The organism is Aeromonas sp. CU5 (genome assembly GCF_002586745.1).
In the GTDB taxonomy this organism is placed as follows: Bacteria; Pseudomonadota; Gammaproteobacteria; order Enterobacterales; family Aeromonadaceae; genus Aeromonas; species Aeromonas sobria.
Genome location: NZ_CP023817.1, coordinates 230,685 through 346,027, shown reverse-complemented (window position 1 = coordinate 346,027; position 115,343 = coordinate 230,685). Strand labels below are relative to the sequence as shown.

The 115,343-nt window shown below is 49.3% G+C and carries 85 protein-coding genes, 1 tRNA gene, 25 pseudogenes and 1 other annotated feature (1 of these 112 only partly in view); of the genes and pseudogenes, 43 read left to right on the top strand and 68 right to left on the bottom strand.

What is annotated here, in order from left to right; genetic code table 11:
- The 5 genes from CK911_RS01560 to CK911_RS01540 all read right to left on the bottom strand — a co-directional run.
- A protein-coding gene (locus CK911_RS01560) for an outer membrane protein OmpK (RefSeq protein WP_042019986.1) crosses the window boundary here: on the bottom strand, positions 1-176 show its start. It extends 646 nt beyond the left edge of the window; only the first 176 of its 822 coding nucleotides appear in the window; it begins with the start codon at positions 174-176; its stop codon lies beyond the left edge, outside the window.
- Positions 177-332: 156 nt separating this feature from the next.
- Positions 333-1,712, bottom strand: coding sequence for an MFS transporter (locus CK911_RS01555; RefSeq protein WP_098968757.1), 1,380 nt, complete (start codon positions 1,710-1,712; stop codon positions 333-335).
- A 173-nt stretch (positions 1,713-1,885) separates the two neighbouring features.
- Positions 1,886-2,473 carry a peptidylprolyl isomerase gene (locus tag CK911_RS01550; protein ID WP_098968756.1) on the bottom strand — a complete coding sequence of 196 codons (588 nt, stop codon included), beginning with the start codon at positions 2,471-2,473 and terminating at the stop codon, positions 1,886-1,888.
- 2 nt (positions 2,474-2,475) lie between these two features.
- Entirely contained in the window at positions 2,476-3,060 is a 585-nt protein-coding gene (locus CK911_RS01545; RefSeq protein ID WP_042019980.1) for a YajG family lipoprotein, read from the bottom strand.
- A gap of 17 nt (positions 3,061-3,077) precedes the next feature.
- Positions 3,078-4,211: a methyltransferase gene (locus tag CK911_RS01540; RefSeq protein WP_042019978.1), complete on the bottom strand. Its 1,134-nt coding sequence runs from the start codon at positions 4,209-4,211 to the stop codon at positions 3,078-3,080.
- A gap of 203 nt (positions 4,212-4,414) precedes the next feature.
- Here CK911_RS01540 and CK911_RS01535 point away from each other — a divergent pair, with 203 nt between their 5' ends.
- From CK911_RS01535 to nqrM, 9 genes are all read left to right on the top strand, one after another.
- Entirely contained in the window at positions 4,415-4,729 is a 315-nt protein-coding gene (locus CK911_RS01535; protein ID WP_098968755.1) for a BolA family transcriptional regulator, read from the top strand.
- A 435-nt stretch (positions 4,730-5,164) separates the two neighbouring features.
- Positions 5,165-6,508 carry a Na(+)-translocating NADH-quinone reductase subunit A gene (locus CK911_RS01530; RefSeq protein WP_042019975.1) on the top strand — a complete coding sequence of 448 codons (1,344 nt, stop codon included), beginning with the start codon at positions 5,165-5,167 and terminating at the stop codon, positions 6,506-6,508.
- Between the two features lie 3 nt (positions 6,509-6,511).
- Complete coding sequence (locus CK911_RS01525; protein WP_042019970.1) at positions 6,512-7,741, top strand: NADH:ubiquinone reductase (Na(+)-transporting) subunit B; 1,230 nt, start codon at positions 6,512-6,514, stop codon at positions 7,739-7,741.
- Entirely contained in the window at positions 7,731-8,519 is a 789-nt protein-coding gene (locus CK911_RS01520; RefSeq protein WP_098968754.1) for a Na(+)-translocating NADH-quinone reductase subunit C, read from the top strand. The genes CK911_RS01525 and CK911_RS01520 overlap by 11 nt, the downstream gene beginning before the upstream one ends.
- Complete coding sequence (locus CK911_RS01515) at positions 8,512-9,144, top strand: NADH:ubiquinone reductase (Na(+)-transporting) subunit D (protein WP_042019967.1); 633 nt, start codon at positions 8,512-8,514, stop codon at positions 9,142-9,144. Before CK911_RS01520 ends, CK911_RS01515 begins: the two co-directional genes overlap by 8 nt.
- A gap of 3 nt (positions 9,145-9,147) precedes the next feature.
- Positions 9,148-9,744 carry an NADH:ubiquinone reductase (Na(+)-transporting) subunit E gene (gene nqrE / locus CK911_RS01510; protein WP_042019965.1) on the top strand — a complete coding sequence of 199 codons (597 nt, stop codon included), beginning with the start codon at positions 9,148-9,150 and terminating at the stop codon, positions 9,742-9,744.
- A gap of 32 nt (positions 9,745-9,776) precedes the next feature.
- Complete coding sequence (gene nqrF, locus CK911_RS01505; protein ID WP_068976834.1) at positions 9,777-11,000, top strand: NADH:ubiquinone reductase (Na(+)-transporting) subunit F; 1,224 nt, start codon at positions 9,777-9,779, stop codon at positions 10,998-11,000.
- 3 nt (positions 11,001-11,003) lie between these two features.
- Positions 11,004-12,041: an FAD:protein FMN transferase gene (locus CK911_RS01500; protein ID WP_098968753.1), complete on the top strand. Its 1,038-nt coding sequence runs from the start codon at positions 11,004-11,006 to the stop codon at positions 12,039-12,041.
- A gap of 9 nt (positions 12,042-12,050) precedes the next feature.
- Positions 12,051-12,275, top strand: a complete 225-nt coding sequence (gene nqrM / locus CK911_RS01495) for a (Na+)-NQR maturation NqrM (protein ID WP_042019960.1) — start codon at positions 12,051-12,053, stop codon at positions 12,273-12,275.
- Positions 12,276-12,346: 71 nt separating this feature from the next.
- Here nqrM and CK911_RS01490 read toward each other — a convergent pair whose 3' ends face one another.
- From CK911_RS01490 to CK911_RS01410, 17 genes are all read right to left on the bottom strand, one after another.
- Positions 12,347-12,886, bottom strand: a complete 540-nt coding sequence (locus CK911_RS01490; protein WP_098968752.1) for a DUF3833 domain-containing protein — start codon at positions 12,884-12,886, stop codon at positions 12,347-12,349.
- Positions 12,887-12,900: 14 nt separating this feature from the next.
- On the bottom strand, positions 12,901-13,443 hold the full coding sequence (locus CK911_RS01485; RefSeq protein WP_098968751.1) for a chalcone isomerase family protein: 543 nt from the start codon (positions 13,441-13,443) through the stop codon (positions 12,901-12,903).
- Positions 13,400-13,618 (bottom strand): TIGR02450 family Trp-rich protein, encoded by a 219-nt coding sequence (locus CK911_RS01480; RefSeq protein WP_098968750.1) that lies wholly within the window; start codon positions 13,616-13,618, stop codon positions 13,400-13,402. The genes CK911_RS01485 and CK911_RS01480 overlap by 44 nt, the downstream gene beginning before the upstream one ends.
- Positions 13,615-14,094 (bottom strand): DUF2878 domain-containing protein, encoded by a 480-nt coding sequence (locus CK911_RS01475; protein WP_098968749.1) that lies wholly within the window; start codon positions 14,092-14,094, stop codon positions 13,615-13,617. The genes CK911_RS01480 and CK911_RS01475 overlap by 4 nt, the downstream gene beginning before the upstream one ends.
- A 2-nt stretch (positions 14,095-14,096) precedes the next feature.
- Entirely contained in the window at positions 14,097-15,353 is a 1,257-nt protein-coding gene (locus CK911_RS01470) for a cyclopropane-fatty-acyl-phospholipid synthase family protein (RefSeq protein WP_098968748.1), read from the bottom strand.
- Entirely contained in the window at positions 15,353-16,105 is a 753-nt protein-coding gene (locus tag CK911_RS01465; RefSeq protein WP_098968747.1) for a DUF1365 domain-containing protein, read from the bottom strand. The genes CK911_RS01470 and CK911_RS01465 overlap by 1 nt, the downstream gene beginning before the upstream one ends.
- Positions 16,102-17,361 (bottom strand): NAD(P)/FAD-dependent oxidoreductase, encoded by a 1,260-nt coding sequence (locus tag CK911_RS01460; RefSeq protein WP_068976842.1) that lies wholly within the window; start codon positions 17,359-17,361, stop codon positions 16,102-16,104. Before CK911_RS01460 ends, CK911_RS01465 begins: the two co-directional genes overlap by 4 nt.
- A complete protein-coding gene (locus CK911_RS01455) occupies positions 17,358-18,092 on the bottom strand; it encodes an SDR family NAD(P)-dependent oxidoreductase (protein WP_098968746.1) in 735 nt (244 codons plus the stop codon). Before CK911_RS01455 ends, CK911_RS01460 begins: the two co-directional genes overlap by 4 nt.
- Positions 18,089-18,517: a nuclear transport factor 2 family protein gene (locus CK911_RS01450; protein WP_071912301.1), complete on the bottom strand. Its 429-nt coding sequence runs from the start codon at positions 18,515-18,517 to the stop codon at positions 18,089-18,091. The genes CK911_RS01455 and CK911_RS01450 overlap by 4 nt, the downstream gene beginning before the upstream one ends.
- 1 nt (position 18,518) lies before the next feature.
- Positions 18,519-19,940: a deoxyribodipyrimidine photo-lyase gene (phrB, locus tag CK911_RS01445; RefSeq protein ID WP_098968745.1), complete on the bottom strand. Its 1,422-nt coding sequence runs from the start codon at positions 19,938-19,940 to the stop codon at positions 18,519-18,521.
- Positions 19,937-20,824 (bottom strand): MerR family transcriptional regulator, encoded by an 888-nt coding sequence (locus tag CK911_RS01440; RefSeq protein ID WP_098968744.1) that lies wholly within the window; start codon positions 20,822-20,824, stop codon positions 19,937-19,939. The genes phrB and CK911_RS01440 overlap by 4 nt, the downstream gene beginning before the upstream one ends.
- A 146-nt stretch (positions 20,825-20,970) precedes the next feature.
- A complete protein-coding gene (locus CK911_RS01435; protein WP_098968743.1) occupies positions 20,971-21,918 on the bottom strand; it encodes a DUF523 and DUF1722 domain-containing protein in 948 nt (315 codons plus the stop codon).
- Positions 21,919-22,098: 180 nt separating this feature from the next.
- Complete coding sequence (locus tag CK911_RS01430) at positions 22,099-22,746, bottom strand: autotransporter (RefSeq protein ID WP_098968742.1); 648 nt, start codon at positions 22,744-22,746, stop codon at positions 22,099-22,101.
- A gap of 189 nt (positions 22,747-22,935) precedes the next feature.
- Complete coding sequence (locus CK911_RS01425; protein WP_098968741.1) at positions 22,936-23,508, bottom strand: DUF3157 family protein; 573 nt, start codon at positions 23,506-23,508, stop codon at positions 22,936-22,938.
- A 106-nt stretch (positions 23,509-23,614) separates the two neighbouring features.
- On the bottom strand, positions 23,615-24,451 hold the full coding sequence (locus CK911_RS01420) for a hypothetical protein (protein ID WP_098968740.1): 837 nt from the start codon (positions 24,449-24,451) through the stop codon (positions 23,615-23,617).
- 79 nt (positions 24,452-24,530) lie between these two features.
- The gene (locus CK911_RS01415) at positions 24,531-24,809 is read right to left on the bottom strand and encodes a DUF6482 family protein (protein WP_068976850.1); all 279 of its coding nucleotides are present in this window, start codon (positions 24,807-24,809) and stop codon (positions 24,531-24,533) included.
- A gap of 18 nt (positions 24,810-24,827) precedes the next feature.
- Complete coding sequence (locus tag CK911_RS01410) at positions 24,828-25,439, bottom strand: HAD family phosphatase (RefSeq protein ID WP_098968739.1); 612 nt, start codon at positions 25,437-25,439, stop codon at positions 24,828-24,830.
- Positions 25,440-25,609: 170 nt separating this feature from the next.
- Positions 25,610-25,731, top strand: a sequence feature (Phe leader region).
- A gap of 38 nt (positions 25,732-25,769) precedes the next feature.
- Here CK911_RS01410 and pheA point away from each other — a divergent pair.
- Positions 25,770-26,942: a prephenate dehydratase gene (gene pheA / locus CK911_RS01405; RefSeq protein ID WP_098968738.1), complete on the top strand. Its 1,173-nt coding sequence runs from the start codon at positions 25,770-25,772 to the stop codon at positions 26,940-26,942.
- Between the two features lie 100 nt (positions 26,943-27,042).
- On the opposite strand, the gene CK911_RS01400 is transcribed toward pheA, so the two are convergent.
- Positions 27,043-27,468, bottom strand: a complete 426-nt coding sequence (locus tag CK911_RS01400; protein ID WP_098968737.1) for an LPP20 family lipoprotein — start codon at positions 27,466-27,468, stop codon at positions 27,043-27,045.
- 10 nt (positions 27,469-27,478) lie between these two features.
- Complete coding sequence (locus tag CK911_RS01395; protein WP_005338718.1) at positions 27,479-28,099, bottom strand: FlgO family outer membrane protein; 621 nt, start codon at positions 28,097-28,099, stop codon at positions 27,479-27,481.
- A 207-nt stretch (positions 28,100-28,306) separates the two neighbouring features.
- Between CK911_RS01395 and CK911_RS01390 the strand changes: the two genes are divergently transcribed.
- The 3 genes from CK911_RS01390 (at position 28,307) to CK911_RS01380 (ending at position 32,029) form a co-directional block, all read left to right on the top strand.
- Positions 28,307-29,461 (top strand): flagellar assembly protein FlgT, encoded by a 1,155-nt coding sequence (locus CK911_RS01390; protein ID WP_098968735.1) that lies wholly within the window; start codon positions 28,307-28,309, stop codon positions 29,459-29,461.
- Positions 29,462-29,807: 346 nt separating this feature from the next.
- On the top strand, positions 29,808-31,349 hold the full coding sequence (locus CK911_RS01385; RefSeq protein WP_098968734.1) for a tyrosine-type recombinase/integrase: 1,542 nt from the start codon (positions 29,808-29,810) through the stop codon (positions 31,347-31,349).
- A gap of 227 nt (positions 31,350-31,576) precedes the next feature.
- Complete coding sequence (locus tag CK911_RS01380; protein WP_098968733.1) at positions 31,577-32,029, top strand: antitoxin Xre/MbcA/ParS toxin-binding domain-containing protein; 453 nt, start codon at positions 31,577-31,579, stop codon at positions 32,027-32,029.
- Positions 32,030-32,413: 384 nt separating this feature from the next.
- On the opposite strand, the gene CK911_RS01375 is transcribed toward CK911_RS01380, so the two are convergent.
- The 4 genes from CK911_RS01375 to CK911_RS01365 all read right to left on the bottom strand — a co-directional run bounded on the left by CK911_RS01375 (position 32,414) and on the right by CK911_RS01365 (position 41,487).
- Positions 32,414-33,682: a hypothetical protein gene (locus CK911_RS01375; protein ID WP_157774513.1), complete on the bottom strand. Its 1,269-nt coding sequence runs from the start codon at positions 33,680-33,682 to the stop codon at positions 32,414-32,416.
- 98 nt (positions 33,683-33,780) lie between these two features.
- Positions 33,781-34,386 carry a hypothetical protein gene (locus CK911_RS21050; RefSeq protein WP_157774512.1) on the bottom strand — a complete coding sequence of 202 codons (606 nt, stop codon included), beginning with the start codon at positions 34,384-34,386 and terminating at the stop codon, positions 33,781-33,783.
- A gap of 625 nt (positions 34,387-35,011) precedes the next feature.
- Entirely contained in the window at positions 35,012-35,278 is a 267-nt protein-coding gene (locus tag CK911_RS01370) for a hypothetical protein (protein WP_098968731.1), read from the bottom strand.
- 551 nt (positions 35,279-35,829) lie between these two features.
- Positions 35,830-41,487 carry a hypothetical protein gene (locus CK911_RS01365; RefSeq protein ID WP_157774511.1) on the bottom strand — a complete coding sequence of 1,886 codons (5,658 nt, stop codon included), beginning with the start codon at positions 41,485-41,487 and terminating at the stop codon, positions 35,830-35,832.
- A 123-nt stretch (positions 41,488-41,610) separates the two neighbouring features.
- Between CK911_RS01365 and CK911_RS21625 the strand changes: the two genes are divergently transcribed.
- Positions 41,611-41,730, top strand: a complete 120-nt coding sequence (locus tag CK911_RS21625; protein ID WP_157774510.1) for an IS1-like element transposase — start codon at positions 41,611-41,613, stop codon at positions 41,728-41,730.
- A gap of 134 nt (positions 41,731-41,864) precedes the next feature.
- Here the strand turns inward: CK911_RS21625 and CK911_RS01360 are convergent, their stop codons facing one another.
- The 11 genes and pseudogenes from CK911_RS01360 to CK911_RS01310 all read right to left on the bottom strand — a co-directional run bounded on the left by CK911_RS01360 (position 41,865) and on the right by CK911_RS01310 (position 61,386).
- A complete protein-coding gene (locus CK911_RS01360) occupies positions 41,865-47,927 on the bottom strand; it encodes a hypothetical protein (RefSeq protein ID WP_157774509.1) in 6,063 nt (2,020 codons plus the stop codon).
- 46 nt (positions 47,928-47,973) lie between these two features.
- The gene (locus tag CK911_RS01355) at positions 47,974-50,553 is read right to left on the bottom strand and encodes a CS1-pili formation C-terminal domain-containing protein (RefSeq protein ID WP_098968728.1); all 2,580 of its coding nucleotides are present in this window, start codon (positions 50,551-50,553) and stop codon (positions 47,974-47,976) included.
- Entirely contained in the window at positions 50,504-51,166 is a 663-nt protein-coding gene (locus CK911_RS01350) for a hypothetical protein (protein WP_098968727.1), read from the bottom strand. The genes CK911_RS01355 and CK911_RS01350 overlap by 50 nt, the downstream gene beginning before the upstream one ends.
- An 80-nt stretch (positions 51,167-51,246) precedes the next feature.
- On the bottom strand, positions 51,247-51,903 hold the full coding sequence (locus CK911_RS01345; RefSeq protein WP_098968726.1) for a hypothetical protein: 657 nt from the start codon (positions 51,901-51,903) through the stop codon (positions 51,247-51,249).
- A gap of 1,521 nt (positions 51,904-53,424) precedes the next feature.
- Positions 53,425-55,365: an acetate--CoA ligase gene (gene acs, locus CK911_RS01340; protein WP_098968725.1), complete on the bottom strand. Its 1,941-nt coding sequence runs from the start codon at positions 55,363-55,365 to the stop codon at positions 53,425-53,427.
- A gap of 133 nt (positions 55,366-55,498) precedes the next feature.
- Complete coding sequence (locus tag CK911_RS01335; RefSeq protein WP_098968724.1) at positions 55,499-56,260, bottom strand: acetoacetate decarboxylase; 762 nt, start codon at positions 56,258-56,260, stop codon at positions 55,499-55,501.
- 50 nt (positions 56,261-56,310) lie between these two features.
- Positions 56,311-57,381: a butyrate kinase gene (gene buk, locus CK911_RS01330; RefSeq protein ID WP_098968723.1), complete on the bottom strand. Its 1,071-nt coding sequence runs from the start codon at positions 57,379-57,381 to the stop codon at positions 56,311-56,313.
- A gap of 10 nt (positions 57,382-57,391) precedes the next feature.
- A complete protein-coding gene (locus tag CK911_RS01325; RefSeq protein WP_098968722.1) occupies positions 57,392-58,306 on the bottom strand; it encodes a phosphate acyltransferase in 915 nt (304 codons plus the stop codon).
- Between the two features lie 30 nt (positions 58,307-58,336).
- Positions 58,337-59,512, bottom strand: coding sequence for an acetyl-CoA C-acetyltransferase (locus tag CK911_RS01320; protein ID WP_098968721.1), 1,176 nt, complete (start codon positions 59,510-59,512; stop codon positions 58,337-58,339).
- A 41-nt stretch (positions 59,513-59,553) separates the two neighbouring features.
- Positions 59,554-59,760 (bottom strand): hypothetical protein, encoded by a 207-nt coding sequence (locus CK911_RS01315; protein WP_098968720.1) that lies wholly within the window; start codon positions 59,758-59,760, stop codon positions 59,554-59,556.
- A 420-nt stretch (positions 59,761-60,180) separates the two neighbouring features.
- Positions 60,181-61,386, bottom strand: a pseudogene (locus tag CK911_RS01310) (IS3 family transposase).
- A 370-nt stretch (positions 61,387-61,756) separates the two neighbouring features.
- Here CK911_RS01310 and CK911_RS01305 point away from each other — a divergent pair.
- Both CK911_RS01305 and CK911_RS01295 read left to right on the top strand, forming a co-directional pair.
- A complete protein-coding gene (locus CK911_RS01305; RefSeq protein ID WP_098968719.1) occupies positions 61,757-62,884 on the top strand; it encodes a Fic family protein in 1,128 nt (375 codons plus the stop codon).
- A 536-nt stretch (positions 62,885-63,420) separates the two neighbouring features.
- Positions 63,421-63,699, top strand: a pseudogene (locus CK911_RS01295) (transposase); the annotation flags it as partial.
- Between the two features lie 296 nt (positions 63,700-63,995).
- Here the strand turns inward: CK911_RS01295 and CK911_RS01290 are convergent.
- Positions 63,996-64,646, bottom strand: a pseudogene (locus CK911_RS01290) (IS110 family transposase); the annotation flags it as partial.
- A 103-nt stretch (positions 64,647-64,749) separates the two neighbouring features.
- On the opposite strand from CK911_RS01290, the gene CK911_RS01285 reads away from it, so the two are divergent.
- Entirely contained in the window at positions 64,750-66,018 is a 1,269-nt protein-coding gene (locus tag CK911_RS01285; protein WP_098968717.1) for an IS4 family transposase, read from the top strand.
- 210 nt (positions 66,019-66,228) lie between these two features.
- Here CK911_RS01285 and CK911_RS01280 read toward each other — a convergent pair whose 3' ends face one another.
- Positions 66,229-67,752 carry an EAL domain-containing protein gene (locus CK911_RS01280; RefSeq protein ID WP_098968716.1) on the bottom strand — a complete coding sequence of 508 codons (1,524 nt, stop codon included), beginning with the start codon at positions 67,750-67,752 and terminating at the stop codon, positions 66,229-66,231.
- Positions 67,753-67,794: 42 nt separating this feature from the next.
- A pseudogene (locus CK911_RS21300) lies at positions 67,795-67,983 on the bottom strand (IS5/IS1182 family transposase); the annotation flags it as partial.
- Between the two features lie 57 nt (positions 67,984-68,040).
- Between CK911_RS21300 and CK911_RS01270 the strand changes: the two are divergent.
- The 3 pseudogenes from CK911_RS01270 to CK911_RS01260 all read left to right on the top strand — a co-directional run.
- Positions 68,041-68,322, top strand: a pseudogene (locus CK911_RS01270) (transposase); the annotation flags it as partial.
- Between the two features lie 86 nt (positions 68,323-68,408).
- Positions 68,409-69,435 (top strand): annotated as a pseudogene (locus CK911_RS01265) (IS110 family transposase).
- A 301-nt stretch (positions 69,436-69,736) separates the two neighbouring features.
- A pseudogene (locus CK911_RS01260) lies at positions 69,737-70,381 on the top strand (IS5 family transposase); the annotation flags it as partial.
- Between the two features lie 154 nt (positions 70,382-70,535).
- Here CK911_RS01260 and CK911_RS01255 read toward each other — a convergent pair.
- The 3 genes and pseudogenes from CK911_RS01255 to CK911_RS01245 all read right to left on the bottom strand — a co-directional run.
- Positions 70,536-71,057, bottom strand: a complete 522-nt coding sequence (locus CK911_RS01255; RefSeq protein ID WP_157774507.1) for a hypothetical protein — start codon at positions 71,055-71,057, stop codon at positions 70,536-70,538.
- A 28-nt stretch (positions 71,058-71,085) separates the two neighbouring features.
- Positions 71,086-71,637: an outer membrane beta-barrel protein gene (locus CK911_RS01250; protein WP_098968713.1), complete on the bottom strand. Its 552-nt coding sequence runs from the start codon at positions 71,635-71,637 to the stop codon at positions 71,086-71,088.
- A 713-nt stretch (positions 71,638-72,350) separates the two neighbouring features.
- Positions 72,351-72,862: pseudogene (locus tag CK911_RS01245) on the bottom strand (IS5 family transposase); the annotation flags it as partial.
- A 162-nt stretch (positions 72,863-73,024) separates the two neighbouring features.
- On the opposite strand from CK911_RS01245, the pseudogene CK911_RS01240 reads away from it, so the two are divergent.
- From CK911_RS01240 to CK911_RS01230, 3 genes and pseudogenes are all read left to right on the top strand, one after another.
- A pseudogene (locus CK911_RS01240) lies at positions 73,025-73,573 on the top strand (IS3 family transposase); the annotation flags it as partial.
- Positions 73,574-73,582: 9 nt separating this feature from the next.
- Positions 73,583-74,149, top strand: a pseudogene (locus CK911_RS01235) (IS3 family transposase); the annotation flags it as partial.
- Between the two features lie 189 nt (positions 74,150-74,338).
- On the top strand, positions 74,339-75,256 hold the full coding sequence (locus CK911_RS01230; protein ID WP_098968712.1) for an IS5 family transposase: 918 nt from the start codon (positions 74,339-74,341) through the stop codon (positions 75,254-75,256).
- A gap of 327 nt (positions 75,257-75,583) precedes the next feature.
- Here CK911_RS01230 and CK911_RS21035 read toward each other — a convergent pair whose 3' ends face one another.
- The 4 genes and pseudogenes from CK911_RS21035 to CK911_RS01215 all read right to left on the bottom strand — a co-directional run.
- Positions 75,584-76,276 (bottom strand): hypothetical protein, encoded by a 693-nt coding sequence (locus CK911_RS21035; protein ID WP_157774506.1) that lies wholly within the window; start codon positions 76,274-76,276, stop codon positions 75,584-75,586.
- Between the two features lie 110 nt (positions 76,277-76,386).
- A complete protein-coding gene (locus CK911_RS01225) occupies positions 76,387-77,247 on the bottom strand; it encodes an alpha/beta hydrolase (protein ID WP_098968711.1) in 861 nt (286 codons plus the stop codon).
- Between the two features lie 232 nt (positions 77,248-77,479).
- Positions 77,480-78,046, bottom strand: coding sequence for a hypothetical protein (locus CK911_RS21030; RefSeq protein ID WP_157774505.1), 567 nt, complete (start codon positions 78,044-78,046; stop codon positions 77,480-77,482).
- A gap of 102 nt (positions 78,047-78,148) precedes the next feature.
- A pseudogene (locus CK911_RS01215) lies at positions 78,149-78,877 on the bottom strand (IS5 family transposase); the annotation flags it as partial.
- Between the two features lie 819 nt (positions 78,878-79,696).
- Here CK911_RS01215 and CK911_RS01210 point away from each other — a divergent pair.
- A pseudogene (locus CK911_RS01210) lies at positions 79,697-80,307 on the top strand (IS630 family transposase); the annotation flags it as partial.
- Between the two features lie 75 nt (positions 80,308-80,382).
- Here CK911_RS01210 and CK911_RS21410 read toward each other — a convergent pair.
- A pseudogene (locus CK911_RS21410) lies at positions 80,383-80,478 on the bottom strand (ATP-binding protein); the annotation flags it as partial.
- Positions 80,479-80,601: 123 nt separating this feature from the next.
- Between CK911_RS21410 and CK911_RS01205 the strand changes: the two are divergent.
- The 3 genes from CK911_RS01205 to CK911_RS01195 all read left to right on the top strand — a co-directional run bounded on the left by CK911_RS01205 (position 80,602) and on the right by CK911_RS01195 (position 83,328).
- Positions 80,602-81,519 (top strand): IS5 family transposase, encoded by a 918-nt coding sequence (locus tag CK911_RS01205; RefSeq protein ID WP_098968709.1) that lies wholly within the window; start codon positions 80,602-80,604, stop codon positions 81,517-81,519.
- Between the two features lie 451 nt (positions 81,520-81,970).
- A complete protein-coding gene (locus CK911_RS01200) occupies positions 81,971-82,873 on the top strand; it encodes a winged helix-turn-helix domain-containing protein (RefSeq protein WP_098968708.1) in 903 nt (300 codons plus the stop codon).
- On the top strand, positions 82,861-83,328 hold the full coding sequence (locus CK911_RS01195) for a hypothetical protein (protein WP_098968707.1): 468 nt from the start codon (positions 82,861-82,863) through the stop codon (positions 83,326-83,328). The genes CK911_RS01200 and CK911_RS01195 overlap by 13 nt, the downstream gene beginning before the upstream one ends.
- A 1,330-nt stretch (positions 83,329-84,658) precedes the next feature.
- On the opposite strand, the gene CK911_RS01185 is transcribed toward CK911_RS01195, so the two are convergent.
- The 5 genes and pseudogenes from CK911_RS01185 to CK911_RS01165 form a co-directional block, all read right to left on the bottom strand.
- Positions 84,659-85,411, bottom strand: coding sequence for a LuxR family transcriptional regulator (locus tag CK911_RS01185; protein WP_098968705.1), 753 nt, complete (start codon positions 85,409-85,411; stop codon positions 84,659-84,661).
- Between the two features lie 126 nt (positions 85,412-85,537).
- Positions 85,538-85,802, bottom strand: a pseudogene (locus CK911_RS01180) (IS5/IS1182 family transposase); the annotation flags it as partial.
- Between the two features lie 56 nt (positions 85,803-85,858).
- Positions 85,859-86,222: pseudogene (locus CK911_RS21290) on the bottom strand (transposase); the annotation flags it as partial.
- An 820-nt stretch (positions 86,223-87,042) separates the two neighbouring features.
- Positions 87,043-87,961: pseudogene (locus CK911_RS01170) on the bottom strand (IS5 family transposase).
- A gap of 88 nt (positions 87,962-88,049) precedes the next feature.
- Positions 88,050-88,139 (bottom strand): annotated as a pseudogene (locus CK911_RS01165) (DDE-type integrase/transposase/recombinase); the annotation flags it as partial.
- Between the two features lie 966 nt (positions 88,140-89,105).
- Between CK911_RS01165 and CK911_RS01160 the strand changes: the two are divergent.
- Positions 89,106-90,224, top strand: coding sequence for an FAD-dependent monooxygenase (locus tag CK911_RS01160; protein ID WP_172953934.1), 1,119 nt, complete (start codon positions 89,106-89,108; stop codon positions 90,222-90,224).
- A gap of 110 nt (positions 90,225-90,334) precedes the next feature.
- Here the strand turns inward: CK911_RS01160 and CK911_RS01155 are convergent.
- Positions 90,335-90,876, bottom strand: a pseudogene (locus tag CK911_RS01155) (IS5 family transposase); the annotation flags it as partial.
- A gap of 69 nt (positions 90,877-90,945) precedes the next feature.
- Here CK911_RS01155 and CK911_RS01150 point away from each other — a divergent pair.
- The 6 genes and pseudogenes from CK911_RS01150 to CK911_RS01120 form a co-directional block, all read left to right on the top strand.
- Positions 90,946-91,205 (top strand): annotated as a pseudogene (locus CK911_RS01150) (transposase); the annotation flags it as partial.
- 517 nt (positions 91,206-91,722) lie between these two features.
- Positions 91,723-92,766: an IS110 family transposase gene (locus tag CK911_RS01145; RefSeq protein ID WP_216640688.1), complete on the top strand. Its 1,044-nt coding sequence runs from the start codon at positions 91,723-91,725 to the stop codon at positions 92,764-92,766.
- Positions 92,767-92,768: 2 nt separating this feature from the next.
- Positions 92,769-93,456, top strand: a pseudogene (locus CK911_RS01140) (IS3 family transposase); the annotation flags it as partial.
- Positions 93,457-93,670: 214 nt separating this feature from the next.
- Positions 93,671-94,747, top strand: a complete 1,077-nt coding sequence (locus CK911_RS01130; RefSeq protein ID WP_098968702.1) for an IS110 family transposase — start codon at positions 93,671-93,673, stop codon at positions 94,745-94,747.
- A gap of 44 nt (positions 94,748-94,791) precedes the next feature.
- The gene (locus tag CK911_RS01125; protein ID WP_098968701.1) at positions 94,792-95,709 is read left to right on the top strand and encodes an IS5-like element ISAs4 family transposase; all 918 of its coding nucleotides are present in this window, start codon (positions 94,792-94,794) and stop codon (positions 95,707-95,709) included.
- A gap of 106 nt (positions 95,710-95,815) precedes the next feature.
- Positions 95,816-96,019: pseudogene (locus tag CK911_RS01120) on the top strand (integrase core domain-containing protein); the annotation flags it as partial.
- Between the two features lie 467 nt (positions 96,020-96,486).
- On the opposite strand, the gene CK911_RS01115 reads toward CK911_RS01120, so the two are convergent.
- Both CK911_RS01115 and vapB read right to left on the bottom strand, forming a co-directional pair.
- Complete coding sequence (locus tag CK911_RS01115; RefSeq protein WP_253860360.1) at positions 96,487-97,845, bottom strand: virulence-associated E family protein; 1,359 nt, start codon at positions 97,843-97,845, stop codon at positions 96,487-96,489.
- A gap of 809 nt (positions 97,846-98,654) precedes the next feature.
- Positions 98,655-98,882 carry a type II toxin-antitoxin system VapB family antitoxin gene (gene vapB / locus CK911_RS21285; RefSeq protein ID WP_098968699.1) on the bottom strand — a complete coding sequence of 76 codons (228 nt, stop codon included), beginning with the start codon at positions 98,880-98,882 and terminating at the stop codon, positions 98,655-98,657.
- Between the two features lie 132 nt (positions 98,883-99,014).
- On the opposite strand from vapB, the gene umuD reads away from it, so the two are divergent.
- From umuD to CK911_RS01075, 7 genes are all read left to right on the top strand, one after another.
- The gene (umuD, locus tag CK911_RS01105; RefSeq protein ID WP_098968698.1) at positions 99,015-99,437 is read left to right on the top strand and encodes a translesion error-prone DNA polymerase V autoproteolytic subunit; all 423 of its coding nucleotides are present in this window, start codon (positions 99,015-99,017) and stop codon (positions 99,435-99,437) included.
- Positions 99,438-99,440: 3 nt separating this feature from the next.
- Positions 99,441-100,712 carry a translesion error-prone DNA polymerase V subunit UmuC gene (gene umuC, locus CK911_RS01100; RefSeq protein ID WP_098968697.1) on the top strand — a complete coding sequence of 424 codons (1,272 nt, stop codon included), beginning with the start codon at positions 99,441-99,443 and terminating at the stop codon, positions 100,710-100,712.
- 142 nt (positions 100,713-100,854) lie between these two features.
- Positions 100,855-101,289 carry a hypothetical protein gene (locus CK911_RS01095; RefSeq protein ID WP_098968696.1) on the top strand — a complete coding sequence of 145 codons (435 nt, stop codon included), beginning with the start codon at positions 100,855-100,857 and terminating at the stop codon, positions 101,287-101,289.
- A 126-nt stretch (positions 101,290-101,415) separates the two neighbouring features.
- Complete coding sequence (locus CK911_RS01090; protein WP_098968695.1) at positions 101,416-101,901, top strand: hypothetical protein; 486 nt, start codon at positions 101,416-101,418, stop codon at positions 101,899-101,901.
- Between the two features lie 130 nt (positions 101,902-102,031).
- Positions 102,032-102,817 carry a Sir2 family NAD-dependent protein deacetylase gene (locus CK911_RS01085; protein WP_098968694.1) on the top strand — a complete coding sequence of 262 codons (786 nt, stop codon included), beginning with the start codon at positions 102,032-102,034 and terminating at the stop codon, positions 102,815-102,817.
- Complete coding sequence (locus CK911_RS01080; RefSeq protein WP_098968693.1) at positions 102,814-103,113, top strand: cyclic-phosphate processing receiver domain-containing protein; 300 nt, start codon at positions 102,814-102,816, stop codon at positions 103,111-103,113. The genes CK911_RS01085 and CK911_RS01080 overlap by 4 nt, the downstream gene beginning before the upstream one ends.
- Positions 103,114-103,383: 270 nt before the next feature.
- Positions 103,384-104,103: a hypothetical protein gene (locus CK911_RS01075; protein WP_098968692.1), complete on the top strand. Its 720-nt coding sequence runs from the start codon at positions 103,384-103,386 to the stop codon at positions 104,101-104,103.
- Positions 104,104-104,145: 42 nt separating this feature from the next.
- Here CK911_RS01075 and CK911_RS01070 read toward each other — a convergent pair whose 3' ends face one another.
- From CK911_RS01070 to CK911_RS01055, 6 genes and pseudogenes are all read right to left on the bottom strand, one after another.
- Complete coding sequence (locus CK911_RS01070; RefSeq protein ID WP_098968691.1) at positions 104,146-104,874, bottom strand: hypothetical protein; 729 nt, start codon at positions 104,872-104,874, stop codon at positions 104,146-104,148.
- A gap of 22 nt (positions 104,875-104,896) precedes the next feature.
- On the bottom strand, positions 104,897-106,162 hold the full coding sequence (locus tag CK911_RS01065) for a relaxase/mobilization nuclease domain-containing protein (RefSeq protein WP_157774504.1): 1,266 nt from the start codon (positions 106,160-106,162) through the stop codon (positions 104,897-104,899).
- Between the two features lie 89 nt (positions 106,163-106,251).
- Complete coding sequence (locus CK911_RS21020) at positions 106,252-106,674, bottom strand: hypothetical protein (protein WP_157774503.1); 423 nt, start codon at positions 106,672-106,674, stop codon at positions 106,252-106,254.
- Between the two features lie 433 nt (positions 106,675-107,107).
- Positions 107,108-107,407, bottom strand: coding sequence for a hypothetical protein (locus tag CK911_RS21015; protein ID WP_157774502.1), 300 nt, complete (start codon positions 107,405-107,407; stop codon positions 107,108-107,110).
- A gap of 140 nt (positions 107,408-107,547) precedes the next feature.
- Complete coding sequence (locus tag CK911_RS01060; protein ID WP_059112990.1) at positions 107,548-107,955, bottom strand: H-NS family nucleoid-associated regulatory protein; 408 nt, start codon at positions 107,953-107,955, stop codon at positions 107,548-107,550.
- Between the two features lie 134 nt (positions 107,956-108,089).
- A pseudogene (locus CK911_RS01055) lies at positions 108,090-108,989 on the bottom strand (IS3 family transposase); the annotation flags it as partial.
- A 64-nt stretch (positions 108,990-109,053) separates the two neighbouring features.
- Between CK911_RS01055 and CK911_RS01045 the strand changes: the two are divergent.
- Positions 109,054-110,204 (top strand): annotated as a pseudogene (locus CK911_RS01045) (IS30 family transposase).
- A gap of 15 nt (positions 110,205-110,219) precedes the next feature.
- On the opposite strand, the pseudogene CK911_RS01040 reads toward CK911_RS01045, so the two are convergent.
- Positions 110,220-110,462, bottom strand: a pseudogene (locus CK911_RS01040) (transposase); the annotation flags it as partial.
- A 2,014-nt stretch (positions 110,463-112,476) separates the two neighbouring features.
- On the opposite strand from CK911_RS01040, the gene CK911_RS01030 reads away from it, so the two are divergent.
- A tRNA-Arg gene (locus tag CK911_RS01030) sits at positions 112,477-112,553 on the top strand.
- Positions 112,554-112,911: 358 nt separating this feature from the next.
- Here CK911_RS01030 and CK911_RS01025 read toward each other — a convergent pair.
- The 3 genes and pseudogenes from CK911_RS01025 to CK911_RS21620 all read right to left on the bottom strand — a co-directional run bounded on the left by CK911_RS01025 (position 112,912) and on the right by CK911_RS21620 (position 115,338).
- The gene (locus tag CK911_RS01025) at positions 112,912-113,460 is read right to left on the bottom strand and encodes a cytochrome b/b6 domain-containing protein (RefSeq protein WP_098968688.1); all 549 of its coding nucleotides are present in this window, start codon (positions 113,458-113,460) and stop codon (positions 112,912-112,914) included.
- 118 nt (positions 113,461-113,578) lie between these two features.
- Positions 113,579-114,741, bottom strand: a protein-coding gene (locus tag CK911_RS01020) for an IS3 family transposase (RefSeq protein WP_098968687.1) whose coding sequence is annotated in 2 segments (ribosomal slippage) — positions 113,579-114,486 and positions 114,486-114,741 — 1,164 coding nt in all. Because the reading frame shifts where the segments join, the coding sequence is not laid out codon by codon here.
- A gap of 55 nt (positions 114,742-114,796) precedes the next feature.
- Positions 114,797-115,338 (bottom strand): annotated as a pseudogene (locus CK911_RS21620) (hypothetical protein).
- Positions 115,339-115,343 lie beyond the last annotated feature (5 nt).

Sequence of the window (115,343 nt, the reverse complement as noted above, 5' to 3'; positions counted from 1 at the left end):
GTGTCGTTGTAGTCGCTGCCCATGTAAGGACGTTGGTCAATGGTATGCATTACGTTGAACTGCATCCATTTGAAATCATTCTTGTGGATATCACCGCTGTAGTCAGCAGCAAAGGCCGGAGTTGCGGCAGCAGCCAGCAGACCGGCAGCGATCAGAGTCTTGGTAAATTTGGCCATTTTATTGGTCTCTTGTGCGTTAGTTGAGGTTTTCCGTAGCCTGCCCACAAGGAGCGAGAGGAATTCTAATCAAATAAAATCGGGGGAGAAACAACTTCTCGGGAACTTTATCCGGAAGTGTGAATCTAATCACCCCCGATTCTACGCAAACGCTTGCTATTTGTCAGCTGCTGAGAGCAACTCACTCCCCTTTCTGGCTACCAGCACAATCAACAACAACACAGGCAAGCCCAATAAACTGGTTCCGACAAAGAAGGCACTGTAGCCAATCTGCTCCACGACCTGCCCGGAAAAACCGGCCAGCAATTTGGGCAACAGCAACATCACCGAGCTGAACAGCGCGTACTGGGTCGCCGAAAATGCCACGTTGGTCAGGCTGGAGAGATAGGTCACGAAGGCCGCAGTGGCAATACCGGCACTGAGGTTATCCAGCGAGATGATCAGAGTCAGCAGCTCCAGGTTGTGACCGACCTGATTGAGCAGGGCAAACAGCAGGTTGGTACTGGCGGTAAGCAGCGCCCCCAGAAACAGGATGCGCAGCGTGCCAAAGCGCATCACCAGCACTCCCCCAAATGCAGCGCCGACCAGCGTCATAATGACACCAAACACCTTGGTAATGGTGGCCACTTCAGTCTTGCTGAACTGCATATCCACATAGAAGCTGTTGGACATCACCCCCATCACCACATCGGCGACCCGATAGCAGGCGATCAACGCCAAGATCAGCAGCGCCGAGCCGCCATAGCGGCGGAAGAAGTCAGCAAACGGACACCAGACTGCCTCATAGCCCCAGGCCCCCGCACTCGCCAGCAGCGCAGGCCATCCCTGTTCCAGCAGCAACGCCTTGCGTTCGGCCTGCTGCTTGCCCTGCCCGGCCAGATCGATATCCGGTTCATGGCAGAACAGGGTGGTGATGACCCCGAGTGACATCAGACCCGCCATCACCAGATAGGTGACCTGCCAGCCACGATAGTCATAGCCGCTGTTGCTGCCAAACCAGGCCGCCAACGCCAGCGCACCGGCCCCCGCCATGATCATCGCCAGCCGGTAGCCGGTCATGTAGGAGGCCGCCATCGCCGCCTGCAGCCGCTCGGGGGCGGATTCGATGCGATAGGCATCGATAACGATATCCTGCGTGGCCGAGGCAAAGGCCACCAGCAGGGCAAACAGCGCCAGGTGGGCCAGCTCGGTCTTGGGATCGCAGAACGCCATGCCGACCAGTGCTGCGGCGATCAGCAGCTGGGAGAACAACATCCAGCTGCGACGACGCCCCAGCAGCGTGGAGAGCAACGGCAGCGGCATGCGATCCACCAGCGGCGACCACAACCATTTAAAGCCATAGGCGAGCGCCACCCAGCTCATGTAACCGATATCGGTCAGGCTGACATCGGCCTCGCGCAACCAGAATGAGAGGGTACCGAACACCAGTAGCAGCGGCAGACCCGATGAAAAACCCATGGCAAAGAGAATAAATACCCGAAATTCGAGATAAACGGCGAGGGACTCTCTCCAGCTTGGTTTGCGGATCATGTTCAACTACCTGACGACTTTGGAAAAGTGCGTCATTTTGGCAGGTTGATGGCAGATAGCCAAGGCGAGCAAAGAGATAGGCGCAAAGAAGCCCGGATAAAGAAAAGGCACATTCCAAGCGGGATGTGCCTTGCATAGTGTCTGATGAACGCGAGTTGACGAACCGCGTCCGGCGAGGGTTACTTGCCCGCTTTCTTGTCGACTTTCTTGTCCGCCGCAGTTTCAGCCAGTAGCACCACCTTCTTCAGAATGATGGGGCTGGTTGGCACATCGTTGGCGCGCAGAATGGAGCTGTAACCGGTCTGTACCTGAGCCAGCTTGTCCAGCACATCCATCCCCTGTACCACCTGACCAAACACGGTATAACCCGCGGCGCCACTGGCATTGAGGTTATTGTTGTCGACCAGATTGAAGTAGAACTGGCGAGTGGCGCTGTCGACCGACTGGGTGCGGGCCATGGCAATGCTGCCGCGTTTATTGGGCAGACCTCCACGAGACTCGTTGATCACGGGGTCAAAGGTGGGCAGTTGCTGGAACTGCTGGTTGTAGCCGCCCCCTTGCACCACAAAGTCCTGGATCACCCGGTGGAACAGGCTGCCATCGTAACTGCCATCAGCCACATAACGCAGGAAGTTCTTCACCGTCTGGGGGGCTTGTTTGGACGCCAGTTCCACCACGATATTGCCGTGGTTGGTCTCCAATCTCACTTTCGGGCCAGCAAATGCCAACGGGGCGATCAACATGGCCAGTAACCAGAGTTTTTTCATCATCAGACCCCTGCACCGCTCGGTTGACCTTTCAGGTAACCACGCAGCGCGTCATCCGCCATGATCTGTTGCAGCACGCTGCCCAGTTGCAGGTTCAGGGTCGACTCCAGATCGGCCATGCCCGGCTCGCTCGGGCTCTCCTTGCTGGAGGACATGTTGAACTGCTTGGTCAGACGGTTGCCCTGGAAATCAGCGATCACCTGCAGGCTGACGCGGGACTTGGTGACGTAGGTAAAGGTCTTCTCTTCCACGTTGACCGCCGCATTGGAGATCACCAGCGTCAGGTTGGTGGTGCCACTGTTGCCCACTTCCAGACCCTGGCTGCGCAGCCCTTCGGCCAGCCGCTCGGCCATCAGCAGATTGAGCGGGCGTTCGCTATTGACCAGCACCGGCGCTTTCTCTTTATGTTTGATGGAGAAGACGTAGGCAGCCTCACGCTTGTCTACCCCTTCCATGGTAATGCGGTTGCCAGAGTAGTATTGCTGGTTGGCGGGGATCACCTGCGGATTGAGCAGCGCTGTCTCCGGCCAATGAGTGGCACACCCGCCCAGCATCAGGGCGGCCAGCAGCAAGAGTGACTTTTTCATCATGGTTTCCTTTGGCTTTAGCGTTTGATGGCTTTCAAAATAACGAATTTGCTGTTCGACGCAACGACTTGTGCGTTGGCAAACAAGCGCTTGAGTTTGTTGTGATAGTCCAGATGACGGTTGCCTACTATCCAGAGTTCACCCCCTTGAGGCAACACCCGGTGCGCATCACTGAACATCTGCCAGGCGATATGATCGGTGATCGCCTGCAGCTGATGGAAGGGGGGATTGCAGAGGATCCGATCTGCCGAACCGACCGCTACGCCGTCGAGACAGTTGTTGACCATAAAGCGGGCACGCGGCAATGCATCGGGCAGATTGTGCTCGACGTTCAGCTGTGCCGAAGCGACCGCCATATAGGATTCATCGATAAAGGTCACCTCGACCTCGCTGTCTTTAGCGAGCAGCGAGAGGCCCAGCACCCCGTTGCCGCAACCCAAATCGATCACTTTCCGCGCACTGTTGATCGGTAAATTGTCCAGCATAAAGCGGGCACCGATATCGAGACTGGTGCGCGAGAAGACGTTGGCATGGTTGTGGATCAGCATGTCGGTCCCCTCCAGCGGCCAGACGGTCGGGAACGGATTGGTCAGCGCGGGTTGCTCTGCCTGCGGCTCGCAGTGAATGAGGCGCGCTTTTTTCCAGGCCAGCGAAGTACGGGTCGGCCCCAGATACTTTTCGAACAGCTTGAGCGTGGAGGTATGAATATCCTTCGCCTTGCCAGCGGCGATGACGCGGGTTGCCGGTGTCACCACCTGACGCAACGCCAGCAGTTGCTGCTCCAGCAGCGCTTGGTATTTGGAGACCTTGATCACCACCAGCACGGGGGCATTCGGCAGCGGTGCCAGCCCATCCTGCAGCGTTATCCCGTCAGCATCGAGTCCGTTGTCGGCCAGATTGGCCAGGGTCGCCCGTTCGCTGATATAGGAGTCGGTGACGCAGCAAGGGGAGTGAGGATGCAGGTATGCCGCCAGCGCCCCGAAGCCGTCATTCATGATGATTACCGGGCCCGCCTGCTCGAGGGGAGATTCAGCCAGGGTGTTGATCAGATATTCGTCAGCCGCATCCCAGGCTTGCAGGGTCTCCTGACTCTGGCGCGGATAGCGGTAGAGCATAAGCTGGCAGTGGGGAGTGTCGAGAAGGGTTTGCATAGGAAGAGTCCAACCTCGGCTTGGTTCGTGTATACAGGCGCCAGGGGTGACGCAAAGTGGCGCTATTCTAGCGAGGAGCAGAAATTTCACCAGTTCGATGCGCATCAAGCGGGCGAACGACGGCGATTTCTCCCTTTCGGGGGCTTATTCCATACCGCAACTGCCGCTAGAATGGCCCGACATTCACTCTGGAAGCAGACCCGATGACTATCCAACAACTGATTGCAGCCAAGCTGACCGCCGCCCTCTCCCCGACTCTGCTGGAGGTGATCAACGAAAGCCACATGCACCGTGTGGAACCGGGTTCAGAGAGCCACTTCAAGGTGGTGATCGTCTGCGAGCAATTTGCAGGGCAACGGCTGCTGGCTCGCCATCGCCAGGTCAATGCCATTCTGGCCGATGAGCTGGCAGGCGCTGTTCATGCACTGGCTCTGCATACCTACACAGAGAACGAGTGGCAGGAGAAGGGCAATGCCCCCCGTACCCCGAGCTGCGTTGGCAAGCCGTCCCTCTCCTGAGCAAAGCGCAGCCCCCATCCCCCACCGGGGCGCGCCACACAAAAATGTAACAAACTTCCCCAATTAGACCGTAAAAGGCTACATCTAAAGGGGTATTTTGCAGGGTGATCACTTTTGTTGATAGCTGAGATAACAACAAATACCCCTATCGAGGTATCCAAATAAAAAAACCTTTAAAACCACGACTTACAAGGCATCAGAGGCTTATTCATTGCAGGTTAATTTTGTGATGGCACGGGGATTTTGCCCATTTTGCATGGCAGAAAATGCACCTTAAGTGGTAAACTCAAGCGCTTTTGAGTGACCTTGCATGTTGAATAATTGTTGAGCCTGAATATTTGGCGTGACCACAACAGCGGCTCATTCAACCACCCGTCGTGATGTATTTCTCGGCGCTAACCAACCTCTCTTCCCGTAACGGTAGTGCAATTGAGTATGATTACAATCAAAAGAGGACTGGACATCCCCGTGCTGGGTGCGCCAGAGCAAGTAATCTACGATGGCCCCGCCATCACCCGTGTTGCGACACTGGGCGAGGAGTTCGTGGGGATGCGACCTACTATGTTCGTCAAAGTAGGTGATCGCGTCATCAAAGGTCAGGATCTTTTTGAAGACAAGAAGAATCCGGGCGTTAAATTCACAGCTCCCGCCACCGGTGTGGTTTCAGAAATCAACCGTGGTGCCAAACGTATTCTCCAGTCTGTGGTCATCGACCTCGACGGATCTGATGAACAGGTGACCTTTGAGCATGTTGCTTCTGCCGAGCTGGCCAAGCTCGAGCGCAGCAAGGTGCAAGAGATCCTGATCACATCAGGTCAATGGACTGCATTGCGTACTCGTCCATTCAGCAAAGTGCCGGCGGTAGGCTCTGCCCCGCGCGCCATCTTTGTTACTGCAATGGACAGCAACCCGCTGGCCGCCAGTGCCGAGCTGATTATCAAGGAACAGCCCCAGGCATTCCTCGATGGTCTGGCCGTCCTGACCCGCCTGACCGACGGTAGCGTCTATGTCTGTAAAGGCGAAGGCAGTCTGCCCCACTCTCCGCTGGCTCAGGTCAAGGAAGAGATCTTCGTCGGGCCACACCCTGCCGGTTTGCCAGGTACCCATATCCACTTCCTGGATCCGGTCAGTAGCACCAAAGTGCAGTGGCACATCAACTATCAGGATGTGATCGCATTCGGCAAGTTGTTCACCACAGGTCAGATCTGCACCGACAAGGTGATCGCGCTGGCCGGTCCGAACGTGCTCAAGCCGCGTCTGCTGCGTACCCGTTTGGGTGCCTGCATCAGCCAGTTGACCAACAATGAGCTGCGTGCCGACGAAAACCGTGTCATCTCCGGATCTATCCTCAGTGGTGCCAAAGCCGAAGGGGTTCACGACTACCTGGGCCGTTATCACAATCAGGTCTGTGCATTGGGCGAAGGTCGCGAGAAAGAGTTCCTTGGCTGGATCAACCCCAGCGCCAACAAGTTCTCTATCACCCGCACCACCCTCTCTCACCTGATGAAGGGCAAACTGATCAACTTCACCACCACTACCAACGGTAGTGACCGCTCCATGGTACCGATTGGTAGCTATGAGCGGGTGATGCCACTCGACATCCTGCCAACCTTGCTGCTGCGAGACATGATCTCTGGCGATAGCGATGGTGCGCAAGCACTGGGCTGCCTGGAGCTGGATGAGGAAGATTTGGCGCTCTGTACCTTTGTCTGCCCTGGCAAGACAGAGTACGGCCCAGTCTTGCGTGAGTGCCTGACCAAGATTGAACTGGAAGGTTAAGCAATGAGTTTCAAGCAACTTCTTGAAAATATGGAACACCACTTCGAGCCGGGTGGCAAGTACGCCAAGTACTACGCCCTGTTCGAAGCGGCGTACACCCTGTTCTACACCCCGGGTACCGTTACCCGCAATGCTGCCCACGTCCGTGATGCGCTCGATCTGAAGCGCATGATGATCATGGTGTGGCTGGCCGTGTTCCCGGCGATGTTCTGGGGCATGTTCAACGTAGGTAACCAGGCGATTGCCGCCATTGCCCATATGGGTTCGGCTGCTGGTGCCAGCAGCTGGCAATATGCGTTGGCGACCATGCTGGGCGCCTCCCTCGATCCGGCTGTCGCCGGTATCGGCAGCAAGATGCTGATCGGCGCCACCCACTTCTTCCCAATCTACCTGACCGCATTCCTGGTCGGTGGCTTCTGGGAAGTGCTGTTCGCCATGGTGCGCAAACACGAGATCAACGAAGGCTTCTTCGTCACCTCGATCCTGTTTGCCCTGATCGTGCCGCCAGAGCTGCCCCTGTGGCAAGCTGCGCTGGGTATCACTTTCGGTGTGGTAATGGCCAAAGAAGTGTTCGGTGGTACCGGCAAGAACTTCCTGAACCCGGCTCTTGCGGGTCGTGCGTTCCTGTTCTTCGCCTACCCGGGCCAGATCTCCGGTGATGCCGTGTGGGTTGCCGTTGACGGCTTCTCCGGCGCTACCGCCCTGAGCCAGTGGGCTCAAGGCGGCCAGATGGCACTGATCCACGGCGCAACCGGCCAGGCTATCAGCTGGATGGACGCATTCCTTGGTAACCTGCCAGGTTCCATCGGTGAAGTCTCTACCCTGATGATCCTGCTGGGTGCCGCCATGATCGTCTACATGCGGATCGCCTCCTGGCGCATCATTGCAGGTGTGATGATCGGTATGATCGCTACCTCCCTGCTGTTCAACGTCATCGGTTCCGATACCAACCCCATGTTCAGCATGCCGTGGCACTGGCATCTGGTACTGGGTGGCTTCGCCTTCGGTATGGCCTTTATGGCGACCGACCCTGTCTCCGCTGCCTTTACCAACAAGGGCAAGTGGTGGTATGGCGCATTGATCGGCGTCATGGTGGTGCTGGTTCGTGTGGTCAACCCTGCATTCCCGGAAGGTATGATGCTGGCCATTCTGTTTGCGAACCTGTTTGCTCCCCTGATGGACCACTTCGTCGCTCAGGCAAACATCAAGCGGAGGATTGCTCGTGGCGTTTAATAAAGATTCAACCCTCGGCACCATCAGCGTGGTTACCGGCCTGTGTCTGGCCTGTTCCATCGTGGTATCCGTTGCCGCTGTTGGCCTGCGTTCTACCCAGCAGGAAAACAAGGCGCTCGACAAACAGAGCAACATTCTCGCCGTCGCCGGTGTGGATGTGAGCGAGGTTGCCAAGCGTGACTTGGCCAAGCTCTACGGCGAGAAGATTGAAGCTCGTCTGGTGGATCTGACTACCGGTGAGTTTGTTGATGGCGATGCTGACAACTTCGATAGCAAGCTGGCAGCCAAAGATCCGGCCAAGAGCATCCGTCTTGCTACCGCTGACGACAAAGCCAGTCTGCGCCAGATCTCCAAGCTGATCCCGGTATTCTTCGCCAAAGACAGCGAAGGCAAGATCGACAGCATCATCCTGCCCGTCTACGGTCAGGGTCTGTGGTCGACCATGTACGCCTTCGTTGCGGTAGCTGCTGATGGCCAGACCATCAAAGGCATCACCTACTATGACCACGGTGAAACCCCGGGTCTGGGTGGCGAGATCGAAAACCCGGCCTGGCAGGCACTGTTCAAGGACAAGAAACTGTTCGGTGAGGATGGCATGCCGGCGCTGCGCGTCATCAAGGGCCATGCTCCGGAAGGTTCCGAGCATGATATCGATGGTCTGTCCGGCGCTACCCTGACCGGTAACGGCGTTCAGCATACCTTCGACTTCTGGATGGGTCCCAAGGGCTTTGGTCCTTTCCTGGCCAAGGTTCGTGCAGGAGAAATCAACAATGGCTGACAAGAGCGAAATGAAGAAGTTGCTGTTGACGCCGGTGCTTGGCAACAACCCCATCGCCTTGCAGGTGTTGGGTGTCTGTTCTGCACTGGCGGTTACCAGCCAGATGAAGACAGCGTTTGTAATGACCCTGGCGGTCATGGCGGTCACCGCCTTCTCAAACCTGTTTATCTCTCTGATCCGCAATCACATCCCGAACAGTGTCCGGATCATCGTCCAGATGGCAATCATCGCCTCACTGGTTATCGTGGTTGACCAGGTGCTCAAGGCCTATGCCTATGACATCTCCAAGCAGCTGTCGGTATTCGTGGGTCTGATCATCACCAACTGTATCGTGATGGGTCGTGCCGAAGCCTACGCCATGAAGAGCGCCCCGCTGCCCTCCTTCCTGGATGGTATCGGCAACGGTCTGGGTTATGGCGCTATTTTGCTGAGCGTTGCAACCGTGCGTGAACTGCTGGGCTCCGGTACCTGGTTCGGTTTCGAACTACTGCCGCTGGTGAACAATGGTGGCTGGTACGTGCCAAACGGCCTGCTGCTGCTGCCGCCGAGTGCATTCTTCATCATTGGTCTGATCATTTGGGGCGTTCGCACCAAGGATCCCAAGCAGGTGGAGGCGAAGGATTAAGGTATGGAACACTATCTGAGTCTGTTGATTAAATCGATCTTCATCGAAAACCTGGCACTCTCCTTCTTTTTGGGGATGTGTACCTTCCTGGCGGTGTCCAAGAAGGTAAAGACCTCTATGGGTCTTGGCATTGCCGTTATTGTGGTGCAGACCATCGCGGTTCCGGCCAACAACCTGATCTACAACTACGTGCTTAAAGATGGTGCTCTGGTATCCGGTCTGGATCTGAGCTTCCTGAGCTTCATCACCTTTATCGGTGTGATTGCGGCACTGGTACAGATCCTGGAAATGGCGCTGGACAAGTACTTCCCTGCGCTCTACAACGCGCTTGGCATCTTCTTGCCACTCATCACCGTGAACTGCGCCATCTTCGGTGGCGTCTCCTTCATGGTGCAGCGTGACTACAACTTCGTCGAATCTGTAGTTTACGGTGTAGGGTCAGGGGCAGGCTGGATGCTGGCAATCGTTGCGCTGGCAGGTATTCGCGAGAAGATGAAGTACTCTGATGTTCCGCACGGTCTTCGTGGTCTGGGCATTACCTTCATCACCGCTGGCCTGATGGCTCTGGGCTTCATGTCCTTCTCTGGTATCTCCCTGTAATCGGCTTTCCTGCAATCAGAAAGGAACGATAGATGGAAATTATTTTGGGTGTGGTCATGTTTACCGTGATCCTGCTGGCACTGGTGGCAGTCATTCTGTTCGCCAAGTCCAAGCTGGTGACTGCGGGCGATGTGACAATCAGCATCAACGGTGATCCTGCCAAGGCTGTTGTAGGCCCTGCTGGCGGCAAACTGTTGGGCGCTTTGGCCGGTAGCGGTATTTTTGTCTCCTCCGCCTGTGGCGGCGGTGGCTCCTGTGGCCAGTGCAAAGTACGGGTGAAATCCGGTGGTGGCGACATTCTGCCGACCGAACTGGATCACATCAGCAAGGGCGAAGCTCGTCATGGCGAACGTCTGGCCTGCCAGGTCACCGTGCGCTCTGACATGGATATCGAACTGCCGGAAGAGATCTTCGGGGTGAAGAAGTGGGAATGTACTGTTATCTCCAACGATAACAAGGCCACCTTCATCAAGGAGCTCAAACTGCAGATCCCGGATGGTGAAACAGTACCATTCCGTGCTGGTGGCTATATCCAGATCGAAGCCCCTGCTCACCATGTGAGCTACAAAAACTTCGATATTCCCGAGGAGTATCGTGGTGACTGGGATCGCTTCAAGATCTTTGAACTGGAGTCCAAGGTCGATGAGCCGATCATCCGGGCCTACTCCATGGCCAACTATCCGGAAGAGTTCGGTATCATCATGCTGAACGTGCGTATCGCTACGCCGCCGCCGAGCAACTGGACCGCCCCTCCGGGACAGATGTCCTCCTACATCTTCAGCCTGAAGGCTGGCGACAAGGTGACCATCTCCGGTCCATTCGGTGAGTTCTTCGCCAAAGAGACCGATGCCGAAATGGTATTCATCGGTGGTGGTGCAGGTATGGCGCCGATGCGTTCCCATATCTTCGACCAGCTGCGTCGCCTGAACTCCAAGCGCAAGATGAGCTTCTGGTACGGTGCCCGTTCCAAGCGTGAAATGTTCTATGTCGAAGATTTCGACATGCTCGCGGCCGAGAACGACAACTTCAAGTGGAACGTCGCCCTGTCTGATCCGCAACCGGAAGACAACTGGGATGGCTACACCGGCTTCATCCACAACGTGCTCTATGAGAGCTATCTCAAGAACCACGAAGCACCGGAAGATTGCGAGTTCTACATGTGTGGACCTCCGGTGATGAACGCTGCCGTCATCAACATGCTCAAAGATCTGGGCGTTGAAGACGAAAACATCCTGTTGGATGACTTTGGTGGTTAATCCATGCACAGTGTTGTAAAGACCTGGCTAGCCTTCGGGCTAGCCTTTTTCTTGACTGGGTGCGGTCAGGAAACGGTCCAAACCAAACCGGAGATCCACATCACCGGTAGCACCATGGGCACTTACTACTCCATCAAAGTGGCTGATGGCGTCATCAGTGATCCCGCCAAATTACAGGCTGAAGTCGATGTATTGCTGGAGCGGGTCAACGACCAGATGTCGACCTATCGCCCCGATTCCGAGCTGTCGCGCTTCAACCAGCATCGCAGTGCCACCCCGATCGTGGTCTCCCGTGATACGGCGCAAGTGGTGACAGAGGCGATTCACATTGGCCGTGAGAGCCAGGGGGCGCTGGACGTCACCGTTGGCCCGCTGGTCAATTTGTGGGGCTTTGGCCCGGACAAAAAGCCAACCAAGATCCCTTCTGACGAGCTGATCACCCAAACCCGCCAAAAGACCGGTCTGGGTAATCTGCATGTAGTGACCTCGGTGGATGCCGATACCCTGCAAAAAGATATTCCGGACCTCTACGTCGATCTCTCCTCTATTGCCAAGGGCTTTGGGGTAGACAAGGTAGCCGAGTATCTGGAACTCCTCGGTAGTCGCAACTATCTGGTAGAAATTGGTGGTGAACTGCGGATCAGTGGAGTCAACAGCAAGGGACATCCCTGGCGCGTCGCCATCGAGAAGCCCACTGCGGGCTCCGGCACGGTACAAGAGGTGATCATTCCTGGTCATAACGGCGTGGCTACCTCGGGTGATTACCGTAACTACTACGAGCTCGATGGCCAGCGCTTCTCTCACACCATAGACCCACGCACCGGCAAGCCGATCCAGCACCGACTGGTGTCGGTCACCGTGATCCACCCCTCCTGTATGACCGCAGATGGGCTGGCGACCGTATTCATGGTGATGGGAACCGAGAAGAGCCTGGCGTATGCCAAAGAGCGAGGCTTGGCGATCTTCGTGATCACCAAAACGGACGACGGCTTTGAAGAGGCCTACTCCGATGCCTTCAAGCCCTATCTGGTCAAGAAGTAAGAGGTACAGATGCAGATTTTTCTGATCACCTTCGGGGTCTTCATGCTGGTGATAGCCGCCATGGCTATCGGTTACATCTTCCAGAAGAAGACCATCTCCGGCTCCTGTGGTGGCCTGGGTACGGTCGGCATCGAAAAAGAGTGCGATTGCCCCGAGCCTTGTGACAACCGCAAGAAGAAGATGGCCAAAGAAGAGGCCCGTCGCAAGATGCTGGAAGATAACCGCATCATCTGATCCGGCCTTCCTTGCGAAACAAAAAGCGCGCCATCGGCGCGCTTTTTCATTGAGGTAACGTTCCTTAATCGTCAGGGCTGGCGCTCGATGTAGAGGATCACCTCACCAAGGTGTATGCCAAATTTGCTAATTGCAGCACGATTAATCAGACGATCCTCATCCAGCAGATACATCCAGTCATCGAAACTCACCCGCACTACCTCGCCATCCGGCAGCACCAGATCAAGCTGGTAGCGCCAGTTGAGGGCAAACCCTTCCGTCTTGCCTACCGCCTCCCCCACCACGTCGGAAGCGGTACCACGCCAGTGACCATCATCTCCCTTGCTCAGATACCAGGTGCGGGTCTGCTGACGGCCATCATCGAAGTAGAACTGCTCGAACAGCTCCCCCTTACCGTTCTGCCAACGCCCCACCATCTCGACCCGAAAGCGACTGGTCACTTCGCCGCTACGGTCGGTCACCAGGCCGTGAGCCACCAGCTTGCCGCTAAAGAAACGGGCAAGATCCCAGTTCGGCCCCTGGCCACGATAGTCATTGAGACTGGCGCCACAGCCGCTCAGCAATAGCAGGGGCAGCAACAGCAACCAGCGGTATGCACGATAGAAAGACATCAGAGACTCCATGTTCAGGGTTGGCCACGCAGGCTGCGGGTCAGGGCGGGATCGCGGCTGTTGTCAGCCAGCCAGATGGCGAGGAAAGCAGCCGAGAATTGCGGATCGGCTAGGGTGCCGAGGGGCTTCTCCTGCCACCAGAAGTGGCCTGCGCCACCCTTGTCGACATAGAAGGTGAGCTGGTCACCCGCCTGCACATCGGGCCACAGCGCCGCAAGCTGACCGAGCCAGCGCTGACGCTCTACGTCAGTGCCAAGACCGAGCCGCTGCCACTCGGCGGCGGTGGCACTCAGCAGATCTTCCCGCTCGATGGATCTGGCATAGGTAAGGATTAGAGCCTGTGGATATTGGCCCAGCTGATAGCGGCCACTCTGGCTGTAGAGGGTGGCATCGTAGAGCTTGAACCAGAGCCAGTTCATCTCTCCCTGTCCGACCGGGCGCAGCTGTTGCCAGGGTGCCGCAGAAGCCTGCACGGTCGTTGTAATGAGTAAAGTCAGCGCCGCAAGCAGTGGGCTAATTCCACCCCATATGCCAATGGTTGGGGTCTTCCAGTTCATGCCAGTCCATCTCCTGTTCTTGCAAGGTGTTGATATCCTGCACCACCACCTGCACCAGCTGCCCTTGCGCGTCACGCTGGCAAGCAACGACCAGATAGTGACGGTCGGTCAGCTCGTGCTGGCTCTCTTTGGTCCATTTGGAAAACAACAAGGTGTCGGTCGAAAAGGTGTTCATGCTGGCTCACCCTCCAGTTTGACCATTACCCACAGCAGTACGGGTAACCACCACATCCAGATCACTGTCAGCACTGCCGCGCTGATCCAGATGCCCCAAGGTAAGTGTACTGCCCCCATGGCGGCACCCGCCAAATAGGAGAAGGCGCCCCCCACTATGCCAAACAGCGCCTGCTGCCAGCGGGGCAAGCGCAGCAGCCAGCGCATGCCATGAGCCAAGGACAGAGCGAAACCGAGCCAGAGTAGCACCAGCCAAAGGGGAAAACCGGCGGGAAACTGGAACAGCCCGATCCGCCATAGCAACAGATCAAGCAGACACCCGGCAAGCGCCAGGGGCAACAGCCGCACATCATCCTTGCGGCTGGGCGAGAAGAGAAAGTGCAGCAGCAACATCACCAGCAGCGGGCCCGGTTGCTGCCATTTCACCGCCAGCAACCAGTAGAGGTTGAACCCCAACAGGTGGGCCCACTGCCACATGATTAGTGACCGCTCACTGGCAGTGAACCTGACCAACCAGACGGCCCCGGCTTGGCCGCCTCCAGCTGCACCAGACTGATCGCCCGCTCCCAAAATCCCCCCTCGCAATAGGCGAAGTAGAAGTGCCACAACCGGATGAAATCCTGGCTATAGCCCAACTTGGGCAGCTCGGGGGCCAGCGCCAGAAAGCGCTCGCACCAGTGGGCCAACGTACGGGCATAGTGATGGCCGTGATCGTGCAACCGCACCAGCTGCATGTCGGTCTCTTTGGCAATCAAGCCCGCCATCTGGGATGCACTCGGCAAGCAGCCACCGGGGAAGATGTAACGCTGGATGAAATCCACGCTGCGCAGATACTGGGCATGACGCTGATCGGCAATGGTGATGGCTTGGATCAGCAGACGGCCACCGGGCTTGAGCAGCCGTGACAGCTGGCGGAAATAGTCGGGCAGAAAGGCATGACCCACCGCTTCGATCATTTCGATGGAGACCAGCTTGTCATAGGTGCCATCCAGCTTGCGGTAATCCTCCAGCAGTAATGTGATGCGATCCCCCAGCCCTTCCCGCACGATCCACTCCTTGGCATAGTCATGCTGGGCCTGAGAGATGGTAGTGGTCGTCACCCGGCAGCCGTAGTGACGGGCGGCATAGACTGCCAAGCCACCCCAGCCGGTACCGATCTCCAGCAGATGATCGTGCGGCCCCAGCTCGAGCCGCTCGCAGATGGTATGCAGCTTGGCCTGCTGCCCCTGTTCCAAGGTGGCCTCTGCGGTTGGATAAATGGCACTCGAATACTGCATATGGCTGTCGAGAAAGCCCTGATAGAGGGTATTGCCCAGATCGTAGTGGGCGGCGATATTGGAGCGCGATCCAGTCAGGGTATTGCGATTGAGCCAGTGACGCGCCTTGTTGAAGGGGAAACTCAACCAGCTCAGGTGCCGCTCCAGGCTGTCCAGCAGGGACATATTACGGGCCAGCAACCGCACCAGCGCTACCGGGTCCGGGCTGGTCCACAGCCCCTCTACCCAGGTCTCACCAGCCGCTATGCTGCCCCCCAGTAACAGGCGACGATAGAAGGCGGGGTCCTGCACCACCAGCTCGGCATGCAGATCGGTGCCTGCTACCCCGAAGCTGTGGCGCTCACTACCGTCTCGCAGGATCAGTTGACCATGGCCGAGGCGCACCAGCAGCTTGAGTAGCAACTGCTTTGCCCCTTTTTCAATGAAAGAAGCTGATTGTGTGGCTTGCACTAATTCCATTAGCGAGTCTCCGGATGACTAAAAATGGGGGTTCGTTTGATAAAAAGACGCAGGGCCTGCCAGTAGATCCCGAGCAGCACCTTCAGGGTCATCCACGGCCAGCGCACCAGCAGCGCTATCAACCCCTTGCGTGACAGCGGCTCACGGCTCAGTGCCAGGGTCGCATCAAACAACTTTGCCTCGCCAGATACGGGATGACTCTCGATGTGGATCAGCGTCTCTTGTGCCGGGGGGCGAATACGCCAGTGATAACGCATGGCCAGCCCCATAAAGGGGGATACATGAAAATCCTTGTCATGGGGCGTCAGCGCCGCCAGGTCCAGCAGGTAGTAGTGGCGCTCATTCCAGGGGGTGTTGGAGACCTCTGCTAGCAGATAGCGCGCCTCCCCCTGCCGGTAGCAGAAGTAGAAGTTGACCGGACTGAAGTAGAACCCCAAACAGCGCACATTGCCGAGCAGCAGCACCCGCCCCTCGGGGTCGCCATCGCCACCCAGTTCGCTCACCTTCTGCCACACCGCCTGCTTGAGGTTACCCTGACTGCCTTTGAGGTAATCATCACGATGAAAGGAGAGCAGCCCCGCCCGCTCTACCCCGAACCAGCGCCCCTGATCCAGCGCAGCGATCTCATCCAGATCCAGCCCCAGCATAAACAGGCTATAGGAGAAGGCATGCGCCCGTGGTGCAAAACGGCGATGGCGCACTGATCCTTGCCAAATGGCACTGATGGTCTGTTCAGCCGCAGTGGTACTCATAGACTGGCCCCAAAGCGTTCGGCCACATCCAGCGCGCTATGCACCCCGTCTTCATGAAAACCGTTGTACCAATAGGCGCCGCAAAAATGGGTGTGGCGCTGACCGCAAATCTCGGCGCGCCGCTGCTGGGCTGCGATGGACCCCTGATTGAACACCGGATGGTGGTAGACAAAGCGACGCAGCACCTTGCTCTCATCCACCTTGCCCTGCGGGTTGAGGCTGACACAGAAGGGTTCCGGGGATTCAACACTCTGCAAGATGTTCATGTTGTAGCTCACCAGCGGTCGAGCCTCGTCATTGCCATCGAGCTGATAATTCCAGCTGGCCCAGGCTTTCTTGCGGCTCGGCAAACAGCCCGCATCGGTGTGGAGCCAGACATCGTTCGCCTGATAAGTCATGTCACCGAGAATGGCTTGCTCCCCTGAACTGGCATCTTGCAACAGGGCCAGCGCCTGATCGCTGTGACAGGCGAGGATCACTTCATCAAACGACTCCTCACCATAGCTGCTCTGGATCACCACCCCATCAGCCACCCGTCTAATACCCTGAACCGGACAAGCGAGCCGGATCTGTTGCTGCCAACCGGCAGTGAGCGGGCCAATGTATTCCCGCGAACCGCCCGGAATGACATACCACTGGGGGCGATTGGCCACATCCAGCAAGCCGTGGTTGGCAAAAAAGCGCAAAAAGAAACCCAACGGAAAGGCGCGCATATCCGCCAGGGTCGAAGACCAGATCGCCGCCCCCATGGGCAGGATGTAATGACGGGCGAAGTAATCGCTAAAATCACCGGCCAGCAAAAAATCCCCCAGGGTCAGCTGATCGCTATTCCCTTCGAGTTGCGCATCGGCCAGCCACGCGCGAGCATCCCGGTTAAACCGCAGGATCTCGCCAACAAAACGATAAAAACGCGGGCTTAGCAAATTGCTGCGCTGGGCAAACAGGGTATCGAGGTTGTGACCGTTGTATTCAAGCCCCTCCGGGCTTTTGACTGAAAAGCTCATCTCGGCGGGTTGCCGTTCTACCCCGATCCGGGCCAGCAACTTCAAAAAATGGGGATAAGTACGGTCATTAAACACAATAAAGCCGGTATCGATGGCGTAGTTACGACCCGCCAGACTCACATCAACGGTGGCGGTATGGCCACCCAAGGTTGGCGCTGCCTCAAACAACGTAACATCGTGCAACTTGTGCAGTAAAAAACCGGCGGAGAGACCGGAAATTCCGGAGCCTATGATGGCTATCCTTTTCTTCATTTATTGTGTCCTTTCGAAGTAAGCGAACCACCGAAACGCAGCCACAATCCCACCGGCAGCGCCCCAAGCAGGCGCAGCAACCAGATGAAACGGCGGGGAAAATGGATCTGATGGTGACCCGCAGCAAGCCCGTCCATGATAGTGCGGGAGGCCTGCTCCACGGTCACCAGACAGGGCATGGGAAAATCATTCTTCGCGGTGAGGGGGGTTTTTACAAAACCGGGGCGGATCAGGGTCACGCCGATCCCCCTCACGGCAAGATCCAGGCGCAAGGTGGCGGCCAGATAATCAATCGCCGCCTTGGAGGCGCCGTAGGCTTGTGCTCTTGGCAAGGCTAACCAGCTGACAGAGGAGCTGACCAGCGCCAGCCGCGCCCCCCGATGCAGCAGCGGTAAAAACGCGTCAAGAGCATAGCCGGTAGCAATGAGATTGGTCTCGATCACCCGGGCAAACAGGGCACTGTCAAAGCCCTCGGCAACATCCATGTATTCACAATTTCCGGCATTGAGGATCAGCAAGTCCAGTGGCGGCAAACTGCTAGCCAGCTCTTTCATGGCAGCAAGGTCACGGGCATCAAATTGCAGCGGGGTAATGCCGTGCAGCCCCAACTCCTGCAGCCGTTCGCCATCGCGGCCACAGCCCCACACCTGCCAGCCTGCCCGCCGGTAATCCAGTGCCAACTGGCGACCGATGCCGGAGGTCGCCCCTGTGATGAGCACCCGGCCGCTCATGCGCCAAGCCTCATCTTGATGGCGCGTACCACGGGCCCGAGCAGCGGCAACTGCTCGTAGAGCATGGCGCCCAGATCAAAATAGTCCCGGTGCTGGCACACCTTGCCCGCCTCGTCGAACTCGAGGCGGGTGGCCCCCTCCACCGTCACCGGCTCACCACCACGCAATCTGGGGTGAGAGAAGGTCATGGTCCAGCCGAGCCAGGCCTGCAGCCCCTGTTGCTGCTGACTGGTAATGACGAAGCGACAGTAGGCGAGGCGCTGATAGAGGGCGGCAAAATAGTCGCCAAGGGCCGCCACCCCCTCGATACGGTGGGCCGGATCGGTAAAGACCACCTGTTCGGCATAGACCTCGGGCAAGCGGTGCAACTGCTGTTTGTCCAGTTGCTGATAGAGGCCAATAAAGCGGGCCAGCGGCTCGTTCATCCTATTTCTCCAGAGAGCGAAACATCTCGATGGCTCTCACCCGGGCAACGGCGTGATCCACCATGGGTGCCGGATAATCCTGTCGCCCCTTGAGCCGCAGCCAGTCGTGGGGCTGATGCACATAAGCGGCAGGAATATCGGCAAGTTCAGTTACCCAGGTACGGATAAACTCCCCTTGTGGATCAAATCGTTGCCCCTGAGTGGTGGGGTTGAAGACCCGAAAATAGGGCGCCGCATCGGCGCCGGTACCCGCCGCCCACTGCCAGCCGCCGTTGTTGGCCGCCAGATCGCCGTCGATCAACCGACTCATGAAGTAATCCTCCCCGAGCCGCCAGTGGATATGGAGATCCTTGGTGAGAAAGCTCGCCACTATCATCCGCAGCCGGTTGTGCATCCAGCCGGTGGCGTTGAGGCAGCGCATCGCCGCATCGACAATGGGGTAGCCGGTACGTCCCTCGCACCAGGCGGCAAAGGCATCCGGGTCCCAGCTCCACGGCAGCGCTGCGGTCTCGGGCTTGAAGGGGCGATTCATGGAAAGAGTCGGGTTCAGCACCAGCAGGTGGCGATAGAACTCGCGCCAGACCAGCTCATTGAGCCAGACAAAGCCGGGCTGGGCCTTGGACTGGGGCCGATAGCCAAGGCGCTGTTGAAGCGCCGCCACGCACTGACGGGGGCTGATGATGCCCGCCGCCAGATAGGGGGAGAGCACGGACGTGCCTGCGATGGCAGGAAAATCCCGGGTCTCGCCATAGTCGAGCACCGCCTGCTCCAGAAAATCGTTCAAACGGCGCCGGGCTTCCGCCTCCCCCACCGGCCAGCGTGGATCTGCCGTCAGCTCGCCGAGCGCCTCATCAACCCACTCCCGCTCTGCCAGCGGCAGCCACGGCAGCGGCTCGCCACGGGACGCTGGCGCGCGATGAATGACAAACCCCTCCTCGTCGAGGGCCTTGAGCCAGGCGCGACTGAAAGGTGTGAAGACCTTGAACATCTCCCCCGACCCGGTCAGCACCCGCCCCGGCGGCAATACGCAACAACCGTTGAGCCAGTGACAACTCACCGCCTGCTCTGCCAGCGCGGCGCTGACGGCATGGTCGCGACGCTGCTCATCGATCTCGATAGCCTGATTGGCATAGAGTTGGGTCACCCCCTGCTCGCGGCAGAGGTCTGCCAACGCTGCAGGTACCTCGGCAAAGGTCTCCAATCGCAGCAGATGGAGCGGGATGCCAAGCACCGCCAGCTCGCGGCCCAGCACATCGACCTGCGCCAACATAAAGCGCTGACGAACCGCGGCTAGCTTGTGCTGCCGCCACTGGGTGGGAGAGATGATAAAGAGCGCGGCCACCGGCTCATCATCGGCGCAGGCATGCCGCAGCGCAGGGTTGTCGGCAAGGCGCAGATCATTGCGCAACCAGATCAGCTTCAAGACTTTTTCCTCCCGCGTCCGTTGGCGCCAGCCGCAGCTGGCGCATCTGCCATCAGCTCGGCAAGGCTCACCTGCCAGCCGTGGGCTTGCAGCCACTCGTCATCGTAGAGGCGACCCAGCTCGCCAAACAGGCGCGTGCCTGCGGGCCACCCGGCGGCCAGCTCCTGTTTGCCAAGACCGGCTCCCAGCAATACCAGCCAGGGGGTGACGGCACGTCCCTCCAGCAAGCTGGCATGGCGAGGTTCGACCGCCCCCAGCAGTTGCACCTCATAGCCCTGACCGATCAGCTCATAAGCAGCCCAGACCAAATCGAGAGGGCCGACCTGTCCCCAGCTTACCAACGTAACCGGCACGCCCTTCTCCTGCTCGATCAGGTGACGGGCGAAGCGGGTATGGAGCCAGCCCAGCCACACCTGTTGCAGCAGCTCGCCATCGGGCCGCTCGCGCCACAGCCCCAGCAGCCGCTCCACCAGCGGTTGCAGTACCCGGCTTCGCACCAGCTCGAACGGGTAGCTCGCCAGCAGATCGTTGAGCTCGGCTTCTGCCTTGCGCTGGTTGAAGGCGAGCAGTGCCTGACTGAACTGCTCCAGGGTTTGCTGCCAGTGATCGCTCACCGGCTGGGCGTGGGGTTCGCTCAAGAGCCCCTTCACCTGCCCGATACTCACCCCCCGCTCCAGCCAGCTCAGGATCTCGCCGATTTGGCGGATATCCTGCTCGCTGTAGAGGCGGTGGCCCTTTTCGGTTCGGGCCGGTTGCACCAGACCGTAGCGGCGCTGCCAGGCGCGCAGGGTCACGGCGTTGACGCCGGTGAGGCGGGAGACCTCGCGAATGGGGTAGATCCCCTCATCAGCCAGAGGAGCAACTTCTTGCGATAAATCAGACATGACAACGTCCATCAAACAGAGGTGTAAAGCGCCCCGGCGCAAGCCATGCACCGGGGCAACAGAACGGATTCAGAGCCCGTAACGCAGTTTCAGCGAGTTGGGATGAAGGTCGAGATAGACCTGCTCGAGCGCACAAAACAGCATTCTCAGAGCCCATAGCGCAATTTGAGCGTATCGGGGTGCGGATTGAGATAAACCTGCTCGGCGAGATAGGGATTGGGGTACTCGCGCAGGTAGTGGCGGATCAGGGTGAGCGGCACCAGCAAGGGGAAGATACCGGTACGGTACTTGTCGATGGTATCGGCAAGCTCCTGCTTCTGGGCCGGGGTCAGCACCCGCTTGAAGTAGCCCTGCAGGTGCATCAGCACATTGGTGTGGCTGCGACGGTTGGCGCGCAGGGTCAGCGCTGTCATCAATCCCTTGATGTAGTTGTCGGCCACCTCCTGCACATTGGTGGCCTTGCCCAGATTGCCGAGCAGCTTGCCGAGCGCTCGGTAGTGGGTGGTGGCGTGGGAGAGCACCAGATACTTGTAACGGGAGTGGAAGCGGACCAGCGCAGCGGCGGTTATGCCACGGGCGCAAAGCTGCTGCCAGTCATGGTAGGCAAAGACCCGCAGCACGAAGTTCTCCCGCAGGATGGGATCGCACAGACGGCCATCTTCCTCTACCGGCAGCAGGGGGTTGGCCTCCATCAACGCCTTGGCAAACAGGCCGATCCCCTCCTTGGCGCTCCCCTCGTTATTGGCGCCATAGACCTTGACCCGCTCCATGCCGCAGCTGGGGGATTTGGCGCAGAGGATGTAACCGGAGATAAAGTCGAGCTGGCGGGCTTTCTGCTCACTAAAGGCAATCAGCTTTTCGGTGACATCGAAGCTGCCATTACTCGCCTCGGCGCGGATCTCGCCGTGACGCTTGACCAGCCGGATGGCGGCGCGGGGCGCCCCCAGACCGATGGCCATTTCGGGACAGACGGGGTGATAGTCAAAGTGAGCGCCAAGATCCCGTTCGCAGAAGCTGGAGCGCTTGTGGCCCCCATCGAAACGCACCTCTTGTCCCAGCAGGCAGGCACTGATACCGACTTTAATCTTGTACATGATGACGCTCCTTGTATAAGTACTGATTCAGTTATAGCAGTTATACAAAGAAATGGAAGTTGTATAACTATTTGCGACTGATACGACACAAGGAGAAAAAAGGGATCACCGGAAAAAGAAAAAACCCATGGCAAACGCCATGGGTAAACATCAAGACACTACGGAATACAGGAAGGAAAATCAGAAGCTGTACTTCACACCCAGGCTGGAGATGGAGCCTTTTTGCAGATCCCAGTTGCGATAGGTGTAGTCGGCAGTCAGCGCCCAGTTCTGGTTGAGCTTGTAGGCACCGCCCACCTTGAAGTCGTGCATATCGTCAGTCATGTTGGCGTAGCGATAGGCGGTGGAAAGCTCGATGTCGCCGATGTCGTAGCGCAGACCCACTTCACCATACATGCTGCCGCTGCTCTTGCGGCTCACCAGATCCCAGCCCTTGACGTCATAGGCCTGCTCGCGCTCCATGGTGTAACCCATCAGACCGGTTTCACCGTAGAGGTTCAGGCCGGTACTGAGCGGGGTGAAGACACCGATACCCAGGCTGCCGATCCCCATGCTGTCATTGCCGTGCTGGGCAGAGGTGCCCTCTGAGAGCAGACGGCCGTAGAAGTTGTTGGCGAACGATTTGGAGAGATCCAGCGTCACGCCTCCAAAATCGCGAGTGCCCTGATTGCTGGTATCACGGGGAAAGGCCAGGCCGTTGTTCAGATAATCGGATTTGGTGTGCGCCCAGGTGGCAGAACCCTTGGCGTAGCTGAAGGCATCCTGCGCCATGGCGGAAGTAGAGGCAAACCCGGCCAGAACCAGAAGAGAGACAGTTGCTTTTTTCATGATGATAACTCCATGTGATTGGGCCCGTTGCTAGCGAGCTGGTATGGAGTCATTGTGCGGCCAGGTTCCCGGCTTGCCGAGCTGCAAGCTGTTGCAGAACCATGTCAGATGTAAGCAGATATTGCTGGGAGTGTCAGCGGCAACAAGTTGCCGGCCCAAACGGTTTGCATGGGCCGGAACAGCGGAAAATCAGCGGAATACCACCTCGTCAATTTCGACCCGCACCAGCGGCTGACCGGTCAATCCGGCAGGACGGGGGATCTCGATGGCCAGCGACGGACGGGCTTGCCCCTTGCGCAGATAGGTCTCCGGCAAGCGGTTCTCGGCAACCCAGAAGCGGGCCTCCTGACGGCTCAGCTGCACACCGTCAGCACTGAACAGGGTCACCATGCCGCGCACACCAACCACATTGCGGTTGCCGGTATTGCTCACCATAAAGGTCAGCGCCAGCGGGTCAGACCCTTCGATCTTGTCCAGCTTGACCACCACACCATCGCGTGCCATCTGGGCCAGCAGTTCCGGATTTGCCTTGGCCTGCTCGGTCAGTACCGGGGCGGCTACCGCTACCAAGGCCCCCGCCTTCCCATCAGCGGCCACACCCTGCACCGGTTCTGCCGGTTTGACCACCAGATACTCCCAGGTGAAGTCATCGTTGAGCTGAACCTGCCGGCCATCGGGCAGCGTCACCTGAGAGAGGGGGGCGGCCTGTACCAGCACGGGTGAGAGGCACAGGGCAATCAGCAGACGAGAGAAGGGTTTCATAGGGCGAAGCTCGGTAACGGGTGAAAGGGCGACAGTATAAACAGTCCCGTCGCCCCTTGCCTATGACAGCACTCACGTTCTGACACCCCCGTCGCTCGCCCGCAGGCTAGATGGCGAGCTCGTGCCGCTCTTGCTGCGCCATATCCAGGGTCACCAGATCGAACTCGGTCCCCTTGAGGGCAGACAGAATATCCGATTGCATATCAAAGGCCTGGGCACGCTGATGCTCGGGCAGACGTACCCGGGCCAGGGTGGTAGAGCAGTCGCACAGGGTATGGAAAAAGACCTGCGCCTCATCTAGCCCCATGTCGGCCAGCATCTGCTCGGCCTGATCCACCATCCGCAGATAGCGCTGCTCCAGCATCCGTGGATTGGCGAAGCGATTACTGAGGCAACCGTTGCTCCCCTTGCCCCAGCGACCCAGCTGGCGTTTGTGGAAGCCGTAGCGATAATCGCGACGCTTCAAGCCGTTGTCAGCAAAAAACCAGATGGTATTGGCAGGCAGGGAACCAAACTGGGCCAGATAGTCGTCACGCTCCTCCACCGCAGCGGGGATCAGCAGCGGCAGGTGAGACCACTCTGCACGGGTCTGCACATGCTCATAAATGCGGCGAACCGGATCGATCAATCCTTCCATGTGTGGCAGGCGATCACAGAAGACAATCTCATCGCTCTTGACGATCCAGTGGTCGATGCCATAGCGCTGGCAATAACGCCGGGCACGGGCCACTTCGCTGCGACTGCGAGTCGGATTATCGAGGGTAATGGCGTGGATCTTGACGCCAGCGGCGCGGCACAGATCGATGCTGTAGCAGGATTCCAACCGTCCCGAAAAAGAGACAACCAGCTCGTCAAAACCCGCCAGTCGCTCAATCAATAGCTGTTCCCTGGCTTGAAAAGAGTGATCATATCCCTGATTCAGTACAACAACATTGGCACCCATTAAACAGCTCCGGATGATGAACAGGTGCGCTATTGTGGGGTAAACAAGCTGAATAGACCCTTAAAGAGTCTGGTTAACATTAAAACTTGATGATTATTTCTTGCGGGCCTGCCGTCATCTCTTCAGTTTGAGGGTCATAAATTCGCAAACGAGCCTGATACACCTGATGAGCCCGCAAAAAACCTTGAGCTTGATCCAGCGAGGTGAAGGTCAGGTGCCCTCCCTCGCTGTCGGTCAGGCAGAGGCTCTCCCCTTCCGCCTCGATGCAAAGCTGATAACCGCTGCCATCCTTGCAGGCGATGATCAAGGTCGCCTCGGGATAGTGACTCAACCAGTTGCGAAACCGGCCATGCTCCATAGTACTCCCACAGGGGCATCACCCCTTGCCGGTGGTGGGCAAACAGCCCAGCTCACCCAGTTGCTGACGGCAACTCGCCGCGTCGGTGAAGACGATCCCCCTGATGCCGAGGGCCTCTGCGGCCGCGATGTTGGCGGGACTGTCATCGATGAAGATGCACTCTGCCGGTTTCAAATCGAACGATACCAGCAGATAGCGATAGATATCCGGCTCAGGCTTCATCATCCGCACCCGCGCCGATACCACCTTGCCGCTGAAGCAGCGCCAGAACTCCTGATGCTGCTCCAGCCAGTCGATGCTGGCGTGGCCCATGTTGGAGAGGGCATACAGGGTGTGCCCCGCCCCGTGCAGCTCGGCTATCAGGGTCAGCATAGCGGGATCTGGCAAGAGCGATGCGGGAACCGCCTGCAAAATGGCCAGATTCTCCGCCGCAGACAAACCGGTGCGCGCTTGCGCTTCCCGGGCCATGGTGTGCAGTGACATGGTGCCTCTGTCCACCTCCAGCCAGTCCGGGTGGTTAAAGAGCTGTTCCGCCAACTGTTCGGCCCCCTGCGGGCCACGCACCGAACTCACTATACCCACCGGATCCCAGCTCACCACCACCCGTCCCAGATCGAAAATAATGGTCATCCGCTTCACCTCCCTCATCCTTTGAATGTTATTCAAACGGAATCGATACATCCCGTTTACACGCCGTTTTCTTAACCGGATACCCTGCCCCCATCCCCGCCCGCGGGCAAGTTTTACTTGCATCAGACCGCCAAATCCCTTAATGGTTAGGGCGTTACCATAAGGACTTTGACCATGCAGCCAACATTCTTCTTTGCTTTCTCGTTTATCCGGCCCGCTTGAGGGAAGGCCTGTCGTCGTGTGAGCAGCAAGCAAAGACGAATCGAGCCTCCCCTAGCGGAGGCTTTTTTTTGCATTAATATCAATCGATTACTTGGATAGGGAACAATCATGGCAACGCTCGACGAGATCAGACAAGACATCACCCGGTTGGATCAGGAGCTGCTTGCCCTGCTGGCGAAACGCAAGACCCTCAGCATCGAGGTGGCCCGTGCCAAACAGGCCAATCCCCGCCCCATCCGTGACCACCAGCGGGAGCAGGAGCTGCTGGTCGCCCTGATCCAGAAAGGGCGCGTGCTGGGGCTGGATGCCCAGTACATCACCCGCATCTATCACACCATCATCGAAGATTCTGTGCTCTCCCAGCAGGCCTATCTGCAGAGCCTGCTCAACCCGGAGCAACAGGAGCCGATGACCAGCGTCGCCTATCTGGGGCCGCGCGGTTCTTACTCAAGCCTCGCCGCCCGCAAATATCTGGCCCGCTACAAGGATCAGGTGATCGAGGTGAACTGCCAGAATTTTCGCGAAGTGCTGGATGCGGTGGAGTCGGGCCGCGCCGCCTTTGGTGTGCTGCCCATCGAAAACACCAGTTCGGGCTCCATCAACGAAGTCTATGACGTGATGCAGCACACCAGCCTCTCCATCGTCGGCGAGCTCACCTACCCCATCGAGCACTGCATCCTCACCGCCGTGCCGACCGAGCTGAGCCGTATCAAGACCTTCTATGCCCACCCGCAGGTGTTCCAGCAGTGCTCCCACTATCTGAGCAAGCTGGAAGGGGCGCGCCACGAGATCTGCGACTCCTCCTCCAGCGCCATGATGAAGGTGAAAGAGCTGGCCAGCCCCGAGGCCGCCGCCATCGGCAGCGCAGCAGGTGGCGAGCTCTATGGCCTGGACGTACTGGCCGAGCATCTTGCAAACCAGAAAGAGAACTACAGCCGCTTTATCGTGGTGGCACGCAAGCCCATCGACGTGGCGCCGCAGATCCCGGCCAAAACCACCCTTATCATGTCCACCTCCCAGAAGCCGGGTTCGCTGGTGGAGGCACTGCTGGTACTGCGCAGCCACGAGATCAACATGACCAAACTGGAATCCCGTCCGGTGCAGGGCAACCCGTGGGAAGAGATGTTCTATCTCGATGTCTCCGCCAATCTGCAGACCCCGGCAATGCAGGCCGCACTGGTGGAGCTGACCAAGATCACCCGCTATATCAAGGTGCTTGGCTGCTACCCGAGTGAGGATGTGAAACCCACCGCAGTGCCGCCGGTGCTGATGGGGAGCTAAACAGCCCTGAATGACAAAACCAGAACGACAAAAGGCGAGCACCATGCTCGCCTTTTTTTGATGCCTGTGTTGATGCCTGTTTTCAAGTCAGGCAATCAACTCAGAACTGACTGGCCATCAACTGATTGATGTTGTAGAGGGCGCGGGTATCGAGCTCCATCTCGGTGGCATAGGTGTTGCCACGCGGATAGGAGGCGACCACCCGGGCACCACGCACCATACCGGCTACCGACACGTCCAGCGAGTTGGAGGTCTGGGTCAGATCGCGGTAGCTGCTCTGGCCACGCACCTGCTGGCCATTGAGCTGCTCGGCCAGCTCACGATAGGCATCCATCTTGGAGGCGCGAATGGCTTGCAGCATCTTCTCCGACTGGGAGGGGCCGGGCTGAATGTCGATCACCGCATAGCCCACCGCCTTGAGCACCGGAAAATCATCGGGCTTGCCACCCTGGGTGTAATCCACCACCCGGTTGTAGCTGCAACCGGTGAGCAAGAGTGCCAACAGGCAACCAAACAGGATCTTCATAACTCGCTCCTCACGGGGTCAGGTTGACCAGATGACCGCCCGGCCGGGCCTGACTGTCACGCATCAGATAACCGCGATTGATCGATGCCCGACCAAACGAGTTGTTGGCACCGAACAGATATTTTTGCGGGATCAGACTCTGGGCCGTGGTCTCCACCATCTTGGTGCGCATGTCGATAACGCGGGCGTTGACCAGGATCCCCTTGCTGTTGCGGCTGAAGGTACCGACCAGAATGCGGGAGATCGGTAAACGGGAAGAGAGCTCCTTGTAGTTGCGGCTCAGCACGAAGTCCCCCTGCGGCGTCACCTTGATGCTGCCAGTCAGCTTGAAGTCCACCACCACCTCGCCGCGGCGATTGAGCTCGTAGATAAAGCTCTCCTCAATCTGCTGGCCCATCCAGTTGGTGTCCTGCAGGGTATCGAGATCGACGAAAGAGGCTACCGCGATAGGCTCGGTCAGGGTGGTCAGCGATTTGCGCTCCATCAGCTGGTCGGTCATACGCGCCACCAGCCAGTTGAGCTCCATCCCCTGCGCCGCCTGGCGCGGGTCACCCTGATCCCGATTGATAGGGTCGGAGCCACACCCGGTCAATGCCAGAGCGAGCGCCAACGCCGTAATGAGTTTGTTCATGGATACCTTTCCTGTATCTGCACCTGACTTATTATCGGACGCGCCGGACAAAGCTTGAGCCAGGAATGAGGCATGATTCTTGCTTTTAATGGTCATTGTCAGCGCCACCGTGCGCTGCCAACCGGCAAGTGTTGTGAACCATGTCGGCCAGTGGGTGTCATTTCCTCAGGAAGTGGCGCGGCTGCCCGCCAACTCAAGGTATCTGCTATGAAATTACCGCTGCTGTTGACCCTGCTGCTGGCCAGCCTGAGCGCCCGCGCCGAGCTTATCGAAGCACAGGGCAGCGCCGCCATTCTGGGGGGCGATGAAGTCTATGCCCGCGAGCAGGCGACCCGCGACGCCCTGCGTCAGGCCCTGCTGGCCAGCGGCGCGGCTGTCTCCAGCGTCCAGCGTCTGGAAAATGGCAGCCTGCGCTCCGAGCAGATCCAGATCCGCTCCGGCGGCGATATTCGCCAGTACCGGCTCAAACGGGAAGAGGTGCGCAACGGCCGCATGTACATCACGCTAGTGGCCGACATTCAAGCCGAGCGCCAGATCTGCCAGACCCAGCACTTCGCCAAGGATTTGACACTGGTGAGGCTGCGGATGCGCTATCCGGATCAGGCCAGCTACGGCGCCATGGACGATATGCCGGAAAACCTCTCGCGACGGCTGTTCGAAACTCTCGCCAATGCGCCGCAAGGGGTCGCGGTGCGCCAGTGGCTGGATGAAAACCTGCGCATCGACCCGCTTCACCTGCAACAGGGGGATCGCAGCGCCCTCGAGGAGATCAAGGCGCTCAGCCTGCGTACCGACAGTCAGTATCTGGTACTCGGCAGCATCGATGATCTCTCCATCGAGCCGCAGGGCAACCAGCTGACCAGCTGGTATGAGGATCCGGTGCGCAACTTTCGCATGCAGCTCTACCTGTTCGATGGCATCAACGGCAGTCTGGTCAACCGCAAGGTCTACGAAGGGCGCGCCACCTGGACCTTTGGCAAGCGGGATCAGGTAGGCAGCAGCAGCGGCCAGTTCTGGCAGTCGAGCTACGGCCAGGAAGTCAACTACCAGCTGCAGCAGGCCGCTCAGGATTTGGTGGCCCAGCTCACCTGCGCCCCGGTCACCGCCCGGGTAGTCGGCCAGAACGAACGCGGCCCCTACATCAATCTGGGGCGGCGCAACGGCGTCAAGCTTGGCGATCAGTTCCGCATCCAGCACAACGCCGACTTCATCGACCCCTACGGCAAGTCGCGCATGATGCGCAACCCGGCCGACGGCCTGTTCGAAGTGGTACAGGTATTCGACGATGGCGCCATCATCAGCAGCCAGAACAAATATTCACCGTTTAACATCCAGAATGGGGATTTGGCAGTATTGGAATAAAAATCAAGGGTTTAAAAGGGAGTTGCTTCTTGTATAATGCCCGCCACAAGGCTCCCGTAGCTCAGTAGGATAGAGCGGTCCCCTCCTAAGGGATGTTTATTGCTTAAAAATCTATCTAAATAGGCTGTTATAAGATTTTTTAAATATTAGGAATTATAAATATTTCCTTTAAAAACATAGCTTTATAGCTCAAAAAGCATTCATAAACAACCGAGCTGCTTGTTTTGTGAGCGGCGCAATCGATGCCTGTTTTGCGCTATTTAAGAGCTATTCACGCCACTCAACTCTACTTTTGCGCTATTTTGCCGCTATAATGTCTCAATAGAACATTTTTCGGTGGTACCCAATGGCTCCCAAAAATCCGGCTACATCCATACGCAAAGAAGAGTTCGATCTTAAGACGCTGCTCCAGGGTCACCCTGCGGCCATAATTAAAGGGAAATTCTCATTTACCTTTAAAGACCAGTACATAGATAGTCTTCCATTTATTAATGATAAAAATAAATGTGTTGAATTAACGCACTATAGTTCTGACGATGAAAAATATAATGAAAAGAACAAACCAAGATTAAAACTAAGAATCGGAAACAGTGTTAAGACATTCTATATTGTTTACGATAAAAATCGGAGGCAGAAAATTGGCAATTGGATGTCTCGCGCTAAAAGTGGACATTACCAAAAAGGTTTTTTTAGCGTTACACAGGCTAAGGAAGAGTTTAAGAGATTAGTTAGTGATGCTGAAAAGATTAATCCAGAAAAGTGGAAATATCAGTCTTTTACATTGAGAACTTATCTTTTAGAGCATTATAAAAACGACCGTGAAAATAAATCAAACAAGAGAAATTCATTAAGCCCTGTTACCGACAAAACAATAAGGGAAATCTCATCTGCCTTTGAACCATGGTTAGACCTCAAGCTATCTGAATTTAATGAAGATCATCCAGTAATATTCAAAAAGTATTGGCAGAACAAAGAAACGCCAATAACATCAGAAACAATGAGGAAATACTATTCCTTATTAAATAGCTTGTTTAATATGTGTGTTACGTGCACCTATTTACCAAAGAATAAAATTGATAGGCATATTTTTCTGTTCCCAAGAAACCCTAAGAGGCCTGTCACAACATATACTGACCCCACAAATGAAGTCGTGGAGTTTATTTTTAATGAAGACACTCCAGGTGGTGGGGATTCCAAGATCATAGTTGCAACCATGTTCCTATGCGGGGCAAGAAACTCTGAAATATATAGAAACACAAGCAACAACTTTAATATTAATGATAGAACCATACGTATTCCTGAGCACATTAGTAAAAACAAGGCTGCACGCATTGTTGCTATTGAGTCAGACTCATACTGGAATTATGTAGCGAAATATAAAACTCTAAAAAGCTTGAGTGATAGAGAGGGTGAGTTAATGTTTCCTTGTTGTCGCGAAGCAAAGGCCCCCCACGTAACTTCGAGCCTTTATCAGAAAACTTGGCAGGCAGTTAAAAAAGAGTTTAATTTTCCTAAGATAGGCCGATTATATGATGCCAGACATACTTTTGCCAAAAAAGCACTAGAAAGCGGAGTGCCTATTCAAGATTTATCCAAGATCACTGGACACAGCCTCCAAACGCTGATGGATTACTATATTGACAACAACATCAGCAAAGCCACAAGAGAAAAGTTAAGGGATGCAACAAATTCTAATGCAGCTATAAAGGTGCAACAGGAAACAAATTTCCCTCCATCTGTTAATAGCCTATATGAAAGCTATATTAGGAGATGTATAAAGAAGAATATAAAAGATGAACTCTCTACGTTCGTACAAGAAATGAAAGATTTGGGTGACCAAAACCAACTAAATGCAGAGCAAATTTTTTGGCTTAAAGAAATGCTGTAGCTTGAATATAAAGCTATTATTTTCTTGAAATGGATTTGCTAAATGAGGCCATATTTCTAGGTATAGGCCATGAACATGATTCAGTTCGTTCATTCGCTAATGGAGGGGGCGGGTGCCCTCCATATCAGCAACATCAACAATTATAACCAGTAAGGTAACTGTCAGAAAATCTGAACATGGAGTACGATGATGAGAACAAATCATTGTCAATACTGGAACAGTAAAATATGTCACTTTCAGTTTATCAACCCAGTACGCAGGCTAGTTCAGCCCACCCCCTTATGACGACTCTCAACATCCCTCAAGATCCACTGAGTGCACATCTCTGGATCATAGCTGGCGTAGCTCCTGGCATAATTCATCGACTAGCTGAATTGATGAGCACAGACTCAGGTTTGATATGCCGCTTAGCAGGCATTAGCCGGAGCACTGTTGCTCGCAAGCTGAGGATTGAGGCTCCCCTATCAATCTCGCAGGGTGCCAGGGTATACGGCGTTGTACAGGCACTCGAAGCTGTTCTCTTCCTCCACAGAAACAATACCGCCAGAGCATTGTCATGGTTACATCGCCCAGCCTGGGGCCTCGGTGGTAAAAGGCCAGCAGAGGTGCTGTCGACAGCTTTAGGGGCTCAGGCAGTAATAGTACTTGTAGGACGAATCCAACATGGGGTGTGCACCTAGTTCGAGGTATCTGATAGGCTAATCTCCCGCAAAAACGGTTAAAAAAACAACCAGCCTCATCTTTTTTCAAACTTTTTTCATTTACCCCACTTGAAAAAATCGAAAAAATGTCCATTTACTATTATTGAGAACAAATAAAAAATTTGAGAATTTCAACATTCCGCTGCTTCGCAGCGAAGATGATCCAGATTTTCATTATATTCCACCCATAATCGTTGATAAAAACATATTACACACCGTCAAAAATGCTTGCATACTCAAATAAATAATTAAAAATGCGAGAAACATATAATGTAGACTAATTAATGAGCCAAAGCAGTGATAAACTTAAGCTATACATACAACACGCACAAGTTGATAGTATATTGCTGTATGTTTTCATGTTCATTTGACACACAAAACACTATATTTATCTATACTTTTAACTCTCTTAGCTAGGATACCATCGCCCATCCGAGCTAGAACAACGCCCTCATTCAACCAATAGGAAGACTTCAGCCCAACTTGATTTTGAAATTCAGAGGACTTTAGGATTTTTGTATACTCAAGCTGTGAGGCAAGGCGCATTCCTTGATTTTTACAGAAATCAACGCTCTCATTAAAGGAGAGCCGTTTAAGTAGATTACCTTGATCACTATAAACATCCTCACTATCAATTCCATTAGAAACTGGCACATTGAAATTAATACCTGAAATGCTAAAGCCATGACTTAATACCTTTCTCCCTCTCGGACTTTTTATTAATGATTTAGGAGGGGATAATCGTGATTTCTTTACAGAGCTACCAACACTGAGAGGGATGAAAAACTCGCCATCACTATTGATGCGACGAACAATTGATGCCGAACCATTTTGGTTCTTAATATAAAATGAATGGATGCCTACATCAAGAGTCAGTGTTTTCTCACGCCCTAAACCATACGATTTCCCATCAATGAAATACTCAACAGTTTGGTTGGAATACAGCCGCACTGAAAACTGAGAAAGCTCCAACAAATCATTTACATATGCAAACATACTGTCACTAAATGTTCTTTTAAACTTGATGTTAGCTTTGTAATTGACATTACCGTCCAAATCCATACTAGCATTGGTAATTTTATAATGAGATATATCCTTGATTGTCCATACAGATCCAAGACTGGCACTTGCTTGAGCTATCACATCAGCCTTTCTGCCTGCCATACCCAAGCATTGTTTAATATTCTTCAGCGGTGAACATATAAAATTTCCTTGGTAGGAAATGCTTTCTTCATCATTAGATGAACTCCGTAACCTAGAAACAATTGCGTCCCTTAAAGAAATTTTTTTCTTACGCAAATGGTCATTTTGAACAACCAGAAGCCTAGACTTCACTCTCAATTCATTGTGATAATCTAATAATTCTTTTTTTTGGGTTGACAAGCGTGAATTTATAGACTTTATTTCACGAGACAGTCTTCCTAGCTCAAGTAATATAGGCTTATCTGCACCATCAAGCTCAAGTGCATTGATAAGTTGTAAACTTGCAGCCTTCAAATCTTCTTTTTTAACGCGAAGAGAAAGAGCAGTTTCGGCATTAAATGCATCTAACAAATATATATCTTGGCTAAGAGATAACACTTCTTCGTTAAGTTTAGCTACACTGGGTGTGTTAACCAACTCGGAAATCATGTCGAGCTCATGCCTAGTCAATTGATCCTCACTCGCATCCACCCTTATACTCCACAAACTCAAGTATATAGACAGTAGAAGAAAACCAAGCACCTTCATTATTTGCATGCCCGCAGCATCTCCATATGCATACCTCTGCCAACAAGGAGTTCGCTGCTCGGTCGTACAGGAGGGATAGAAAGTTGCCGCCCAGGCCCGACCAACCAACTTCTCCCTATCGAGTTTCCACATTCGAGATTCTCCATTAGTACAACATAACCATTACCGTTATTTTTAAAACTCGAGCCAGCATAATTGTATTTCATTAACAAGTTCTGAGGTGGAATGATAACTAACATAGTAACACTTTCCCTGTATTGACTTGATTTCCCAGATACTAATGAAACTTCGAAGTAACGTTCCTGACCATCTGAAGGTGCACCATTCCACCCTAACAGCAAGCCCTTTTTAGAGACATTCAACTTAACTCGTAGGTCAGCAGTAGATGTAGCTATCACGTGCCGCTGAGCACCCGGATAATCTACTTCATTTACTACAAGTTGCGTTAGGTTATCAACCCCCTCCGCAGCCACAAACATCTTCTTCTGTGAAACAGGCAACTCAATCATAGGGGGCAAAGAAAATGCATAAACACAAGATGAAGACAATAGCAACAAAAAAACAAGGGCATTCGTCACATTACGATAAAAAATGATTGATAACACAGGAGAGACTCCATAGACAAAAAAGAAAGTAAAAACACTCAAATTTTCAAAATCGAAGTATAATCCCAGACTGCATTCTTAAGAATATACAGTAATTAATTTTAGCAGTAAACCTCAAGTATACAAGCTCAAAGCAAAATTATATGTATTGTAAACATGACATATACGGATCACTCATGAAATGGGATGTAGAATTTATTCTTAAAATATAATATTGATACAACAGATTTTCATTGATGTTCGTTCAAATATTGACACCCAATCAAAAGTTATAAAAGTAAAATATCACTATACAGAAATTATAGCTATCTAAGCTAGACATCATATTCAGATACAGCAAAGTAAAAACAAATTCATACAACAATATAAAACCAACATATCAAAGCTAACAAAAGTCGAAATACAATTTAAATTACTAATGAATCCAAGCATCCATAAATATACTACGCATAAAAAAACATACTCACCGTTCATTTTATTAAATCCATAAAAACCCATTAGTATTCCCACTTCGTTAATACACGCTAAATATAAATATAAGAACGAAATAAAAATATGACTAGCATACCAATGGGTATACTAGTCACTGACTTGCAATAAATTTTCGTCTGAATGAAACTAAAAATTATTTAAGCAATGCGTAACCAGCCTCATTAGCATAGGCCTTTTGGAATGCCTCCCTAGCCAAGTGATACCTTTTTTCGCTAGCACTCAAGTTATACTCCGCTTTCTTAAGGCTGGATTTTGCATCTGAGAGTTTTTGCTGCGACATATTTAAATCATACTTGGCCCGCTCAATATTTTTAAGAAATGCATCACTTTGTGAAAAAGTCATATTTTGCGCGCAACCATTCAATAAAAATACAACGCCCACCATAAAAGTCTTATACATATAACCACCATGAATTAATTTTAACTAATGACATAATAAACATCTCAACACAACCTAAAAAAGTCTCCATTGAGAAAATTACCGCCTAATTTAACAGATTAACCCCCCAAGCCAGAACAAATACAGCGGGATAATATAGCATATGGAAATGCCAATAATAACCTCCTGCAAAAACAGCGATTAAATTACAACCATCAATTAATCCTCTTGTAAAAAAAAGCAAAAAAACACCTCCAATACATTATTAACAATAACAATGCAGCTCAATGATTTTGACATTCCACATCTGAATTTCATTAACTACTAATAATCTCAGAGACACATAACATCCCAAGCCATAACCACTTTGTGACTATACTATCGCTCAAAGTAAACCACATACCCACAAGGGAGTTATGCTATATAGCAATAAAATAGTACACCAGAACGTCATGACCATTGTTACATCGACTCTAGGAAGCAGAGTTTTATCAACATATTAATAAAACCCTGCTCACCCTCTAGTGACTTAATTACGACATTATAAATAGTTGGCACCTACCTAGTAAACATTACTCCATCGAGGCGCTTGCTGTTAAGCGCCCCTTTGCAGACGCTTTACCAAACCATATCTTCTCATCAACTGTCTCGCTAGAAACTGAATCATCCATCTTCACTATCGCAAACACCTTCGCTTTATATTCATTCGCTGCATAAGATGTCCATCCTGAATTTGAAGATGGCGTTGTCATCAATAGTTCATTCTGTGCTGAACAATCTATCTCCTGCTCGTTTCCTCCATCCTGAACCAGTTTCAGCGGTACGGCTACCTGACCCATCGGTGAGGTCAAAGTGCAGTATGACTTACCATCTTTTATCGCCGAAGGAACATCTGTCATACTAACTCTTAACTTCAATGCCAACGCGGCTCTTTGTAGCAGATGCCTTGCTACCTCACCCTCAGATGCACCTCTCGTCAATGGCGTCACTGCCCCAGCCTTTAGCGATAACCCATACTCAAGTTTCAAAGGCTGTGCGCCAATACCAATCTCCCCTTCTACTCCGGGCGTTGGCACGCTGATAAACGAAAGGGTTGGCACACCAGATGGGGTTATTGTCAACTCACCTGACTGCGCACTACCTGTCGCACTTTCACTATTACCAGGATTCGCTGAGACAACAAAATGCTCATCTTCTACATCACCATCAGTATGACTAACAATGTTGAAGGAGACCTGAGAAGCATTAGGCGCTACACGCAGTACTCCAGATAGCCTATCACTGCTTATACTCACAATCTCGCCACCCACTATACTTTCGAACAGCGACACATCATCACCCTCAATCATTGATAGAGGGTCTGTGCCAGGCCCAAGTTTCACAAACACATTACGTGGGATGGGGAATACCGCATCAAATGATAGTGTTGTGGTTGTACTCGATCCTTCGATCATGTCTACAGGCGTAGCATCAACCTTTATTACTTTCCCTAGAGGGTAAATCATCGCCTGTGCATTCTGAGCTATTGATGCATCGTAACTAGCACCAGAATTGGCACTCATACGAAATGTTTCTAGCGCATCGCTATCTAGGTTTGTGACAACTTTGAACTTGAATTGACTTGCGCCAGCTTTCATGCCCACTACACCACTAGATAAATCCCCACTCTTAAGATAAGCCCCCTCAAGTAGGTGAATGTTGCTATCTTGCAGATCATCAAGATGTGCCGTTTCATCGATAAATGCGAGGGAGACATCCTCCCCCCCGGTGGCCGGGGTATCGAACCCAACGGTAAACACCATTTCACCGCCAGTAATAACACCATCAGCAGGAGTCACTGTCACAGTTTTGACATTAGCAGTTGAGTCTATCGTCAACGTTCCAGATTGTGCAACAGTTGCAGATTCACTGCCGCCACCATTAATTTGTAACTTAAGCAGCTCAGGTAACTTGTCTGCATCATCCAGTGCTTTAATCCTAAAGCTCAGTGAATTTGTATCCTTATTGATAGGTACAGCCACACCAGTCTGACTTAACGTAAATGGTGCAAGTCCATCAGTACTGACAATCGACACATCATCAGGTGTTGCACTATTAAGTGACGGGACCGGCTTGATGAAAATTTGTTGCCCCACAGAAGCTGTCTCCGCGAGCATAATACTCACGACAGATTCCTCATTTTCCTTCACTGTAGTCGGTGTAAAGACAACAGAATTGACAAGGGGGTCTTTGACCGCTGTACCCACACCGACAGACGTCATGATTGCATCAGAAAAATCAGGTTTTAAGGCAAAATCCATCACTAACTGTCCATATTTACCTGGTTGAGGGTAAACGGTCAGATGAGCTTGGAGGCCATCATTAGCTGGCAAGCTTACATTCCCCGAAAGCTGCAAGCTGCCAGTTATTCCCCCCTTCCATGTGCTTCTGCCAATATCAACAAAGCCTGATATATCATTCCTTACACGATAATAAATAGTCTCAGCCTTTGTCGATGTCCCGATGGTTTCAAGTCGAACAATAGAAGATGATTCGCCACTGACAGAAGATACATCTAACGAAAGAGGAATATCTGGCTCAACGGTTGAATTGTACATCAATCCTACACTAGTTACATCGGGGTGGAATCCATCATTCCACGCCATGTATCGCATATTTACATAGTTTGTAGTACCGTCTGGCCGAAATTCAAATGTGTGCCGGCCTTTCTTCAGACCTTTGTCAGTATCAGTTTGAAGGTACACCCCATCCAATACTATGCCATATTCGTAGAGCCCGACACGGTCCACAGAAATAACAACACCACCATTAGGAGCCGTATCAGGTATAGTAAAAAAGCCTTTATTCCATTTTCTTGCAACAGGATGGGGTGGCATCAAGACATCTGTTATATATCTACCGCTGGATATGCCATTACCCATATCAGTTGAATAATAATAAAACCAATTCTTTTTTGCATCCGATGTCGACGATAAATATAAAGGCAAAACAACCCCATCGATATCAACAAGAGCGGCGGCAACACCCGTATTTGCTATGAAAGGGTCCGTCCCGGCGACAGTAATATCATATTGCCCGGCCAAGTTTATACACTTATTTTCACTAGCTGTGTGAACACCTGTTTCACCAGAGGGAAGAAGAGTATAACGATAAGACTTATGAGAACACACCGAGTCATCTGGATTGCTCCAACCGGGAGAACAACGAATGCACATCGTCTGCGGACTTCCATCTAAAGCAATTTCAAACAAAGGAGGTGACACTTGTGTCTGAGCCTCCAGCCTAAGAAAATAATACTTCTTCCCCCAGCTTCTAAAATTAAGCGTCATAGCACCTGTATTGGTAACAAGTGACGTATTTGTCTCTGTGGTGACCAACTCAATCACCTGACCGACCACCCTCTCAGTAAATGGCACACACTTTACCCCCGTGCACACTTTTAGTGCCGACAAATCCGCCCCCTCCGGAAGCTGCACGTCAAACCGACGCAAGGCTTGTGGATGTTGAGATAACTCACTGCCACGCACCTCTTTGAGCGTAATTTTTCCGACATTTATAGCCGCCATCACATGCGATACATTTGGCACACCACCATCACTTATCACTGCAATGTTACTGCGCTCCCCGTACTGGTTAGCGGCCAATAAGGCAAGTTGCTGTTTACCCAACGCCGGGGGCTTATCAGTCAGCACATGAATAATACGCTGCCGGGTCACCTCATCATAAATTGTCAGATAACGTAGCACGTCCGCCACCGGTTGCGCCGCATGGGTAGAAACCGCAATCTGCCAATGCAATGCAGGCATGCTCCGCGAAGTCACTTCTGCATTCACTGCATATGCTTCCATTGGCTTAGCGCTAGACGCATTACTTGCAACCATGCCATCGATACTCGGCACAAACAGTGACAACGCCTTGCCATTGGCCAACGTCGCCAGTGGCACCCGTTTACCTAACGGATACGCCTGTCCATCTATCAGATAACGCCCCTGTTGCTGCACGGCATAACCCAACTTGGCTGTGAGACTAAACTCCAAATCTCCCCACTTGGCCATCATCCGCTTAGGCATAATATTGCGCACTGGGCAGCTCATTCCCGCTACCCCATCAACTGTCGCCGCGCTACAAGCTGACGTAGCAGGTGCCATCAGCGTGAGTCCGTTACGGGTGGTGGCATTGATATTAAAGGTCGCCGCATGCCCGGACGCCTGCGCCATATCCATCTTTAAACTGAGCTTGCCACCGGGCTTAGCCAGGCGCTCCGCCGCTTGCGCTGTCAATACCGGATTGACAAAGCCATTCTCCGGCGCTCGCCGACCTCGCTGAACGCTCCCCTGGTCATTGGCAAACCCCTGGATGGTATCCAGTGGCTTCACATTGCGGGGGTGTGCCTGGCTGACATTATTGCTCACTTGCCAAATAACTGGCTGCGCCGGGTCAGTCAACGAGCCATACACCCCAGCCCCATAGCTTCGGCTGGTTGATGCAAGATAGCGACTCTGCGTCACTTCATCACTCAACACCGCCAACGTCACATGCTCCGTCACTTCCGCCGTCGGCGCAGAACCTTTGGGCATCATCGGCATACTGGCTCGGTCACCCATCAGCCCGCGGCTACGAGATGAAAATTCACCCGTGACGGCCCGTGGCGTGGTCAATGCCGCGACCGCATCACCCGGCACAAACAGTGTGATGTGCCCACCTTGGGTAAAATGCTCCAACCCAATCGAAGACCCCAGTTCAACCCAACCACTGCGCCCTACCTCATATCGCGCCTGGTTTTGTAAGGCATATGGCAGCCGCGCAGAGAGCTTGAAGTGAATGTCGCTGCTTTTCAGGGTCTGGGCATTGACTTCTATCCGGCGCAATTCGCATGACTGCCCCTTCACGCCCTTGACCACCATTGGCTCGCAACTTTGCATTGCTGGTAACAAGGTGATACCACCTACCTTACGGGCATTCAGTTGGTATTTACGCTTAGTGCCCGAGGCCATCAGCGCATCCGCACTCAGCAGCTGCTGGCCACCTATCACACCTTGCTGAAATTGTTGCCCCGCTTGAGCACTAAATACCATGGCCGACTTGTTGCCACGCTGCACAAAATCACCAAACAGCTCGGTCGGTGTCGCCTGTGATACCGATGTGATTTCATCCACCGGAGAACGATAGGTGTTCAAATACCACGCAGCAGCATACGGACCGCGCGGAGGCCAAGAGCCAAAAATCGCCTGCTCACGTGAGCGGTTCAAGGTGGTGATATAGGTAGTACGGGTCGGTTTATCTTCTACCGTCAACAGACTGGCGCGCGTCGTCACCACTTCACTATTGGCGTGCTTTCGGCCAATGGGTATCACAAATTCATCGCCAAAACGCTTGCGGCTGGCAGAGGAAAAGACCGCCTCCAATCGTTGCACCGTCGTCGCATCGGCTTGTGGGCCCGCTTTACTGGGATAGAACACCTCAATAGACGGGGCTCCACGAAAATCCGCCAGACTCATGGCGTCATTCAACTTACGCCAGGTCGTGCCAATCCGATACAGTACACCCTCAGGTGCTTTTACTGCACGCACAGTAAACTGAATGTCGCCAGCAGAAACGGCTTGATGAGCCCCGCTGAGGTGGCGCACTGTACATACTCGCCCTTTGCGCCCATTTACCGTCTCGCTACGGCATTGCTGTCCGGCAACTTTGCTTAACGTCAACGTGCCGCGCTTGACAACCGAGGTCTCCAGTGTGCGCGAGCCGTGCTCACCAAGCTGCTCAATCAATTGCAGTGCTCTTTGCCCAGACAAGCCCATGCCCGCAAGTTGATTAAACGCAGCTTCACTAAACACACCATTGACATATGCGCCAGGCGCTTTGTTCAACGCCACAATCTGGCTGCCCCTGACATCAGAAACCCCGCGAAAAGCCTCGGTGGGTAACAGGCCAATCAACCGTGTAACTTCGGGCTGTTCTTTATGGGTGAACCAGGTTGCCAGTCGTCTATTTTGCGGGGAGAGCCTATCAACACCAAAAACCGACTGCGGCCAGGATTTAGCAATACGCCCCCCGGTTCTGTCCAGCGTGGTGACGTAGCGGACTTTCATCACTTCATCGGTAATTAAGACCACGCCTAACTGCCCCCGCACTGTCTGCTGATGTGGTACCAAGGGCGTAAAAGGGCTAAGTGGTGCGACCGGTGCCGCAGACACAACTGACAGCAACAGCAGCAGCATGACTAATGACATAAGTCCATGTTTTAGTATCGACATGATGACTCTCAGGTAATGTGCATTAAAGTAATGGGTTAATAAGGTAGACATCGGATTTATGTGGTGACCACACAGCCCTTATAGCACTTGTGTTGTCTTATGGCGTTCAACGGCTCAGGCCTGCCTGTTACCGTTCGCGTCCTCAAGATTGGTATCAACAGTTCATTCAAAATAGACCCCATACCCACAAGGGAGTTATGCTATATAGCAATAAAATAGTACACCAGCACGTCATGACCATTGTTACATCGACTCTAGGAAGCAGAGTTTTATCAACACATTAATAAAACCCTGCTCACCCTCTAGTGACTTAATTACGACATTATAAATAGTTGGCACCTACCTAGTAAACATTACTCCATCGAGGCGCTTGCTGTTAAGCGCCCCTTTGCAGACGCTTTACCAAACCATATCTTCTCATCCACTGTCTCGCTAGAAACTGAATCATCCATCTTCACTATCGCAAACACCTTCGCTTTATATTCATTCGCTGCATAAGATGTCCATCCTGAATTTGAAGATGGCGTTGTCATCAATAGTTCATTCTGTGCTGAACAATCTATCTCCTGCTCGTTTCCTCCATCCTGAACCAGTTTCAGCGGTACGGCTACCTGACCCATCGGCGAGGTCAAAGTGCAGTATGACTTACCATCTTTTATCGCCGAAGGTACATCTGTCATACTAACTCTTAACTTCAATGCCAACGCGGCTCTTTGTAGCAAATGCCTTGTTATCTCCCCCTCAGATGCACCTCTCGTCAATGGCGTCACTGCCCCAGCCTTTAGCGATAACCCATACTCAAGTTTCAAAGGCTGTGCGCCAATACCAATCTCCCCTTCTACTCCGGGCGTTGGCACGCTGATAAACGAAAGGGTTGGCACACCAGATGGGGTTATTGTCAACTCACCTGACTGCGCACTACCTGTCGCACTTTCACTATTACCAGGATTCGCTGAGACAACAAAATGCTCATCTTCTACATCACCATCCTTGGTACTCGTTAAGTTAAACGTCACCACTTGGACATTACTGTCAACCCTGATCAACCACGACAACTTATTCGGTGAAACGCTTTCTAAACGCCCACCACTGATACTATCCAGTGTCACATCGTCACTCTCTACCATCAGTTCAGGTATTACTGATGGCTTAAGCCCAACCCACAGCAATCTTTCCGTTGGTACAGTATTATCCAGAGTCACCTCAACATTCATGGCCTCTCCCTCCGCCACTGACGGGGAGAGCACATTCACAGTGTTCACTGCACCTGTAGGATGCAACGTCATGCTCCCTGTAGGACGACTGGTACTGAATGCTGTTGATACTTCAGCATTCAGCATTAGACCTGCATGCTGACCAACCTTAGGCACCCAATGCAGAAACAGCTCTGTTGCACCCGCGGGGGTCAAAATGCGATAAATATTCGTGTTATCTCGTGGTAATGGAACACAGTTATTCACACCAAAACACAAGCTAACTTCATCGAATACATCTTGAGTAATCTCACTGAGTCGGACAACTATCGGTTGTCCTTCAATCAGATTGGTGGTCGCTAAGGAGATTGTTTGGTCAACCGGTGCATCCAATGCATCTACATTCGCGATACTAGTCACCCACTCAAGCGATTTGATGGTGAGCGTGCTACTTTTAGCCGCCGCAATATCTTCGGTATCACCGCCATTGGCCTGGATTACAAACTGTTGATCTGAGGTCGTAGCAGTATCAAGAGTCTCGATATCGAATGTCAGCGTTTGTGAAGGAGACGTTGACACATTCACCACTGTACCAGCCGAAACCAACTCGAACGGATCTAAACCACTAACCCGCGTTACCCTTGGGTTTATCGGTGTCAATAAACTCAGCGGCTTGATAAACAGCTTATCTCCGGGCTGAGGGGTATTAGCCAGCGTAATTGTATACCTTGCAGTATTCAATTCAGATAGGGTGTCGGGACTCACATCCAGGTCAGTAATTACTGGTGTGAACTCTGGTATCACAATACTACCTTGCGGCGCACTTGACATATCAGCTTCCGAAGACATCCTGTAATTATACGTTTTCCCTGAATGCCCTAGTTTATGTTTCACATAAACAAATAGCGCAGTCGTCGAAGGTGTTGTCGAAAACGACTGCCACCCCCCCGACAAGTTCACATTATATAAGATTTTCCCACCTTGGTCTCTGACCTCCATAGACTGTATGGATGTATCGACTGGGGACGGTGCTGAAATAAAAAATGTAGCACTGGTAGGCGCATAGCCAGGTATCAACCTCACTTCACCAATATCATCACCACCATTACTCGCAATAGCGAGATCTGGTACAAAAGCAACCTTCTCTGATACAGAATTAGTTACATAGACCTGTGCAACCTTAGAGGATGAGAAATCACTAGAGAGTGACGTTTCAATCTCAATATATTTATTAACCTCTCCTGCTGACTTAGTCACAACATCAAATTCAAGCGTAGGGCTTTCATAAGGCTCAATATTTATAAAAGCATCAGCATACACTCCCTGCTCTACCGCACCGGAAATTTTATTTCGTATTTTCACAGAGTCAACTGCTGCTATATGTAGCGAGTCTTTTATAAACCGGTAATACAATTTTGCTCTTGTCGCTGACACACCTGCCAAAGAAAGTTGAGCGGTAGCAGTTTTACCTGGAACTACATTACCTTGCAGGAAATAAAGGCTTTTTATAGTAAGTGGTGTAGATGGCAATATATTTATATATTTAGTATACCATTCCCCAACGTTACCACTCATTGCATTAGAGCTCTTAAGATTCAACTCATAAGTTCCTGATTGGATATTATTCTCAGCCTTAAATTTGAAATACTGATACCCAGCTGAAGTACGTTGTCCCCCGAGATTAATTTGATTTGAAAGACCGGTAGTCGGTGTATTTACCTCAGTACTGCCAAATTTCTTAAGGGTAAGGCCGGTGCGACCTCGCATAAAAAAATAATAAAGAGAAGAAATAGGAGGGAGAGCATAAGTCCCTACGGCGTCAAAAACTTGCCCTTTATATAAATCAAGGGTGCTTGTATTAACATCCAACATGTCAGAAGCTTCAGTATTTGACATATTTGTCTTTCCGGTAACAGTATCAATACGAATACCATTGATATAAACGCCAACTTCAATAATGGTTCCAGACGGAACAACTGCTCCACTGTACGCATGTATAGAAAAGTTACCTCTGACATTCAATATATCTGTGGTCACCTCTCCTCCTTGACCCTTAATAAGTGAACCATCTGCCAGATGAATGTTAACATGCATATTGTTAGAGTAAGGACGTTCGACCTTAAACTTGATTTTCCCCACATATGCACCAGTAACATCCTCAACTTGGCAAGAAAATCTACGCCCATAATCGCCATAGGTGATCGCACCGACCAACCTAAACGCGATGGCGTCACTCGCCCCGAGCGGCAGTTTATTGCCAAACCGATCAACCAAGACTCCCTGCCCCAGAGGAACAGTGTTCACCGAAATCTCTTTCGCCACACCCTGCATATCTGCAAATTTAATCCAGTGCGCTAAGTTCTTCCCCACTCGGCTCACGGCCCCTACCCTGGTATTTGCAGCCTCCAACAATCCTTGTTTGATACGCTTCAGTGAATATTCATCCACCCGCCCATCTGCAAACGTCAGGTTTAGCGTCACAGGGTCAGGCCGCAACACGATTAAGCTCGCAATCTCTTCTGATAATTTAATCCCTTTCTCTGTCGCAACCGTTTCATAAGCTATCTGCTCACTCGCTACCGATATACTGACCAGCCCCTTAACCGGTTGACCTGGATGTAGATACACACCCTCACCACTCACTCCTGATACCCAACCACCTCGCACATCATTTACCGTAGTGATGAGATACTTCGACGTTACAATGTCATTCACAACACCCAGTTCCAACACTGAACTACGTGGCTGATTGGCGGATAACGCAGTCTGCATCGCAATGTCCCAATGTAGCCTTGGTAGACTGCGAGAGCTAATTTCACCCATCACCGCAAACACGCTGCCTTCTTGTGACTTCACGCCTTCACTATTCTCTTGGGTCGCACCATTCGGCACAAACAGTGACAACGCCTTGCCATTGGCCAACGTCGCCAGTGGCACCCGTTTACCTAACGGATACGCCTGTCCATCTATCAGATAACGCCCCTGTTGCTGCACGGCATAACCCAACTTGGCTGTGAGACTAAACTCCAAATCTCCCCACTTGGCCATCATCCGCTTAGGCATAATATTGCGCACTGGGCAGCTCATTCCCGCTACCCCATCAACTGTCGCCGCGCTACAAGCTGACGTAGCAGGTGCCATCAGCGTGAGTCCGTTACGGGTGGTGGCATTGATATTAAAGGTCGCCGCATGCCCGGACGCCTGCGCCATATCCATCTTTAAACTGAGCTTGCCACCGGGCTTAGCCAGGCGCTCCGCCGCTTGCGCTGTCAATACCGGATTGACAAAGCCATTCTCCGGCGCTCGCCGACCTCGCTGAACGCTCCCCTGGTCATTGGCAAACCCCTGGATGGTATCCAGTGGCTTCACATTGCGGGGGTGTGCCTGGCTGACATTATTGCTCACTTGCCAAATAACTGGCTGCGCCGGGTCAGTCAACGAGCCATACACCCCAGCCCCATAGCTTCGGCTGGTTGATGCAAGATAGCGACTCTGCGTCACTTCATCACTCAACACCGCCAACGTCACATGCTCCGTCACTTCCGCCGTCGGCGCAGAACCTTTGGGCATCATCGGCATACTGGCTCGGTCACCCATCAGCCCGCGGCTACGAGATGAAAATTCACCCGTGACGGCCCGTGGCGTGGTCAATGCCGCGACCGCATCACCCGGCACAAACAGTGTGATGTGCCCACCTTGGGTAAAATGCTCCAACCCAATCGAAGACCCCAGTTCAACCCAACCACTGCGCCCTACCTCATATCGCGCCTGGTTTTGTAAGGCATATGGCAGCCGCGCAGAGAGCTTGAAGTGAATGTCGCTGCTTTTCAGGGTCTGGGCATTGACTTCTATCCGGCGCAATTCGCATGACTGCCCCTTCACGCCCTTGACCACCATTGGCTCGCAACTTTGCATTGCTGGTAACAAGGTGATACCACCTACCTTACGGGCATTCAGTTGGTATTTACGCTTAGTGCCCGAGGCCATCAGCGCATCCGCACTCAGCAGCTGCTGGCCACCTATCACACCTTGCTGAAATTGTTGCCCCGCTTGAGCACTAAATACCATGGCCGACTTGTTGCCACGCTGCACAAAATCACCAAACAGCTCGGTCGGTGTCGCCTGTGATACCGATGTGATTTCATCCACCGGAGAACGATAGGTGTTCAAATACCACGCAGCAGCATACGGACCGCGCGGAGGCCAAGAGCCAAAAATCGCCTGCTCACGTGAGCGGTTCAAGGTGGTGATATAGGTAGTACGGGTCGGTTTATCTTCTACCGTCAACAGACTGGCGCGCGTCGTCACCACTTCACTATTGGCGTGCTTTCGGCCAATGGGTATCACAAATTCATCGCCAAAACGCTTGCGGCTGGCAGAGGAAAAGACCGCCTCCAATCGTTGCACCGTCGTCGCATCGGCTTGTGGGCCCGCTTTACTGGGATAGAACACCTCAATAGACGGGGCTCCACGAAAATCCGCCAGACTCATGGCGTCATTCAACTTACGCCAGGTCGTGCCAATCCGATACAGTACACCCTCAGGTGCTTTTACTGCACGCACAGTAAACTGAATGTCGCCAGCAGAAACGGCTTGATGAGCCCCGCTGAGGTGGCGCACTGTACATACTCGCCCTTTGCGCCCATTTACCGTCTCGCTACGGCATTGCTGTCCGGCAACTTTGCTTAACGTCAACGTGCCGCGCTTGACAACCGAGGTCTCCAGTGTGCGCGAGCCGTGCTCACCAAGCTGCTCAATCAATTGCAGTGCTCTTTGCCCAGACAAGCCCATGCCCGCAAGTTGATTAAACGCAGCTTCACTAAACACACCATTGACATATGCGCCAGGCGCTTTGTTCAACGCCACAATCTGGCTGCCCCTGACATCAGAAACCCCGCGAAAAGCCTCGGTGGGTAACAGGCCAATCAACCGTGTAACTTCGGGCTGTTCTTTATGGGTGAACCAGGTTGCCAGTCGTCTATTTTGCGGGGAGAGCCTATCAACACCAAAAACCGACTGCGGCCAGGATTTAGCAATACGCCCCCCGGTTCTGTCCAGCGTGGTGACGTAGCGGACTTTCATCACTTCATCGGTAATTAAGACCACGCCTAACTGCCCCCGCACTGTCTGCTGATGTGGTACCAAGGGCGTAAAAGGGCTAAGTGGTGCGACCGGTGCCGCAGACACAACTGACAGCAACAGCAGCAGCATGACTAATGACATAAGTCCATGTTTTAGTATCGACATGATGACTCTCAGGTAATGTGCATTAAAGTAATGGGTTAATAAGGTAGACATCGGATTTATGTGGTGACCACACAAGGTCTTTAAGTCGCACAACGCCACCAGAAGCAGCAGGAATAGCCATCGCGACCTTAAATGTACCAGTTTGGGATGAGTCAACTTCCACCTCTGGAATTGATGCGTCCACATCGATAGAAAAGGCGCCTTGTGCATCGGTCACTGTCTCACCAATGTGATTTTTGATTGATGCATTCGCGATCGCAGTGCCAGATTCATCTACCAATCGTCCAAATACTGTCACCATCTGCTTTACCACCGGTTTGATAGTAGAGACATTGCCTGGATACAGGGTGAAAAGCTCATCTTCAGTCAACACATCATAGGATGCTTGCGCATCATTAGTGACTTGAACGGTGACATCATGCTCGATATATGGTTGAGCAGCCACGAAGTTAGCACCTGCATGTAGTGGCGTAGGAGTACCATCAACCATAAATTCAAGCTCTTTATCTTCGATATAATTTGGCATGACCACCATAAAACCTGATTCGCCCCCCCCCACCCCAGGAGCAATGCCATCGCTATTAAACGCTAACGTCCCAGATGATGAGTTCGACAAGCTCACATTATCCTGAGACAAGCCAATAGAAGCGGAGCCACTCACGTAACCATTCTCATAGCTAGTACGCAGTGAGGTTGAAGGTGATTCAATGTGTTCATCAGCCAGTTCGCCTTGCGCATCAATAGAGACATAATTAAAAAATCCATCTAATCCCATCCCGGCTGAAAACGAGGCCGTCTTGGTACCGTTTTGCTCAGACATACCGATATCAACCGCACCGCCCATGGCAAGCGAGGCATTCAAACTGACATAGTAGTTTGTTGTTGCTTCCTCACCCAATGTGCGATCCAGTCCAGTATCAAGAGATAATGAAAATAAGTCATAATCGAACAAGCTCTGGGTATAGTCGATATTCCAAGAGTGCTCGTCATACTCGCGATCAATATTATACCCCAAGTTCAGCGAACCACCGGGGATCTGCTCGGGTAAAGGCACGCTTAATTGCGCTTGGTCAACACCATATGAACGTGTCTGTTGATATTCATCTTCATCATCTTGACCTCGTTCGGAAGTAATCGTCAGAGTGGGTCCCCATTCGGGTGAGATATTGACTTGGTACAGTGCACGATGGCCCCCTTGGGCACTTTTCATCCACTGCCCATCAAATGACAGCCAGTCTGTTGCCTGCCAACCACTACCGACTTCGGCGACCCAAGAGGTTGGATTGCGATATAAGTTCGCATCCCACGTCACTTCACCAAATGTGGAGGATAAGTTTACCCCACCAACCGCGGCGCGCTCTTCAGATGAGCCCTCTTTTGCGTCGCTGTAGTCACTGACATTCTCATTTTGTGCATTGAGCTGTTCATGTTCGGCATCGCCAGCCCACAGCTGCCATACCCATTGGGCTCCACCATGCCCATTGGCAGGCTTGTTGACACGGTATGTTTTAGTATCACGAACTTGCCCGGCAATGACTGTCTCCACCTTTACCTCATAAACACCAGAGGGGAAGGATGTCGTGTCTAATGTATGACGGCCAATATTAAGTGTCGCAATATGAATCAATCGGTCATTTTTATAAACACGAACTTCACCTGTCGCAGGCATAGAGACAATTAAAGGAATAAGTGATGCTGACCCATTTTTGGTCAAAATAGAATCAGCAGCATTGGTAATTGATGCGTAATACAACCTATCAACAGAAAAGTTACTGACAGTGCCAACACGTTGTGGAGCATTGGTGTCCATACCCACTTCAGTGCGCAACCCATCATAATCACGAGCAAACACCAAAGAATCCAGCTCATGAGTGACTTCATTGTCGGAGGACAGTGCAGCGAAATTGGAAAATCTAATGTGGCTTTCCTCATATGACACAACATTATTAAATGAGGTTGATATGTTGTAATCTGAAAGACTATTAAGTGTTGCACCTGAAGAATATGCATTAATATTATAATTAGTTAGCATACTGAATGCCTGTTCTTCAGATGCCGGCTTGGCAACAGGCGACGTGCTCTGAATGCCCCCTAAGTCAGAAGAGTCGATATCCATTATGATGGTCATTTCAGCGAGGTCGAGCCTCACATTGGTACCATTTCCAATTTCAGCGCGTCCATCACGACCCAACACTAAGGCGTCCTTGCTCAACAATGCTAGTAGTTCATCAGACAGTGTTTTCTGATACTGCTTATCAAAGTTAAATTCCGAGATAGAAAGTACACCGTCACCAGAAGCCTTAATAAAAGCAACACCATTTGGCTCATACGTTTCAGCGTCGATATCGGCATGTATTAGTTTAAATTGCACTGGCAACTCAATACCTTGAGCCAAGAACGCATATATCTCGTCAGAAATTTCTATTGCCAAGCTATCTTCACCGCTAGTTTGCGGCATCAAATCGCTGGGGACAGCACCATAGGAAAGTGAGGAAAAAAAACACCCTAATAGAAATCTACCCCCAAAAGAAAGCAAAGATTTCACGAATAATTTACTCTTCGGCAGCAAGCGTAAATGAATCACGTTTAGTTCCATCAACATAACCGACCACTGCCTCTTTTGGATTAAATCTATTAAGTGAAACAGTTTGCTGAGGCAAAAGAGGGATAACTATTGAAGCCTCTTTACCTTTTTTATCTTTTCCATATGCTCGAAAGACAAATGAAACATTACCTACATTGGTCACACTATCACGATTGAGCAAATAATGCTGAAATCCATTACTGGGGGGCAAGGTGAGAATATAGCCCATAGATAAATTGGGCGTCACCTTCCCGTTAGTTTCACCTTCCTGTTTCGATTTGCGCGTCAAGCGGTCGACATACGTTTCAGTAAACATCACCCTGAAATACCGCTCCTTGCTGTTTTCTGGTCCTTTGTAAATAAACCTGAAGTTAGCTTTGCCTTTCTTCCTTATCACCTGCCTAGAAGGGGTAAAAAGCAACTCCCCCCCTTGCATATTGATTTGTCTATCCGATGTAGGGGAGTCAACCTCAGCCACAGAGACAACGACTAGAGCATGGCGCGCAGTCTCGTTCTCAACCGAGACGACAGCCTCATTATTTACAAAGGGAGTAAAAAAACCACGCAAAGTGATGGCTGAGCACTCAAGTGAAATAACCATAAAAAAAGGCAATAATAGCAATCTAAACACAACCACTCCTTTAATGACAAAGGCAAAATAAATTTCGCCTTTGTCATTCCATAGTTTCTTAAGCAAGACTAAACAGGATATTAAGGAAGGCTACTACCCCACGTACCTTTAATATAAATGCTTGGAGTATCAGCAAAGACACCATCAGCAACTGTAGTAACCTCAGACTCTAGAGAAACATAAGTGCTTGCCAAAATATCGACAGAACCAGTGGTGCTGCCACCTAAAATAGGATTGAACTCTGAAAGACCTGCATTAGAAAAGGCACTTGCATCATTAAGCACGTCATCACCTGAACCTGATGCATCAAAAGGAGCGCTAACTGTACCACCGTGATAGACTTTGAATTTACTTGTGCTGCCAACTGCATCACTCAAATAAAGATCATACTTAACTTCATCGTTAGTAATGGCATTCTTAAGGGCATGATTAGCATTAGGAGAAACATCAGCCACATTCATCATGAAATGTGAAAACGAGCCAGCAGGATGATGCATGGCAACATTTAGTTTTTGGCCACCAATGGTGATAAACTTTTTCGCACCAAAGTCAAAAATCACATCCATGGGGGAGCCATCAAGTGAAATATTCATAGTCGGCACATCAAGCTTCTCAACATTAATATTGATATCCGCTTTGCTAGTCGAAAATGCATCAGTAGCATTGGCGTTGGCGCTCAAACCCAACACAGCAATAGACAAGGCCGAAATTGCAAACGCTTTTTTTACGATACTCATGTAAATACTTCCTCTTTTTTAAGATAAATTAGCCACTCAAATATAAGGTACACTGTGCGCATTCAAGATAAAGGGCACTACAAAACAAAACCACCCATGACCTACATGACGCAGCACTGCAATCCTTATGGGACATATAATAGCGAGCACTCAAACGATAGCTAAGTGAAAAATTCTGAATTGGGGCGAATGGAAGTGAAAACCAACCAAAGAGAGCCACCATGACAGGCAACCTAGAGGCACGAAAAATCATGAAAAAAAGTGAAAAACACACCTTACCTCTCTCTTCTGCACCCCCAGCAAAAACATAAGATGTTGATATAAAAGCTCTTTTTATAAAAAAATCAACTCACCTAAACATATCAAGAATACAGTAATCACTAAAATATCTCATAACATTACCGATACTACTGAAGTATACCTCACATCAATGCACGCTATAACAGATCGCCTCACTCTATAAAATCAGGATTTACCACTTTATTACAACAGAGAACTTGACTAGCACCAGCCTTTCTTAAAATATCAACACTTTGAACACATCACACTTTAACCTAAGGACATTATCTTCTATTGCATCAGATATCTTCTAAATACCTTAGCCCCCAGATGGTGAAACATTAATTTAACACTCATATCAACAAATAACAGTTTTGGACGCAAACAATGGTTCAGATACTCGTAAATGGATAATACCATGGAGAACCTAGTGGAGCATCATTTGAGAATCAGCCGCAATTCGGCAAGTCATTTCCAGAGCAGTCTATAAGATTTCAATGGTCAGTTTGCACCATTGAGCCAAATACATTTATACTATTCAGATGACAGATTTTAATAAAATCTACGCCAGTAGGGAAAACCAAATATAATCCCACCGGAGTGCCATTATTTTGATATAAAAAGAAGGTAAGCCTTATAAATTTTACGTGGGCCTTACCGAGAGGTGGATTACCAATTTTTATATTTTATACCCGGTGCACATATTCATCTAAATAGCGATAGATACACAGAATGGTAGTGCCTTCAGCCAGTTGAAATGGTGTCTTTCGATAACGGTACCGATAAGTTTCTTGTAGTTATCAACAAAGCCAGAGAAACTGATGATTTTGCAAGCCAATAGTCTGATTTGCTGTGTACTATTCATAGAGATCGTTTCAATTTACTCAGTTGTAACTCCAATCTGTAATTGGGTTCGAGAGTTTGTTATTTTTTATGGCAAAATGGCTATCAACTTTATCCGATAGAGTGGTGTCGGCGAATTAAGTAAAAAACACCATGGATTTTTACTCCTATGAGAACTGTGTCAGTGAACTACAATTCATTATAGTATTGAAGCCAGCAGGTGACGCGTGAAGCACTACGCCCATGATGCAGAATTAAGGAGAGGTGGCAGTGTTCTGTTCACCACCTCAGATAGTTCCATCCACCCTGCATTAATTTGGACAATTAAGCCTCTCAAGCCCATCGATTTAAGACAGATCACTGTGAAAGATATTGAGATGGATAGTACCCATATTCAAGTCACCTCAGGTTCTTTAGGATAAGGTTGTCAATTACATCTAGGTTCGCCAAAGTGGAGATATCTCCTAAGCTGTCGGTTTTACCAGTGGCGACCTTGCGTAACATTCGACGCATGATCTTGCCGGAGCGGGTCTTCGGTAGCCCCTCTGCCCAGTAGATCACATCCGGGGTAGCGATGGCGCCAATCTCTTTGCGCACCCACTCTTTCACCTCTTTGTGCAGCTCGCGGCTCGGTTCTTCCCCGGCGATCAGGGTGACATAGGCGTAGATGCCCTGACCCTTGATCTCGTGAGGAACCCCCACCACCGCCGCTTCGGCGATCTTGGGATGGGCCACCAGCGCCGATTCAATTTCGGCGGTCCCCATGCGATGGCCGGAGACGTTCAGTACATCATCCACCCGACCGGTGATCCAGTAGTAGCCATCGGCATCGCGACGGGCACCGTCGCCAGTGAAGTAGCGGCCGGGGAAGGTGGAGAAGTAGGTCTGCTCGAAGCGCTCATGATCGCCAAATACGGTGCGCATCTGACCCGGCCAGGAGTCGGTGATCACCAGATTGCCCTCGGTGGTCCCCTCCAGCGGTTCGCCCATGTTGTCCACCAGCGCCGGTTGCACTCCGAAGAAGGGGCGGGTGGCCGAACCCGGTTTCAGGTCGGTGACGCCGGGCAGCGGCGTAATCAGGATGCCGCCGGTCTCGGTCTGCCACCAGGTATCGACGATGGGGCAGCGCTCGTCACCAATGGTACGGTAGTACCACTCCCAGGCTTCCGGGTTGATGGGCTCGCCCACCGAGCCCATGATGCGCAGGCTTTGGCGCGAGGTGCCGGTCACGGCCTCGGTGCCCTTGGCCATCAGGGCGCGGATGGCAGTAGGGGCGGTATAGAGGATGGTGACCTGGTGCTTGTCTACCACCTGACTCATGCGGTTGGTGGCCGGGTAGTTGGGCACCCCTTCGAACATGATGGTGGTAGCACCGTTGGCGAGCGGCCCATAGACCAGATAGGAGTGACCGGTGACCCAACCGACGTCGGCGGTACACCAGTAGATATCCTCTTCGTGGTAGTCGAACACATATTTGAAGGTGAGTGCGGCGTAGACCAGATAGCCGCCGGTGGTGTGCAGCACCCCTTTGGGTTTGCCGGTGGAGCCGGAGGTGTAGAGGATAAAAAGCGGATCTTCGGCGTTCATCGCTTCGGGCGGGCAGTCGCTGCTGACGGCAGCAGTCGCTTCGTGCCACCAGATGTCGCGGTGGTTGTGCCAGGCGACATTGCCGCCGGTGCGCTTGAGCACGATCACCTTGTTAACCTGGGTATCCGGGTTAGTGAGCGCTTCATCCACATTCTTCTTGAGTGGCACCGGACGGCCGCCCCGCAGCCCCTCGTCGGCGGTGATGACGATGCGCGAGCCGGAGTCGATGATGCGACCGGCCAGCGCTTCCGGCGAAAAACCGCCGAATACGATGCTGTGTACCGCGCCGATGCGGGTACAGGCCAGCATGGCAATGGCGGCTTCGGGCACCATGGGCATATAGAGACAGACCACGTCGCCGCGGTGAACCCCTTGTGCTTTCAAGACGTTGGCAAACTTGCACACTTCGCTGTGCAGCTCGCGGTAAGTGAGTTTGCGATCTTCGGCCGGGTTGTCCCCTTCCCAGATGATGGCCACCTTGTCACCCCGTTCGGCGAGATGGCGATCTAGACAGTTGGCCGAGACGTTGAGCTGGCCATCTTCAAACCATTTGATGGAGACATGGCCCGGATCGTAGGAGGTGTTCTTGACCTTGGTATAGGGTGTCATCCAGTCGAGGATTTTTCCCTGCTCTCCCCAGAAGGCGTCGGGATTGTCGATGGAGGCCTGATACATGGCCTCGTAGCCAGCCTTGTCCAGCAGGGAGCGGTCGCCAATATGGGATTTGACCGGGTAAACATTGCTCTCATTCATATAGCATCCCTTATTATGGCTTCTTTGAACTTAATCACTAACTTTAATAAAAAAACAATACAATTAAAAACAAAGGAATACATTTAAAAAACATTTTATTTACAACATAAATAAAATATCAAACCTCTATGTGCTATTTAAGATAATCGATTAATACTTCACCATAAGGCAATGTCAAATCAGCGACAAAGTGAGTCCCCCCCAAAATTTTTTTTATAGGTAAATCATGCAAAGGAGCCATAGCATGAGGAACTATATCAAGCGCAGCAGGTCCGTTATATGCCCATTTAACATCTATATTCTCCATATAGTAACGAACTAGTTGGCATATAGCAGGAGATCCATCAACGCTAGGGATTGACTTTACTAAATAATTTGGTTCCTTCAATTTTTTGGCTATAGATTCAGTGGTGATCTGATTAAAGTTCAGTCCCATAGTACCTGTTGCCACTCGAACTTTCCCGTACTCTAGTGTTCCAAGTAAAGTATCGCCATCATGCTCAAGCTTAGGAGAACCAATTTTTTTGGGAAATCCCCATATCTCTCTTCCTCCAGCAATCGGGGAATGGCTATCAAGGAACATAGAATGTACATAAGTTCCTGATACACCTTCATAAAAAACAGGAATTACCTGTCCAGATTCATTAAAATCACCAAATCCGTTGGCAGTTGGCATACGCATAAACTCGTAATTTACGATAGGTTCCTTCACTTTTAGCCCAGGAGGGAGGCAGCGCTCAATAGCATCAGGACAAGTCTCATAACTAATAATAAAATACTCTCGTCTGAAAAATCGATGAGGAGCTTCAGTATAAGCAGAGTTTCCTTGACGTACTGGCATTCCGAAGGGGTTTCTTTGTGATGAACTATAACTGTTATACGAATTGCTTTTCATTTATTTACCTTGATATGAGGCTGAGCTATTCATAGCTCAGCTATAAGTATTTAATACTCTAAGATTTCTCTATCTCCATTTAGAGCATCAATAACACCTTCAACAAGGGCTTGCATCTCATCTTCTCCAGGATATATCATTATATTTTTGCAAATAAAGCTTACTCTACTACTTATCCAATCAGTTATTAACCCACTGTGAGCAACGCTTCCTGTAAGTATTATTGCATCAACACTCCCATACAGTACCGCAGATAACGCTCCTATTTCTTTAGCAATTTGATAGGCCATGCCTTCCATTATTAATTTCGCATTTTCATCTCCCTTCCTGACCATATCTTCAACTTCTTGCATATCCTTGGTTTCAAGGTAACTATAAACGCCCCCCTCTCCAATTAATTTTTTATACATTTCCTTATAACTATATTTACCACTAAAACAGAGATCGATTAATGCTAATGGAGGAACACCACCAGCTCTTTCTGGACTCATTGGCCCATCCCCACCAAGAGCAGAGTTTACATCTATGACACGGCCATGCTTATGAGCACCGACACTCACTCCACTACCTAAATGAGCAACAATTAAATTTATATTATGGTAGTCTTTACCAGCTTCTCTGGCATAACGTCTAGCAACCGCCTTCTGATTAAGTGCGTGAAAGCTCCTTACTCGACTAATACCAGCCATCCCCGAAAGCTTAGCTATATCATCATATTCATCAACCATTACTGGATCTACTATGTATGCATCATTGCCAACATCGTTCTCTTTAGCAATTTCATAGGCAAGGATACCACCAAGATTTGAAGCATGTTGACCATTAAGCCCTATGATTGCATCATTTAAATATGCCTGATTGATACGATAGACACCACTTTCTAGGTTACGTACCATTCCTCCGCGCCCAACAAAGCCAGAAATACTATCCAGCTTTATATTATGCTTAGATAAAGTATTAATAATTAATTTTTTCCTATATTCTTTTTGATCCGCAATAGATTCAAATCTAGCAAGCTCACTGAAAGAGTGACTTATCGATTCTAAAAAAATGGGTTTTTTATTTTCATAAACAGCTATTTTGGTAGACATTCCACCGGGATTAACAGCTAGCACTCTCATATGCCACCTTTTAAACATTACACTGTGCAAGTGCACATGCAATTGCATAGTACTTAGTTTCAACAGAATCTGAGCGAGATGGGAAATCGACAGGAGCAATTGTTCCTATAATAAAGCTTGCAGCCTTTGCCCCACCTAAGAATGTTGTTGTTTTATAAAAAACATTAGCTGAATTAATATCTGGCAATAAGATCAAATCAACATCACCACCAACCTCAGTAGTAATTCCTTTATGTTTTACCGATTCAGAACTAAACGCCAAATCTATAGATAACGGACCATCAACAAGGCATCCTTTAATACTGTCACGCCTATTCATCTGCGTAAGAATAGCAGCATCAATTGTAGAAGGCATGGCCGTCTTTACTCCCTCAGTAGCTGCAATAACTGCCACCTTTGGCTTTGACACGCCAAGAGAATGAAATACATCAACACATTGCTGAATCATTTGTGCCTTTTCATTGACATCAGGCGATATGTTTATTCCTGAATCAGTATATGCAAATACTTTATGATATGTAGCAATTTGAATAAATGCAGCTTGAGAAACAATCTTTGCCTTTTTTAATCCTGTTTCTCTATGTAAAATAGGGCGTAGATATTCAGGAGTACCTATAGAACCTCGAGTCAACATATCGGCATGACCTTCTTTTACAAGAGCTACAGCTTGTTTACATGCCTCACCCTTATTTTTTTCATGAATAACTTCATATCTATCTATATCATAACCAAGCTTGTCAGCCAATGACACTATAATATCACGATCACCCACAAGAATTGGTTCTGCAATACCTTGGTCTGACAACATCTTTAATGCAAATAAAGTTGTTTCGTCTTCTGCCGCAGCTACTGCAATCTTCAATTTCCTGAGTTTTGATTTATTTTTAGCAATCTCAACGAAACTTTCTAGCGAGCTTAATAACATAGTCCCTCCAAATCATATGAAAAATAATGCTTACAGTTTTTCTACTGTGGCAGCTATCCCCATTCCACCACCAATACATAAAGTGGCAAGGCCTTTTTTTGCATTTCTTCTTCTCATTTCATGAAGTAGTGAAACAAAAATCCTTGCTCCGGAGGCACCAATAGGATGACCTAACGAAATTGCACCTCCATTTACATTTACATTGTTAACATCCCATTTCATTTCCTTGTTTACCGCAATAGCTTGAGCCGCAAAAGCTTCGTTTGACTCTACAAGATCAAGTGAATCAATACTCCATCCTGATTTATCCAACACTTTCTTTGAGGCATAAATTGGACCTGTTCCCATCAGATCAGGTGATACTCCAGCACTCGCAAATGCAACTATTTTTGCCATCGGTATTAAATTGTATTTCTTTACAGCTTCAGCAGAAGCAAGCATGATCATAGCTGCACCATCATTAACACCAGAAGAATTCCCTGCTGTCACAGTGCCATCACTTTGAAAAGCAGGCTTTAACTTCCCCAAATTTACCAATGATGTTTTTTTACGAGGAAACTCGTCTATAGAAAATTTACTTCCATCTTTATCGCCAACATCAATTGGAACAATTTCATTTATAAACGTTCCACGTTCAATTGCTATTGATGTTTTGAATTGAGATTGATATGCGTACATGTCTTGCTCTTCTCTACTTATATTGTATAAGTGAGCAACATTTTCCGCAGTATTTCCCATATGATAGTCATTAAAGGCATCCCATAACCCATCTTTGATCATGCTATCAACTAGACCCCATTCCCCCATTTTCTTCCCTTGCCGAGAATAAGGTAGTAAGTGGGGAGCTAAGCTCATATTTTCCTGTCCTCCCGCAATAAGGATATTAGCATCACCTGATAGAATAGCTTGATATCCAAGTTGGATAGATTTAAGCCCAGACCCACATACTTTATTTATCGTCATGGCCGTAGTTGATTCTGACAGCCCAGATAACATGGCAGTTTGTCTAGCAGGGTTTTGACCACATCCTGATGACAGAACCTGACCAATTATCACCTCATCAACAGCCTCTATCGGGGCTTTAGATGATTTTAAAATTGCTTTTATAACTTCAGCTCCTAACTTAACCGCAGGAATTGCAGACAACCCCCCCCGAAATGAGCCAATCGCAGTTCTCATTGCATCGATTACATAAACTTCACGCATAATAGTTTCCCCACAACAATAATTATAATTAGGTATAAATCCTAACTTTGCTTATTGAAATAACTTTTTATCAACTCCGACTCACTACGAGAGCATCCAATAGTCAACAAGGCCTCATCAAGCCCCATTCCTGCATGCGACTGAAGAATCTCAATAGCAGGAAGAAGATGTGAAATGGAGACATACCCTCCTGACGTCAACATAACCTTTCCTTTAACTTGTTCTTTTGTCTGCGTCTTATAGATCATGATTATATTCCTCAACTGAATGAACACCTGACACTTAAACTAATACTAGAGACTCACAGGACAGATTAGATTCATCTTAAGTATCTAAGTATTCCAAGTCGTTTAGTGATAGAGATCGAAAGCTGTCAAAGACCGTAACATCAGTGCCTTACAACACTTCAACACAAGGACCCCTACGAAACCAATAAATAAATTTGAAAACGGAGAGTCATCACATATATTCAGATGTTATCCACCAACACCATAATCTACGACACTTGGTCTTTAATCGTTAGGTGAATTGGTAAGAATGCTTTCAACATCAAGGATGTAATTACATTCCGTCTGTCATGTGGAATGATGTGCAAGTCATTTTTTCATTTAAATTCACATTTAACACTAACTGGATTTGACCCCATAGATCCAGACACTTTTTCCCGCTTAGGGTTGTGATACCCGACTGCGCAGAAATTCCCGGGGTGAACGGTATCCTAAGGCGCTGTGCGGGTGGTGCTCGTTATAATGCTCAAACGCGATGGCCAAATTACCTACCGCTGTTCGGCTATCTGGTTTCGGCATCATCTCGATATAGTCTCGCTTCATCGTCTTGACGAAGCTCTCCGCTATACCGTTGCTCTGTGGGCTTCTCACCGCAGTCGTTCTGGGCTCCAACCCGATCTCTCGTGCAAACGCGCGGGTCTCATGGGCTCGATACGCCGAGCCATTATCAGTCAGCCACTCCACCGGTGATGCAGGCAACGAATCCCTGAAGCGACGTTCGACAGACCTCAGCATGACATCTTGCACCGTGTCACTGTCGTAACCCCCGGTACTGGCCGCCCAGTCCAACGCTTCCCTATCGCAGCAGTCCATGGCGAACGTGACACGTAGTTTTTCACCGTTATCACAGCGAAATTCAAAGCCATCCGAGCACCAACGTCGATTGCTCTCTTTGACGGCAACACGCCCCTTATGTGCCTGCTGGGCCAATGGTGCCGCCGGTTTTCTTTCCAGCAGCAGGCCATGATCGCGCATGACGCGATATCCCCGCTTAGCGTTTACTACAGGCTGTCTTGTTGCCTCTGACTGACGCCGTAACAGCGCCCAGACCCGGCGATAGCCATAGGAGGGAAGCTCAGCCATCGCCTCCATGATCCGGCCAAGTAAGGCTGCATCATCATGCTGGCGATGATGACGACCATCTTGCCAACCTGGTTTTCGATGAACACGAACGGATAGCTGCGCACGCGATACATTAAGGGCCTGGCTCACAGCACTTAATCGTCGTCCCCCGGCAACAAGGGCGCATGCGCAATCCATTTTTTTGCTCGGCCATACTCCACGGCTTCTTTGAGGATCTCGTTCTCCATGGTCTTCTTCCCAAGCAGACGCTGGAGCTCTCGGATCTGCTTGATGGCAGCAGCCAACTCGGAGGCTGGAACAACATCCTCACCGGCGGTGATCGCCGTGAGAGACCCGTCCTGGAATTGCTTACGCCATTTGAAAAAGCTGGTTGGCGTTGACGTCGTGCAAACGAGCGACATGAGAGACGGTCATACCGGGCTCAAAGGTCTGCTGCACAATGGTGATCTTTTCTTGCGGAGTCCGGCGTCGACGGCGATCGGCTCCTGTTAACACTTCGGCCATCTTCTCGTTGCGACTAGTACTGAACATAGGTCCAAGACTACCTCTTAAGTTAAGAGGGGCGAAGTGTCTGGATATTCAAGGGGCCAATCTACTAACTGATCGTATGTGAGTGATCTGATGGACGTCTCTACCCAGCGAGTTCAGTTTTATAATTAGGCTGACTTCGTTCAACTTAGGATTGCACCACAATTCCAGCCGCAATAAATCCAGTTTTTCATTAGCTCAGGTCTGAGATTTTCAGCCTGGATCTCCATCCTCATTACTTGCTCTGATGGTGTGCTGCATGTGTTATATTCGGCTCAATTGTTGTGCTGAATGATGGGCGGGTTCGGCTCATTTTTGAAACCCTGGCACGTTGAATGAGGAAATAATGGAACCATTTTGGATTTGGCAACAAGCTGACTGGCCCCATTTTCGTTGGCAGGATAGCGAGATATTGCCCAGATTACGGCATGTTCAACGCAAGTTGGGAATTCTAATAGGTAGTCATTCCAAGTTGGGGAACTCCGACCAAACGTTGGATACGCTATTGGCGAACATCATCGCTTCTTCCGCTATCGAAGGTGAACGCCTCAATGCTCAATCTGTGCATTCTTCCCTAGCTAGGCGGTTAGGGGTTTCACAAACTCAGTCTTATCCTGTGTCAGATCGCTCAGAAGGGCTCGCGGCCATGATGCTGGACGCCATCGATAATCATACACAGCAGTTAACGATTGAGCGGCTTTACCAATGGCATCGTTGGTTATTCCCCATCAACGAATGGTCGGTGCAGCCAGTGAACGTAGGACATTTGCGAGGAGATGAGCCGATGCAGGTTGTCTCTGGACGTGTTGATCGCCCCACCGTGCATTTTGAGGCACCGCCCAGAGAAGCTCTTGACGATCAATTGGCCGAGTTCATCCTCTGGTTTAACCAGACTCAGCATGACCCCGCGATGGATCCCCTTCTTCGTGCGGCGATCTGCCATTTCTGGTTTGTGACCCTTCATCCTGTTGATGATGGCAATGGGCGGCTCACGCGGGCATTGACCGATCGCGCGCTGTCACAGGCTGACAGCCAAAGCGTCCGTTTGTATGGCATGTCAGTTGCTATTCTAGAACGGCGGGCTGACTACTATCGGGCACTGGAGTCAGCACAGAGGGGCACGCTGGATATTACCTCCTGGATCAGTTGGTTTCTCGACACACTGGATTACACCCTAGAACTGGCATTACAGGTTATTGCTCGTTCTCTTGCCAAGACATATTTCTGGTTGCGGCACTCTCATGACGGTCTGAGACCAGAGCAAATCAAGGTTATTAACCGTTTATTGGATGGCGGCGAACAGGGTTTTGGAAAGTGCATCAACGCCAGTCAATATCAAAAAGTCGCTGGAGTCAGCAAGGCTACTTCTACACGCCATCTGGTTGAATTGGTGGAAAAGGGATGCATTGGGAAATTACCTGGAGGCGGACGCAATACACGCTATCAGATCCGCTTGCACACGGAGGTTGTTTGAAAAAGCATCGCCATGGGGCGTTAATTTCATTTGGTAGATGAGAACTACGATTGACGTACCAATGAAGCTCTTTAATTAAAATTTGACGCCATGATGTGTACCATCTGGCATATGTATAAACAGGCTGAGTTTACAGCCATTGTGCTCAACAACCATTTTTAGCTTTAATATGCAATCAACTACATCATCCTGAATATCAGGTTCGTCTTCGCAACTTAGATGAGAAAGCAATTTTCTCATTTTAATAAAAATCAACTGTTGAGTTGCAAGTTGATTAGCAATGCTAACTGCCAGTTACCGGTTTCCTCGTAGAAACGTACCCACAGTAATCTTTGTTGAATTTCCCTGTTCATAGCATCAGATCATAGTGAAATGATCTCTATGAATCACACACTCCCGGCGTTTGGATGCCAACCTGGCTTCCGTCATCAGGTGACTTACTTTGAACGGCGTTGTTGCCCAAATCAGAGTGACCTGAATTGAACTTATGGTGGAGACGGTGATCTGATCACCAAATCCCTCTTCAAATCTGCATCATGGGCAAGTCGCTTCACGCCATATCTAACTGGTCACAGTACAACCGTTCCCTGGTCAAACGCGGCTCGCTAGCGTTCTGGGTTGATGAGCATGTCGTTCATAACTGGTTCCATCAAGAACATCATGGTCGACGGGGGCAAAGCTCCCTCTACACCGACCAGACCATCTGTACCTTTCTCATGCTCAAAAGCATTTTCAACCTCTCCCTGCGGGCGACACAGGGCCTGCTCGACTCGCTGTTTGAGCTGATGAATGTGCCGCTGTGTGCCCCCGACTACATAGATGGTCGCCCCGGTTTGCCAAGCCCTCAATCGATGAAAATGAGTCAGGTGGAGATTGCAGCCATAGATCCGGATTTCGATCGAGGCTACCGCCTCTATCCCTGATGGAATTCGCTGATGGGGACCTCTATCAGCTGTTCGCTCTTACAAAGCCCTGTAGTCCACGGGTTTTCCCCATCACGGTCTGACCTGTCTCGCCATCACGTCATGATTGCCTGTGCAATCGGTTGTTCTTATCGGTATCAGTTACTATTAGAGTCGCTACGCAGTTAGTGTCGCGGGACACTTATTGTTCAGGCTACCACGCCATAATTAGCTTCATATTCTCTTTCCTGAGCAAGCAATGCCCAGACTATGCGGGCATTCTTGTTGGCGAGCGCCACGGCGGCAACGTTATGATTGCGCCGCCCCATCACCCCGGCTAACCAACTGTTTGCGTGCTGCGCCTTGCGCTCCGCTACCCGGAGTACAGCCCGAGCGCCATGGATCAGCAGGGTGCGCAGATAGCTGTCGCCGCGTTTGCTGATCCCCAGCAATGTTTGCTTGCCACCGCTGGAATGTTGGCGTGGTACCAGTCCCAGCCACGCTGCCAACTGCCTGCCATTCTTAAAACTTTTTGCGTCTCCGACGGAGGCGATCAAGGCACTCGCGGTGATCGGGCCGATCCCCGGGATCTGCGCTAGCTTCTTGCTGGCGACGTTCTCACGATGCCAGCTCTGGAGTTGGACCTCTAGTTCCTGAACCTACCGGTCGAGCGCCTTGAGATGCTCCCCCAGGCGCTCGAGCAATTGCCGAAACGTCCCTGGCAACCCGTTCTCGTACTCCTCTAGGATCTCGGGCAGATGCTTGCCAATGTGGGCAATGCCTTTAGGGATGATGATCCCGTGTTCTGCCAGCAGACCACGTAGCTGGTTGGCCTGTGCGGTCCTCGCCTTAACAAAGCCTCATGTACAGGATCTTTAGCGGCAACCAATTGAAATAGATATAAAAAAGGCTTCGTTTGTGATCTGATTTTATCGCCAAACAAAATCAACACGCACGAAGCCTATGACCATTATCAATGCTAATTACTATCTGGAGCAACTCCTGGCTCCCGCCGCACTCGAGCGCATTGCTCGGCTCTGCAAGTTTTGTCTGCGTCAGCGCGCTATTACCCCTGCCATGCTCGTCCCTGCACTGCTGCGGGCCATGGGGGGCAACCAGGTCAATGACATTGCCGGTTTACACCGTCATTTCAATGCCTTACAACTGGTAAACGCGCATCAGGTTTCCTACAAACCGTTTCACAATCAGCTGAGCAAAGAGAGCTTTGCCCTGTTTATGAAAGCCCTGGTCGAACGGGCCATCGCCTTGCGTATCGACCATCAACTCAAAGCGGCTTCCCTCGGCGCGTTCAAGCAGGTATTACTGCACGATGGCACCTCCTTCGCGGTGCATCGGCGCCTGGCGGCTGACTTTCCTGGCCGGTTCAAGACCATCAGTCCGGCGGCTATCGAGTGCCATATGACCATGTCTCTGTCGGAGCAGAGCCCACTGTGCATGAGTGTGTCTGCCGATACCGCAGGGGAGCGGCAATTTCTCCCTGAGGCTCACAAACTGGCCAACTGCCTGCTACTGGCTGACGCGGGTTACATTGACAGGGCTTGGTTTGAACAAGTGAACGACGCCGGCGGATTTTATCTGGTGCGAGGAACTCAAAGCCTGAACCCCAAGATAATCCAGGCCTGGCGCGGTGATGGACGGGAAGTGCCAAAGCTGGCGGGATTGTCACTGAAAGAGGCCGGACGGCGACGCTGTCGGGCCGAAGTACTGGATATGGTGGTGAAATCCGGCAAGGTGGAATATCGGTTGGTCCGGCGCTGGTTTGCCGAGGAAAAGCGGTTCTGCCTGTGGATGACCAACCTACCGCGAGCGGCATGGTCAGCAGAGCAGGTGATGAGCCTGTATCGCTGCCGTTGGCAGGTGGAGTTGTTATTTAAAGAGTGGAAATCGCACAACCGGCTCAAAGGATTTGTGACGGGAGAGAAAGCCATAGCCGAGGGATTGGTGTGGACGAGCCTGCTGTCGCTGGTGATGAAAAGACGGGTCGCGCAGAGTGTGATGATAGGGAAGCTATCGATGTTGAAAGCATCAAAGAACAGTACGACATGGTGGTTACCGCTATTGGAAGCAGTGGCCCATAGAGCGCTGACAGAAATAAGGGAAAGACTGGAATGGGCAGCTGATTATTTGGCAAAGAACGCCTGCCGAACCAAGCAGAGAAAATCGATACAGAACAGGACCTTGGAAGGTGTTTTAAAGGGGCTCAACGCTTAAGGTCCTGTACATGAGTCAGCATTAGTGGCTTAAGTTATGAGAGAGCAAGCTTTAGTTCTCTTGTTATAGGCTATGAAGTGTTAAAAAATTATATATCAATATGGGATCTCCCTAATCGTAAAATCTATTTTAAAAATAGATGGATGGATGTGGAATGATATTAGTGAGCCATCCCATTGTTATCGGCATGGCTCATATTTGACTGGAACTTTACTTTAAATATTCATTTTTATATGACAACAGCCACTCTGATAGAGGTTCCGGTTTCCCAAATAGATATCCTTGTAAATAACTTACCTCTCTGGATTTAAGAAATTCAGCTTGCTCATTTGTTTCAACCCCCTCTGCGATCATGCTCATGTTTAGTCTCTTCCCTAAATCAATGACATTGTCAATAAGGTGCTCTGACAGTGAGTTCTTACCTATTTGGCTGACAAAGGATAAATCAATTTTCAATGTCTTAACATTGAATTCATTTAAATAACTTAGGCTGGAATGGCCAGTTCCAAAATCATCAATTGCTAATGTGACCCCTAAGTTGTTTAATGTTGAAAACAGAGATGCAATATGGGGTGTGTTATCTAATTTCTGGCGTTCAGTGAGTTCTAGTACTAGCTTTATATTACTGTTGTTAACCATAGCCAAAAATTCTTGGCAGTCATAAAGAAGCTGCATACCATTACAATGCATCGCTGTAATATTTATGCTGACATGAAATTTTGATGGTAATGAAAACTGGTTTAATAATTTTGCCGTCGATATAAAAAGGTTCTTTGTCATTGGAATAATTAAACCAGACTCTTCAGCCTGAGGTATAAATAGGTCTGGCCTTATGATGCCATGAACAGGGTGATGCCAGCGCATCAAGATCTCGATACCAATTACATGTCTGTGAAATGCATCAACGATAGGTTGTGCGTAAGGTATAAACTCATTATTTTTGAGAGCTCTAGTTAGTTCACGATCAAATGATATTGGTCTGGTTAATTGCCACCACATAAATGTTGGTAAAACTAGAGATATTATTGCCACGAAAAATAGATATACTTTATTTTGATTTAAAAATGCACTTAAAGATGACCCGAAGTCTAGTCCAGCATAAACAGAAAATGGGTATTTGGGGGAGGTGAATGACTTTAGTGCAAAGAGCGAATTGACTGATGGGTTTTTAAGAAATGATCCTCCTTCAGACAACCATTTATTGTGAACTCTAATATATAATAGCAACTTGTCGTCCTCTTGCTGAGACAATAATGTCTGTATGTACAGACCATCAATACCACTTAATGCCGCTGTATCTCCATTTGAAGTGCGCACTACAATAAGTGGATGATTTTTTTTGACTCGGTTGCCAGGCATCAATAAAAGTTTATGATTTACATAATCGGATGGCGTATCTTGAAAAGTGCTTTCCCCAAATAGAGATGTACAATATATCAGATTGTCTTTTGCAAGATTCACTGATCTTACATAGGGAATACTTGTTACCTCATGCCTTAGATTTAAAGAAACCCTGTCACAGGGTAATCCTTTATAGCTAAGAGCTATCACGTTGGCTTGCTCACCATAATCTAGAATAGAATTTATGGTTGATACAGCCTTTTGGGCTGATAAAAGGGTCCATTTGTTTGTGTTATGTAAGTAATATAAATACATAGGAAATATAAGAATAACTAGCATAATAAGCATGAGGAAAAGACAAGTAATCCCCTTTATTTGATACTGAATTCTCATGATATGCCATCCATGTAATCAAGCAGAGTATTAGTTAACTATAGCATTAATTGTGCCCAACTTGCTCTGCATGAGATTGAGTAAAGTCGGAAACATCTCGGCATCATGGACATTTTTCAACGACACTTCAGCCGCCACAATATCGTCGATCACTGGGTTCACTGCCAGATGCAACTTACGCCATACTCGATGGTTTTGGCGGCGTTGTTTCCCAAATCGATGCAGCTTGAATGGAACTAACTGAGGACTTGGTGATCTGATCACCACCATCCCCTTCAAGTCTGCATCATGGGCACGTCGCTTCACCCCATCACCAACTGGCCTAAATACAACAGGTCTCTGATTAACCGTGGTTCACTCACCTTCTGGGTTGATGCAGGCGCCATGGATAACTGGTTTCACCACGACCATCATGGGCGGCGGGGCCGCAGCCAGCTCTACACTGACCAGACCATCTGCACCTTTCTGATGCTCAAGGGGATTTTCAGCCTCACTCTGCGAGCGACCCAGGGGCTACTCGACTCCTTGTTCGCGTTGATGAATGTGCCGCTGTGTGCGCCGGACTATAGCTAATGGGATGGTCGCCCCTCCCCAAAACGGCATCTGAGTGCCAAAGTGGCGAATGTAAGTTCCCACTGATGAGAGAGGCGACCACCATGAAGGCTACGACTATCGCATCGATCTGGCAAAACATCTCTTCCAATTACATGGGGTGGATCAACATGGCAAAACGATCCTCAAGCGACAGTTGAAGCGGGAGCAGATGCTCTCATTCTTTAGCAATCTTCCTCCAAGCCTGATCGGTATGGAGGCATGCGGCAGTGGCCATTACTGGGCCAATAAACTGCAAGGAATGGGGCATACCGTCAAACTGATGGCGCCGCAGTTCGTGAAGCCCTATGTGAAGACCAACAAGAACGATGCTGCGGATGCAGAAGCTATCTGCTAAGCCGTCACCCGACCCAATATGCGGTTTGTGCCAATAAAAAATGGCGAGCAGTTAGCCGTGTTGTCGCTACATCGTGCAAGGCAAGGGTTCGTCAAAGCCAGAACGGCACAAGCTAATCAAATCAGGGGCCTGCTGGCTGAACATGGCATCATTGTCCATAAAGGTATTGCACACATTAACCCACGATTGCCCGAGATCCTGGAGGACGCAGAGAACGACCTACCCGGAACTTTTCGTCAATTAATTGAGCGTTTAGGGGAGCACATCAAAGAGCTCACCAAGCAGGTGAATGAACTGGAAGAGCAGATCTGGTGTTGGCACAAAGAAAACTCGGCAAGCCAGAAGCTGGCTAAGATGCCAGGTATTGGTCCTCTCACGGCCAGTGCACTGGTTGCGTCTATCGGCGATGCAAAGCAGTTCGAAAATGGCCGCCAGCTAGCAGCCTGACTGGGCTTGGTACCCAAGCAACATTCCAGCGGTGGCAAGCCGACCCTATTAGGGATAAGCAAACGCGGTGACATCTATTTACGCACACTGCTGATCCACGATGCTCGCGCCGTGCTCCGGGTCGCTGAGCCTAAGACGGAGTACGCAGGAAGCTGGCTTGCGGGGGTCATGGAGCGACGTAACCATAATGTAACGGTAGTGGCACTGACAACAAGAATGCACGCATCATCTGGGCATTACTTGCCCATGATCGCGAGTACGATGCTGATTACGCAGTAGCGGCCTGAGCTCAATAGTCAGCACAAGAACTGTGTTTCATCGCAAGCGTGACAAAGTATCGAGTTAACAACCAGCGTTAGAAAGTACCACCGATTGCACGGGCGATCATGACGTGATGGCGAGGCAGGTCAGACCGTGATTGGCAAAACCCGACAGACACAGGGCACTAATAAGTGCGTTTAGCTGATAGAGGAGCCAGTCAGCGAATTCCATCAGGGATAGAGGCTGTTGCCTCGGTGAAATCCGGATCTATGGCTGCAATCTCCACCTGACTCACTTTCATTGATTGAGGGCTTGGCAAACCGGGGCGACCATCTATGTGTCAGCAAGCGAGCACGCACGGTGACGGTAGCTTATCGACAGCCCCCAAAGGGACGCATTACCGACTTGGTTATCGACTCAACCGGGTTGAAGGTGTTTGGTGAAGGCGAGTGGAAAGTCAGAAAACACGGCGCTGAGAAGCGGCGAGCCTGGCGCAAGTTGCATCTGGCGGTAGACCCGGTGACCCACGATATCGTGGCGGCGGAAGTCTCGCTGGAAAATGTCCATGATGCCGAGGTGCTGCCGACCTTGCTCAACCCACTGCGGCGCAAGCTGGGGCGTGTTTATGCGGATGGCGCCTATGACAGCAAAGCCAGCCATCAGCTAATCTCGCGCAAAGGGGCGACAGCCTGTATCCCGCCTCGCAAGAACGCGGGGTTATGGGAAAAGCGACATCCGAGAAATGAGGCTGTGCTGGTGATGCGCCAGGAAGGGCTGGTGCACTGGAAGAAGATATCGGGTTATCACCGGCGCTCGCTGGCAGAGACGGCAATGTATCGGTTCAAGCAGTTGATGACGGGCAAAATCAGTCTGCGAACATACAACGGTCAGGTAGGGGAAGTGATGGCGTATGTTGGTGCAATCAACAAATTGAACACCCTTGGTCTGCCCGTCAGAAAGCCCCGAGTGTAACGGTCACTTGGGGCTTGGGCAGTTGTGGCTTGATGGTTGATTTGGGAAACAACGCCGATCGCCACAAGTTCAGTTAGTTCCATTCAAGCTGCATCGATTTGGGCAACAACGCCGCGTTATATCAAACGAGCGATGCATTTTTCATAACTAAAATCTATTGCTGGATACATAAACCGTGAATAAAATTAGATGCCGCAAAGGGGTCCGAATGAATCCACTGCTGAATGGTGTGGTCTTTATTAATAATACCTATTTTTAAACCATCACTATTAAAATAAGCTACTGCTGTAACTTGTTGCGCCAACTCGCCAGAGTCCATGAACCTCTTCACATTCTCGTTCATGGATTCCAACTTTGCTATCTCTGTAGAGGTCTCCAGTGTAGTTGGAGTTCGCCAGGCGCCGGGAAGATTACTACAATAATCTTTAGCATCATCTGCTACGATTATTTCATCTGAGAAGTACCAATCAGCATCAGTGACGGGCTTAGATGGCGTGAGTGTGATAATACCATCAGAGTCTAGTGACATAAAATAATCTGCATCTGAAGATGACTTTGCAGATTCAATAATAAGGGCACCTCCCTTTGTATTGGTTCTAACTACTGGCCCCTCACTGATTGCTAAAGAAAGTGATGAGAAGGAAGCTAAAAGTGATATTAATAAAATTTTTTTCATTGATAATGGCCTTGTTAATTGTTAATTGTTAGAAGTAGAAGCTTGTACCAATCAGGAATTTGGTAAATGAGTCCTTGGTATCTCCATCGGAGACCTTGAGGTGGTCCGTTGCGATGTTGTAGTTCACTTCTGCTGAGAGGGCTACGTTAGTGCTGATGAAGTACTTCACTCCCAGCGCTGTCTTGAAGTTCACGGCAGTGGCATCAAAAGACTCGGTGTCCAGGTTGTCTTCCTTGTTATCGTAATCAGCCTTGATGAGCTCGGTCGCCAGACCTACATAGGGAACAAAATTGGTGCTGTTGGTGAAGTTGTACTCAGTGAACAACCCAATACCGCCAGACTTGTAGCTTTTGCTGAGGTCAGTGGTGATGTTGGCACCAAGCTCCCAGTCGTCTTTAACTAAGTAGCCGTACTTGGCATTGAGGTCCACGGAGTAGCTGTCTTCTGCATCAAAGTCGACCAGACCCTGAACGTTGAGTTCCTGGGTGCCGGCTTGCAGGTAGCTTTCGCTATTGGCGTAAGCGGTGCCACAGGAGAGCATGGCCAACAGGGTTGTGGTGTAGATAATGCCTTTTTTCATGGAAATAAAACCCTTTGTCAATGTGATATGAAATTTAGCAGTAATAATGGCTTGGTACCCCTAAAAAGGTATTTATATCATCAGCCATTACTCTGTGACTATGAATAATTGCTCTAAACGTAACTCAAAGAACATAAAGCCACATAAAAAAAGAAATACATAAATAAAAGTCATCAGTCTTACAACAAGCATGCACTCCACCCTAATTTAGGTGAGGCGTCAGTTGCAATCATTAAATCAATATATAATTGCAGTTCAACACCAATAATTTTATATGAAAAAAAAGCCCCTTTATACAAACAGAGGCAAAAGCACCACGTACAGTAAATACAAGAAGAAGCTAAGCTGAACACACAACTTAACCTTATCAAGGATAAACCACTTGTGCGTTAGGCGGTAAAGAATAAACGTTACTAAGATTGAAAAATAATGAAAAAGCACCAACGAAGAAAGAGTTGCGTTAATGGGATGGTCACCACTCTCCAAAACGGCATCTGAGTGGCGTGGTTGCCCAAATCAGCCAGCAAGTCATGACTGAGGTATCCTGATTTTCACAGATAGTCCCGATTGTTACGATGAGACAATCGGGGGTATTGAATGAAATCGAGAGAACACTATTCACCAGAGTTTCGGGCAGAGGCGGTTCGACTAGTGTTGGGCGTTGTTTCCCAAATCAGCCAGCAAGTCATGACTTCCCCTGCCCCAGGTGATAGCTACACTCTGGGCTTTCTGACAGGTAAGCCAAGGACATTCAGTTTGTTCATCGCACACACGTAGGCCATGATCTCTCCCACTTGTCCGTTGTAGTTACGTAGACTGATTTTTCCCGTCATCAATTGTTTGAACCTATACATCGCCGTCTCGGCCAATGAGCGCCGATGATACCCAGACTGCTGCTTCCAGTGAGTCAGCCCCTCCTTGCGCATCACCAGAACCGCTTCATTACGTGGATGCCCCTCTTCCCATAAACCGGCATTCTTGCGCGGCGGAATACAGGCCTTGGCTCCTTTGCGCTTTATCAGTTCATGGCAGGCCTTGGTGTCATATGCGCCATCGGCATACACGGTCCCAAGGGCTCGGCGTAGCGGATTGAACAGGGTCGGCAACACCTCGGCATCATGAACATTTTCCAACGAAGCCTCGGCTACCACGATGTCGTGGGTCGCCGGGTCCACCGCCAGATGCAATTTGCGCCAGACCGTCGCTTGTCATGGCCATGCTTTCGTGCGGGCTTCTAGCACTGGTGTCAGCGTCCACCGTCACAGCGCCAACAAACAGATAAGCGACTCAAGGTCGCCATTCGGGCTACTCACAGCAAGACGCGCCAGGCCTATGGCGCAGTGCGTTTACAAGCTGAATTGGCCGCCAAAGGATTTTACGCCGGGCGCGACCGGATATTCCCAATCTGCTGGCCCGCGAATTTGATGCTCCGCAACCCAATCAGGTGTGGTGTGGCGATATCACCTACGTCTGGGTCGGTGGTCGTTGGCACTATCTGGCAGCGGTGCTCGACCTGCATACCCGACGGGTCGTGGGCTGGGCGATGTCTGACAAACCTGATGCAGAATTGGCAATAAAAGCGCTGGAGATGGCCTATCAGCAGCGGGGCTGCCCATCAGGCGTGCTGTTTCACTCCGACCAGGGCAGCCAATACGGCAGTCGAGTATTTCGGCAACGACTGTGGCGCTATCGCATGACCCAGAGCATGAGTCGTCGTGGCAACTGCTGGGATAACGCCCCGATGGAGCGGTTGTTCAGAAGCCTGAAGTCAGAGTGGCTCTCGGCAACGGGATACATGAGCCTGCGGGCAGCAAAGCGGGATATCAGTTATTACCTGATGGATCACTACAACTGGCGGCGTCCACATCAACACAATGACGGGATACCGCCAGCAAAAGCCGAAGAACGGCCTAACCAAGTGTCCGGATTTAGTTGACCACTACAAACCCATTCTTCTCATTCCCTGCCGGTGGCGGAGAATCTCCTTGGTCAGGTCTTTGCGCCGACGAAGCCCAACGAAGTCTGGACCGGTGATATCACCTATATCGCTACCGACGAAGGCTGGCTTTATCTGGCTGGTCTCAAGGATGTGTTTACCTGTGAAATAGTGGGCTATGCGATGGGAGAGAGAATGACCACCGGGTTGGTCAGCCAGGCGCTGTTTTGGGCTGTGCAGCAGAAGAGGCCGCCCGTTGGGCTTATCAATCACACAGACCGGGGAAGTCAGTACTGTGCCAAGCCTTACCGGGCTCTCCAGGTACAATTTGGCATGCAGACCTCCATGTCACGCAAGGGGAACTGCTTCGACAATGCTCCGATAGAAAGCTTCTGGGGGTCTCTTAAAAATGAACTGGTTCACCACCATAGATTCAAGACGAGAGCGGAGGCCAAGGCAGCGATTCAGGAATACATAGAGATTTTTTACAACCGCTAACGTCGGCATTCACGACTTGGCAATGTCAGCCCTGCGGAGTTTAACAAGAGGTACAGGAAAACTACTCCGGCTGCTTGATCCGGGACTGTCCGATCTTGTCAGGATATCTTACTAACTGAAAGCAGCAGTCCGGGTATCATCGGTGCTCATTGGCCGAGACGGCGATGTATCGGTTTAAGGGCGTTGTTTCCTAAATCGATGCAGCTTGAATGGAACTAATTGAAAACCCAGTGATCTGATCACCACCATCCCCCTCAAGTCTGCATCATGGGCAAAGCGCTTCACCCAATCACCAACTGGTCTCAATACAACAGGTCTCTGAGCAACCGTGGCTCTCTCACTTTCTGGGTTGATGCCGAGGCCATGGATAACTGGTTCCACCAAGACCATCACGGAAAACGGGGACGCAGCCAGCTCTACACTGACCAGAGCATCTGTACCTTCCTGATGCTCAAAGGGATTTTCAGCCTCACGCTGCGAGCCACTCAGGGGCTACTCGATTCCCTGTTCGAGCTGATGAATGTACCGCTGTGTGCTCCGGACTACAGCTGTGTCAGCAAGCGTGCACGCACAGTGAAGGTGGCCTATCGGCAGCCCCCTAAGGGGCGGATCACCGACCTGGTTATCGACTCAACGGGTCTGAAAGTGTTTGGTGAAGGCGAGTGGAAAGTCAGAAAACACGGCGCTGAGAAACGTCGAGTCTGGCGTAAGTTGCATCTGGCGGTAGATCCGGTGACTCACGATATCGTGGCGGCAGAAGTGTCGCTGGAAAATGTCCATGATGCCGAAGTGTTGCCGACCTTGCTCAACCCACTGCGGCGCAAGCTGGGACGTGTTTATGCGGATGGCGCCTATGACAGCAAAGCCAGCCATCAGCTTGTCGTGCGCAAAGGGGCGAGAGCCTGTATCCCGCCTCGCAAGAACGCAGGGCTATGGAAAAAGGGACATCCGAGAAATGAGGCGGTGCAGGTGATGCGCAAGGAAGGGCTGGCGCACTGGAAGAAGATATCGGGGTATCACCGTCGTTCGCTGGCAGAGACAGCGATGTTCCGGTTCAAACAGTTAATGGCAGGCCAAATCACCCTGCGAAAATACAATGGTCAAGTGGGAGAAGTGATGGCGTATGTGAGCGCGATAAACAAACTGAACACCCTTGGCTTACCTGTCAGAAAGCCCCGATTGTAGCGGTCACCCGGGGCTAGGGAAGTCATGACTTGCTGGCTGATTTGGGAAACAACGCCCGGTTTAAGCAGTTGCTGGCGGGAAAAATCAGTCTACGGTCAGATAGGTGAAGTGATGGCGTATGTGAGCGCGATGAACAAACTGAACATCCTGAGTCTATCTGTCAATAACCCCAAGTGTAGTGTCACTTGGGGTTATTGACGTTGCAACCTGCTGGCTGATTTGGAAAATAGTTAGCTCTATTCAAACAGCATCAATTTAGGAAACAAGGTCCCTAATAGAACCACCCCAGCCCCTAAGAACACTGAGTCCTTAGAAAGCTCCATTAGTTCAATGACCCGGATCTGGGTCATAACCACCGCTGAGATGCATTAACACAGGATAATCAGAACCGCTTGGCGTGTAATATTCAAAATAAGAATATGCTGAAGGGACAGAAAGCATGCCAACAGCCACGTTAACCAATGAGGCATATTGAGGGTGAGTATCTATTGGCAACAAAAACCATTTTTCAGCTCCGTTTCTCATTTTTAATTTTACGCCACAAGTATTCTCTATCTTAGGCTCTGACTTATTTTTTATGTGGCAACCAACATTAAGCACTCTTGCAAGGTTCTCGTAGGATGTTATTACACTCCCATCAATTGCAGGCGAGATATTCATCAAGGGCATCACATCACTAGTTCTATCGAATTGAACTGACACTGGATAAAAAGACCACTCCCCAATTTGCTTTTGAACTTTAAGAAAAAAATCTTGAGAGTCTTGATGTGATTGTGATGCATTTATCATCGCTAAAAATGCACTTCGCCCTACCATATCATTTTGTATTCTTATATTGTAGTCAGAATCTGAAGAGAAAGCTAATATATAGTCTACATAAGGTGTGTCACCAATTTTTTTTAGGTATTTTGAAAAGTAAGGAGTAATCACAGGAAGAGTGATAGTTTCCAGGCCCTCAAATGACTCCGCCTGCAAGCTTGCTGAAATAAAAAAACTGACAATAAAGACATTTTTTTTCAAAATTAAAACCTCAATTCAACTTAAAGTAAGTTTATTAAGAACACATAACTATTAACTTATTATTTAGATAAAGTTAAGTTTTCTTGAAAAAAGATCAGTCACCTAATGAGTTACAAGTATCTTTTTAACCAATCAATTTGAACACTAATGACATCTCTAAAAAACTCACCTTTATAAAAATCATAATGAGCTGCTTCAGCCACCTCATATATATTTTTTTCATTGGCTGCTATGGACTCATACAATGCCCTCCCTTGTTCTATTGGATTTACTCTATCTTTGCCAGCAACAACAACAAGAGCTGGGCATACGACGCTTTTTGCATATTGTTCTGGTTTGTAGTTCATAATTTCTCTTACAGTCAGAAATGGAATTTTTATATCCATATTAGGATGTAGTGCCTTGTTCATTTCAAAAAATGACTTTGATTCTACATCACTTAATACACGAGTAATACTAACGAACATCTCCTTACCAGAACTATTATTTTTTTCGGCAACCTTATCTAATAAAGCAATAAAGGACTCTCGTTCTTCACCGCTCATAGCACCAGTAATTAATTTATTTCCATCAGAAAAGCCCAATTGACTAATAACGCACTTTATTCCTATATTTTTAGCAGCAGCCCCGAATACATGTCCCCCTCCTAATGAAGTCCCCCATAAGGCAATACGTTCAGTATCAACAGCAGCATTATTTTTTACCCAATTAACAACAGAAACTATATCGTCGATTTGTAAAGTAGGTACTAATCGACCACGTTCACCACCACTATCTCCAAAACCACGATAATCAAATGTTACCGTTGCATAACCTGCAACAACAAAAGCCTCTGCAAAGGAAGGGAGCAAGAAATTTTGGACTCCAGCAAAGCCATGACATAAAATAATTGTAGGTTGTTTTCCCAAACGAGAGGTAGATCGCCAAGTTAATGCAATACCATTAGATAGTCTATATGTAAAAACATCCATTAACAATACCTCATGCCGTATTTGCAGATATAAAAGGATATAAAAGGATATAAAAGGATATAAAAGGATATAATTAACATTGTGTCAACTCAACCTGACCACAAGCTAGCACATAGATAAAAGTGCTAGACATTTATTATTTTATTGTAAGTATGAATGGCCACCGAAATAAAATTATCTCATGTAATTCCAGATTAAACTATATTTTTAACTATTAGGCTGTAATCATTAGTCAAATGGCTTCACCATTGAAAATTAAATCATTAATGCTATCAATTAACTGTAGTTGCTCATTTTTATCAATAAGCGGATGCAATTTATCATGCTGATTTAACATGTCAAACTCACACCTTATATTCTCACATTGAATGTGTGAGGATATAAGAGAGATCTGTTTCAATATAAGCTCATCATATCTTTTTATAGCTTTGTGTACATTGAAAATATTAAAAATTATATTTTTATCTAAATCCTCAGGACCAAATATCCATGCTACCCGGAAGTTTTCCTGTACGTTTTGGCTGGCACTAGCCAGTGCATCTGAAAATGACAAAATTTTAGATGTTGAGAATCCATACCTCATGAGTTTTTTTGTATATCGCTCTAAAGTAATCTTCCTCAATTCATCAGTAAATATGGTACTATTGTTGCTAAGCTTGTAAACACTTAATGCTCGTAGGAAAAAAAAACGACCACTTAATAATTTTACTAAATCTTTAGTTGCTAGATAAGTACCCGCACCTAGTTTTTTAGAATGGCGGGGAAAACTTGTTTGCGACCTCTTGGTGTATGCAATCATTTATGTCTTTAGATAATTTAATATTTAATGTGGGTGTTATCATCACAATTTCAAAATGATAATGCATGTGAATAAAAATGAATTTATCTGAACTCTACTTTCAACATTTTTGTTGTGATACCAGGACTGCTGCTTCCAGTGAGTTAGCCCATCCTTGCGTATCACCAGAACCGCTTCATTACGTGGATGCCCCTTTTCCCATAAACCAGCATTCTGCGCGGCGGAATACAGGCCTTGGTGTCATAGGCGCCATCGGGCATACACGGTCCCAAGTGCTCGGCGTAGCGGATTGAACAGGGTCGGCAACACCTCGACATCATGAACATTTTCCAACGAGGCCTCGGCTGCCACGATGTCGTGGGTCGCCGGGTCCACCGCCAGATACGATTTGCGCCAGCCCCGTCGCTTGTCATGGCCATGCTTTCTGACCTTCCATTCGCCCTCGCCAAACACTTTCAAGCCGGTGGAGTCGATAACCAAATCGGTAAACTTGCCCTTGGGTGGCTGGCGGTATGCCACCTTCACGGTACTGGCGCGCTTGCTGACACAGCTGTAGTCGGGGGCACACAGCGGCACATTCATCAGCTCAAACAGCGAGTCGAGCAGGCCCTGTGTCGCCCGCAGGGAGAGGTTGAAAATGCTTTTGAGCATGAGAAAGGTACAGATGGTCTGGTCGGTGTAGAGGGAGCTTTGCCCCCGTCGACCATGATGTTCTTGATGGAACCAGTTATGAACGACATGCTCATCAACCCAGAACGCTAGCGAGCCGCGTTTGACCAGGGAACGGTTGTACTGTGACCAGTTAGATATGGCGTGAAGCGACTTGCCCATGATGCAGATTTGAAGAGGGATTTGGTGATCAGATCACCGTCTCCACCATAAGTTCAATTCAGGTCACTCTGATTTGGGCAACAACGCCCGACCAGGTCGCTGAAGGGCTTATCCAGTTCACACGGCTTATTCAAGTCGGCTAACGCTGCGAGCGACAGGCCAATTTTATCGGCAATAATGGCGGGGGTTTCCCCCTCTTTCAGACGATAAGATTTGGTATCTTTGCTCTTGGCTGTTTGCGCAACAAAAAACGCCTGTTCAGCATTGCCATTACCGCAGGCGTAAATGCCAAGCTAACTGGCAGGCCTGCCTGCCTGCACCACAATATTGGTCCACACCAACCATCGCCAAAGTCTTAACGACTCCAATAACTTCGACTCTTTCATGTTCTTATTCATGCGTCACCTTGAGGAATAAACATCAAAAAAATCCATAAAAAAAGGTCTGTTAATTTCCATTAACAGACCAAGCACCACGTCACTACAGGAACATCGATATCGATTAGGGTGCGCCAATATCCATATTTGACGATACTACTTTACTGAGCCTCCTTTAACCCTCTCACTGAATAGCCATGAAAAAACCTAACTAAGCCTGAATTACAATAAAAATCAAATAGTTAAATACCAGCCATCTTCCACCACCATCAAGCCACGACCGGACAAAATCGTTCCTAATGCGCTCATGTGGACAGCTAGCAATTTCGCATCCTAAATAGCTGTTCCGAATAGTAGATCACTGGAGGAAGGGAACTCAGTCCAGTTTGTGCGATCTCATTAGTCGCCAAACAAAACAAGCCACACCCAAAGGACTGAGTTGATGCCTATCCTACCACCCCTGCCACGGCCACAGCGGCGACGCATTCACAAAATCATCCATGCCACCCGTGATAAAGGGCATGCTCGTCGCTTGATGGCTATCTTGCTGTTACATGAAGGACGCACGATCACCGATGTTCATCACCTTACCGGCGCTGCGCGCTCGACCATCGGTCGTTGGCTTCGGTGGTATCGAGATGAAGGCATAGATGCGCTAGAAGCCTTACCGGCTGGCCGTGCCCCAGTTTTACCTATCGCCAAGATGGTCACCTTACTGGTGCTGCTCATGCAGTTTTCTCCGCAAGATTTTGGTTATCAGCGCAGCCGTTGGTGTACCGAACTATTGGCTATCAAAATCAATCGGTTAACAGGGCTCAATGTGGCCGCCTCCACACTTCGTCGGTGGCTACCTCGTATGGGCATTGTCTGGCGAAGGCCCATGCCGACGCTGCGCTGGCCCGCTGTGATGCCGATAATCCGGTGTTTTATGAGGATGAAGTCGATATAGACCTCAATCCCAAATTAGGTGCCGACTGGATGTTCAGAGCGCAGGAAAAGCGGGTTGTCACACCGGGACAGAACGCCAAACATTACCTGGCAGGCGTTCTCCATGTGTCAACGCCGACCGAAAACTGATCCACTCTGGCTAATTTCGCCGATTGAAAAGTGATCCACCCGGACATGGGATTAATTGGTTTTGGGTGTGGCCCCCGCTTTGCGTTTCTCTTTCAAACGATAGCTTTCACCGCTGATCTGAACGATGTGTGCATGATGTAACAGTCTTGTAGTTGTCAACTAAATCCGGACACTTGGTTAGGGGCGTTGTTTCCCAAATCGATGCAGTTTGAATGGAACTTACTGAGGACTCGGTGATCTGATCACCACCATCTCCTTCAAGTCTGCATCATGGGCACGTCGCTTCACCCCATCACCAACTGGCCTCAATACAACAAGTCTTTGATTAACCGTGGCTCACTCACCTTCTGGATTGATGCCGAGGCCATGGGCAACTGGTTCCACCACGATCATCACGGACGACGGGGTCGCAGCCAGCTTTACACTGACCAGACCATCTGTACCTTCCTGATGCTCAAGGGGATTTTCAACCTCACTCTGCGGGCCACTCAGGGACTACTCGACTCCCTGTTCGAGTTGATGAATGTGCCGTTGTCCGCACCGGACTATAGCTGTGTCAGCAAGCGGGCACGCACGGTGACGGTGGCTTATCGACAGCCCCCAAAGGGACGCATTACCGACTTGGTTATCGACTCAACCGGGTTGAAGGTGTTTGGTGAAGGCGAGTGGAAAGTCAGAAAACACGGCGCTGAGAAGCGGCGAGCCTGGCGCAAGTTGCATCTGGCGGTAGACCCGGTGACCCACGATATCGTGGCGGCGGAAGTCTCGCTGGAAAATGTCCATGATGCCGAGGTGCTGCCGACCTTGCTCAACCCACTGCGGCGCAAGCTGGGGCGTGTTTATGCGGATGGCGCCTATGACAGCAAAGCCAGCCATCAGCTAATCTCGCGCAAAGGGGTGACAGCCTGTATCCCGCCTCGCAAGAACGCGGGGTTATGGGAAAAGCGACATCCGAGAAATGAGGCTGTGCTGGTGATGCGCCAGGAAGGGCTGGTGCACTGGAAGAAGATATCGGGTTATCACCGGCGCTCGCTGGCAGAGACGGCAATGTATCGGTTCAAGCAGTTGATGACGGGCAAAATCAGTCTGCGAACATACAACGGTCAGGTAGGGGAAGTGATGGCGTATGTTGGTGCAATCAACAAATTGAACACCCTTGGTCTGCCCGTCAGAAAGCCCCGAGTGTAACGGTCACTTGGGGCTTGGGCAGTTGTGGCTTGATGGTTGATTTGGGAAACAACGCCCTTAATAACCTGAAGGTGATAGTAAACAAGACACCGGTTTTAGACCAGTGTCAGGTGATAATAAAAAATCAGACTCCACTATATTTCTACACGTCACAACCATTATTGATAATAATATTAATCACGCAAAAAAAAATCTAGAAAAAACATTAAAATAATTAAAAATCATCATGCTCATGATACATCAAAAGACAACCCTACACTTATAAAGTTAATAATAAAGACAACCAATAATCAATGTTTCACGTGTAACATTAATTTGTAACCTATTTAAATCCTTGAGGTTATGTTTCATATGCTAAATTTGGGGGGGCGACTTTACAAAATGATAATAATTAATTGCTGTTCACCCTGATCTTTGGTATTCTTAGTGGGATTGTTTACGGGGGAAATATATGACTGATGGTAGCTTACAGAATCTTGTTGATGATTGCTACATACTTGCTGATCAAATCAGTTTTGATCCAATACTCAACGAACTAACTCTACACGAAAAGAATATCAAACTAGCCTATACTGAAGGAAGGACCCTACTCCTTCTTATTCATCATGCTGGTGATATCGTTCCAAGAGAAAAGATCATCGATTTCTCATGGGCTGGGCGAGTTGTTACTGATTCATCCCTTGCTAAATCTATATCTAATATTCGTAAAGCTCTACGAGAATTTGAGCTAAATGAAGATAGCATTATAACTGTACCACGTATCGGATATCGCCTGACGCTACGAGTTTCTGTAGATGTGAACCGTCGAGATACAATCGCGAACAGTGAGGATATGCATTCATCTGATACTGAAAGCCTTAATGATTTGACACCCACAGAAAAACAACCTTATATTAACAAGGATTCATTATCACATAAAAAATATCAACCAAAGGGATTAGTATCAACGATATATATGAGGCCTTCCAAAAAGAGTATGCAAATATTTTCCTCTCTAATTACCTCTATAATGCTATTACTTTCTGGATATAATCTTTTATTCCGTATAGATCAGGATTTGAGTCAATCATTCATATCCCCTGGCTATGAAAAGATAGGTGTTAAAATATTAGGTAAGACGTATGAAGTAATTAAGCCAAGTTCGATGACTGTGGATGAGGACACAAAATCCATAATTAAATTAGGAGCAACGAGCACCATAACTTTCATTCAAAGAAGTCATGGGATCTATAATGTTTCATATCTTCTAAATAAAAACTCAATGTCTTTTACCTTTAAAGAACAGGACATTGAGAGGGCTAAATGCAAAATCAAAGATATCCTGTCAGAAGGAGAGAGAATATGCGCCATGTAATATTGTTATCTTTGTCAATCGCGCTTTTCATTTATAGCACAGTCTATGTTAAACAGCAGCTAACGAACGATGGAGAATATCGTGCATCATTGCATGTTATTGGCGATGTGGTCACGAATATACATCTCGTCACCCACATGAAAAATAGCGAATTCATAACTCACACCTACTTAAAATCAACCGCTATTAATGGAACAGCGACCTTCGTATCTAAGGGGAGGTTTGTTGATGATGATAGAAACGGTAATTATAAGTATTCATATTTAATGGAAGAGGTTCAATCACCTTTAACGGTTACTGATACGGAACATGCGCATATATATATGAGTATGGTTAGTCGCTTAGGATTACCAATTGAAGAGGACATTAAATTATTATACCACCATAATAATATTAGTATTTTTGATATGAAAAGAAACTTCAATGTCATCATGTATAAAAAAGAACATCAATAAAAACATCAGCGTGTAATTAAAAAATGTCATAGGAGTAAAATTAATGGCCAGTAAAGAAGTTAAGTAATTAAATGATTTTTTGCTTATATAGGCGTACAGATTGGATGATTACTTATAAAAGCCGACTGAATAAATATGCGATCATATTTAGATCGCATAATTTCTCACAAAACTAGATCTTTAGTATATTCAACTACGAAATGCAATATTGTTGCTTTCAGCGTCCTTTCCGGAAGTGGTGTCCACAGACGACAGAATCACTATTCAACCTCAACGAAATGCGTATCAGGAAAAACTTTTCAGGCTGTTCCATCTCCCCAGTCCCATGGAAATATATTCCATGAGTCGCAAGCTTCAATGAATTATTTTTACATTAATCCAACGTTACTCACTGAGTATATTGACTATTTTTCGTCTCTGGACTTCAGTGACAGAGTCAATAATAAAATAAATATACCAAAACCAAAAAAAACCTATGACACTTACAGTGTAAATAATATATTCTATCAACCACAGCACATAAATCCTTAGGATAAATATCTGGTAAGCTATGTTTCGAGATTGCGAGGACCCCACTACTTTCACCATTATAGGAAGGATAAAAAGCCATTGTGATTAATCCTATTTGCCATGGTTTTAGCATACGACCCTGATAATAGCTCTTTAACTGAACCAAAAGGACCGCCAACAATAATTGCAGGTGAATGACTAGTGAGACGTTCTTGGGAAAGATAGATCTGCTACCAGATTAATGCCATGATATTTTCTAAACGTAAATTTCTCACATATTACACCCTCTGCTAGATTGGAATTAGAGCGAAATCGATTAAATTATTAGTTATAAATATTGATGTGGTTAATTTGGCCGGCTTATCACGACCAGACCAAACGACGACTTGACGCAAGAGCTAAAATTAGTTTATGGCCAAATGCCAAAATTAACCACTCCAGAAATATACATCAAAATAAATTAGGCGAACAGTGATTTTTTTTGAAAAAAACGAATTATCTGGCCGTGGTTAGTAGCAACTATAATTATATCATTGTATTCATATAAGCTCAGCCTGAATGTCAGCATAGTATCCTATGACAACACTTGTGAGTGTAGTATTTTGATGAAGGCCACATAATCATCTTTGTTGATATTTTCTATTCGTGAATGTGATATCACCCTGATGAACACTTGAGGTTGATTTTGTTTGGCCATTATATCAGATTATAAACAAGGATTTTTACACACATACATTGACCTCACCTGAATACCTGTGCTAGTTAAATAACTAGTGATAAACCAAGCTTAGCTTGGCAGCTGTTAATCCTTCTCACCATATCAAGCATTGGGACTGATTTCATCCTCGACTTCAGCCTCTTTGAGCTGAGGTTGAAGTAATCCAGCCATGCCAGCAATCAGGATAGCGTTTGACCTGTTTGTGGCACCAAGCTTTTGGATCGCGTTCTTTAAATGAAAATTGATCGTAGTTTCAGCTAAGCTAAGGATAACAGCTGTATCCGCAGAGGTTTTTCCTTCCCCACACCAGAAAAGACACTCTATTTCTCGGTCTGTCAGTGGGCATTTTCTTCGTTTGTCATTGATGATGCGCAATGCTGTATCAAAGACTATGTTTGCCATCAGCAGTAGATCAGCTTTGTGTATCTCAACGTTGGTTTCCATCTGCTCAGTAATGAACGAAAGAACCCCAAATTCGCCATGGGGCCCCCTCAGTGAAAAGGAGATCCCGTTCACTAGGCCAAACTCCTTGGCTTTGTCCATCACCATATTCGCCCCTATGGGGAGTTCGTCGTATTGATCTATTACGCTCCAGACTATCGGGGTGTTCTGCTGCATAGCCAAGTAGAGGATTGGGTCTTTGCTGGCAAACCTGTTGTGTCTGTAGTTCTCAACCCAATCAGGGTTGCAGTTGGAGAATATCAGCAGGTGAGGTTTACCCAGGCGTTGCATTGGCAACATTAGTCCCAGTCTGTACTGGGAGAATCCCGCAGACACAGCTAGGGCGTCGAGGCTCTTAATCAGTTCCTTAGTAGTTTCTGCACTGCTTAGTTTTTCGGCATATTTATCGAACATAAGGAGTTATCCTGCAATAAATTTTTTTATTTGGTTTTTTAATTTAAAGGGCAATACCGACGTAGTTAAAGGGCGGGGGGGGCCAATCAGCCATAAAGTCACAGCGTTCCCTGCCCCAAGTGACCGCTATACTTGGGTCTTTTTGATAGACAGGCCAAGGCTGTTCAGTGCGTTTATCGCGCTACATACGCCATCACTTCTCGTACTTGGCCGTTGTAGTTACGAAGACTAACTTTCCCCGCTAGTCACTGTTTGAATCGACACATCGATGTTTTACCAGCGAGCGACGGTGATAACCCGATATCTTCTTTCTGTGCGCCACACCTTCCTTTCGCATTAACAGCACCGCTTCATTTCTTGGATGTACCTTTGTCGGTAGCCCTGCATTTCTTATCGCGAGGACACCATTTTTAACGCAGAGACATCAGTCGGGAAGAGCTTCCTTTACCTGGCCGCTTTGCGCTGCACGCTGTTTAGCGACTCAATAACATTGGTGGTGTAAAGCACTTCCGGATGATGGGCGAATAATTGAACTGCGTGATCAGATTGTTCCAGTAACCCAGCCAGGAGCGCGCTATCTACGGATATTGGCTATCCCTGCGCTCGCCGAATGCCGCCAGTGCCTACTGAGCCTCACGTTGAATCGCAGACTGGCAAGATTCAGATCTGCCGTCACCGTCTTGTAGGCCTTCCAGGAGACATAGCGTAACGAGTTGCGGACCATGTGGACGATGCACAGTTACGCCTTAGTCTGGGGATGCTCCATGATCATGGTATTAGGGAATCCCTTGAGACCATCTACACATGCGATCCTTTCTGGTAGCTTAGTCGCTCGTCCATTTCGGCATTGAGTGCGGTCAGGACTGTGCGTTTGATCAGCTGTTGGTTGAGGGTACCGAGATCTTTTTCTGACTTGATGTCTTTAGTCCCCCCTGGGTAATGACTAGGTCTGTATAGGTAATTTTATTATAATTACTATTCTGTTTTTTGATCTGCAACTACATATTCTAACTTTTCCTCTTTAGAAGAAGATTTTGCAATAACATTTATATGAGAAGAACCCAGATTCCTATTTTTTAAATACTATTCCTGATCGTACTGAGCAACAATTAGTCCTTTCTCAATAGGTCGGCGCGGACAAGTACCAGACAATGACTATACGTGGTAACTATTGGTAAAGTGTTGAGGCCACAACATTGAGCCCTGTTAAAAGCTCAGTAAACGAACGGCTAGCGCTGATAACCAAAATGTTACGGAGAGAAAACCATATAAAAAGTCCCGATAAGATAATGAACATCAGAATAATGCCCCTGCATCGTACCCTAATTTTTATCATCAAACATCTAGATGTGAAAAACAATCTATAAAAAATCTCAGTTTAGCGCATTAATTTCACGTGAAAAAAACTGAATTAACGTGAAGCACGCATTTCTAATCCTTGATGTTTTTTAAATCGATACAACTTAAATAGAAATAACTGAGACCGAGTGTGAATCGCCCCCCAGTTCCCTCTGTAGTGGTCAACTAAATCCGGACACTTGGTTAGGCCGAACCTCGGCTTTTGCTGGTTGTAACGGCGTTGTTTCCCAAATCAGCCAGCAAGTCATGACTTCCCCTGCCCCAGGTGATAGCTACACTCTGGGCTTTCTGACAGGTAAGCCAAGGACATTCAGTTTGTTCATCGCACACACGTAGGCCATGATCTCTCCCACTTGTCCGTTGTAGTTACGTAGACTGATTTTTCCCGTCATCAATTGTTTGAACCTATACATCGCCGTCTCGGCCAATGAGCGCCGATGATACCCAGACTGCTGCTTCCAGTGAGTCAGCCCCTCCTTGCGCATCACCAGAACCGCTTCATTACGTGGATGCCCCTCTTCCCATAAACCGGCATTCTTGCGCGGCGGAATATAGGCCTTGGCTCCTTTGCGCTTTATCAGTTCATGGCAGGCCTTGGTGTCATATGCGCCATCGGCATACACGGTCCCAAGGGCTCGGCGTAGCGGATTGAACAGGGTCGGCAACACCTCGGCATCATGAACATTTTCCAACGAAGCCTCGGCTACCACGATGTCGTGGGTCGCCGGGTCCACCGCCAGATGCAATTTGCGCCAGACCCGGCGCTTGTCATGGCCATGCTTTCTGACCTTCCATTCACCCTCGCCAAACACTTTCAAGCCGGTGGGATCGATAACCAAATCGGTAACTTTGCCCTTGGGTGGCTGGCGGTATGCCACCTTCACGGTACTGGCGCGCTTGCTGACACAGCTGTAGTCGGGGGCACACAGCGGCACATTCATCAGCTCAAACAGCGAGTCGAGCAGGCCCTGTGTCGCCCGCAGGGAGAGGCTTAAAAATGCTTTTGAGCATGAGAAAGGTACAGATGGTCTGGTCGGTGTAGAGGGCGTTTCGTCCCCGTCGGCCATGATGTTCTTGATGGAATCAGTTATGAACGACATGCTCATCAACCCAGAACGTTAGCGAGCCGCGTTTGACCAGGGAACGGTTGTACTGTGACCAGTTGGATATGGCGTGAAGCGACTTGCCCATGATGCAGATTTGAAGAGGGATTTGGTGATCAGATCGCCGTCTCCACCATAAGTTCAATTCAGGTCACTCTGATTTGGGAAACAACGCCGATGTTCTGCTCCGACGAGTCGACCGCTGGATACAGGTATTTCCATTTCCCCTTCACTTTGATGTAGGTCTCATCCATTCGCCACCTCCGTTGAGCTTCACAAGAAAGTTATCGGTGCCTTTATCGAAAGACACCTTTCAACTGATTGGGAGCATCGCCAGATTACCGTCAGCTGGTTTTTGTTAAATAGATTACTTATCACGAAAAATTCAAGAGTTATCAAAAAAAATCACTATTAACTACACCGCAAACTACACCACAATAATAAATAATATAAATTACATCAAAATAGAGAGGTTTTATATCCATGAGTGAATTACATGTAATTATATATGCAATCTATGCATTTAATATAATAACGATATCTGCTTTCGGATTGACCTATCTACTGCGAAATAAATTCATGCCATATCATCAAGATGCATTGCGGGTAGATTGGGAGCAATTACCGTTAAGATTTCAGGTTTTGATTTTAGCTCTTATGAGAGTTATAGGGGCCGCAGCTATATCAGTTTGCATTATTGCCACCTACCTCTTAATTTCCATAAAAAATAACAATGACATTTATGGTCTTTATATTTTGACTATAAGTTTTCTAAACCTTTCTTTATTTACATTACTTTCAATGAATATGGTTAGGCGTCATACTAAAGGTAATCCCCCATGTATTATAATTGCCGGGTCATCAATTATATGTATAGTTGGATCTTTGCTTGGCATGTTTCTATCCTTTAAAGTGTGAACATATGGTGAGGGATTTTTTGAACTAGATATGTCTAGTAGAGGTCTAAACTGATACATGATACATGATACATGATACATGATACATGATACATGATACATGATACATGATACATGATACATGATACATGATACATGATACATGATACATGATACATGATACATATTACTCCTTATCTCAATAACCTGATAATGATTTTATAAATTAACCCTGTCTATTGATTATCAATAAACAGATAATACACCTTTAGTACTATATAGAATTTCTAATACTTAATAACTATTTCACTGTACGGAAATCATAAGAGCTATAAAATGAAATTAATCAATAATAAATCTATTAATGTAGCTATTGTAGGTGCTGGCCTGAATGGTCTTGCTTTAGCTCTATCTCTGCGCGTATTCGGCATTGATGCAACAGTTTATGAAAAATCGGATAAACCTCGTATTGATGGCACAGGAATTATAATGTGGCCTGAGGGTATGCAAGTACTAGCCGCACTAACTGATGCAGCCAAAGTAAAAAATTTAGGTAATACTATTGATATTCTTACAACGGCAACATTTTCTTCCGAAATACTGAGCAGAATTTCAATGCGTCAAATCGGGGGGAAAGTCAATGCAGATGTAGGCTTATTCCATCGTCGTGAGCTATACCAATTGCTGCTAGATACTTATGGAGCTGAAAAAATCGTTACAGGTCAGCACTGTACAGTTGAAAACGATGTCATACTGCTTAATGGTGAACCCTTGATTGCCGATGTAATCGTTGGGGTAGACGGAGTATTTTCTCAAGTGAGAAAATTTGTAGCTCCACATGTAGCCCTTCGTTATCCGAATGTTTACTGCTGCCGAGGGATGGTTGACTACTACAATCCAGCTTTAAGCGACAATGAATGTTATGTATTTGCAGGAATTAGGTCGCGTATTGTTACATACACCTACAATCGTGAGACACACGGAAAATATTGGTTTGCCGCCTGCCGTGTAAACTCGGGTGAAGCATTAAATAAACAGAAAATATTAGACCAATTTTCAAGCTACTCGACTTATTTATTGGAGATGATTGAGAAAACCCCAGAAGATAAAATTTTGCCTTCACAACTCGTTGATATTGCACCTTTTGAGCAGTGGTCACGTGGTAATGCTGTTCTACTCGGCGATTCTTGTTGTGCGGTTCTACCTACGATGGGAATTGGCTTTAGCCTTGGTATCGAAAATGCGTTCATCCTTGCACAAAGCTTGGCTTCTAATTTTTTCGATATTCCGCAAGCATTCGCGCGCTACACATACAGAGCACAACAGCGCTCTCATGACTTACAAAATATCACTCACCGTCTGAGCGAACTTACATATACGGAGGTATTTGATCCCTCTGAGGTTACTCTGTTGTATCAACGCTTTACAAAAGTAAACAGTAACTCACCATTCTAAATGGTTCTGTTGCATTAAGGGATGGAGTCCAAGAAAGTTTGTAACGTCGGAAAGGGCGTTGTTGCCCAAATCAGCCATTAGGCCACAACTTCCCCTGCCCCAGGTGATAGCTACACTTGGGGCTTTCTGACAGGTAAGCCAAGGGCATTCAGTTTGTTCATCGCACACACGTAGGCCATGATCTCTCCCACTTGTCCGTTGTAGTTACGTAGACTGATTTTTCCCGTCATCAATTGTTTGAACCTATACATCGCCGTCTCGGCCAATGAGCGCTGATGATACCCAGACTGCTGCTTCCAGTGAGTCAGCCCCTCCTTGCGCATCACCAGAACCGCTTCATTACGTGGATGCCCCTCTTCCCATAAACCGGCATTCTTGCGCGGCGGAATACAGGCCTTGGCTCCTTTGCGCTTTATCAGTTCATGGCAGGCCTTGGTGTCATATGTGCCATCGGCATACACGGTCCCAAGTGCTCGGCGTAGCGGATTGAACAGGGTCGGCAACACTTCGGCATCATGAACATTTTCCAACGAGGCCTCGGCTGCCACGATATCGTGGCAGCCGAGTCCACCGCCAGATGCAATTTGCGCCAGACTCGACGTTTCTCAGCGCCGTGTTTTCTGACTTTCCACTCGCCTTCACCAAACACTTTCTGTAGTGGTCTAATCATCCTGGACACCATTTTAGGTGCTACAGTCGCCACCATGACCTGAGGTGTTCAATGACAAGATTACGTCGCTCATTTACTGCCGAGTTCAAACTCGAAGCCGCATCCCTGGTGCTCGACCAGGGATATTCTGTCCCCGAAGCAAGCCGTTCACTGGATATCGGTGAAACCATACTTCACCGCTGGGTTCGGCAACTGCAATCCGAACGAACCGGCACCACTCCTATCAGCAAAGCGCTGACTCCGGAGCAGCAGAAAATCCAGGAGCTGGAAGCCCGATCAATCGGCTCGAGCGCGAAAAGGACATTCTAAAAAACCGCCTCCCCGGCACTCCGTGGCCCATGGAATTAGAAACACGTCCACTACACTGATCTCACCAGACTGTGGTCGTTTGCTTTTGGGAGGCTTAGTCCCCGTCAAAAAACCTGACCCAGAGGAAGCTGCGGACCCGTGAGTGGTGGCACCTTGGTGACCCCTTTTAGGAATGTGATCGAATCCGAGTCCCCGTCCGGCACTATTTTTGATGGAGGGGGATTCATGAAAAAGCACAACACAGAACACGGTTTGCCGATCATCCATGCCCGCGCGCGGGCATCGATATCGGTTCCATGTGGTTGCGGTGCCTACTGCACTCGCCGAAGAACCAGTGCAAACCTTTCAGGCTTTCACCGCTGACCTGGAGCGCATGGCTGCTTGGTTGGTCGAGCTTGGGATCACCACCGTGGCAATGGAGTCAACGGGCGTGTACTGGATACCCGTGTACGAGATCCTGGAGACCCCTGGCTTACAGGTCATCTTGGCTAACGCCAGGGATGCCCGGGCCGTACCTGGATGCAAATCGACGTCAACGATGCGCAATGGATCCAGCGCCTGCATGCTTGCGGTCTACTGCGCGCCAGCTTCCATCCTAAGCGGGAGATCGCCGCGCTGCGCAGTTATCTGCGGCTACGTGAGCGTCACCTCGATTTCGCTGCGGCCCATATCCAGCACATGCAGAAGGCGCTAACTCACATGAACCTGCAATTGCAGCATGTGGTGAGTGACATCACCGGCGCCACCGGTATGCGGATCATCCGTGCCATTGTCGCAGGAGAGCGAAATGCCACGATGCTCGCCGCCATGCGCGACTTGCTCTGTCAGTCGAGCGTCGAAACCATCCAACGTGCGCTGGTTGGCAATTACCAGCCCGAGCATGTGTTTGCCTTGAGTCAGGCACTGGCCATGTACGACGCCGACCAGGCCCAGATTTCTCTCTGTGATGAACAGATTGCCCAAAGCTTGCAACAACTCTCTCGTGGCAAGCCCCGCCCCAGCGAAGCGCTACCCAAGCCTCGCCACCGTACCCGGCAGCCGAACGCACTCAACTTTGATGTGCGCACCTTGCTCTATCAACTGGTCGGTATCGATCTGACTCAAATCCATGGCATTGGCCCTTACCTGGCACTGCGTCTGGTTGCCGAGTGTGGAACGGTTCTGAGTCGCTGGCGAACAGCCCAACACTTCACTTCATGGCTGACACTGGCTCCGGGCTGCCGGATCAGTGGCGGCAAGGTGTTGTCAGCTCATACTCGCAAGACCAAGAATCGAGTGACCACTCACCTACGACTGGCAGCGGTGACCATCGGCAGAACAAATACAGCGCTGGGGGCATTCTACCGACGGTTGTCTGCGCGCATCGGCAAAGCGAAGGCGGTTACCGCCACGGCCCGCAAGATTGCGGTCTTGTTCTACAACGCCATGCGTTTTGGTATGGAATATCAGGATCCCGGTGCCGATCACTACGAGCAGCAGTACCGCGATCGGGTGGTCAAGGGATTGCACCGTCGGGCCGCCGAGTTTGGTTTCACCCTACAGGCAATCGAGGGTGTTTCTTAGGAGGCTACAACGGCTCTCTTGATGACGGACGAGTTCACACGTACGCGCTGATAGACCCAAGCCCCCATCACCCTGGTCTGCTGCGCTTTCGATGTTCCAACATCCTGTTTTTACGACTATCTGGCTCGCAAGCGGACGATTAACCGTGAGCGGATACAGCAACGCAGCGAGTTGCACCGGTTGTTCAAAAAGAGCAGGAGCTCGGCAGCCAGCCGCGCCTTGATGCCGATGATGCGGGAGTTGGGGCATCAGATTGGTAGATTCAAAGTACGTAACCTGATGAAGGAAGCCGGGCTGGCATCCAAGCAGCCGGGTGCACACCGTTATAAGGTGACACGGTCTGAACGACCGGATATTCCCAATCTGCTGGCCCGTGAATTTGATGCTCCGCAACCCAATCAGGTGTGGTGTGGCGATATCACCTACGTCTGGGCAGGCGCTCGTTGGCATTACTTGGCCGCGGTTCTTGACCTGCATACCCGGCGGGTCGTGGGATGGACGATGTCTGATAAACCTGATGCAGAGCTGGCAATCAAAGCACTGGAGATGGCCTATCAGCAGCGGGGTTGCCCATCAGGTGTGCTGTTTCACTCCGACCAAGGCAGTCAATATGGCAGTCGGGCATTTCGGCAACGACTGTGGTGCTATCGCATGACCCAGAGCATGAGTCGTCGTGGTAACTGCTGGGATACTCAGTTCATTATGCTCAAGAACATCAGCCCAATCTGACCCGTGCTGGGATTGGCGAACATAATGCCTTTGCGTTGACCTGTCGATTGGATGCTGATGTTCCCTGGCATTGCCGGGCCCAGCGTCAGTGACCTAATAGGAGCCTTGTGCTGCATCTTGAGTGTCCTGTCCTGCGTATGGGGTTGGTAGTGCATATTCCTTGGAGGAATGAGCCATGAACAATTCCAGAAACAAAGCTGAAGTTATCCTTGGTGTAGATACACATCTGGATACCCATGTTGGGGTTTTGCTTAATGCACAAGGACACCAGTTGGGATGCTTGATGGTCACGACCAATATCAGCGGATATGAGAGACTCGTGACCTGGGCAAACTCTTTCGGGGGCTTGAAGAGAGCAGGCGTTGAAGGCACAGGCACGTACTGTGCTGGCTTGGCCAGTGTACTGCGCAAGCATGGTATCGAAGTCTTCGACGTTAATCGCCCTGACCGCTCCAAACGCAGGCTCCAGGGGAAATCGGATCCTACTGATGCTGAAAGTGCAGCGAGATCCGTTCTTTCCGGTAGTGCTACCGCGATAGCAAAGACCCAGTCAGGCGCGGCAGAAATGATGCGAGTGGTATCAGTAGCCAGACGCAGCGCCGTCAAAGCCAAAACGCAGGCAATGAATCAACTAAGAGCATTGCTTGTCAGTGCTCCCCAGGATGTTCGTGAACGGCTCTGGAAGAGCAAACCCGTTGACTGTGCAAAGGGATGCGCACGAGTGAGGTCATTGGGTAGCACAGAATTCCTGCATACGTTAACGACTACCCTGTGTCTGCTGGCCAAGCGTTGGCTGCTATTGGCAGACGAAGTTGAAAAACTTGATGCCATGTTGGATGCCTTGACCCATCAACATGCTCGTCGTCTGCGCGAGCAATTTGGCGTCGGCCCTCAAACCGCAGCGGTGCTGCTTTCAACGGCTGGCGATAACCCGGAACGGTTAAGAAATGAAGCATCGCTCGCGGCACTTTGTGGGGTTAACCCTTTACCCGCATCCTCGGGAAAGACCGTACGACATCGCTTAAACCGAGGTGGTAACCGTGCAGCAAATAATGCGTTATGGACGATTGCAATGGTCCGGATGCGGGGAGATCCACAAACCCAATCTTACGTCGCACGACGTAGCGCCCAAGGCTTATCTTCGAAAGAGATCCAGCGTTGTTTGAAACGCTATATCGTCAGGGAACTCTACCCTTTGATCTTGGCCGGGCGTTGTTTCCTAAATCGATGCAGCTTGAATGGAACTAATTGAAAACCCAGTGATCTGATCACCACCATCCCCCGCAAGTCTGCATCATGGGTAAAGCGCTTCACCCCATCACCAATTGGCCTCAATACAACAGGTCTTTGATCAACCGTGGCTCTCTCACTTTCTGGGTTGATGCCGAGGCCATGGATAACTGGTTTCACCAAGACCATCACGGAAAACGGGGACGCAGTCAGCTCTACACCGACCAGAGCATCTGTACCTTTCTGATGCTCAAAGGGATTTTCAGCCTCACGCTGCGAGCCACTCAGGGGCTACTCGACTCCCTGTTCGAGCTGATGAATGTGCCGCTGTGTGCCCCGGACTACAGCTGTGTCAGCAAGCGCGCACGCACAGTGAAGGTGGCCTATCGGCAGCCCCCCAAGGGGCGCATTACCGACCTGGTTATCGACTCGACAGGTCTGAAAGTGTTTGGTGAAGGCGAGTGGAAAGTCAGAAAACACGGCGCTGAGAAACGTCGAGTCTGGCGTAAGTTGCATCTGGCGGTAGATCCCATGACTCACGATATCGTGGCGGCAGAAGTGTCGCTGGAGAATGTGCATGACGCAGAGGTGTTGCCGACCTTGCTCAATCCTCTGCGTCGCAAGCTGGGGCGTGTTTATGCGGATGGCGCCTATGACAGCAAAGCCAGCCATCGGTTGATTGCGCGTAAAGGAGCGACGGCGTGTATCCCGCCTCGCAAGAACGCAGGGCTATGGAAAAAGGGCCATCCGAGAAATGAGGCGGTGCAGGTGATGCGCAAGGAAGGGCTGGTGCACTGGAAGAAGATATCGGGGTATCACCGTCGTTCGCTGGCAGAGACAGCTATGTTCCGGTTCAAACAGTTAATGGCAGGCCAAATCACCCTGCGAAAATACAATGGTCAAGTGGGAGAAGTGATGGCGTATGTGAGCGCGATAAACAAACTGAACACCCTTGGTCTGCCTGTCAGAAAGCCCCGAGTGTAACGGTCACTTGGGGCTGGGGAAATCATGATTTGTTGGCTGATTTGGGCAACAACGCCTCTTGGCCGATTTAGCTGACTCAGCGCGAGCCTGTTGACATAGGAGCGTCAACGCCCCGATGGAGCGGTTGTTCAGAAGCCTGAAGTCAGAGTGGCTCTCGGCAACGGGATACATGAGCCTGCGGGCAGCAAAGCGGGATATCAGTTATTACCTGATGGATCACTACAACTGGCGGCGTCCACATCAACACAATGACGGGATACCGCCAGCAAAAGCCGAAGAACGGCCTAACCAAGTGTCCGGATTTAGTTGACCACTACAATGGAGCACACGTCGTCGATAAACCTTGTCACTTCAGGTGTTGCATGTTAACCAGAATATGCCAGCGGTGTGACTGTGGATCGTTTGCCGTTGAATAACGGCAATTAAAAAAATTGGTTAATCATTGTTTAAACCACCTAATCAACCTAAAGTACCACATTCGTATGTTTATTTTCGCTAATGGTTACATGGTTACATGGTTACATGGTTACATGGTTAATTATGTTCGCTATAAAGGAGAAGTATATTGACAGCGTTGAATTATACTCACCCATACCTCACAACATTATTTTTATTGAAATTACTTAACCACCTAACCATAACTATCACTCAATCAGCAATAATGTGGTTTATGGATGGTTAGCAACATTGTAATGTTCACTTAACCAGAATCTAATTCATTAACCATTAACCGCGTCTTTTGATAAAAAACACCCGCCTCAGTGGCGGGTGTTCTTTTTACTTTGTCACTTTATCTATCCTATTTGTTCCAATCATTGGCAAACAGTACAGTGTTTGATTAGCTCGGCCTTTTTTGCTCTGTATTTTCCCCTCGCTTGCGAGCATCTTGAGTGCTTTACCACAAGAAGCTGCCATATTGGCCTTCTCTCCATGCAGCTTGCACAACTCACTCGCAATAATCCATTTGGTATCATTATTTTCCCCTGAAAGATAATGATGGCAAATAAGGTCGTACCAAATTCCCTTATCAGTGTGGGCATCGTTTACAGACGCAGCTTGAATGACTGTCGTTTCATCAAGATACCAAGAGGCCCCATCATCATATTTTGCCTTCACCTCCAACCAAAACTGACGTAATTTCTCGGGTTCGGTGTGACGCACTCGCCCCTCATCCCAACTCCAGCCAAGAATTTCATTCAGAACATCCATATTTGCTGGTGACGCCAACTCGATCACCGCAAACCGCGAACTCCCAGTAGTGTCTTTCAGGAAACCAGTGCCGTTAACCGTGCCAATAAAACTAGTTTGACGCCGCTTAACAGTGAAATTACGCCCATACGGCACTCGAAAACGGTCATGATCTCTCGTTAAAAACGCTTTCAAACTGCCAGCCTCATGCCTGGTGGTACTCTCAAGTTCGGCCAATTCTACCACCCACGCGGAAACTGCGCGTCTCACATCATCAGGCACATCGGGATTGATGGAGCAATCCAGTGTTGACCCAGGCACCACAGTGGCAATATGGCGTATCCATGCAGATTTTTTGAATGATTGGCCACCCGCGAGGACCGGAACCAATTTTGATATCCAATTGGGTTCATATAATGCAGCAACACATCCAATCAACCATGGATATATTACCTGAGCGGCATAACCTGGGTTGACCGCACCTAGGGTGGCTATAACCTTATCCACTCGTAATTTACCGTCCCACGGCATCCCGTTCTCCAGCCAACTACGTACAGGATGATAACTATGCTGTTCACAAATCGCGGTCAAATGATCATCAATTGCCCTGTCTGACAGATGTGCATGCTGGCAGGCATCAACCAGCGCAGATCGCTGACCTGCATCAGAGAGACCTAGGCGCTGATTATCAGAATTAGCGACCTCTGGTTCAGCCGTCATCTGGTTGAAACGCGGGATCCAGTTATTGTGTAAAATAATAGCATGCAGATTACGGCTGGTCCTCATCGGTCGGCTATTTGGCAAAAGGTCCGGCAACGTCAATTGCTCGCTTTTGTCCATCACTTTCGCGAAAACTACATTTTTGTCCTGCTGCTTATTATTTTTCTGATCTTGCTGGTCGTACGTCAGGAGTTCACACTCAAATATTGTTTCATTTCTTTGTCTCATTGTTATTATCCTCGGCCTTATAGGCCTGTTCTTATATATAAGATGCATTACCGCTTGGATTTAATTTTAATTATAACCAAAATCAGCCTGTTATAAATCGCGCGTGAAATATCAAAGGATGCTTTACCTTTAGTTTATTTCTATGAGACCAGACATGCTTAAACTGTGCTTCGTGTACAATGTCACTTGTAACGACCATACGAGTATAGTGCACAGGAATTCAGAGATAACATTTCAAAAAAACTAGTAGAATACGTTATATCTACATAGGCCAACCTGTCTATGTGCCGATGAAGATATGACTATTCCCATCAAAGATCAATAGGACGAAAAAAATAAATTGACATTTTGTGCAATTTATTTATTAAGCCTGATAATTGCACCTAGAATTACAACAAATATATATAAACACTAATTCCTAGTGACGAAACATGGCTATTTAAACTACCAGGTTATCGATAAATTTCCGAACGTCGCAGTAGTTATGGCCGCACAGCTAGAGCAGTTCTCGGCATGTCGCATACTGTCCAAAATTGCAGCGGCTGAAACCACTACAGAGGAGAGACCAATCGCCAGCATTGTAGATACAGAACTGGATCACATGCACCACGACCAGTGGTGCAACCTAGAAAAAATGGCTACTGAGCTATCCTGCCTGGGGGGCGAGTACCGACAGATCTATGAACAATCCTCGCTACGCGAGAATGATAGCCATAGCAATTCACCTTTTCAGGTGAGAGGGATACGCTTTATCTATATATATAAAAACAATCCCTCTCAGCTACGCAACTCAGTTACCCTGCTGGACCTCAGAGTTTCTCTCGCTCCTGGGCAGTTGGCTGCTCACGTTCGGCCATGACGTCGGCGCTCATACCTGGCTCATCAAACCACCTATCCCAGGACTCACCTACAGGTGTGATTATGCGAGTACGACCAACCACTACGATCTCAACATGCGTGACCTCATCTGGCAGGGCCACGGCCTCGGGCAGGTAAACCCCCTGGCCACGACCACACTTAAAAACTGTTGATTCCATCACGCGTCCTATGAACCCAAATAACATGTGAACCGAACATAGCTAATGGGGCCGGTATGTCAACTGACACCGGATGCACACGTTATGCAATACGGCTATACTGTATATAAAAACAGTACCCAGTGAGCCACCATGTTCGCCATCCCACATCCAACCCCGGACGCTCTAGAGCTGCCGCTTTTTCTGTCCCCTGTGGTTTGCGGCTTTCCTAGCCCAGCACAGGACTATATAGAGCAGACCATAGATCTGAACCAGATTTGCATTGAGCACCCCGCAGCAACCTACTATGTCAGGGCCAGTGGCCACAGCATGGTGGAAAAGGGCATCAATGACGGGGATCTTTTGATCGTAGATAGGGCGCTCAAGGCCCGCCACGGCGCTATCGTTCTAGCCTGCCTTGATGGAGAATTCACTGTCAAACAGCTGCAAGAACGCCCGTTCCCTGCCCTGCTACCCGCCAATTCGGATTTCCAGCCCATCCATCTATTGGACGGGCAGGAACTAGAAATTTTTGGCGTCGTAACCTATGTGCTCCACAAGACCAAACTGGGGTAAACCATGCCCAACGCCATTGCCCTCGTCGATGTGAACAACTTCTATGCGTCCTGCGAGCGCCTGTTTAGGCCAGACCTCAAGGGGCGCCCGATCGTGGTGCTATCGAACAACGACGGCTGCGTTGTGGCTCGCTCGGCAGAAGCCAAGGCGCTTGGCATCAAGATGGGTGTTCCCTACTTCCAGATCCGTCAGTTCTTCGAGGCCGTAGGCGGTGTTTGGTTCTCGAGCAACTACGCCCTCTATGGTGATATGTCACAGCGCGTAATGACCACGCTGGAAGGCATGGTGCCGACTGTCGAGGTGTACAGTGTTGATGAGGCGTTTATTGAACTGAACGAATCATGGGCGGGAGACCTGACAGCATATGGTCGTCAGATCCGTGAACGAATACAGCAATGGACTGGACTCACAGTCGGCGTCGGGATCGGGCCAACCAAAACACTCGCCAAGCTGGCAAACTACGCCGCGAAGAAGTGGCCTGCTACTGGTGGAGTGGTTGATTTGCGTGATGAGGCACGTCGAGCGCGTTTGATGGCTATCACTCCGGTCGGGGAAATATGGGGAATAGGTAGAAAACTGACCACCAGGCTCGAAGCGCAAGGGATCAATAGTGTGGCGGACCTAGTCGCTGTCGATGGTAAAAACCTACGGCATCGTTATGGGGTCGTTGTTGAGCGAACCGTGCTAGAGCTACGCGGCTACCCATGCGCGAGCCTGGAGCAGGACACACAAGCCAAACAGCAGATCATCTGCTCCCGATCATTCGGTGAACGGATCACACATATTAGCTCCATGCATCAAGCACTCGCAGGATATATGGAACGTGCAGCTGAAAAACTCCGGGCAGAGGGAATGTGCTGTCGCCATGTCACCCTATTCATTCGTACCAGCCCCTTCAATGACAAAGAGCCCTACTACGGCAACCAGGTGAGCACCACGCTGGCTGTGCCTACCAACGATACTAGGGAGCTGCTGGGAGTAATCCACTCACTGCTCTCTCGTATCTGGCGGGATGGGCACCGCTACCAAAAAGGGGGCGTGATGCTAGCCGACTTCACTCCTATCGGCAGCCAGCAGGGAGATTTGTTCGACCATCATCAACATAAGCCCCGCAGACAGGACTTAATGCAGATGATCGACCGAATCAACCAAGGTCGATTAGGAAAAATTCATTTTGGAGCTCGTGGGAGAGACAACAGTGATTGGATTATGAGGCGTGAAAAACTCAGTCCCCGCTATACCACGGCATTAGAGGAATTACCCATTGCAAAGTGATAACCCGAATTTTCACTTAGACATTTCTATTTCCCACATCTAACAAAATCATGCATAACAGCATTGACTTTATTGTCCATATGTTTAATTTATAGGCTTTATTCACGATAAAATTAAAGCTTTCGAACAAATTGGATTTGTTATGCAACTACTGAGCCAATGGACTGAATCCATCACAGACAATGAACAAAGAACATATAAAAAAGAGCGTCAAAGTGAATATCTATACAGGCTACAGGAAATAAAGCGGACAGGTGCGACAACTGTAAATTTGTTAGCCTTGGTAGAGGCTGGGTTAGTTGATGCTAGTTTATCAGCTTATCAGCGCATTGAGCTTGGCAGACTTAAACGTGAATTGATGGCACTGCAAAAACGTGAAGGTCGTCACACAGACAACATGGCCATTTGGGCGAAAATTGACCGGAAAGAAATGCGAAAAGAGCGTTTAAAACTTTTGGAGAACGCTTTACAGTCTGACCATCTCACTGAAGAACAAGGGCGTGCACTAGAGAAAGTATATATTGAATTAGGCGGAGACCCATTAAAGCTAATTGCGCACGTTGAGACCAATTTGTAGGGATACAGTTAATGACTCTGTGTCCCGCCTTCCAATGTCCACTTCCTAACTTTTTGCTGAGTAAAGGCTTCTAAACCTTCCTTACACGAGTGTGCTTTGCGCTAAATAATGTGTGAGTAAGCAACCATGATTTCCACAAGAAAAGTCCTGCAAATCCATCGTTTCGTCAGTCGTGCCATTGATCAAACACCCTCGATGACCACCCAGGGTATGGTTCAAATCTTGGACTGGACCATCATGCGCGTGCAGCAAAACCAAAGCAGGGAGGAGGCCTATCCCTGTATCTTTGCCAGAGGGGCTGAACTGTTTTATCTGATTAGTTCAATCCGACCGTTTAGGCGATACAACCAGTTAACCGCTTTGTGTGTTGTCGACTGGTGTGTCCGACAACATGGCTTTGGCCTCAAAGATCTGCATCTGGATGAACAGCGGGTCATAACAGAGCGCATAAGACGCGATTACCGGGAACCGGTTTTGCAGGCAAGTGACCATTTTGCTCAGGAGTACCGCTACTGGTTTTTCATGCATAGCGAGCCCATCAGTAAACAAAGTGCCAGGTCTGCTAGTGCAATTACATCCATTAGTCGCAGCTTGTTTGATCTCAACTGGTAACTGCCGCTCCTCCTCATTCTTACCTCGATGAGGTGAGCAGAAACATAGCAATGAGGTGTGACCCCTACCCCCCAGGTTCAGAAACAAATCAATCGGATGGGCCGGTCGTGCCATAACGAAAGGTGGTCGTATGCAACCAATATCTTCCCGAGCACGTAGACATCAACGCCGTCATAGAGAAAAACGAGCACAAGCCTCGGTAACAGGCCAACACTACCATCCCACAATCCTCTTCTTTACCAGGGCGGGCTTATCAGCGGAAAGCGGTGTGCCCACGTTTAGAAGTGAATGCATTTGGCTTAATCATGAGAACTGGCGCTATTCCCACGCTAGTAGCATGAGTACGGATCTGGCTGGTTTCTTGGCCTTTCACAACAAACGGCGTCAAACTATGTTAGAAGCCGCCCCCTCACAGGCGCATTATCTGATAGCCCTGCTACAACAAAAATGTACTGTTAGGGTCATCACCCAAAATATTGATGACTTACATGAGAGAGCAGGTAGCCGTGAAGTCCTTCATCTACATGGTTCAATCCAGTTTTTGGTCCCCATAGGTTTTCGTAGCAAAAAATATCGGCTGCCTTGGCATGAGGATGTTGCGATCGGTGATCGCAGCCCATCCACTGGCCCACAATTGCGTCCAGATATAGTGCTGTTTGGTGAAAAGATTTATGAGTATCAACAAGCTCGTCGCTGGCTCTGCGAGGCTGATACCGTAGTAGTTGTCGGCACCAGTTTGCTTGTTGAGCCTACGAGCTCTCTGTTACAAAACATCAACCCTGGCGCATGTGTCTACTACATCGATCCCGATCTTGGTTTGTCATCCAGACTACCGTTTCCCGGTGAGCTGATTGTTGATGGGGCCAGTCGCGGGATTGCTCACGTATTGGAACTGAACCTGGAAAAACTGGTATGAAATTGTATCTGGACGATGAAAGAAAAACTCCGGTAGGGTGGGTTCGTGTCTTTTGGCCGGACGAGGCGATTGCATGGCTAAAAACAGAGGTGGTGACTGAAATTAGTCTTGACCATGACCTCGGTGATGATGATAGAGGAACCGGATACGACGTTATTCTCTGGATAGAAAATGAGGTAATGACAAATCACTTCATTCCTCCCAAAATTCATATTCATTCAGCAAATATCTCCGCAAGAAGAAAAATGGAACTGGGCATTATGGCTATAAATAGCTTTTTAGGGAAGTCAACATGACAAGTCCAGAGTGGTGACTAAACTCCAGAGATAGTAAATCATGTCACTATGTATAAATTTCTCTGATTCTTGGGAAAGTTCTGATATCTGCAATAGTCTCTCAACTGTTAAAAATCATCCCCTGAAAAATAAAAAGGCTTCTAAAATCGATAAGTACGAGTTATGAAATTTTCCTTTTAAAACATAAATGGTAAAAACGCTATTTTGTTGACTTATATTTAATTCAGAATGACAATCTAACTTCCACTATGACGATGTAATGGACAATGTATGAGTACGGATATCAATTTCTTGTGTAAAGAGAGTCTGTTTGCGTTCATCCAAAGAAAATATGATAACTTAAAGAATGATATGGGGTGGGACCTGCTTTTCTGTAGGTATGAGAACATGCTCTCCCCACTGTATCCTGTCGCATTCTTTGGTATAAATCCAGGTGGTGGGCCATGTGATACCAATGCAATTTCAGTGGAGTCTGAATGTGCATACTACAGTGAACCTTGGAAGGGCTGCGAGGAGGGTGAAGCACCGCTACAACAGCAGATGAGAGCCTTATATACAATGATTGGCGATGAACTGGGTGTATCATACAAACAGCTCATGGATGGCTCTCTGATGACAAACTATATTCCCGCCCGCTCACGAAATTGGCATACACTAAAAGGAAAGGATGAGTGGCTTGCACATGCTAGTGATATATGGAATGAGCGTATAAAGCAGGTTCACTGTAAACTCTATATCGCGATTTCGAAAATCGTATTTGATGAACTAGATAGCCATTTAACCAAGCATGGTTTCCAGATGGTTGAAAAAATCAATGAACAGATTGGTTGGGGGAGAGTCAGATACCAAATTCAGCGTTACGAAAGGGGGGATCAAGTTTCCTTGCTTGTACGCCTCCCTCATTTGTCAACATACAAAATATTTAGTCGACCAGCATGTCAACCTGCAATGGATATAATTAAGCGTGAGATCTCTAAAGCTCTTATATGACGACTTGCTTCATTAGAGAATCGAAGCCAAAAATGACACCGGTCAAACCGGTGTCATATCTATACTTCCTTTTTTCGTACATGGAAATTTTTTAGCTCGTGACAAGTTTTTATATTTATCTTTAGCTTTATCTCGAGAGGCACTTTCTAACTTACTCTGTTTCATATCCATGCCTTCAGTGCAAAAGTAAAAAAGAACTCTCTCAGCACAATATAGGTCACATTTCTCTTTTTCTGAGAATGGTACTTTTTCATTACTTCTTTTCAGGGCATATAATAGCAGATCAAGTATCTCAGATAGACTTCCTTTCTTACGAAAACGCTCCACTTTCTCATACTCTCTTTCATACTCATCCTTCTCTACGCTACATTCCTCAACCATAGGAATAGCATCAATAATCACACCAATAAACTCACCGACTTTCCGACCCGGTATAAAACCATAGCAATCACTATACTGCTCATCGTCGCCTTTACTACGCTTAATCACAGGAGAACCACCAAGGAACCCACGCCTCATATTTTCCATATAAGCATACTGGACCAGTCGTTGCTGCTCCTGGACCCAAAGCTTTGCATTTTTTGCGTCAGCCTCGGTTAACTCTTTTATAAGAGAAAAATCAGAATTTACATCAACTGTACCCAAGTGAACATTTACAGCCCTATACCTACGCACAGTTTTACCTGAAATGAGCTCCAATTCTTCCAGTACACTCACGGTTTTGCTAAATGATACGGTTCTAAGATTTGCATTCAACCTCATATTAGCCATGCCACACCTCTCATTATTATTGTTATTTTATGTTTTTTTCTTTGGTTTGTTCGTGTGATATGGAATGCCCATACCAATCAGTGATCCACTCATTGTTCGTCAAAATTTCATTCTTTAGTTTTTCTCTGTCTAAGAAAAACATGTTTGGCTTATCAATAGTAGCATTTTCTGAGATAATATCTTGGACATATCCATCAGGAATCACTGCGTTTAATCCTGCATGAATGCACTCCAGTCCTTTCCTAAAAATTGTAGTCAAAACGTCTGTCAGCAGTGCAAATGCATTGGATATAAAACTGTCTGTCGGTTCCTCGACTGATAGCAAAACAAAATCCAGTCTTAAAAGTCGGAAAGATAATGACGATGTGCCGGATGTTTTTTTATCCACAAATGACGGCACTGATTTTTTAAATTTGGAATATTGTTTTTTAGTACAATGAATCAATGCAGTAAACGGTATCACTATAAGATCGCTTAATTCACTTGATTCATTTGAAACACCCAAGTTCAGACTGTAATCATCTCGTCTAGGTGAATATTCAATACCTTGCTCGATCAACTTAGACCACGTCGCCCGCAACCTCTTGACCTTGGACCCTGATATCCATTTCTTACCGTCTACACTATAACAAATACCTTTTGGCTCGTGATTATCTGCTCTCCTCACCCTGACCATTACATTATGCTGACGCAACCCAGTGACAAAATCAGTCATGTTGTTCGGCTGGTTTTTAAAAACCACGTCCATTGCATCCCTAATTATACAGGCGGGATCATGTATAGCATGAAAGCTCCCTCTACCGCGGCCATTTTTAATATTGACTATGCTATACTCATGACCGAAATTTTTTTCAGGGCTTTTACAGATCGACAATCCCAATTCCATTTCTATTTTTCGAGCAGCATCAACTCCACGAGCGTAGTCATTACTATCATCAACTAAAGTTCTGTCTAATTTTACTCTACATGCCACAACATGCACATGTAGAGAGCTTGTATCGCGGTGTATAACAGATGTCCATCGAGTATCGCTACCATATCCTAATTCACTCATTAGCAGCCTAGCTGCAACTAGACATTGATATGGCGTTAATGATTCATCAGGGCTCAATGATAGTGAATAATGTGCACATAGTTGGTTTCCTGTGCCTGCATACAATGATGCCTGCATATTCAACTCCGTGAGTAGTGGCCCGATGTCATAATCAGAGACCTCACCTCGTTCATTCAATGTAATTTTTGGTCTATTAATTACACCACCACCGAGATGATAAACCTGTGATGGCATAGATTTTCGTTTCCTACCAATATGTATAGCTCGGTAAATATAAGATAGCCTGTACTGGAAATCTGGGCCCATCCTGTGTTTTTCAAAGTTCATTTCAACTTCACTCCAATCAGAACTTTTTCAATTCCTACAAACAGAGAGTTTATAGATGAGAGAGCCTGCATCACTGGAGATTTATCACTACTGTCAGTAATAAGTTTATAAACGTCACTACCAACTTCAGCTTCAGCTTGTCTAATCAATAACATGATTTGATTTAAATTCGATGATATATTGTATAACCCCTCGAGCAATCTCACACGATCATCATATGAAAAATCTGGTGAGATATTACTATCTGGTTCCCGGAGAGCCAAAAACCGAATCAGGCTAGACTTTTTGGGAATACCATAGGTTTTACTATGCTTAGTTAAAACACGTTGCTCAGCTGCATTAAATGAGATTCGGAGTATTAAACTGCGTTTTTCGTCAGCTGATTTTTGGGGTCTACCTGAGCGTGGTTTTATGTTCATTGCGTGCACCTTTATAATAATTATTAGTAGTGTTATGAGTTTTGTTTTTCAAACCAACCTATTTAATAGGCATTAAAACATAGCTGGTTTAGAGTTTTTTCAAAAAATATACAATAAATTTATACGAAGTCACATTCAGAAATGAGCCAAATTATTTGGTGATATTTAATGCTCACTCTAATTATAGTATTGCAAACACTAAATATAATATCAACAAACTTCTGAGCTAAATTATTAATTTAACGACTAGCGTTATCAATGGCATTGGCGAAAGTTAATATTTAAAATATGAAATTAACTAGACTTGCATGGTGAATTTAATTTTCTTCCATGAAATTATAACTATGACATAGGCTGATTAAAGTTATATAAAAAGGCATGCTCTCATCCTATGACAGACATACCTTTTCTAGATATAGCCGAACCAATGATGTCATATAAGCTCAAGGCTATGAGATAAAAGCTTCCCAAATGATTGATCATCAACATAACCCGCATGATCATTTCTACGCATATTTTTTATCTGACTCAGCACAGTAAAAAAGCACTCCTCACATAGATGCACCTCATATGCCGTACCATCATGTTTCGAACCATAACCCCATTTTGCAGTCAGGGCTCCAAACTGAGGATTATAGAAATTTGGGTTCATATGTGGGGTTGTGCTTTTATGGCATACGTCACACTGAATATCAGCTATAACCTCAACCTCTTTTGTGGTCATTATTTTCATCGAACACTCGCTATACATGTAGAGTAATGGACGAATAGCATGAATAAAATAGTTCATGCCGCCATAAACAAAATTTATTATAGTAGAATAAATAAAAAAAGCAGCCTTACGGCTGCTTTCAATACCACTATAATTGTGGATTAGATCAGATAATCCTCTAAGGACTTTCCGCTAGCAACGCCCTCAGCGATGGCTTTCGGCATACGGCCCTGACCAGTCCAGGTTTTTTCCTGGCCATCTTCGTGATACTTGTACTTTGCGGGACGCGGCGCACGCTTGGCCTTTTCCTTTCCTTCAGCTTTCGACGGAGCTGCACTACCAACCAGTTCGCTGGGGTCAATCCCTGCGTTTTTCAGCATCTCGCTGAATTCCTCGAGCTTACGCAGACGCTCGGCATTTTCCTCCTGATATCGGAGCTCAGCAGCCTCACGCTCTGTAAACACCTCATCAAATTTGGCCTTAATCTCGACCAACTGTTCGAATGGCAGTTCACGCAGAGCGGCCCGGAGACTACGAATGTTCAACAGTGTTTTGATAAAATCGTTCATGGATATAACGCCTAAAAAGTTATTTGTTTATCGCCTAGCATTATCACCTAGCTGTAGTTTGGTGCCAATATTTATCATCAAAATAATTGATATTTATATAGCCACATAGTGAGGTTTGAATCGCCCCTGGTTTTCTAGACACTCTGTTGTTGGACATTGAACTGCTTTTCAAACTCTACCGGTGACAGCCCATCATTGGAACCATGGCGCCTGATTGGGTTGTAAAACATCTCGATATAATCAAATACGTCGCTGCGGGCTTCGTCTCTTGTCGGGTAAATCCTGCGCTTGATCCGCTCCCTTTTGAGTAACTGAAAGAAGCTCTCGGCGACAGCATTATCGTGGCAGTTACCACGTCGGCTCATACTACAACTCAGGTTGTGGGCCTTCAGAAAGTCCTGCCATTCACCACCGGTAAACTGGCTGCCCTGATCAGAATGCACCAGTACCGGCTGCGTTGACTTGCGCCGCCAGACAGCCATCAATAGCGCATCAACCGCCAAGTCTGCCGTCATGCGTGGCTTCATGGCCCAGCCGATGATCTGGCGAGAAAACAGATCGAGCACCACCGCCAGGTACAACCACCCTTCTTGAGTGCGGATGTAGGTAATGTCAGTCACCCAGGAGATGTTGGGGGCTGGCACCTTAAACTGACGTGCCAGCGTGTTTGGGGCAGCCTGTGGGCTCTTGCCTCCATAATGCCCCTTACGGCGTTGATAGCCAGTTTGCGAACGCAGCCCCTCCCGCCTCATTAATTTGGCCACACGGTGCTTACCGCAGGCTTCCCCCAAGTCACGAAGATCGCGATGGATCTGGCGATAACCGTAGACAGCACCACTTTCCAGCCAGGATTGCTTGACCAATCCGATCAACCGTTCATCCGCTTGCTGGCGTAACGATGCGGGCTGTTTCAGCCACGCGTAGAAGCCACTTCGGTGACCCCCCAGGGTCTGGCACAGGGTAACGACACTGTACCGGTCGAGTCGGGAGGTTATGAACGCGTACCTTTCCTTGACTCGCTGGCAAAGTACGCGGTTGTAGATTCAATTGATCAACGCAACAACCATGTGAAAGCATGCCGTTGCGGAGGATTGTTGAATGAAGCGAACATTTACAGCAAAGGAAAAAGCGTTTGTTTTTGATCTGTGGAAGCGCTGAACAGGCTTCAGCGAGATAGCGAGAATCTTGGATTCAAAGCCCGGCACAATTTTCACCATGTTGAGGGACACGGAGGGGTCAAACCGAGCGAGCGCCGTCGAGCAGTAGTTCACCTGACGTTATCTGAGCGTGAGGAGATTCGAGCCGGTCTATCGGCACAAATGAGTATTCGTGCCATAGCACGCTCCCTTAACCGCTCTCCTTCAACAATATCTCGGGAAGTTCGACGCAATCGTGGCAGACGCGGCTACAAAGCTGTTGGTGCCAATAATCGTGCTAATCGAATGGCCAAAAGACCCAAGGTATGCCTTCTGGAGCGGAATCCGCAACTGCGGAATCTCGTGCTGGAAAAACTCGAGTTAAAATGGTCTCCGGAGCAGATCTCTGGGTGGCTCAGAAGAACGTTCCCCCGCCAGAACATGATGCAGATATCCGCCGAGACGATTTATAAAACGCTGTATTTTCGCAATCGGAGTGCGCTGCACCACCTGCTTGTTAAACATCTGCGCCGTTCTCATAGCCTGCGCCATGGGAAACGCCATACACGCAAGGGAGAAAGAGGCACCATCAATATCGTGAATGGCATATCAATCCACGAGCGCTCCAAGCACATCGATAACCGACGATCATTCGGTCACTGGGAGGGGGATTTGGTGTCCGGCACTAATAACTCTCACATAGCCACACTTGTAGATAGGAAATCGCGCTATACCGTTATTCTCAAGCTAAATGGAAAGGATGCCGGGTCTGTAAATCAAGCGCTTATAGATAAATTCCAGGAACTGCCACCCACGCTCAGGCTGTCCCTGACGTGGGATCGCGGCATGGAACTGGCCAAGCATCTGGAGCTTACTGCCAGTACAGGAATAAAAGTTTACTTCTGTGATCCTCAAAGTCCCTGGCAACGGGGCACGAACGAGAACACCAATGGTCTGATACGACAGTTTTTCCCCAAAAAAACATGCCTTGCCCAATATTCCCAGCAGGAGCTGGATAAGGTTGCAGCCCAACTAAACAGCAGACCGAGGAAGACCCTGAAATTTAAAACACCAAAAGAAGTTATTGAAAATGGTGTTGCGTTGACAGGTTGAATCTACAGTGGCCTCCTTTAAAATGTTGCGTTCCTCAGTGACTTGGCGCAGTTCGGCTTTCAGACGGCGGATCTCGGCTTGCAAGGCTGACTCTTCGTGCTGCTGGTCAGCGGGATTACCGTACTGCTTGAGCCATGCATACAGGCTGTGGCTGGATACCCCGAGGGCTCGTGCAACGTCAGCCACCGGCCGCCCGCGCTCGGTGATTTGTTTAACCGCTTCGATTTTTAATGTTTCTGGATAACGCTGACGGGTCATAACACCTCCAATAGTTGCCTCATTTTAAGGCTGCGAGGTGTCTAGGGAACTGGGGGCGATTCACTCCGCCTATCCAGCGATGGCGATTGTCAGCTGACAACGGGGTGATTTGCGCCTCAGAGCCCGCTGGCATCCGTATTATCGGTATCGTGAAATGGAAACCAGCCCATCCAGTGATGGCGATTGTCAGCTGACAACGGGGTGATCTGCGCCTCAGAGCCCGCTGGCATCCCTATTATCGGTATCGTGAAATGGAAACCAGCCCATCCAGTGATGGCGATTGTCAGCTGACAACGGGGTGAGCTGCGCCTCAGAGCCCGCTGGCATCCGTATTATCGGTATCGTGAAATGGAACTCCGCTCATCCAGTGGCAGCGATTGTCAGCTGACAACGGGGTGATCTGCGTCTCAGAGCCCGCTGGCAACCGCATTATCAGTATCGTGAAATGGAAACCAGCCCATCCAGTGATGGCGATTGTCAGCTGACAACGGATGAACTGTGCCTCAGTGGCCGCTGGCAACCACATTATCGGTATCGTGAAATGGAACTCCGCTCATCCAGTGGCAGCGATTGTCAGCTGACAACGGGGGATCTGTTCCTCAGTGGCCCCTGGCAACCACATTATCGGTATCGTGAAATGAAACTCCCCTCATCCAGTGGCAGCGATTGTCAGCTGACAACGGATGAACTGTGCCTCAGTGGCCCCTGGCAACCACATTATCGGTATCGTGAAATGGAACTCCGCTCATCCAGTGGCAGCGATTGTCAGCTGACAACGGGGGATCTGTTCCTCAGTGGCCCCTGGCAACCACATTATCGGTATCGTGAAATGGAACTCCGCTCATCCAGTGGCAGCGATTGTCAGCTGACAACGGATGAACTGTGCCTCAGTGGCCCCTGGCAACCACATTATCGGTATCGTGAAATGAAACTCCGCTCATCCAGTGGCAGCGATTGTCAGCTGACAACGGGGTGAGCTGCGCCTCAGAGCCCGCTGGCATCCGTATTATCGGTATCGTGAAATGGAAACCAGCCCATCCAGTGATGGCGATTGTCAGCTGACAACGGGGTGATCTGCGCCTCAGAGCCCACTGGCATCCGTATTATCGGTATCGTGAAATGGAAACCAGCCCATCCAGTGATGGCGATTGTCAGCTGACAACGGGGTGATCTGCGCCTCAGAGCCCGCTGGCAACCGCATTATCAGTATCGTGAAATGGAACTCCGCCCATCTAGTGATGGCGATTGTCAGCTGACAACGGTGTGATCTGCGCCTCAGAGCCCGCTGGCAACCGCATTATCAGTATCGTGAAATGGAACTCCGCCCATCTAGTGATGGCGATTGTCAGCTGACAACGGGGTGATCTGCGCCTCAGAGCCCGCTGGCAACCGCATTATCAGTATCGTGAAATGGAACTCCGCCCATCTAGTGATGGCGATTGTCAGCTGACAACGGATGAACTGTGCCTCAGTGGCCGCTGGCAACCACATTATCGGTATCGTGAAATGGAACTCCGCTCATCCAGTGGCAGCTATTGTCAGCTGACAACGGGGGATCTGTTCCTCAGTGGCCCCTGGCAACCACATTATCGGTATCGTGAAATGAAACTCCGCTCATCCAGTGGCAGCTATTGTCAGCTGACAACGGGGGATCTGTTCCTCAGTGGCCCCTGGCAACCACATTATCGGTATCGTGAAATGAAACTCCCCTCATCCAGTGGCAGCGATTGTCAGCTGACAACGGATGAACTGTGCCTCAGTGGCCCCTGGCAACCACATTATCGGTATCGTGAAATGGAACTCCGCTCATCCAGTGGCAGCGATTGTCAGCTGACAACGGGGTGAGCTGCGCCTCAGAGCCCGCTGGCATCCGTATTATCGGTATCGTGAAATGGGTCCCGCCCATCCAGTGATGGCGATTGTCGGCTGAAAATGGGCCGAACTGCACCTCAGTGGCCGCTGGCGATGACATTAGCTGTTTATTTTTATTAGTATTTTTATATAATGCGCGCACGTCCCAGTGGCACAGCTGGATAGCGCGCGCCCCTCCTAAGGGCGAGGTCGCAGGTTCGAATCCTGCCTGGGACGCCATCTCGTAACCTCATCTCACCACCCAATAATGCATTTCCGCATGCGTTGCAAGCATTATTTTGCGCTATTTCAGCGACATTCAAATCCAAAAGCCTTCCTAACTCATTGTTTTTTAAGGATTTTTTTTATTTAAAATCTCTTATAACCATCCCCTCCTAAGGGACAGGCCACTGGTTCGACTCCAGTCGGGAGCACCATATAAAACAAGGGGTTAGCATCGTCAGGATGCTAACCCCTTGGTCGTTTTTGGCGCGGGGTACCACAGGAAACATTCCATGCCACCCTCTTGTACCTCTTGAGGCATCTCATCACCGTACCCGCCCGGTAATCCCCCAACTACGCAGTAAATGAAATGGATCTAACGATCGACAACATCTACTCCAGATGGCACACGTTTCTTGCCAGAAATCATCGCCCGGATTAAGTCGCCATGAGTCAAGCGGTCAATCGCAATGACAGCCACTACATGAACGAAAATCGCCACCTGCAGCGCTTTGGCAAAAAACTCATGGATACCTTCCATGACCTCATCACCAAACAGATTCTCATAGTTAGTCAGAATCCCAGTAACAGCAGTGCCAACCAAACAGGTCAGTAACAGGATAATCATCAAGGAGCCCATCGGGTTATGCCCTGCGTGATAGGGATGTTTCCCTTTCATGCTCGCTTGCACGTAACCCGTTACACGGGCTGGAGTGGGAAACCACTGAGTGAATTTTGCGTAATGAGATCCAACAAAACCCCACGCAATTCGGATCACCAACAATCCAGACAAGATATAGCCGACATAGCGATGATTACGATGCCCCTCTTCGAGAATAAATAGATTGAGTACACATAATACGACTGTCGCCCAGTGAAAAAATCTGACGACAAGATCCCAAACTTTTATTTCATCATGTTTCATAACACTCTCCACACCATTGCAATGTGGCACAAACAACATTGAAGTCGCTTGTGCCACCATTAAATTATTCCGTGTCCAGCTCTTGCTGTTCCGTGACTTTATTTTCCAGGTGTAGTGGTCAACTAAATCCGGACACTTGGTTAGGCCGATCCTCGGCTTTTGCTGGCGCGATCCCGTCATTGTGTTGATGTGGACGCCGCCAGTTGTAGTAATCCATCAGGTAATAGCTGATATCCCGCTTCGCCTCCCGCAGGTTCATATATCCCGTTGTCGGGAGCCACTCTGTCTTCAGACTCCTGAACAACCGCTCCATCGGTGCATTATCCCAACAGTTGCCACGCCGACTCATGCTCTGGGTCATGCGATAGCGCCACAGCCGCTGCCGAAATGCCCGGCTGCCATATTGGCTGCCTTGGTCGGAGTGAAACAGCACACCTGATGGGCAACCCCGCTGCTGATAGGCCATCTCGAGCGCTTTTATTGCCAGCTCTGCATCAGTCTTGTCAGACATCGCCCAGCCCACGACTCGGCGGGCATAAAGGTCGAGCACCACCGCCAGGTAATTCCAACGACCACCTGCCCAGACGTAGGTGATATCGCCACACCACACCTGATTGGGTTGTTGGACATCAAATTCACGCGCCAGCAGATTGGGAATATCCGGTCGTTCAGACCGGGCGACCTGATAGCGATGAGCACCCGGTTGCTTGGATACCAGACCGGCCTCCTTCATCAGACTGCGCACTTTGAATCGGCCAATCTGATGCTCCAGCGCTCGCATCATCGACATCAAGGCGCGGCTGCCCGCTGAGTTCCGGCTCTCTTTGAACAAACGGCGCAACTCGCTGCGTTGCTGCATCCGCTCACGGTTAATCGTCCGCTTGCGGGCCAGATAGTCGTAAAAACAGGATGTTGGAACATCGAAAGCGCAGCAGACCATACTGATGGGGGCTTGCTCCCTTAATCGGTCTATCAGCGCGTACGTTTGAACTCGTCCGCCATCAAGAGAGCTGTAGCCTTTTTTAGAATGTCCTTTTCGCGCTCGAGCCGGTTGATGCGGGCTTCCAGCTCCTGGATTTTCTGCTGCTCCGGGGTCAGCGCTTTGCCGATTGGGGTGGTGCCGGTTCGTTCGGATTGGAGCTGCTGAACCCATCGGCGAAGTATGGTTTCACCGACATCCAGTGAACGGCTGGCTTCGGGGACAGAGTATCCCTGGTCGAGTACCAGGGATGCGGCTTCGAGTTTGAATTCAGCAGTAAATGAGCGACGTAATCTTGTCATTGAACACCTCAAGTCATGGTGGCGACTGTACCACCTAAAATGGTGTCCGGGATGATTAGACCACTACAAGGGTTGATAGATATACGAGCAGCACGATTGCCGCCAACAAACTAAAAGAAGCTGAATATCTGCTCAATTACAACCCACCGCTTTTTAGTGGTTTATCCAGAAAATCGCCCACTACAGCGCCTAATGGCCGAGTCATGATAAAAGCCGCCCAAAACAGCAAGGTGCGAGATACTGAGGTGAAAAAATAAGTTGCGACGATGGCCAGCAATACGGCACCAAACAGGATCATGCACCGGTGTAGCCAAATCCACCATCATCGGCGACCCAATCACCTAATGCCGTGCCCAGGGTTTGGGAAAACATAATGGTGGTCCAATAAAGTGCGCTACTGGCTGAAATTTGAGCGCTAACGGCGATGAAAAAGATAACTGCAACGATCCCGCTACTCAACAGATAGCCAAGATCCATCGACATGAAGACAGCATCACCACCGGTTTCCCCCAGCGTTGTTGCCAATATCTTGATAATCCAGAATGCCAGGGTGATCTCCGGCACTTTGCTGACTGAAGAGCTGATACTGTGATGCATAGCCC

Excerpts from the sequence above, each read along its gene's own strand:
- CK911_RS01550 (WP_098968756.1), bottom strand. The coding sequence starts at position 2,473 with ATGAAAAAACTCTGGTTACTGGCCATGTTGATCGCCCCGTTGGCATTT.
- CK911_RS01545 (WP_042019980.1), bottom strand. The coding sequence starts at position 3,060 with ATGAAAAAGTCACTCTTGCTGCTGGCCGCCCTGATGCTGGGCGGGTGT.
- CK911_RS01540 (WP_042019978.1), bottom strand. The coding sequence starts at position 4,211 with ATGCAAACCCTTCTCGACACTCCCCACTGCCAGCTTATGCTCTACCGC.
- CK911_RS01535 (WP_098968755.1), top strand. The coding sequence starts at position 4,415 with ATGACTATCCAACAACTGATTGCAGCCAAGCTGACCGCCGCCCTCTCC.
- CK911_RS01530 (WP_042019975.1), top strand. The coding sequence starts at position 5,165 with ATGATTACAATCAAAAGAGGACTGGACATCCCCGTGCTGGGTGCGCCA.
- CK911_RS01525 (WP_042019970.1), top strand. The coding sequence starts at position 6,512 with ATGAGTTTCAAGCAACTTCTTGAAAATATGGAACACCACTTCGAGCCG.
- CK911_RS01515 (WP_042019967.1), top strand. The coding sequence starts at position 8,512 with ATGGCTGACAAGAGCGAAATGAAGAAGTTGCTGTTGACGCCGGTGCTT.
- nqrE (WP_042019965.1), top strand. The coding sequence starts at position 9,148 with ATGGAACACTATCTGAGTCTGTTGATTAAATCGATCTTCATCGAAAAC.
- nqrF (WP_068976834.1), top strand. The coding sequence starts at position 9,777 with ATGGAAATTATTTTGGGTGTGGTCATGTTTACCGTGATCCTGCTGGCA.
- CK911_RS01500 (WP_098968753.1), top strand. The coding sequence starts at position 11,004 with ATGCACAGTGTTGTAAAGACCTGGCTAGCCTTCGGGCTAGCCTTTTTC.
- nqrM (WP_042019960.1), top strand. The coding sequence starts at position 12,051 with ATGCAGATTTTTCTGATCACCTTCGGGGTCTTCATGCTGGTGATAGCC.
- CK911_RS01490 (WP_098968752.1), bottom strand. The coding sequence starts at position 12,886 with ATGTCTTTCTATCGTGCATACCGCTGGTTGCTGTTGCTGCCCCTGCTA.
- CK911_RS01485 (WP_098968751.1), bottom strand. The coding sequence starts at position 13,443 with ATGAACTGGAAGACCCCAACCATTGGCATATGGGGTGGAATTAGCCCA.
- CK911_RS01480 (WP_098968750.1), bottom strand. The coding sequence starts at position 13,618 with ATGAACACCTTTTCGACCGACACCTTGTTGTTTTCCAAATGGACCAAA.
- CK911_RS01475 (WP_098968749.1), bottom strand. The coding sequence starts at position 14,094 with ATGTGGCAGTGGGCCCACCTGTTGGGGTTCAACCTCTACTGGTTGCTG.
- CK911_RS01470 (WP_098968748.1), bottom strand. The coding sequence starts at position 15,353 with ATGGAATTAGTGCAAGCCACACAATCAGCTTCTTTCATTGAAAAAGGG.
- CK911_RS01465 (WP_098968747.1), bottom strand. The coding sequence starts at position 16,105 with ATGAGTACCACTGCGGCTGAACAGACCATCAGTGCCATTTGGCAAGGA.
- CK911_RS01460 (WP_068976842.1), bottom strand. The coding sequence starts at position 17,361 with ATGAAGAAAAGGATAGCCATCATAGGCTCCGGAATTTCCGGTCTCTCC.
- CK911_RS01455 (WP_098968746.1), bottom strand. The coding sequence starts at position 18,092 with ATGAGCGGCCGGGTGCTCATCACAGGGGCGACCTCCGGCATCGGTCGC.
- CK911_RS01450 (WP_071912301.1), bottom strand. The coding sequence starts at position 18,517 with ATGAACGAGCCGCTGGCCCGCTTTATTGGCCTCTATCAGCAACTGGAC.
- CK911_RS01440 (WP_098968744.1), bottom strand. The coding sequence starts at position 20,824 with ATGTCTGATTTATCGCAAGAAGTTGCTCCTCTGGCTGATGAGGGGATC.
- CK911_RS01435 (WP_098968743.1), bottom strand. The coding sequence starts at position 21,918 with ATGTACAAGATTAAAGTCGGTATCAGTGCCTGCCTGCTGGGACAAGAG.
- CK911_RS01430 (WP_098968742.1), bottom strand. The coding sequence starts at position 22,746 with ATGAAAAAAGCAACTGTCTCTCTTCTGGTTCTGGCCGGGTTTGCCTCT.
- CK911_RS01425 (WP_098968741.1), bottom strand. The coding sequence starts at position 23,508 with ATGAAACCCTTCTCTCGTCTGCTGATTGCCCTGTGCCTCTCACCCGTG.
- CK911_RS01420 (WP_098968740.1), bottom strand. The coding sequence starts at position 24,451 with ATGGGTGCCAATGTTGTTGTACTGAATCAGGGATATGATCACTCTTTT.
- CK911_RS01415 (WP_068976850.1), bottom strand. The coding sequence starts at position 24,809 with ATGGAGCATGGCCGGTTTCGCAACTGGTTGAGTCACTATCCCGAGGCG.
- CK911_RS01410 (WP_098968739.1), bottom strand. The coding sequence starts at position 25,439 with ATGACCATTATTTTCGATCTGGGACGGGTGGTGGTGAGCTGGGATCCG.
- pheA (WP_098968738.1), top strand. The coding sequence starts at position 25,770 with ATGGCAACGCTCGACGAGATCAGACAAGACATCACCCGGTTGGATCAG.
- CK911_RS01400 (WP_098968737.1), bottom strand. The coding sequence starts at position 27,468 with ATGAAGATCCTGTTTGGTTGCCTGTTGGCACTCTTGCTCACCGGTTGC.
- CK911_RS01395 (WP_005338718.1), bottom strand. The coding sequence starts at position 28,099 with ATGAACAAACTCATTACGGCGTTGGCGCTCGCTCTGGCATTGACCGGG.
- CK911_RS01390 (WP_098968735.1), top strand. The coding sequence starts at position 28,307 with ATGAAATTACCGCTGCTGTTGACCCTGCTGCTGGCCAGCCTGAGCGCC.
- CK911_RS01385 (WP_098968734.1), top strand. The coding sequence starts at position 29,808 with ATGGCTCCCAAAAATCCGGCTACATCCATACGCAAAGAAGAGTTCGAT.
- CK911_RS01380 (WP_098968733.1), top strand. The coding sequence starts at position 31,577 with ATGTCACTTTCAGTTTATCAACCCAGTACGCAGGCTAGTTCAGCCCAC.
- CK911_RS01375 (WP_157774513.1), bottom strand. The coding sequence starts at position 33,682 with ATGATTTCCGAGTTGGTTAACACACCCAGTGTAGCTAAACTTAACGAA.
- CK911_RS01370 (WP_098968731.1), bottom strand. The coding sequence starts at position 35,278 with ATGTATAAGACTTTTATGGTGGGCGTTGTATTTTTATTGAATGGTTGC.
- CK911_RS01365 (WP_157774511.1), bottom strand. The coding sequence starts at position 41,487 with ATGTCATTAGTCATGCTGCTGCTGTTGCTGTCAGTTGTGTCTGCGGCA.
- CK911_RS21625 (WP_157774510.1), top strand. The coding sequence starts at position 41,611 with ATGGCGTTCAACGGCTCAGGCCTGCCTGTTACCGTTCGCGTCCTCAAG.
- CK911_RS01360 (WP_157774509.1), bottom strand. The coding sequence starts at position 47,927 with ATGTCATTAGTCATGCTGCTGCTGTTGCTGTCAGTTGTGTCTGCGGCA.
- CK911_RS01355 (WP_098968728.1), bottom strand. The coding sequence starts at position 50,553 with ATGTTGATGGAACTAAACGTGATTCATTTACGCTTGCTGCCGAAGAGT.
- CK911_RS01345 (WP_098968726.1), bottom strand. The coding sequence starts at position 51,903 with ATGAGTATCGTAAAAAAAGCGTTTGCAATTTCGGCCTTGTCTATTGCT.
- acs (WP_098968725.1), bottom strand. The coding sequence starts at position 55,365 with ATGAATGAGAGCAATGTTTACCCGGTCAAATCCCATATTGGCGACCGC.
- CK911_RS01335 (WP_098968724.1), bottom strand. The coding sequence starts at position 56,260 with ATGAAAAGCAATTCGTATAACAGTTATAGTTCATCACAAAGAAACCCC.
- buk (WP_098968723.1), bottom strand. The coding sequence starts at position 57,381 with ATGAGAGTGCTAGCTGTTAATCCCGGTGGAATGTCTACCAAAATAGCT.
- CK911_RS01325 (WP_098968722.1), bottom strand. The coding sequence starts at position 58,306 with ATGTTATTAAGCTCGCTAGAAAGTTTCGTTGAGATTGCTAAAAATAAA.
- CK911_RS01320 (WP_098968721.1), bottom strand. The coding sequence starts at position 59,512 with ATGCGTGAAGTTTATGTAATCGATGCAATGAGAACTGCGATTGGCTCA.
- CK911_RS01315 (WP_098968720.1), bottom strand. The coding sequence starts at position 59,760 with ATGATCTATAAGACGCAGACAAAAGAACAAGTTAAAGGAAAGGTTATG.
- CK911_RS01305 (WP_098968719.1), top strand. The coding sequence starts at position 61,757 with ATGGAACCATTTTGGATTTGGCAACAAGCTGACTGGCCCCATTTTCGT.
- CK911_RS01285 (WP_098968717.1), top strand. The coding sequence starts at position 64,750 with ATGACCATTATCAATGCTAATTACTATCTGGAGCAACTCCTGGCTCCC.
- CK911_RS01280 (WP_098968716.1), bottom strand. The coding sequence starts at position 67,752 with ATGAGAATTCAGTATCAAATAAAGGGGATTACTTGTCTTTTCCTCATG.
- CK911_RS01255 (WP_157774507.1), bottom strand. The coding sequence starts at position 71,057 with ATGAAAAAAATTTTATTAATATCACTTTTAGCTTCCTTCTCATCACTT.
- CK911_RS01250 (WP_098968713.1), bottom strand. The coding sequence starts at position 71,637 with ATGAAAAAAGGCATTATCTACACCACAACCCTGTTGGCCATGCTCTCC.
- CK911_RS01230 (WP_098968712.1), top strand. The coding sequence starts at position 74,339 with ATGGGCAAAGCGCTTCACCCAATCACCAACTGGTCTCAATACAACAGG.
- CK911_RS01225 (WP_098968711.1), bottom strand. The coding sequence starts at position 77,247 with ATGGATGTTTTTACATATAGACTATCTAATGGTATTGCATTAACTTGG.
- CK911_RS21030 (WP_157774505.1), bottom strand. The coding sequence starts at position 78,046 with ATGATTGCATACACCAAGAGGTCGCAAACAAGTTTTCCCCGCCATTCT.
- CK911_RS01205 (WP_098968709.1), top strand. The coding sequence starts at position 80,602 with ATGGGCACGTCGCTTCACCCCATCACCAACTGGCCTCAATACAACAAG.
- CK911_RS01200 (WP_098968708.1), top strand. The coding sequence starts at position 81,971 with ATGACTGATGGTAGCTTACAGAATCTTGTTGATGATTGCTACATACTT.
- CK911_RS01195 (WP_098968707.1), top strand. The coding sequence starts at position 82,861 with ATGCGCCATGTAATATTGTTATCTTTGTCAATCGCGCTTTTCATTTAT.
- CK911_RS01185 (WP_098968705.1), bottom strand. The coding sequence starts at position 85,411 with ATGTTCGATAAATATGCCGAAAAACTAAGCAGTGCAGAAACTACTAAG.
- CK911_RS01160 (WP_172953934.1), top strand. The coding sequence starts at position 89,106 with ATGAAATTAATCAATAATAAATCTATTAATGTAGCTATTGTAGGTGCT.
- CK911_RS01145 (WP_216640688.1), top strand. The coding sequence starts at position 91,723 with ATGCAAATCGACGTCAACGATGCGCAATGGATCCAGCGCCTGCATGCT.
- CK911_RS01130 (WP_098968702.1), top strand. The coding sequence starts at position 93,671 with ATGAACAATTCCAGAAACAAAGCTGAAGTTATCCTTGGTGTAGATACA.
- CK911_RS01125 (WP_098968701.1), top strand. The coding sequence starts at position 94,792 with ATGGGTAAAGCGCTTCACCCCATCACCAATTGGCCTCAATACAACAGG.
- CK911_RS01115 (WP_253860360.1), bottom strand. The coding sequence starts at position 97,845 with ATGAGACAAAGAAATGAAACAATATTTGAGTGTGAACTCCTGACGTAC.
- vapB (WP_098968699.1), bottom strand. The coding sequence starts at position 98,882 with ATGGAATCAACAGTTTTTAAGTGTGGTCGTGGCCAGGGGGTTTACCTG.
- umuD (WP_098968698.1), top strand. The coding sequence starts at position 99,015 with ATGTTCGCCATCCCACATCCAACCCCGGACGCTCTAGAGCTGCCGCTT.
- umuC (WP_098968697.1), top strand. The coding sequence starts at position 99,441 with ATGCCCAACGCCATTGCCCTCGTCGATGTGAACAACTTCTATGCGTCC.
- CK911_RS01095 (WP_098968696.1), top strand. The coding sequence starts at position 100,855 with ATGCAACTACTGAGCCAATGGACTGAATCCATCACAGACAATGAACAA.
- CK911_RS01090 (WP_098968695.1), top strand. The coding sequence starts at position 101,416 with ATGATTTCCACAAGAAAAGTCCTGCAAATCCATCGTTTCGTCAGTCGT.
- CK911_RS01085 (WP_098968694.1), top strand. The coding sequence starts at position 102,032 with ATGCAACCAATATCTTCCCGAGCACGTAGACATCAACGCCGTCATAGA.
- CK911_RS01080 (WP_098968693.1), top strand. The coding sequence starts at position 102,814 with ATGAAATTGTATCTGGACGATGAAAGAAAAACTCCGGTAGGGTGGGTT.
- CK911_RS01075 (WP_098968692.1), top strand. The coding sequence starts at position 103,384 with ATGAGTACGGATATCAATTTCTTGTGTAAAGAGAGTCTGTTTGCGTTC.
- CK911_RS01070 (WP_098968691.1), bottom strand. The coding sequence starts at position 104,874 with ATGGCTAATATGAGGTTGAATGCAAATCTTAGAACCGTATCATTTAGC.
- CK911_RS01065 (WP_157774504.1), bottom strand. The coding sequence starts at position 106,162 with ATGCCATCACAGGTTTATCATCTCGGTGGTGGTGTAATTAATAGACCA.
- CK911_RS21020 (WP_157774503.1), bottom strand. The coding sequence starts at position 106,674 with ATGAACATAAAACCACGCTCAGGTAGACCCCAAAAATCAGCTGACGAA.
- CK911_RS21015 (WP_157774502.1), bottom strand. The coding sequence starts at position 107,407 with ATGAAAATAATGACCACAAAAGAGGTTGAGGTTATAGCTGATATTCAG.
- CK911_RS01060 (WP_059112990.1), bottom strand. The coding sequence starts at position 107,955 with ATGAACGATTTTATCAAAACACTGTTGAACATTCGTAGTCTCCGGGCC.
- CK911_RS01025 (WP_098968688.1), bottom strand. The coding sequence starts at position 113,460 with ATGAAACATGATGAAATAAAAGTTTGGGATCTTGTCGTCAGATTTTTT.